Origin of the sequence: Roseburia sp. 1XD42-34 (genome assembly GCF_009917385.1) — a bacterium.
In the GTDB taxonomy this organism is placed as follows: Bacteria; Bacillota; Bacilli; order Bacillales; family Amphibacillaceae; genus Virgibacillus.
On record NZ_QWLJ01000008.1, the window covers coordinates 1 to 115,343 of the forward strand.

General features: G+C 37.6%; 90 protein-coding genes, 1 tRNA gene and 1 other annotated feature (1 of these 92 running past the window's edge). Of the genes, 57 read left to right on the forward strand and 34 right to left on the reverse strand.

Features of this window, described 5'->3' with window-relative positions; genetic code table 11:
- The first annotated feature begins 276 nt into the window (after window positions 1-276).
- The 15 genes from D1839_RS06170 to carB all read left to right on the forward strand — a co-directional run bounded on the left by D1839_RS06170 (window position 277) and on the right by carB (window position 22,530).
- Window positions 277-858: a xanthine phosphoribosyltransferase gene (locus tag D1839_RS06170; protein WP_120378690.1), complete on the forward strand. Its 582-nt coding sequence runs from the start codon at window positions 277-279 to the stop codon at window positions 856-858.
- A 1-nt stretch (window position 859) separates the two neighbouring features.
- A complete protein-coding gene (locus D1839_RS06175) occupies window positions 860-2,152 on the forward strand; it encodes a nucleobase:cation symporter-2 family protein (protein ID WP_120378691.1) in 1,293 nt (430 codons plus the stop codon).
- 368 nt (window positions 2,153-2,520) lie between these two features.
- Window positions 2,521-3,960 (forward strand): MDR family MFS transporter, encoded by a 1,440-nt coding sequence (locus tag D1839_RS06180; protein WP_120378692.1) that lies wholly within the window; start codon window positions 2,521-2,523, stop codon window positions 3,958-3,960.
- A gap of 360 nt (window positions 3,961-4,320) precedes the next feature.
- Window positions 4,321-4,725 (forward strand): hypothetical protein, encoded by a 405-nt coding sequence (locus D1839_RS06185; protein ID WP_120378693.1) that lies wholly within the window; start codon window positions 4,321-4,323, stop codon window positions 4,723-4,725.
- Window positions 4,726-5,025: 300 nt separating this feature from the next.
- Window positions 5,026-5,532, forward strand: a complete 507-nt coding sequence (locus tag D1839_RS06190; protein ID WP_120378694.1) for a DNA-deoxyinosine glycosylase — start codon at window positions 5,026-5,028, stop codon at window positions 5,530-5,532.
- Between the two features lie 1,125 nt (window positions 5,533-6,657).
- Window positions 6,658-6,966, forward strand: a binding site (T-box leader).
- A 132-nt stretch (window positions 6,967-7,098) separates the two neighbouring features.
- Complete coding sequence (locus tag D1839_RS06195) at window positions 7,099-7,941, forward strand: SAM hydrolase/SAM-dependent halogenase family protein (RefSeq protein ID WP_120378696.1); 843 nt, start codon at window positions 7,099-7,101, stop codon at window positions 7,939-7,941.
- A gap of 288 nt (window positions 7,942-8,229) precedes the next feature.
- Window positions 8,230-9,348 (forward strand): sensor histidine kinase, encoded by a 1,119-nt coding sequence (locus D1839_RS06200; RefSeq protein WP_120378697.1) that lies wholly within the window; start codon window positions 8,230-8,232, stop codon window positions 9,346-9,348.
- Window positions 9,326-9,964, forward strand: coding sequence for a response regulator transcription factor (locus D1839_RS06205; protein WP_120378698.1), 639 nt, complete (start codon window positions 9,326-9,328; stop codon window positions 9,962-9,964). The genes D1839_RS06200 and D1839_RS06205 overlap by 23 nt, the downstream gene beginning before the upstream one ends.
- 178 nt (window positions 9,965-10,142) lie before the next feature.
- The gene (locus D1839_RS06210; protein ID WP_120378699.1) at window positions 10,143-11,075 is read left to right on the forward strand and encodes an ABC transporter ATP-binding protein; all 933 of its coding nucleotides are present in this window, start codon (window positions 10,143-10,145) and stop codon (window positions 11,073-11,075) included.
- 12 nt (window positions 11,076-11,087) lie between these two features.
- Window positions 11,088-12,344 (forward strand): ABC transporter permease, encoded by a 1,257-nt coding sequence (locus tag D1839_RS06215; protein WP_120378700.1) that lies wholly within the window; start codon window positions 11,088-11,090, stop codon window positions 12,342-12,344.
- Entirely contained in the window at window positions 12,341-13,453 is a 1,113-nt protein-coding gene (locus D1839_RS06220) for an ABC transporter permease (protein WP_158589598.1), read from the forward strand. Before D1839_RS06215 ends, D1839_RS06220 begins: the two co-directional genes overlap by 4 nt.
- Window positions 13,454-14,018: 565 nt before the next feature.
- Window positions 14,019-16,217 carry a YhgE/Pip domain-containing protein gene (locus tag D1839_RS06225; protein WP_120378702.1) on the forward strand — a complete coding sequence of 733 codons (2,199 nt, stop codon included), beginning with the start codon at window positions 14,019-14,021 and terminating at the stop codon, window positions 16,215-16,217.
- A gap of 171 nt (window positions 16,218-16,388) precedes the next feature.
- Window positions 16,389-17,348 carry an alpha/beta hydrolase gene (locus D1839_RS06230; RefSeq protein WP_286164738.1) on the forward strand — a complete coding sequence of 320 codons (960 nt, stop codon included), beginning with the start codon at window positions 16,389-16,391 and terminating at the stop codon, window positions 17,346-17,348.
- 881 nt (window positions 17,349-18,229) lie between these two features.
- Window positions 18,230-19,321, forward strand: coding sequence for a carbamoyl phosphate synthase small subunit (locus D1839_RS06235; protein WP_120378703.1), 1,092 nt, complete (start codon window positions 18,230-18,232; stop codon window positions 19,319-19,321).
- A complete protein-coding gene (gene carB, locus D1839_RS06240) occupies window positions 19,300-22,530 on the forward strand; it encodes a carbamoyl-phosphate synthase (glutamine-hydrolyzing) large subunit (RefSeq protein WP_120378704.1) in 3,231 nt (1,076 codons plus the stop codon). Before D1839_RS06235 ends, carB begins: the two co-directional genes overlap by 22 nt.
- Before the next feature lie 386 nt (window positions 22,531-22,916).
- Here carB and D1839_RS06245 read toward each other — a convergent pair whose 3' ends face one another.
- From D1839_RS06245 to dat, 10 genes are all read right to left on the reverse strand, one after another.
- The gene (locus D1839_RS06245; protein WP_120378705.1) at window positions 22,917-24,917 is read right to left on the reverse strand and encodes a S9 family peptidase; all 2,001 of its coding nucleotides are present in this window, start codon (window positions 24,915-24,917) and stop codon (window positions 22,917-22,919) included.
- A 617-nt stretch (window positions 24,918-25,534) separates the two neighbouring features.
- Window positions 25,535-25,726, reverse strand: a complete 192-nt coding sequence (locus tag D1839_RS06250; RefSeq protein ID WP_120378707.1) for a hypothetical protein — start codon at window positions 25,724-25,726, stop codon at window positions 25,535-25,537.
- A 388-nt stretch (window positions 25,727-26,114) separates the two neighbouring features.
- On the reverse strand, window positions 26,115-27,839 hold the full coding sequence (gene acsA / locus D1839_RS06255; protein WP_120378708.1) for an acetate--CoA ligase: 1,725 nt from the start codon (window positions 27,837-27,839) through the stop codon (window positions 26,115-26,117).
- 113 nt (window positions 27,840-27,952) lie between these two features.
- Window positions 27,953-29,494 carry a solute symporter family protein gene (locus D1839_RS06260; protein ID WP_199689947.1) on the reverse strand — a complete coding sequence of 514 codons (1,542 nt, stop codon included), beginning with the start codon at window positions 29,492-29,494 and terminating at the stop codon, window positions 27,953-27,955.
- Window positions 29,491-29,844, reverse strand: coding sequence for a DUF485 domain-containing protein (locus tag D1839_RS06265; protein WP_199689948.1), 354 nt, complete (start codon window positions 29,842-29,844; stop codon window positions 29,491-29,493). The genes D1839_RS06260 and D1839_RS06265 overlap by 4 nt, the downstream gene beginning before the upstream one ends.
- 148 nt (window positions 29,845-29,992) lie before the next feature.
- Window positions 29,993-30,760 (reverse strand): LytR/AlgR family response regulator transcription factor, encoded by a 768-nt coding sequence (locus D1839_RS06270; RefSeq protein WP_120378709.1) that lies wholly within the window; start codon window positions 30,758-30,760, stop codon window positions 29,993-29,995.
- Window positions 30,761-31,001: 241 nt separating this feature from the next.
- Window positions 31,002-32,774, reverse strand: a complete 1,773-nt coding sequence (locus D1839_RS06275; RefSeq protein WP_120378710.1) for a LytS/YhcK type 5TM receptor domain-containing protein — start codon at window positions 32,772-32,774, stop codon at window positions 31,002-31,004.
- A complete protein-coding gene (locus D1839_RS06280; protein ID WP_120378711.1) occupies window positions 32,771-34,315 on the reverse strand; it encodes a solute symporter family protein in 1,545 nt (514 codons plus the stop codon). The genes D1839_RS06275 and D1839_RS06280 overlap by 4 nt, the downstream gene beginning before the upstream one ends.
- On the reverse strand, window positions 34,312-34,569 hold the full coding sequence (locus tag D1839_RS21285; protein WP_353616251.1) for a DUF485 domain-containing protein: 258 nt from the start codon (window positions 34,567-34,569) through the stop codon (window positions 34,312-34,314). Before D1839_RS21285 ends, D1839_RS06280 begins: the two co-directional genes overlap by 4 nt.
- A 419-nt stretch (window positions 34,570-34,988) precedes the next feature.
- Window positions 34,989-35,858, reverse strand: a complete 870-nt coding sequence (gene dat / locus D1839_RS06290) for a D-amino-acid transaminase (RefSeq protein WP_120378713.1) — start codon at window positions 35,856-35,858, stop codon at window positions 34,989-34,991.
- A gap of 511 nt (window positions 35,859-36,369) precedes the next feature.
- Between dat and D1839_RS06295 the strand changes: the two genes are divergently transcribed.
- The 8 genes from D1839_RS06295 to D1839_RS06330 all read left to right on the forward strand — a co-directional run bounded on the left by D1839_RS06295 (window position 36,370) and on the right by D1839_RS06330 (window position 49,271).
- Window positions 36,370-36,443: transfer RNA gene (locus D1839_RS06295), tRNA-Gly, on the forward strand.
- Between the two features lie 484 nt (window positions 36,444-36,927).
- Window positions 36,928-38,631: an ABC-ATPase domain-containing protein gene (locus D1839_RS06300; protein ID WP_120378714.1), complete on the forward strand. Its 1,704-nt coding sequence runs from the start codon at window positions 36,928-36,930 to the stop codon at window positions 38,629-38,631.
- Between the two features lie 12 nt (window positions 38,632-38,643).
- On the forward strand, window positions 38,644-39,798 hold the full coding sequence (queG, locus tag D1839_RS06305; RefSeq protein WP_120378715.1) for a tRNA epoxyqueuosine(34) reductase QueG: 1,155 nt from the start codon (window positions 38,644-38,646) through the stop codon (window positions 39,796-39,798).
- Window positions 39,799-39,843: 45 nt separating this feature from the next.
- Window positions 39,844-40,692: an amidase domain-containing protein gene (locus D1839_RS06310; RefSeq protein WP_120378716.1), complete on the forward strand. Its 849-nt coding sequence runs from the start codon at window positions 39,844-39,846 to the stop codon at window positions 40,690-40,692.
- Window positions 40,693-41,032: 340 nt separating this feature from the next.
- Window positions 41,033-41,506, forward strand: coding sequence for a tRNA (uridine(34)/cytosine(34)/5-carboxymethylaminomethyluridine(34)-2'-O)-methyltransferase TrmL (gene trmL / locus D1839_RS06315; RefSeq protein WP_077297128.1), 474 nt, complete (start codon window positions 41,033-41,035; stop codon window positions 41,504-41,506).
- A gap of 1,734 nt (window positions 41,507-43,240) precedes the next feature.
- Window positions 43,241-46,096, forward strand: a complete 2,856-nt coding sequence (locus D1839_RS06320) for a 2-oxoglutarate dehydrogenase E1 component (protein WP_120378717.1) — start codon at window positions 43,241-43,243, stop codon at window positions 46,094-46,096.
- Complete coding sequence (gene odhB / locus D1839_RS06325) at window positions 46,089-47,351, forward strand: 2-oxoglutarate dehydrogenase complex dihydrolipoyllysine-residue succinyltransferase (RefSeq protein ID WP_120378718.1); 1,263 nt, start codon at window positions 46,089-46,091, stop codon at window positions 47,349-47,351. The genes D1839_RS06320 and odhB overlap by 8 nt, the downstream gene beginning before the upstream one ends.
- 732 nt (window positions 47,352-48,083) lie before the next feature.
- Entirely contained in the window at window positions 48,084-49,271 is a 1,188-nt protein-coding gene (locus D1839_RS06330; protein WP_120378719.1) for a NupC/NupG family nucleoside CNT transporter, read from the forward strand.
- Window positions 49,272-49,576: 305 nt separating this feature from the next.
- On the opposite strand, the gene D1839_RS06335 is transcribed toward D1839_RS06330, so the two are convergent.
- Window positions 49,577-50,944, reverse strand: a complete 1,368-nt coding sequence (locus D1839_RS06335; RefSeq protein ID WP_120378720.1) for an MATE family efflux transporter — start codon at window positions 50,942-50,944, stop codon at window positions 49,577-49,579.
- 895 nt (window positions 50,945-51,839) lie between these two features.
- Here D1839_RS06335 and D1839_RS06340 point away from each other — a divergent pair.
- A complete protein-coding gene (locus D1839_RS06340; protein ID WP_120378721.1) occupies window positions 51,840-52,910 on the forward strand; it encodes an undecaprenyldiphospho-muramoylpentapeptide beta-N-acetylglucosaminyltransferase in 1,071 nt (356 codons plus the stop codon).
- 65 nt (window positions 52,911-52,975) lie between these two features.
- Here D1839_RS06340 and D1839_RS06345 read toward each other — a convergent pair whose 3' ends face one another.
- Genes D1839_RS06345 through D1839_RS06360 form a run of 4 tightly spaced genes read right to left on the reverse strand, consistent with a single transcriptional unit; the run spans window position 52,976 to window position 57,485 of the window.
- Entirely contained in the window at window positions 52,976-53,671 is a 696-nt protein-coding gene (locus D1839_RS06345) for an MMPL family transporter (RefSeq protein ID WP_207667407.1), read from the reverse strand.
- Between the two features lie 29 nt (window positions 53,672-53,700).
- Complete coding sequence (locus tag D1839_RS06350; protein ID WP_158589599.1) at window positions 53,701-54,852, reverse strand: Ger(x)C family spore germination protein; 1,152 nt, start codon at window positions 54,850-54,852, stop codon at window positions 53,701-53,703.
- Window positions 54,853-54,858: 6 nt separating this feature from the next.
- A complete protein-coding gene (locus tag D1839_RS06355; protein ID WP_120378724.1) occupies window positions 54,859-55,971 on the reverse strand; it encodes a GerAB/ArcD/ProY family transporter in 1,113 nt (370 codons plus the stop codon).
- 8 nt (window positions 55,972-55,979) lie between these two features.
- A complete protein-coding gene (locus D1839_RS06360; protein WP_120378725.1) occupies window positions 55,980-57,485 on the reverse strand; it encodes a spore germination protein in 1,506 nt (501 codons plus the stop codon).
- Window positions 57,486-58,491: 1,006 nt separating this feature from the next.
- On the opposite strand from D1839_RS06360, the gene D1839_RS06365 reads away from it, so the two are divergent.
- From D1839_RS06365 to D1839_RS06375, 3 genes are read left to right on the forward strand one after another with little or no spacing between them, the layout of a single operon-like run.
- Complete coding sequence (locus tag D1839_RS06365) at window positions 58,492-60,240, forward strand: ABC transporter ATP-binding protein (protein ID WP_120378726.1); 1,749 nt, start codon at window positions 58,492-58,494, stop codon at window positions 60,238-60,240.
- Window positions 60,240-62,261 (forward strand): ABC transporter ATP-binding protein, encoded by a 2,022-nt coding sequence (locus D1839_RS06370; RefSeq protein ID WP_120378727.1) that lies wholly within the window; start codon window positions 60,240-60,242, stop codon window positions 62,259-62,261. Before D1839_RS06365 ends, D1839_RS06370 begins: the two co-directional genes overlap by 1 nt.
- A 31-nt stretch (window positions 62,262-62,292) precedes the next feature.
- Window positions 62,293-63,123 (forward strand): S1C family serine protease, encoded by an 831-nt coding sequence (locus D1839_RS06375; RefSeq protein WP_120378728.1) that lies wholly within the window; start codon window positions 62,293-62,295, stop codon window positions 63,121-63,123.
- 191 nt (window positions 63,124-63,314) lie between these two features.
- Here the strand turns inward: D1839_RS06375 and D1839_RS06380 are convergent, their stop codons facing one another.
- A complete protein-coding gene (locus D1839_RS06380) occupies window positions 63,315-64,892 on the reverse strand; it encodes a BCCT family transporter (protein ID WP_120378729.1) in 1,578 nt (525 codons plus the stop codon).
- Between the two features lie 632 nt (window positions 64,893-65,524).
- On the opposite strand from D1839_RS06380, the gene sigI reads away from it, so the two are divergent.
- Window positions 65,525-66,253, forward strand: a complete 729-nt coding sequence (sigI, locus tag D1839_RS06385) for an RNA polymerase sigma-I factor (RefSeq protein ID WP_120378730.1) — start codon at window positions 65,525-65,527, stop codon at window positions 66,251-66,253.
- Window positions 66,250-67,059 (forward strand): anti-sigma factor domain-containing protein, encoded by an 810-nt coding sequence (locus D1839_RS06390; RefSeq protein WP_120378731.1) that lies wholly within the window; start codon window positions 66,250-66,252, stop codon window positions 67,057-67,059. Before sigI ends, D1839_RS06390 begins: the two co-directional genes overlap by 4 nt.
- 304 nt (window positions 67,060-67,363) lie before the next feature.
- On the opposite strand, the gene D1839_RS06395 is transcribed toward D1839_RS06390, so the two are convergent.
- Complete coding sequence (locus tag D1839_RS06395) at window positions 67,364-67,600, reverse strand: YhdB family protein (RefSeq protein ID WP_120378732.1); 237 nt, start codon at window positions 67,598-67,600, stop codon at window positions 67,364-67,366.
- Between the two features lie 165 nt (window positions 67,601-67,765).
- On the opposite strand from D1839_RS06395, the gene D1839_RS06400 reads away from it, so the two are divergent.
- The 5 genes from D1839_RS06400 (at window position 67,766) to map (ending at window position 72,860) form a co-directional block, all read left to right on the forward strand.
- A complete protein-coding gene (locus tag D1839_RS06400; protein ID WP_120378733.1) occupies window positions 67,766-68,380 on the forward strand; it encodes a YhcN/YlaJ family sporulation lipoprotein in 615 nt (204 codons plus the stop codon).
- A gap of 404 nt (window positions 68,381-68,784) precedes the next feature.
- Complete coding sequence (locus tag D1839_RS06405; RefSeq protein WP_120378734.1) at window positions 68,785-70,158, forward strand: dipeptidase; 1,374 nt, start codon at window positions 68,785-68,787, stop codon at window positions 70,156-70,158.
- 282 nt (window positions 70,159-70,440) lie between these two features.
- Window positions 70,441-71,190, forward strand: a complete 750-nt coding sequence (locus tag D1839_RS06410; protein WP_120378735.1) for an SDR family NAD(P)-dependent oxidoreductase — start codon at window positions 70,441-70,443, stop codon at window positions 71,188-71,190.
- A 194-nt stretch (window positions 71,191-71,384) separates the two neighbouring features.
- Window positions 71,385-71,489 (forward strand): YjcZ family sporulation protein, encoded by a 105-nt coding sequence (locus tag D1839_RS06415; RefSeq protein WP_120378736.1) that lies wholly within the window; start codon window positions 71,385-71,387, stop codon window positions 71,487-71,489.
- Between the two features lie 615 nt (window positions 71,490-72,104).
- Window positions 72,105-72,860, forward strand: coding sequence for a type I methionyl aminopeptidase (gene map, locus D1839_RS06420; RefSeq protein ID WP_120378737.1), 756 nt, complete (start codon window positions 72,105-72,107; stop codon window positions 72,858-72,860).
- 261 nt (window positions 72,861-73,121) lie between these two features.
- Here the strand turns inward: map and nhaC are convergent, their stop codons facing one another.
- Complete coding sequence (gene nhaC, locus D1839_RS06425; RefSeq protein WP_158589600.1) at window positions 73,122-74,507, reverse strand: Na+/H+ antiporter NhaC; 1,386 nt, start codon at window positions 74,505-74,507, stop codon at window positions 73,122-73,124.
- An 895-nt stretch (window positions 74,508-75,402) separates the two neighbouring features.
- On the opposite strand from nhaC, the gene D1839_RS06430 reads away from it, so the two are divergent.
- Both D1839_RS06430 and D1839_RS06435 read left to right on the forward strand, forming a co-directional pair.
- Window positions 75,403-76,131 (forward strand): AzlC family ABC transporter permease, encoded by a 729-nt coding sequence (locus D1839_RS06430; RefSeq protein ID WP_120378739.1) that lies wholly within the window; start codon window positions 75,403-75,405, stop codon window positions 76,129-76,131.
- The gene (locus D1839_RS06435) at window positions 76,128-76,418 is read left to right on the forward strand and encodes an AzlD domain-containing protein (protein ID WP_120378740.1); all 291 of its coding nucleotides are present in this window, start codon (window positions 76,128-76,130) and stop codon (window positions 76,416-76,418) included. The genes D1839_RS06430 and D1839_RS06435 overlap by 4 nt, the downstream gene beginning before the upstream one ends.
- Before the next feature lie 320 nt (window positions 76,419-76,738).
- On the opposite strand, the gene D1839_RS06440 is transcribed toward D1839_RS06435, so the two are convergent.
- Entirely contained in the window at window positions 76,739-77,617 is an 879-nt protein-coding gene (locus tag D1839_RS06440) for a cation diffusion facilitator family transporter (RefSeq protein WP_120378741.1), read from the reverse strand.
- Between the two features lie 358 nt (window positions 77,618-77,975).
- Between D1839_RS06440 and D1839_RS06445 the strand changes: the two genes are divergently transcribed.
- Complete coding sequence (locus D1839_RS06445) at window positions 77,976-78,209, forward strand: IDEAL domain-containing protein (RefSeq protein ID WP_120378742.1); 234 nt, start codon at window positions 77,976-77,978, stop codon at window positions 78,207-78,209.
- Window positions 78,210-78,383: 174 nt separating this feature from the next.
- Complete coding sequence (locus D1839_RS06450; protein ID WP_120378743.1) at window positions 78,384-79,682, forward strand: MFS transporter; 1,299 nt, start codon at window positions 78,384-78,386, stop codon at window positions 79,680-79,682.
- Window positions 79,683-79,713: 31 nt separating this feature from the next.
- Here D1839_RS06450 and D1839_RS06455 read toward each other — a convergent pair whose 3' ends face one another.
- Complete coding sequence (locus D1839_RS06455; protein ID WP_120378744.1) at window positions 79,714-80,625, reverse strand: zinc dependent phospholipase C family protein; 912 nt, start codon at window positions 80,623-80,625, stop codon at window positions 79,714-79,716.
- Window positions 80,626-81,876: 1,251 nt separating this feature from the next.
- Between D1839_RS06455 and fumC the strand changes: the two genes are divergently transcribed.
- Both fumC and D1839_RS06465 read left to right on the forward strand, forming a co-directional pair.
- Entirely contained in the window at window positions 81,877-83,262 is a 1,386-nt protein-coding gene (fumC, locus tag D1839_RS06460) for a class II fumarate hydratase (protein WP_120378745.1), read from the forward strand.
- Between the two features lie 864 nt (window positions 83,263-84,126).
- Window positions 84,127-84,324, forward strand: coding sequence for an alpha/beta-type small acid-soluble spore protein (locus D1839_RS06465; RefSeq protein WP_050350220.1), 198 nt, complete (start codon window positions 84,127-84,129; stop codon window positions 84,322-84,324).
- A gap of 371 nt (window positions 84,325-84,695) precedes the next feature.
- On the opposite strand, the gene D1839_RS06470 is transcribed toward D1839_RS06465, so the two are convergent.
- Window positions 84,696-85,793 carry an ABC transporter ATP-binding protein gene (locus tag D1839_RS06470; protein ID WP_120378746.1) on the reverse strand — a complete coding sequence of 366 codons (1,098 nt, stop codon included), beginning with the start codon at window positions 85,791-85,793 and terminating at the stop codon, window positions 84,696-84,698.
- Window positions 85,794-85,888: 95 nt separating this feature from the next.
- On the reverse strand, window positions 85,889-86,785 hold the full coding sequence (locus tag D1839_RS06475) for a PucR family transcriptional regulator (RefSeq protein WP_120378747.1): 897 nt from the start codon (window positions 86,783-86,785) through the stop codon (window positions 85,889-85,891).
- A gap of 159 nt (window positions 86,786-86,944) precedes the next feature.
- Here D1839_RS06475 and D1839_RS06480 point away from each other — a divergent pair, with 159 nt between their 5' ends.
- Together D1839_RS06480 and D1839_RS06485 are read left to right on the forward strand one after the other, a co-directional pair.
- Window positions 86,945-87,298 (forward strand): YlbF family regulator, encoded by a 354-nt coding sequence (locus D1839_RS06480; protein ID WP_120378748.1) that lies wholly within the window; start codon window positions 86,945-86,947, stop codon window positions 87,296-87,298.
- 133 nt (window positions 87,299-87,431) lie between these two features.
- Entirely contained in the window at window positions 87,432-88,205 is a 774-nt protein-coding gene (locus D1839_RS06485) for an enoyl-CoA hydratase (RefSeq protein ID WP_120378749.1), read from the forward strand.
- Between the two features lie 100 nt (window positions 88,206-88,305).
- Here the strand turns inward: D1839_RS06485 and D1839_RS06490 are convergent, their stop codons facing one another.
- On the reverse strand, window positions 88,306-88,491 hold the full coding sequence (locus D1839_RS06490) for a YhzD family protein (RefSeq protein WP_120378750.1): 186 nt from the start codon (window positions 88,489-88,491) through the stop codon (window positions 88,306-88,308).
- Between the two features lie 277 nt (window positions 88,492-88,768).
- On the opposite strand from D1839_RS06490, the gene D1839_RS06495 reads away from it, so the two are divergent.
- From D1839_RS06495 to D1839_RS06535, 9 genes are all read left to right on the forward strand, one after another.
- Window positions 88,769-88,978: a helix-turn-helix transcriptional regulator gene (locus D1839_RS06495; protein WP_120378751.1), complete on the forward strand. Its 210-nt coding sequence runs from the start codon at window positions 88,769-88,771 to the stop codon at window positions 88,976-88,978.
- Window positions 88,968-89,288 carry a DUF3796 domain-containing protein gene (locus tag D1839_RS06500; RefSeq protein WP_158589601.1) on the forward strand — a complete coding sequence of 107 codons (321 nt, stop codon included), beginning with the start codon at window positions 88,968-88,970 and terminating at the stop codon, window positions 89,286-89,288. Before D1839_RS06495 ends, D1839_RS06500 begins: the two co-directional genes overlap by 11 nt.
- Window positions 89,289-89,344: 56 nt before the next feature.
- Complete coding sequence (locus tag D1839_RS06505) at window positions 89,345-90,241, forward strand: ABC transporter ATP-binding protein (protein ID WP_120378753.1); 897 nt, start codon at window positions 89,345-89,347, stop codon at window positions 90,239-90,241.
- On the forward strand, window positions 90,234-91,484 hold the full coding sequence (locus D1839_RS06510) for an ABC transporter permease (protein WP_120378754.1): 1,251 nt from the start codon (window positions 90,234-90,236) through the stop codon (window positions 91,482-91,484). The genes D1839_RS06505 and D1839_RS06510 overlap by 8 nt, the downstream gene beginning before the upstream one ends.
- 392 nt (window positions 91,485-91,876) lie before the next feature.
- A complete protein-coding gene (locus D1839_RS06515; protein ID WP_120378755.1) occupies window positions 91,877-93,100 on the forward strand; it encodes a metallophosphoesterase family protein in 1,224 nt (407 codons plus the stop codon).
- A 10-nt stretch (window positions 93,101-93,110) separates the two neighbouring features.
- On the forward strand, window positions 93,111-96,065 hold the full coding sequence (locus D1839_RS06520; RefSeq protein ID WP_120378756.1) for an ATP-binding protein: 2,955 nt from the start codon (window positions 93,111-93,113) through the stop codon (window positions 96,063-96,065).
- Between the two features lie 57 nt (window positions 96,066-96,122).
- Window positions 96,123-96,668 carry a GbsR/MarR family transcriptional regulator gene (locus tag D1839_RS06525; RefSeq protein WP_199689949.1) on the forward strand — a complete coding sequence of 182 codons (546 nt, stop codon included), beginning with the start codon at window positions 96,123-96,125 and terminating at the stop codon, window positions 96,666-96,668.
- Between the two features lie 258 nt (window positions 96,669-96,926).
- On the forward strand, window positions 96,927-97,883 hold the full coding sequence (gene yhaM / locus D1839_RS06530) for a 3'-5' exoribonuclease YhaM (protein ID WP_286164740.1): 957 nt from the start codon (window positions 96,927-96,929) through the stop codon (window positions 97,881-97,883).
- A gap of 168 nt (window positions 97,884-98,051) precedes the next feature.
- The gene (locus tag D1839_RS06535; protein WP_183030207.1) at window positions 98,052-98,252 is read left to right on the forward strand and encodes a sporulation YhaL family protein; all 201 of its coding nucleotides are present in this window, start codon (window positions 98,052-98,054) and stop codon (window positions 98,250-98,252) included.
- Window positions 98,253-98,569: 317 nt separating this feature from the next.
- Here the strand turns inward: D1839_RS06535 and D1839_RS06540 are convergent, their stop codons facing one another.
- The 3 genes from D1839_RS06540 to D1839_RS06550 all read right to left on the reverse strand — a co-directional run bounded on the left by D1839_RS06540 (window position 98,570) and on the right by D1839_RS06550 (window position 100,767).
- Window positions 98,570-99,463 carry a peptidylprolyl isomerase gene (locus tag D1839_RS06540; protein WP_120378758.1) on the reverse strand — a complete coding sequence of 298 codons (894 nt, stop codon included), beginning with the start codon at window positions 99,461-99,463 and terminating at the stop codon, window positions 98,570-98,572.
- Between the two features lie 136 nt (window positions 99,464-99,599).
- Window positions 99,600-99,785, reverse strand: a complete 186-nt coding sequence (locus tag D1839_RS06545; RefSeq protein ID WP_120378759.1) for a hypothetical protein — start codon at window positions 99,783-99,785, stop codon at window positions 99,600-99,602.
- A 403-nt stretch (window positions 99,786-100,188) separates the two neighbouring features.
- Window positions 100,189-100,767, reverse strand: coding sequence for a DUF3267 domain-containing protein (locus D1839_RS06550; protein ID WP_120378760.1), 579 nt, complete (start codon window positions 100,765-100,767; stop codon window positions 100,189-100,191).
- Between the two features lie 523 nt (window positions 100,768-101,290).
- Between D1839_RS06550 and D1839_RS06555 the strand changes: the two genes are divergently transcribed.
- Window positions 101,291-101,626, forward strand: coding sequence for a DUF1878 family protein (locus D1839_RS06555; protein WP_120378761.1), 336 nt, complete (start codon window positions 101,291-101,293; stop codon window positions 101,624-101,626).
- A 102-nt stretch (window positions 101,627-101,728) separates the two neighbouring features.
- On the opposite strand, the gene D1839_RS06560 is transcribed toward D1839_RS06555, so the two are convergent.
- Window positions 101,729-102,217, reverse strand: a complete 489-nt coding sequence (locus D1839_RS06560) for a GbsR/MarR family transcriptional regulator (RefSeq protein ID WP_120378762.1) — start codon at window positions 102,215-102,217, stop codon at window positions 101,729-101,731.
- Between the two features lie 314 nt (window positions 102,218-102,531).
- On the opposite strand from D1839_RS06560, the gene D1839_RS06565 reads away from it, so the two are divergent.
- From D1839_RS06565 to D1839_RS06580, 4 genes are all read left to right on the forward strand, one after another.
- On the forward strand, window positions 102,532-103,773 hold the full coding sequence (locus D1839_RS06565) for a quaternary amine ABC transporter ATP-binding protein (protein WP_183030208.1): 1,242 nt from the start codon (window positions 102,532-102,534) through the stop codon (window positions 103,771-103,773).
- Window positions 103,763-104,620 (forward strand): ABC transporter permease, encoded by an 858-nt coding sequence (locus D1839_RS06570; RefSeq protein ID WP_120378764.1) that lies wholly within the window; start codon window positions 103,763-103,765, stop codon window positions 104,618-104,620. The genes D1839_RS06565 and D1839_RS06570 overlap by 11 nt, the downstream gene beginning before the upstream one ends.
- Before the next feature lie 66 nt (window positions 104,621-104,686).
- The gene (locus tag D1839_RS06575; RefSeq protein WP_120378765.1) at window positions 104,687-105,583 is read left to right on the forward strand and encodes a glycine betaine ABC transporter substrate-binding protein; all 897 of its coding nucleotides are present in this window, start codon (window positions 104,687-104,689) and stop codon (window positions 105,581-105,583) included.
- A gap of 114 nt (window positions 105,584-105,697) precedes the next feature.
- Window positions 105,698-106,630 (forward strand): glycine betaine ABC transporter substrate-binding protein, encoded by a 933-nt coding sequence (locus D1839_RS06580; RefSeq protein ID WP_286164741.1) that lies wholly within the window; start codon window positions 105,698-105,700, stop codon window positions 106,628-106,630.
- Window positions 106,631-106,871: 241 nt separating this feature from the next.
- Here D1839_RS06580 and D1839_RS06585 read toward each other — a convergent pair whose 3' ends face one another.
- The 7 genes from D1839_RS06585 to rbsK all read right to left on the reverse strand — a co-directional run bounded on the left by D1839_RS06585 (window position 106,872) and on the right by rbsK (window position 114,380).
- Entirely contained in the window at window positions 106,872-107,231 is a 360-nt protein-coding gene (locus D1839_RS06585) for a YtxH domain-containing protein (protein WP_120378766.1), read from the reverse strand.
- Between the two features lie 223 nt (window positions 107,232-107,454).
- A complete protein-coding gene (locus tag D1839_RS06590; RefSeq protein ID WP_120378767.1) occupies window positions 107,455-107,976 on the reverse strand; it encodes a tryptophan transporter in 522 nt (173 codons plus the stop codon).
- Window positions 107,977-108,373: 397 nt separating this feature from the next.
- A complete protein-coding gene (locus D1839_RS06595) occupies window positions 108,374-108,802 on the reverse strand; it encodes an HIT family protein (RefSeq protein WP_120378768.1) in 429 nt (142 codons plus the stop codon).
- Between the two features lie 1,126 nt (window positions 108,803-109,928).
- The gene (locus D1839_RS06600) at window positions 109,929-110,942 is read right to left on the reverse strand and encodes a LacI family DNA-binding transcriptional regulator (RefSeq protein WP_120378769.1); all 1,014 of its coding nucleotides are present in this window, start codon (window positions 110,940-110,942) and stop codon (window positions 109,929-109,931) included.
- A 137-nt stretch (window positions 110,943-111,079) separates the two neighbouring features.
- Window positions 111,080-112,501, reverse strand: coding sequence for a C4-dicarboxylate transporter DcuC (dcuC, locus tag D1839_RS06605; protein WP_120378770.1), 1,422 nt, complete (start codon window positions 112,499-112,501; stop codon window positions 111,080-111,082).
- Between the two features lie 24 nt (window positions 112,502-112,525).
- Complete coding sequence (gene rihC / locus D1839_RS06610) at window positions 112,526-113,452, reverse strand: ribonucleoside hydrolase RihC (RefSeq protein ID WP_120378771.1); 927 nt, start codon at window positions 113,450-113,452, stop codon at window positions 112,526-112,528.
- Window positions 113,445-114,380 carry a ribokinase gene (gene rbsK, locus D1839_RS06615; protein ID WP_158589602.1) on the reverse strand — a complete coding sequence of 312 codons (936 nt, stop codon included), beginning with the start codon at window positions 114,378-114,380 and terminating at the stop codon, window positions 113,445-113,447. The genes rihC and rbsK overlap by 8 nt, the downstream gene beginning before the upstream one ends.
- Before the next feature lie 927 nt (window positions 114,381-115,307).
- On the opposite strand from rbsK, the gene D1839_RS06620 reads away from it, so the two are divergent.
- Window positions 115,308-115,343, forward strand: partial view of an ABC transporter ATP-binding protein gene (locus D1839_RS06620; protein WP_120378773.1) — the 5' portion only. 711 nt of this gene lie beyond the right edge of the window; the window shows 36 of its 747 coding nt (coding positions 1-36); the start codon lies at window positions 115,308-115,310; its stop codon lies off the right edge, out of view.

Sequence of the window (115,343 nt, forward strand, 5' to 3'; positions counted from 1 at the left end):
AGCGACTGGAACGAAGCAACTAAAGTTTTAGGAATCACGGTGAGGTACGAACCAATGATGACTTATCGTAGGGCGATCGCCTAGTTGCTGGGCACTTAAGCCGGACGTGGTTATTCTGTTATATCGGTACTCATAAGCCAAAATTTTTATACTTTCCTATCTTCTTAAGATAGGCTAAGTTAGAGGTGCAACGAAATCATTATTTTTCAGTAGCGTTGTCTTGTGAAACATGGAAACTGTTGTATCAATAATGACTCAGAAAGGAAGCATAACATCATGGAGCGTTTAAAACAGAAAATTTTAGTAGAAGGAAAGGTGTTATCTGATTCGGTTTTGAAGGTTGATGCTTTTTTAAATCATCAAATTGATCCCCAATTAATGGCGGATATCGGTGAAGAATTTGCCAATCGGTTTGCTGATGCCGGAATAACGAAAATTTTGACCTTGGAATCTTCAGGAATCGCACCAGCAGTAATGGCAGGCTTAATACTAAAAATACCAGTTATATTTGCGAGGAAACGGAAATCGTTAACGTTAACAGACCACCTTTATTCAGCGAAAGTCCATTCATTTACGAAACAAGAAACAAATGAAATTTCTATTTCACAATCATTTATTCATCAAGATGATACGGTTTTAATTATTGACGATTTTTTAGCTAATGGACAAGCAGTTTTCGGTTTAATTGATATGTTAAAGCAAGCTGATGCAAATATTGCTGGAATTGGGATTGTTATTGAAAAAAGCTTCCAAGATGGAGGTAAAATGATCCGCAATGCTGGCTATCGTGTGGAGTCACTTGCTAGGATCGCGCATTTAACTGATGGAAATGTCACCTTTATAGAGGAGGAAAACTAGCATGAAAAACACGGCTTTAGGATTACAACACCTTTTGGCGATGTATGCAGGAGCAATTTTGGTGCCGCTCATTGTCGGTGACGAACTTGGATTGACATCAGAACAGCTGACTTATCTCGTAGCTATTGATATTTTAATGTGTGGCGTAGCTACCATTTTACAAGTGTTGCAGAACCGTTTTTTCGGAATTGGACTGCCAGTTGTTTTAGGCTGTACATTTACGGCAGTTGGTCCGATGATAGCAATTGGCAGTGGTTATGGTGTGACTGCCATTTATGGCGCGATTCTTGTGTCGGGACTTTTTGTTATAGCTGTAAGTGGCATTTTTGGCAAATTGGTGAAGTTCTTTCCTCCAGTCGTTACAGGATCGGTTGTAACGATTATCGGGATTACGCTTATTCCTGTAGCGATTAATAATATGGGAGGCGGTCAAGGAGCAAGTGATTTCGGTTCTTTAGCTAATATTAGTTTCTCATTTGGAACGTTATTATTTATTATTATTTTATATCGATTTGCAAAAGGATTTATGAAATCTATTGCAATTTTAGTAGGCTTAATCGTTGGAACAGCAGCTGCTGGGATGATGGGATTGTTGGACTTCCAAGCCGTTCAAGAAGCCTCTTACTTGCATTTACCGCATCCATTTTATTTTGGAGCACCAACATTTGAATGGTCTGCCATCCTAACTATGATTTTAGTGGCGATTGTATCATTGGTTGAATCAACAGGCGTATATTTTGCCTTAGGAGATATTACAGAACGAAACATAAAAAGCGACGATTTAGCAAATGGCTATCGTGCGGAAGGGTTAGCTATTTTATTAGGCGGTGTTTTTAACGCATTTCCTTACACAGCTTTTTCACAAAACGTTGGCTTAATTCAAATGACCGGCGTTAAAAAGAAAAGCATTATTTTGATTACTGGGGGCATGCTTGTGACACTCGGCTTTATCCCTAAAATTGCTGCTTTAACGACGATTATTCCAACGCCTGTATTAGGTGGTGCGATGATTGCTATGTTTGGTATGGTTATTTCGCAAGGAATTAAGATGCTCGGCCCAGTGATTATGAAATCGTCTGAAAATGCCATGATTGTGGCATGCTCCGTAGGGATGGGATTAGGTGTAACTGTCGTTCCTGAACTGTTTGCTAATTTTCCCGAAAGTATCCAAATTTTAACGAGTAACGGTATCGTAGCAGGAAGCGTAACTGCGATTGTTTTAAACGTTTTGTTTCATATGCTTCCACTTAGAAAAGAAAATAAGCATATTGTTCTTCACGAACAAAAGGCATAAATCTAAAGTATGATGCAAAATTGCTAGAAGAGTTTGGCTAAACTGCTTTCGTAAGCCATTGTTTATTAGGGGCTGTAAAAATTGTAAATACGTCTTAAGCAAGGGGATAAATGAAACGGTCTTATCCGCTTGCTTTTTAGCATTTGGAAAATGAATAGCATATATGAATTGTCCATTTCTTGACTATCCTGATTTGTATGCACTCCTTATAGTTTAAGTTGTCCAACGTTTTCTGTATTTGATCGCTTTCCTCTAGCTAGCTTAGCGCTGTGCACTTATTTATATTCCAATTGACTTATGATAGAATAAAAGATACTTTTCTAGATGATTCGTATCCATTCTTTTTGGAAGTGAAAGGGGGAAATAGGATGGTACGTCAATCCGTAGATGATTTTGAAAACATAAATAAGCTACCAATTGTGGTGGTGCTGATCACGGGTGCTTTTTTAGCCATATTAAATCAGACACTCCTCACAACAGCTATACCTCCTATTATGCAAGATTTGAATTTAACGGAGAATACAGCACAATGGGTAACAACGATTTTTATGCTCGTAAATGGGATTATGATTCCCATTACTGCTTTTTTAATAGAGACATTCACAACGAGACAATTATTTATTACAGCAATGGGAACATTTTCAGTTGGTACATTGATTTGTGCCATATCCCCAAGCTTTTTTCTACTAATGGCGGGAAGAGTCATTCAAGCTGCCGGCGCTGGAGTCATGATGCCGCTTATGATGACGATTTTTTTGCTTATTTTTCCAATAGAAAAAAGAGGCACTGCTATGGGGATGGTTGGACTCGTGATCGGATTTGCTCCAGCTTTAGGACCATCGATCTCGGGCTGGTTAGTAGAGCACTTTGAATGGAGGTCTATTTTTTATGTCGTGCTCCCATTAGCTATTATAAATGTCATCATTGCTTATTTTGTAATGAAAAATATAACGAAACGAACCTACCCAAAAGTCGATAGCTTATCGATTTTATTTTCTACCCTCGGTTTTGGAGGCATTCTCTATGGATTTAGTAGTGCTGGAAATTATGGATGGACCGATCGAAGGGTTCTCCTTTCATTAGTTGTTGGTGTTATTACATTGTTCATGTTTATTACGCGACAGTTTGCACTCAAACAACCTATTCTGGAATTTCGAGTCTTTAAGAACAAACTATTTACGATCACGATGGTGATTGGGATGATCGGTTTTATTGGCTTAATTTCTGCAGAAACGATTTTGCCTATTTACATGCAAAATATGGCAGGCTTCACTCCATTTGAGTCAGGAATGATGATTTTACCAGGAGCTTTGTTGATGGGTATCATGTCGCCGATTAACGGACGGATTTTCGACAGGTTTGGAGCAAGGTACTTAGTGATTACAGGTTTGTTCTTATTAACTGTTACGTCATTAATGTATACAAATTTATCTTCAGATACGTCATTTATGTATTTAACTACCGTATTTGCAATCCGAATGTTTGGTATTTCTATGGTTATGATGCCGTCTACAACAGCAGGGTTGAATCAATTATCTTATCGTTTGATTCCTCATGGTTCAGCAATGACAAATACGATGCGGCAAGTAGCTGCTTCGATAGGAACGGCTTTATTGATTACCATTATGACCGTTACAGATCTCGATTCTGGTCAGCAAACAATTGCTCAAGCACAAATCCATGGAGTGAACTTAGCATTTTATGTTGCAGCGGGAATATCTTTTGTCGGGCTTATATTAGCTTTTTTTGTAAAAGACCAGTCATCCAAAGATATCAAAGAAAAGCTCGTTGAGCAACAAAGAGCATAAGCGAGATCGTTTACTGTATGCTCTAACATACGTAATTTTCATCCCTTTTAAAGGTGCTGTAAGGCTTCCACTTAGGAGTTTGGATGATTTGTACTCCTCACAAGTCTAAGTGAGAGATAACAGCACCTAAATCTCCTATTTCGTAAGCGCCTTTAGGCCATACCCTTAGGCTACTAACAAGCCGTGGGATGGAATGAAAACCCCTGCTGATGGAAGTTGCTTTATTTTAAAAACAGGGTGTGCAGCTATGATGGTGAAGCATATTAAATGATATTCGTGTATGATGTGAATAGAAGGTTAAAATAACAGTATTTAGGGAACTTGCTAAATATGAAACCTGTATTAAAGGGGTGATGTACCATGAAGTTGCTTTCAGCAACGCCAGTCTTCATTTATTCTATCTTTATAGCTAGCACATTGTTGCTTTCGTTGATTCATAACTTTCGCGATCGGTGGATACCATTTGTTTATATGTCGATTATCTTGACCATTGCCTCGCCGCTTGCTGCTTTTCTTTTTATTATAAGAAAACCGAGTGATATGAATGGGTTCATGTATATTTTGACTCAATTGTGGGATGGGAATGTAGTTGCTTTTATTGTTGTAGTCATCCATCTGTATTTAATCTTTTCATTAGGTTTATTTCTAAAAGATAGTTTGGGGGAAAGATTTACATCGTGTGTTTATTTATTATCTGACAAATTAAAGCTCATTATGGAAACCAGAAAAATATCCAATAAAGGTAAAAAAGAAAAGCAAGAGTGATACAAACAGGATTAAATAGAGAAAGAGAAGTTTAAATCCAATAAGAGTTGTGGAACATAATAATTAGAACTATTCTTTTCTCCCGTATATAAGGTTGCTGTAAGACTCTCACTTAAGAAGTTGTTGGATAAACTTGCAACATGCAACAAGTTTAAGCGGGAGATAACAGCATGCACCTAAATGCCCTATTTCGTAAGCGACCATTAGGTTATACTATTACGTTACGATCCATCAGTGGGGGATGAATGAAAACTACCCACTGATGAAAGATTCAATTTATAGTTAGTAGGAGGAATTTAGATGGATAAGTTAACTTCTTTTCAACCTGTATTACCAAAAACGCCCCGAGTGCTTATCCTCGGTTCAATGCCTGGAAAGAAGTCGCTGGAAAAACAAGAATATTACGGAAACCCTAGGAATCATTTTTGGAATATTCTGTTTACCATATTTCAAGAACCGGTGGTAACGAATTATATGCAAAAGCTTCATTTTTGTAAAAAACATGGCTTAGCACTTTGGGATACAGTGGGAAGCTGTTATCGGAAAGGAAGCTTAGATGCGAATATAAAAGATGAAATGCCTAATGATATCCCTGCTTTAATTGAGGCGTATCCTTCGATTAAGCTAATAGCTTGTAATGGGGGGAAATCGTATCACCTGTTAAATAAATATTTTAGGTCCGCGTTTTTAGCGTCTGTAGATATTGTAAAGCTTCCTTCTACGAGCCCGATCCCTGGAAAGTATACGAAGAGTTTTACAGAAAAAACAGAGGAATGGAAAGTGATCTTAGACTATATCGACAAATAATACAGTTCGAATGGAGTAAAGCTCCTTTAATGGGCGTTATGGGCGCGCTTTTACCCTCCCACTACTGAAAAATAGAACAAAATCCCAAGTGCTTAAATTTTCTAGAAAAATAAAAAACGATTTTGCGTGCGACGTATCGGTGACTTAGCTTTTCTTGTCCTTAAAAAATCACTTTTTCTGCTGCCACGCCTTCTTAAGAGACCGACTTCATACAACCAAACGAATAAGGAATTTGGGTGCCGTTGTGGCGCTTAGACTTCCTTTTTATCTAATATAGCGTTTTTATGTCACTCTATAATTCAGGGAATAACGTCACCATTTTTGTCGATTATAATAATGAAAATAGGGTATACTATATGTAGTAGGTCTAACTAATTACTTTAAAAATGACACGAATAACTACAGCAAACCATTAATATGATAAGATTGGTTGTTTTTAATAAGAAAGAGGGGGGACCGTTTCTCTTTATTTCATGGAGGACGGGGGCGGCAAAGGAGTCGCAAGCGGCAACTTGCGACTCCGACGACGGTTATCCGCAAGGAGCGGCGACTTCGTTACAGGATATCATAACAATATGTCATTGGCTGGCGTTATTCATCCTTATGAACTCCATCGGCAGAGTGGCTTTACTTGCTTTCTCGGCTATTTACAATTAACAATACAAGCGTAGCGAACGAAAACATCAGTTCAAGCGTCTTGTCAATTGGTATCAATTGTTTCAGCCCCTTTCTCTAAGGGATTACCAGTCGCCAAGCATGAAGAAGCGGTACTAGCTTCCTTAGCCTCTCTGCATAACCTGTCCTCTCTATTATACTATAAAATGCACGATAATTGTGGAAATAATTAGGAAATGGTATAATATTCTCATTTTTCAATTAATTAAGCACTATTCCCTAGTCTTCGGTTATTTCCTGTAGGCTATAAACCTGAGTTATATGCTTCTTAAGCAATGGTATTCATTTAACCTCAAATTAAGGTTGATTTCACTAGGAAAATGGGCTATAAATAGTAGTAATACATTATTGCCAAAAAAATTTCGGCAGTGGATTTTTATATTTTGTCTAATTGGCAGAATGGGTTGAATCACACCTTGTTTTTGTTTGGAACTTACATGTAAGATAAATAAAAAAGCGATGACAGAGGAAAAGTAAGATTTGTTTATTTTATACAGAGAGCTTCGAATGCTGAGAAGAAGTTAAAAGACAAATCAGAACAATGGCCTCTATGAGCTTCGTGCTGAATGTATCTCTAATGATTAGTAGGCTTCGACGGGGTGGTGTCCGTTACAATAACCAGAGTATGAATTGTTTATTGCAAACGGTGATGTTATTCTAAGTGGCTACCTTTGTAAAACAAGAGTACTTATCGAGGCTGTATATGCGAATATATAGTAAAATAAGGTGGTACCACGTAAATAAAACCACGTCCTTATCCATATAAGATAGGGGCGTGGTTTTTATGTAGATCAATGTAATGTAGCTGTTAATCAGACATAAAAAATGAAGGAATAGTACCTATAAATTTGCAAAGAAATACTACCATATCAAACTATTGGAGGAATGAAAATGTTAAAACATGTCGTATTGCAAACAGATTTTGGTTTAAGTGATGGTGCGGTTAGCGCCATGTATGGAGTTGTTAAATCAGTAGACCCGTCTGTGCAAATTTTTGACTTAACACATGATATTTCTCCGTATAATATTTGGGAAGCTTCTTACCGTTTATACCAAACAATTTCGTATTGGCCGGAGGAAACAGTATTTGTATCTGTCGTCGATCCTGGTGTAGGAACAGAACGACTAAGCATTGTTGTTAAGACGAATGCAAACCAGTATATTGTGACACCAGATAATGGAACGCTTACGCATGTAGAAGCTCATATGGGCATAAAAGAAGCTCGTATCATCGATGAAAAAATAAATCGTCTGCCACGTTCTGGTGAGTCTCACACCTTTCACGGACGAGATGTGTATGCATATACAGCTGCAAGAATTGCTGCCGGAGTGATTATCTATGAAGAAGTAGGTCCCAAACGGGAAGTGGCTCAGCTCGTCTGTTTAGCTAAGGAGCAGGCGAGCAATAATAATGGAAAAGCACGTGGATGTATCGATATATTAGATGTGCGGTTTGGTAATCTGTGGACAAATATAGACCGCAGCTTATTGATAGAGGCAGGATGTCAGTATGGGGATGAGTTACATGTTACGATTTCTCACCATGAGAAAGATGTGTACAAAAATAAGATGTTGTTTGCGCGGTCATTTGCTGAGACTCATTTAGGAGAATCATTATTGTATGTTAATTCCTTAGATAAAGTAGCTGTTGCTCTAAATCAAGGTTCATTTGCCAAAGCCTATCATATAGGAACAGGAACAAGCTGGAAAATAACCATTCAGAAAGCGAAATGAACGATATTGCTATTCTCCAAACGAGCATTATTTGCTAAGATAATAATAATGATCATCACATAGGACGAATTGGTAAAAGGACTTTCGTTTTGTTTCAAATGCCGAAGGGGAAAAAGAGCAGAGGTTTTTACCTTTCTAATGGTCAAGAGTTGCTGCTTTCATAAACTTCATTGCTGTTAAATGCTGAACATAATATAGGTAGATAATGAAACAGAGGGAAAATGCTAGCTGCTGCTCCCCCCTCTTGGCATTTGCAAACTGCATGATAAAGAAAGGTCGGGGAAGACAATGGCATTATTTTTCGGAAGAATTAGCTTATTTAGTTGTCTATGGACCATTGTTATTTTATCTGGCAGCAGCTTTATTTCATTTAGTATAAGTTTATTCGCTATTTCTTTTGCTTTATTCTGTCTATTATCGCTTGAAAAGCATAGTATTTATATATATGTTGCGTTATCTCTTTTATCTATAGTACATATAACGGCTGTCGGTACAAAAGAATTTTTTATTTTGTTATACCTGTACTTTCTTATCATTGATGCAGCTTTCAGGCTAAATGAACGTCAGCTAAATGGCTATCTGTATTTTAATCTGATTATAACGATATTTTACTCCGTTCTTGTCGAAAACTATGTGATAGAAGTTATGATTTTAGACATTTTTTTTGTTATTCTTATCCTATCGACCAATCGCTTAACTACAGAGCGAACAGAACTTCGACATATGTATGAGCAGCTCCTTGGTGAGTTCAGAAAAAATAAGCGCATACATGCTTCGGCTGAGCGATCAGCACGATTAGAAGAAAGAACAAAAATAGCTCGAGATATTCATGATTCTGTTGGTCATCGTTTGACAGCTTTAATGATGAAAATGGAGATACTATCTATTCAAAACAACAAACAGGATTATGAGGAATTAAAGCCGATGGCAAAAGAAGCATTAGAAGAGACAAGAGAGGCGGTGAAAGCGTTACAAAATGAAGAAATAGAGGGAATAGCATCTGTCGTTCAGCTAATTCGAAGATTAGAAGCAGAAAGTCAATTAATGGTGCAATTTACCCTTAAGCAAGGCGTACTATCGATTCCGCTCAAGAATAAGCAAAGTATTACCTTATATCGAGTTATCCAGGAAGCTTTAACAAATGCTATGCGGCATTCGTCCTATCGAGAAGTTCAAGTAGTTTTAGGGCGATCGGCAATTGGTGATGTAACCTTTGAGATAAGAAATCGAATTCATGAAGCCCGGCATTTGCATGACGGTTTTGGTTTGACAAATATGAAGCAACGAATAAAAGAAATAGACGGTAGTTTACATATATATCAAACGGAACAGGATTTTGTTGTTACAGGAGCAATTCCTTGCGGCGTAAAGGAGAAGGAATATCATGTGGCGGATACTAATCGTTGAGGATCAAGTCATAGTTCGACAAGGCTTAAAAATCATTTTGGAGCAAGATGAGCGAATTAGCGTTCCATATGAAGCGGAAAATGGAAAAGAAGCAATTGAAATGCTTGAACAGCATCTTGTGGATTTAATAATGATGGATGTACGGATGCCAATCATGAATGGGATTGAAGCAACTAGAATCATTAAACAAAGGTGGTCATCCGTTAAAATCTTAGTGCTAACAACATTCAATGATGATGAATATGCTTTATCTGCTTTAAAAGAAGGTGCAGATGGTTTCTTACTTAAAACTACAGAATCAAAGAAATTAATTGAAGCAGTCCACAGTTGTATGCGCGGTGGAATGACGATTCATGATGAAGTAGCTGCTAAAGTTATGCCGCGACTATTAAAGGGGACGGAACAAAAGAAAATAGATATATCCATTCCTTTATCAGATCGAGAGTTAGCCATTACGAGATTAGTAGGGGAAGGTAAAACAAACAAGGAAGTTGCCCACACTTTGCATTTATCAATTGGAACAGTTAAAAATCATTTAACGCAAATCCTACTAAAAACAAGTTTACGAGATCGAACACAGCTTGCCATTTTCGCAGTAAAGCATGATTTAACGTAATGAAATTACGCTGGCAAAAAAACCTAGAAGATTTCCTTACAAAGTTTAGTTGAAAAAAGCATTTTTATTATTTCTATTCAAAAAGTGACCTAGGTCACTTTATTTTTTTTACTTTCATGACTGTAGGTACTGCAAAGTTTGCAACATAATCGGTAAACTGAATACAGGAGGAGAGGCTATGCTTGAATTAGTAAATATTTCAAAAAGATTTAAACAAAAATATGCTGTTAAGAGTATGAATATGTTAATTGAACGTGGAGAAATTGTTGGACTGCTTGGACCAAATGGTGCCGGTAAGTCAACAGCCATTTCTATTATGTCATCATTAGTGGAACCAACAGAAGGGGATGTATATTTTAAAGGTCAGAGTATTTTGAAGAAACCAGAGTCCCTTCGAAAGGTAGCTGGTATCGTTCCACAGGAAATAGCTCTATACACAGATTTAACGGCAGAAGAAAATTTACAATTTTTTGGAAGAATTTATCATCTGAAAGGCGCAAAATTAAAAGAACGGATGGATGATGTATTGGAAACGATCGGTTTAACGGATAGGAGAAAAGAAGTTGTGAAGAAATTTTCTGGCGGAATGAAAAGGCGTTTAAATATAGGTGTAGCTTTATTGCATGAGCCGGAGTTGCTCATCATGGATGAACCTACTGTTGGTATCGATGCACAATCAAGGAACTATATTTTGGAAACAGTGAGACGCTTAAATGAGGAAAAGAATGTTACCATTCTTTATACGAGCCACTATATGGAAGAGGTTGAGTATTTATGTGATCGTATTTATATTATGGATCAGGGAAATTTGATTGCTGCTGGAACAAAGGAAGAAATTAAACGAATTTTATCAGGAGAAAAAACGATTGTCATTAAAGCTGATCGAATAACGGAGTCATTTATAAACGAATTTAAAACCCACCCACTCATAAATGGGATGAATGTAGAAGAAAAGCAAGTCTCTATTATGGTAGCAAAAGAGGTTAATATGTTTGCTGATATCATTAAATTAGCAGATAAAGCTTCCCTTGAGTTAAATTCCGTAAACGTAAAAACCCCAACACTGGAAGATGTGTTTCTACACCTTACCGGCCGGGCTTTACGCGATTAGGAGGTGTCTTTTATGATGATTCAGATTATCAAAAAGCAATGTCTCATGATATGGAGAAATCCGGCTCAATTATTTTTGCTTATCGGTTTGCCGATTGTTTTTATATTAATTTTAGGAACAGCTTTAAACCAATTTTTTGAGGGCGAAACGATGAGAATCCAAACTAAAATAGCTATTATAGAACATAATTCGGAACTAGAGCAAGCGGATAAATTTATTCAAGAGATGGGTAAAGAAGCAGGACTTAAAAAAGAGCAAGTTGCCAGCTTAAAGGAAAACTTGCCAATTCAAAGATTGAAATCTCTTTTTTATTCTAAGGAATTATCCGATACGATAGATATAAAAGAAGTTTCTGAAGATGAAAAAGATGAGATATTACATGATAATACGTATTCAGCAATTATCGAAGTTCCAGAGGATTTTACGTATACGTATCTTGCTCATATGATAAAACATAAGAAGAAGATCCCGCAATTACGTGTAATAGGAAATGAACAACAGCAAATAAGCGTTGAATTTATTCAAGGAATTATCGAAAATTTCCAACGTCAACTTACGTTAAGTGTTTTTATGAGCGAAAATAAGCTTGATGAACAAGCAATGAACATTCCAGCGTCGTTGTTTGCTAATAATCGTACAACGATGGACCAACATGAACCGATTAGTGCAAAAAGTTATTATACAGTAGGAATGGCGGTTATGAATGCTTTATTTGTCGCTTCAACGATCGGTATCATTGGGTTTAGAGAAAAAGAAACCTTTGTATTTAATCGAATTATTTTAGCAAATGTGTCAAGGTGGATCTATTTTAGCGGTGTATTATTATCTACTGTTATCTTTGCTTTTTTACAATTGTTAATTATTTTTAGCTTTTCATGGCTTGTTTTTAAGGTTACGTGGCCAAATCTCTTTGCATTTTTCCTTATTACTATTGCATTTTCCATGGCGGTAGGCGGGATTGCAGTATTATTAACAGCTATCAGTTATCGGATGCACACAGAAAGGATTACGAATTTTTTTAGTAGCGCTATCGTAGCTATCATGGCCTTAATTGGTGGCAGTTTTTTTCCAATCGGCGATAGTTCAGAAGTGGTTCGTAAGATTAGTGAGTTAACACCAAATGGAGCAGGAATGGTGGCGTATTTAAGTACTTTAAGAGGAAATGATATCACGGATGTAAGTATGTCTGTTATATATCTTTGCCTTTTTGGAGTCATAATGATTATCCTTGCTGCTTTCACATTTCCAAAAAGGGGGGAGACGATGTGAGGGGGATTTTAATAGCTAGGTGGAAGCAGTTATTACGTAATCCTTGGACTTTTCTCTGCTTTACCGGACTATCCATCGGATTTGCATTAATTTTAGGTTTGACTGGTGCTGGAAATACCATACGTGTTCCTATAGCGATAGTAGATGAGGAAGTTCATGAAGCGCCGATCATATCACAGCTGAAACAAGAGACAACTCTTCAGTTTTATGAAATGAAAGAACAGGATCTGCTTCAGTTTATAGAAGACGGCAAAGCAGAAGTCGGGGTATTACTAAGTAAAGATTCCTATAAGTTAGTAGTTGGGGTGGAATCTACTACTGTGACGATAGCGGAGAATATCGTACGGCAAACGTATGTAAATTACTTTCAGCAACAAAGTATAATTGACCGTGCCCACATGTCAGCAGAAGAGGAGAAATCACTGCTACAAGAATTAGAAGAAAACTTAAATGAACCGATATTTACGATTCAGGCAAGTAACTTTAGAACGGATGAGGCGGTTATTTATAACCCAACGTATCAGTTTTTATTTGGCTTTAGTTTATTCTTTGTCATCTATACCATTGGGCATAGTACGACTGCAATGCTGACGGAAAAAAAGCAAGGAATTTGGGACAGGATCATTTTATCCCCTGTTAGTAAGTGGAAGATGTATGTTGGTAATTTGATTTATAGCTTTTTTGAGGGTTACTTACAGGTAGTGATTATTTTTTCGTTTTTCTTTGTTGTTTTTGATATTGATTATAATGGGATGCTATGGAAAGCATTACTATTACTTATTCCCTATGTTTTTGCAATGGTTGCTTTAACGATTTTACTAATTTCAGTAATAAAAAATATACAGCAATTTAATGTACTAATAACAATTGTGGCTGTGAGTATGGCAATGATTGGAGGCGCTTATTGGCCGATAGAAATCGTCGAATCTAAGATATTGCTCACCTTGGCAAAATTTAACCCGGTAGCATATGCAATGGAAGCATTAAAGGGTGTGGTAAATTACGGATATTCATGGGATCAGCTTTACTATCCCATTAGTATACTGCTACTAATGGGAGTTGTTATGATTAGTATTGGCATCCATTTAATGGAAAGACGGCATATTTAAGAGAAATTAATATTTGAATAACTTATTTTCATCATGCAGCCTCATTGCTGGAATCAACATACCTACAATGGGGACTTTTGATGTGACGGAGTCAATTGGTTCAGTAGAAGAGATGCCCCTTCTTTTTTAGAAGATAAGAAAGTGAAAAAATGGTTGCTTTAAGCATACGGACTTAACGGAATAGCCACGTCTGGCGCAAGTGCCAAGTAACTAGGCGACTTCACTCCATTGCCCTGCGATAAGTCATCGTCGGTACGTTGCTTAGAGGAAGACCGACTGAATACGGGCTTGCCACCTGATATCAGCATACTCTTTTTGAATGACGTGATTCCTTTATTTTAGTTGGTCCGTTCCAGTTACTACATTGCTAAACGGTTGCTTACGCATTTCCATTAGGTATTTGTAAAGTGCACATGAAATAATTTTAGGACAATTCAAAATTGGATTACTTTTGCTTATAACTGGTATTGTACGTTTAACGTTGTTATAATCATCCATTATACTAGTTTTTTATCACTATAAAATGAATGATCATTCATTTTAAGCTAGAAGGTTGCGTGAATATATGAAAAACAGCTGGAGAATATTTTTTACAGATACAAAAAAGATAAGTAAGAACTGGGTAGCTGCCATCATTATTGGCGGGTTGATACTATTACCCTCTTTCTATGCTTGGTTTAACATTAAAGCCTCTTGGGATCCATATGGGCAAACCGACCAAATACCTGTTGGTGTGGTAAATGAGGATCAGGGCGCAACAGTGCGAGGACAGGATGTTAACGTTGGAAAAGATCTGGTGAAAACGTTAAAAGCAAATAAGGCGATGGATTGGCGATTCACTGATCGTAAAACAGCGATGGAAGAAGTAGAGTATGGCAATTATTTTGCTGTGATTGTGATTCCAAAAAACTTTTCACAGCGACTTGGAACTGTCATTGAAGATAATCCAGAAAAAGCAAATGTAGAATACTATGTGAATGAGAAAATTAATGCAATTGCCCCAAAGATTACGGAAAAAGGTGCTTCAGTCATTGTGGAGCAAATTAGCAGTCAGTTTATTTCTACTGTTAATGGAGTAATCTTTGATATATTTAATAAATTAGGGATTGAACTGGAGAAGGATCTCCCTGATATAAAACGGTTTGAAAATTATGTGTTTGAAATGGAAAAAAAACTACCAGAAATTAATGACCTACTAAACCAATCATTATCGGATGCAAATCAGGCACAAGACATCGTTAATAAGGCACAAAATTTAATACCTGATGCAAAAGAAATGACAGATAATGGATTAACTACGATTGATAATACGTCAGCCCTTTTAAAGAAAGCAGAAGATCGTTTGAACGAAATGGCTCCAAAAATTGAACAGGATTTACGTAAAGTGCAGGATATTGCGAATAAAGCAAACAATTTTATTCAAGATATTCAACAAGTCGATATTGATTTTAGTGATGGAAAAGAACTGGCTAATCAGATTAATCAACAGCTTGACGAAGGAGCTAACCGGGTTGGAGTTATAATTAATTTGTTAGAACAGTTAAAACAGCAAAACGAGCAATCCGCCAACGACCAAAGTAAAGAGCAAGGCGATTACCCAAGTATTGATAATCACCAGCTGGATCAAGTTATTGAAAGATTAACTACGTTACAAGAAGAATTAACCAACGTTAAAGAGACAAACAGAGAAGTTGTCCAGTTTATTGATACAAAACATGGAGATGTAGAGCAAACGATTGGTGAATTACAGCAATTAGCTGAAAATACGTCAACGAATATCGATGCCTTTGTAAAAGATTATAAAGAGTCGATTGAACCAACTGTTATGGCGGAAATTAGCCGAGCTAAAAACACACTTTCAAAGGCTCGGGGCATATTGGTAGAAATTCAAGAGATGATTCCAGAGGTAGAGCGAATTCTGGGAAGTACAGAAGGTAACTTAGGAGAAGGTGAAGATATACTTAAGCGTGCTCTGGGAGAGTTTCCTTATGTGAATAGTAAAGTTAAGGAGCTTGCAGATCGGATTCGCAGTATCCAAGGGGAGACAGATATTAACGAGATCATTAAACTGCTCCAAAATGATCCGGAAGCGGAGAAAGGTTTTTTTGCTGAACCCGTGAAGTTGAATCAGAATAAGTTATTTCCAATGGAGAATTATGGTACGGGAATGACCCCATTCTATACAGCGTTAGCTATATGGGTTGGCGGCTTGTTACTAATTTCTTTATTAGCAACTGACGTACAGGGATCAGTTAATTATACAGAAAGACAAATGTATTTCGGGCGTTTATTTACGTTTATGGGAATTGGCTTTTTACAAACAATCATTGTAACGGCAGGAGATCTATTCTTATTAGGTGTCGATGCTGCTGAACCTTATTGGTTTGTGCTGTTTGGTGTTTTTATCAGTATGATTTTTATGCTCATTATCTATACGGTTGTTTCTGTGTTTGGCGATGTGGGAAAGGCAATGGTGATTGTATTTCTTGTTTTGCAAATTGCTGGTTCAGGTGGGACGTATCCTGTTGTACTATTGCCAGAGTTTTTCCAAATGATCAATCCATTTCTTCCGTTTACGTATGCCATTGATCTGTTACGGGAATCGATAGGAGGTATTGTTTGGCAGCGTGCTAGCAAAGATATTTTTTATCTTTGTTCGTTCGGGCTTGCAGCCATCGTACTTGGAGCATTTTTAAAACCAGTTATCAACCGGCATACCAATAAACTAAAAGAAAAATCAAAAGAATCCGGGTTATTTCATTAAAAATGTTACCCAGAGGAGCTCCATTTAAAATATTTCTTATTTCAAATGGGGTTCCTTTTATGTGTATATCTTGGAGCAATATTTTGTAAATATATACCAGTAGCATGTTAGTTTCACATAAGACTTTTTCCCTATATAATGATTAGATAGAATGAAAAGGCGGGAAAAACGTTGAAGAAAAAGATAATTTTACGTATAGGTATTGGTATTATGGTGACACTTGTAATCATTGACATAATAGGAAGTTTTTATTTTTATCATTTAGCTATTTCCCGAAATGAGAAGGATTTTTTGCAAGATAATGAGGATCTTGAAGTTTCAGCAGAGGCACTGAATGAAATGCTAGATGGAAATTGGCGAGGTTGGGTACGGAAACAGAACTTTGAAACCTGGAAAATGACTTCGTTTGACGGTCTTAATTTACAAGGTTATTATTTACCTGCGAAACAAGAGACGAATAAAACAGTTATTTTTGCTCATGGCTATTTAGGGCGTGGCTTGGATATGGGGATGTTTGGGCAATATTATTATGAACAGCTAGGTTATAATATGTTTACGGCAGATTTAAGAGGCCATGGGGAAAGCGAAGGAGACTATATTGGATTTGGCTGGCATGATCGGATAGATTATGTCGATTGGATTAATCAAGTCATTGCAAAGCAAGGAAAGGACGCGGATATTGTTTTACACGGTGTATCAATGGGAGCTGCAACTGTATTAATGGCAAGTGGCGAGAAGCTCCCTGACAATGTCAAAGCAATTGTAGCAGATAGTCCTTATACGAGTGTTTATGACATGTTTGATTATCAAATGGGGCGAATGTTCCATTTGCCTGCGTTTCCACTTTTACCAAGCACAAGCCTCTTAGCTAAAATGCGCGCCGGATATGGCTTGCAGGAAGCTTCTGCAGTGAAGCAAGTCAAAAAAGCAGAAGTACCCATTTTATATATTCATGGAAATGCCGATACATTTGTTCCAACTCGAATGAGCGAGGAATTATATGAACAGACAAATAGTTCTAAAGAGTTAATTACGTTTGACGGAGCGGGGCATGGCGAGGCATTTGTGACCCATAAAGAAGAATATATAGAAAATTTAAATCGATTTTTAGAGACATATCTTCCACAATAGACCGTATTCCAACTCCTTATCCCCCATTGCTCGGTAAGATATCCGCCATTGGGGGTGTTGTTATTACGTCTCACATATAAATGCTGGAAGACTTCCACTTCAAAGAGTTGGAACATCGCAATAAGTTTAAGTGGAGTAAATGCCCTGTTTTGTAAGAAGTTATTTATCCGTACTCTTGGGTTATTAACATGCCGTGGGGATGAATAAAAACCCACGGATTGTTATGATCCCATTACAGTAGACAGAAAAAAAAAGCACATTATTCCTTCTACTACAGGGAGGAATTTTTACATGGGAAAAGGCCAGCTATAATGATTTGCTGGCCTTCTTTTATAAGATGAAAATGTATAAAATAAGGTGCTTAAGGATAAAGAAATAACCGAATAGCCACGCCCGGCGCACGAGCCCAGCAACGTTGCGATTTTAGAAATGTGCCTTCCTCTTAGAGGCCTCATCGGTTCGTCCTCTAAGAGGGAAGGCAGCCTAAAAACTGGATTTTAGCCCAGACGTGGGCGTACCCTTGTTTTAATGGCGTGATTCTTTTATCCCGTAAAAAGGCGTTGTATACTCCCACGGTCTAAGAATGGAAGATGTGAGTGGAACAAGTCGAAACGGGAGATAACAGCGCCTAACCGTAAACGACTTTAGGTCATACCCTTGGGCTACTAACCATCAGCGGGGATGAAGAAAACCCCACTGATTGACATTCATTTTATACATTTTTCATACATTAAAAAACGTGTGGTAGTAGTTTTTTTACTATGAATTGGATCATAAATGCATAAATATTAATTAAAATTTATAAATATACTTGAAATTAGGAAGAAGTATCTCTATAATATGGAATAATTAGAACTCCATCGTAGAGGTGAAAGAAAAAAATGGCAAAGGGACAGCTCGTTTTAGAGACAGGGGAAATATTTACCGGAGATTGGATTGGGTATATGGAGGAAGGTGTTGGAGAGCTTGTTTTTAATACAAGTATGACTGGTTATCAAGAAATGTTAACGGACCCTTCGTACGCTGGGCAAATTGTAACCTTAACATACCCTGTCGTTGGGAATTATGGAATGAATGTGAATGATTCCGAAAGTTACCGCTTACAAGTTGCAGGTGTTATTTTGAATGACGTCTGTGACGAACCGAGTCATTATCTACTGCAAACTACTTTTACGGAAGCATTAAAAAAGCATGCTATTCCTGGCTTGAAAAATGTGGATACGAGGGCACTCGTTGCTTTGATCAGGAAATATGGAACGGTAAAGGGGAGATTGGTGTTAGAGAAAGTTTTTCCAGATTACAAACATGAATTTACGGTGCCAAGTGTAAAGGAGTTAATCCAGGAAGTAGCAGTAAAGTCTCCAACCCAAATGGGCGAGGGGAACTATCATATTGTCCTTCTGGATTTTGGTTATAAAAAATCGATTGTAACAGCTCTGCTTGATCTAGGGTGTCAGGTAACGGTAGTTCCTTATCACTATACCGTAAAAGCAATTAAAGCATTACAGCCAGATGGTATCATGATAAGTAATGGTCCGGGCAACCCTAGCGAGCTTCAGATCTATTTTCCGCATATAAAAGCAATGACGGAGGCTTATCCAACATTAGGGATTTGCTTAGGACATCAGCTCATTGCTTTGGCACACGGTGCAGAAACCGAAAAATTGCCATTTGGACACCGTGGATCAAACCATCCGATAAAAGACGTGCAAACAGGTAAAATAAGTATGACTGCACAAAACCATGGCTATGTGGTAAAAAAAGAAAGTGTAAGTAGCGATGTTTTTCAGGTAATTTATGAACATGTCCATGACCAATCGGTTGAAGGGATGAAACACAAACACTTACCGATTACTACTGTTCAATTTCATCCAGAAGCTCACCCCGGACCAAGCGATACGGCACATATTTTGTCCGATTTTGTACAGCAAGTCAAACTGCTAAAGGAAGAATGCTTATGGGGAAAAGTTTAAGTAAAGTGCTGGTGATAGGTTCTGGACCAATCGTCATTGGGCAAGCTGCTGAATTTGATTATGCAGGAACACAAGCATGTTTAGCGCTGAAGGAAGAGGGAATCGAAGTTATTTTAGTAAATAATAACCCAGCAACCATCATGACGGATAAAGCGAGTGCTCATCGCGTTTATTTGGAAGCTGTAACGGTAGATAACTTGGAAAAGATTATTGCTAAGGAAAGGCCGGATGGGTTAATTGGTACACTTGGAGGACAGACCGGATTAAATATAACGATGGCACTACACGATAAAGGTATTCTTGCCAGGTATCATGTAAAAGTACTTGGAACGGAAGTAGAATCCATTCAAAAAGGAGAAAGCAGAGAAGCATTCCGCCAATTAATGCTCGATATGAATGAACCAGTTTCTCCGTCACAAGTAGTCGAAGATATTCAAGCAGGAACCGCATTTGCAAAGAAAATAGGTTTTCCTGTTATTCTACGTCCGGCATATACACTGGGAGGAGAGGGGGGAGGCTTTGCTTCCAATGAAACAGAACTTATAAAGCGATTAGAGAATGCTTTAGAGCTTAGTCCTATACGCCAAGTACTTGTAGAAAAAAGTATCAAAGGTTGGAAGGAAATTGAATACGAAGTCATGCGGGATGCAAGCGATACATGTGTGATTGTTTGTAATATGGAGAATTTGGATCCGGTTGGGGTACATACAGGCGATTCCATCGTAACGGCTCCTTCACAAACTTTAACAGATACACAGTATCAGATGTTGCGCACCGCTTCGCTAAAAGTGATTCGTGCATTGAAGATAATCGGAGGATGCAATATTCAGTTTGCTTTAGATCCAACATCAAATAACTATTACATTATTGAGGTGAACCCAAGAGTAAGTAGATCCTCAGCACTCGCATCCAAAGCGACAGGTTATCCGATAGCACGTGTGGCAACGAAATGTGCCCTTGGCTATCGTTTGGATGAAATTGTAAACCCGATTACAGAGACGACCTCGGCTGCGTTTGAACCTGCACTGGACTACGTTGTCGTAAAGCTGCCACGTTTTCCGTTTGATAAGTTTACGGAAGCTGACCGTACACTAGGGACGCAAATGAAAGCAACCGGGGAAGTGATGGCAATTGACCGCACATTCGAGGGCGCACTCAACAAAGCGGTCCGTTCATTAGAGATGAATGTAGAGGGCTTACATTTACCTGGATTCACCAACATATCGGATGTAGCTTTACGGAGATGGATAGAAGAGCCTAATGATGTGCGGCTATTTGCACTCACTGAAGCGATAAACCGTGACTGGTCTCTAGAAGAACTACATCTCATCACGAAAATCGATTCTTGGTTTTTAGCTAAAATGGAGCGAATTTTAGCTTTAGAAAAACGATTGGCAACCTATACCATCTCTAATATCCCGAAACCTTTATTACTACAAGCAAAACGGTTTAATATTAGTGATAAGCAGATTGCTAGGATAATAGGCACGAAGCCAAATGAATTAAGGAACAAATATAAGCGATTACAAATAAAACCTGTATATAAATTAGTGGACACCTGCGCTGGAGAATTTGCTGCTGCAACACCATATTATTATTCAACGTGGCATGGACAAGATGAAATGAGAGTAAACCACGGAAAGCGAAAGGTATTAATTCTTGGCTCTGGGCCGATACGGATTGGTCAAGGAGTCGAATTTGACTATTGCTCTGTACATGCTGCCTTAGCGGTGAAACAACTTGGATATGAAGCAATTATCGTCAATAATAACCCAGAAACGGTTAGCACTGATTATTCAGTTGCAGATAAGTTATATTTTGAACCATTAGCGCTAGAAGATATTCTACAAATTATTGCGAAAGAAAAGGTAGTAGGAGTACTTATTCAGTTTGGTGGCCAAACAGCAGTCAATCTGGTAACAGAACTCGAACAAGAGGGTATTCACGTTTATGGAACAACACCAAAACATATTGCTCAAATGGAGGAGAGGGACCAGTTTTATCAGTTATTGGATGAAGGTTCCATTCCACATATGAAGGGATATATGGTTCAGCATAGTGGGCAATTAGATGAAGCCTCGGAGCAACTTGGTTTTCCAGTATTAATTCGACCCTCTTATGTGATCGGAGGACAGTCCATGTTTATTACCTATAATAAGGAAGAACTTGAAAATTATGTCATGCGTATTCAAGCGGATACGAATGACGATTGCTGGCCGTTGTTAATTGATTCGTATCTTCCAGGTAAAGAATGTGAAGTGGATGTAATTAGTGACGGGAAAAACATCCTTATCCCAGGTATTTTGGAACATATTGAAAAGGCTGGTGTGCATTCAGGAGATAGCTTGGCGATCTTTCCACCTATTACTCTATCGGATACAGAAAAACAGCAGATCGTATCAATTGCTACCAAAATTGCTCGTTCCGTCCCAATTGTCGGCATGATGAATATTCAATTCATCTTATATGAAGAAGAAGTATATGTATTGGAAGTGAATCCGCGCGCTTCACGTACGGTTCCTATTATGAGTAAAATGACAGATCTACCCATGGTGAAGTGGGCTGTTCAAGTGCAGCTTGGATATGCTTTAGAGGAAATTACAACAGAAACGAATCTATGTCAAGAAACTCCATTTTTCACCGTAAAAGTACCAGTTTTTTCTGCTGGAAAGTTAAGAGGCGTTGATCATGTATTAGGTCCAGAAATGAAGTCTACGGGAGAATTCATTGCTATTTCTTATCAACAGGAAGAAGTGTTAACTAAAATTGCCGCTTTCTTTTTTGACCAAACAAAGACGTATAAAAATCTCACTATGCTCGTATCTATTGCAGATCGTATGAAGACAAGCAGTCTTAAAACGATTCAATCAGCCAGTGAAGCTGGTATTTCCTTACTGGCAACGAAAGGAACAGCTCGTTTTTTAAACGCAAAAGGTATTTCCGTTAAACGTGTGATCCATAACCGAGATGACCTTACAGATACTTTGGATTCATATCTGCCTGACATGATTCTGAACCTTCCAGAACAAGGTAGAAACGTGAACAGTTTTGGCTTTCATCTTCGAGAGTGGGCAGTTCGTTATCAAATTCCTTGCTTTACAAACTTGGAAACTTTTGAAGCAATCGTGTTAAAAACAATATCGGCGTGTGACAGTTTGCCAATATTGGCGTTGCAAGACTATCATGCAACACCATTCAAGAAAACTTAAACGAGCTGATCATTTTAATCCTATATAAGGTGCTGGTTCTGTAAGACTCCCGCTTCAAGAGCTGGATGATCTATACTGCAACAAGTCTAAGTGGAGATAACAGCACTTAAATCTCCTATTTCGTAAGAGGTCTTTAGCTCATACTCTTGAACTACTAACTACCAGTGGGGGATAAATGAACCCCCACTGATGATTGAAATGGTCGAGAGTTGATCGCAGCATCAGCTCTCGATTTAGTTAACGCATGTAACTGGCAGTATGATCTTTTCCTTCCGTACGCGGTGAATTCTAGGAAAAATAGCTGGAGATCCAACTGTAAAAGGGCCTGAACCATTAGTGGAAGGGGAAAGGACTCCCACTAATAAGAGATGTGGACTGTATGCCGATTATAGATAAGTATTAAACCACCTCATCATATGGTTTAAACGTTCGATTCGCATGTCAGGATTTCCGCTCCTGCTTAATTCGTGGTTTGCGTGCTGGAAGCGCACGAATTCCACCTCTTTTTTCAGGTGTTTTAAGGTAATAAACAACTGCTCGCCTTGCTCAATCGGACAACGATAGTCCAATTCACCATGTAGAATAAGCAAGGGTGTTTCGATTTCAGCAGCATATTTTAATGGCGAGAACTCCCAAAGTTTTGCTGGATCATCTAATAGGTTCACTCCATGCTCCCACTCGGTAAAGAAGAAGCCAATATCACTTACACCATAAAAGCTAAGCCAATTAGAGATAGAACGCTGGGTTACAGCCGCTTTAAAACGATTCGTATGACCAACAATCCAATTGGTCATAAATCCGCCATAACTCCCACCTGTAACGCCCAGACGTTGTTCATCAATAAAGCTATATTGATGGATAGCATAGTCTACAGCTGCCATGAGATCACGATAATCGCCACCCCCATAATCACCTCTGCATGCATTGACAAATGCCTGGCCGTATCCGTGACTCCCCCGTGGGTTAGTATACAAAACGACATAGCCTTTTGCTGCAAGGAGCTGCATTTCAAAGAAAAATGTCTGCCCATACATAGCATGGGGACCGCCGTGAATTTCTAAGATGGTTGGATATTTTTTCCCTTCTGTAAAGCCATATGGGCGTAACAGCCAACCTTGAACTTCCCAATTATCTTCCGTCTGGATCCGCAATTCTTCTGGTTCTTGAAGGTCTACTTCCCTAAGAAATGTACGATTATTATCGGTCAAGGGTTCAAGCGTGCCATCTTCCAGTAAGAGATAAAATTCACCTGGATTTGTCGGGCAACTTATCCCCAGGATGAAGGAATGACTGTATTGGTCATAGGAAAATCCAAAAATATGATTGTTTTGTTTATAAATGACTTCGTTACCACCATCAATAGAAGCTGCGTGAAGTTCTGTAGCCCCTTGATCTGTTGCAATAAAGAAAATCTTTGAACTATCTTCATTCCAAACAGGTCCTGATTCTGATTCGCCAAGCCGTGTATCACCGATCATGGCATCACCAAGCTCCACATCCCAGTCTTCGCTCAAGCAGGTTCTCTCTTTCGTTTTTATGTCAAATACGTAAAGCTCAGTAAGGGATGCCCCTTTATAGGCAAACTCATGTCCAAAGCTAGCGATTTTATTGCCATCTGGAGAAAAAACGGCTTTATCGTAAGTGCCTTTTCCATTTGTAAGCTTGCTCGTTGCTTTTGTCATTAAATGGAGACAGTAAAGATCATTATTTAATTCATAATCCGCATTATCGGTTAAATTAGCTGCGTATAGTAGCGTTGTCCCATCAGGGGAAATATCCTGAAGGACATGGTCAGCATCTGCGTCTGTTAGTTGGTTTAATGCTTCATCGTCGATTGTTAACATGATAATCTGGGCTCGCTTTTGATCATGAAAGCCTCTTGCATCAGATTTATATGTCATACGATTGACGATCAATGGTTGCTTTTGCTTCTGGTCTTTTTCTTTTTGCTCTTCCTCTTTGGTAGGCTCTTTTTGGTTATGTATATCATCGTCATGTTCGAGGAAAGCAGTAAAGAATACATGTTTCCCATCTTTAGACCAGATTGGATTTGTGGCGCCATGGCGAAACGTCGTCAATTGTTTTGCCTCACCACCGTCTGTATGGATTAACCATAGTTGTGGGCGTCCGCTTCTAGTAGATTGAAAGACAGCTCGCTTCCCATCAGGAGAAAACCGTAGATTGCTATTTTTAGATGCATGAAAAGTCCAAGGGGTAGCATGCTTATCTGTTAGACTTTGGTACATTAGCTGTGATTCATACTCATGTTGATCATTAATGGTTGTCACTGTGTACGTAAACGCCTGACCATCTGGTGTGAATTGTGGATCACTAGCGACGTGAAGTTGCAACATATCATCTACTTGCAGTGCTCGTTTAAGACTCATAGGAAAACCCTCCTTGATAAATATGTAATCATAGTTTAAACTATTTCGACACGCGAATCAATTAGGAAGTGAGAGATAATTTAGATTTTTCAATCGCTTGCAATTGCAATGGTTCATGTATCACAAATATTAGCTAAGTTTTTGGAGGAATTTTCGTAACTGGGTTCTGTTTTTGAAAACAAGCTGTCGTTTGTCTGGGTAATTCGCTAGGCGCTCGTAGATGTGTGGAGTTTTCTGTTTATTAAATTTGCGAATCCATTGAAAGAATTCCAAATCCAGTTTTTCCGGGCAGCCTTCCGTTAAGTCAGGACGTGTTCTTTTATGGTATTGCATTCTCCGCTTGGTAATTCCATACAAGCAACGAATGGTGGAAAAGTGTAAAAGGATGATAGTGTCAGCTTCTTTCAAACGTATATCCATCGATGCTCCGTAATTGCCGTCCATAATCCAAGCGTCTTTTTCCAACAGGAAATTATAAAATTTTGCAGCTGTGGATAAACTTACTAAGTTATTTAGCCACGTCCGGCTCCAGCACCCAGCAACTAGGCGACTTCACGTCGGCATACTCCTGTTGCAGGAGCATGATTCCTAAAACTTTAGTTGCTTCGTTCCAGTCGCTACGTTGCTAAACAAGCGCCTTGCGCCTTTGTTCTTTCTTTAATAAGTTTTTCCCGTTTTATCGGAACCCAGCCAGGTTGCCAAAAAATGGTGTCCATATGATAAACGGGTATACCTAAAAGGTCACTTAATTTCCTGGCTAATGTTGATTTTCTTGATCCAGGGCTGCCAATAATCACTATCTTTTTCACTATGCAGACCTCCTAGAGATAAAGTGGGGGAGATGTATATAAAAATAAAATTGGTTCTGATTTTGTTCTACTATCGGTAAGCATAAAAATTTGGGATTTATAGTAGAAGAAAAACTACGAATATCGAAAAAACTGATTTTAACAAAAAATGATGAAGGTAGACAGCTTATGTAAGATGCAAGAAGCGCTTTACCAAGCCATACGTTGCAAGTAATCAGCTATTTGATTAGTAAGACCTGAGAAAATAAACGACAGTTCACATTATTTCAAGTGAGCTGTCGTTTTCAGTTTTAAAGTTTTTAAGCAAGGAGCAGTGAGATAAAGTACTAGCTCCTTAAGGTAGTAGTCCATAACCAGCGTACGGGCTTCTAATTTTGCTTAAATATCTTTATTTTTCCATTGTTGAAAGGTCGCCTGCTGGCAAATCAAGTTCCCATGCTTTTAAGACCCGACGCATAATCTTTCCGCTTCTTGTTTTCGGTAAAAAGTCGCGAATTTCTATTTCCCTAGGAGCAGCATGAGCAGCAAGCCCCTCTTTAACAAATTGGCGGAGTTCTTGTTCTAGATTTTCTGTTTGTTCAAAGCCATCTCGTAGAGCAACGAACGCTTTAACTATTTCACCACGTACTGGATCTGGTTTTCCAATCACAGCAGCCTCAGCAACTGCAGGATGTTCAATAAGCTTACTCTCTACCTCAAACGGTCCGACTCGTTCTCCTGATGTCATAATGACATCGTCATCTCGTCCTTGGAACCAAATATAACCGTCTTCATCCATGGAGGCTAAATCCCCGGAAATATACCAGCCTTCTAGTGCAAAATATTCTTTCCATTTTTCTTCGTTTTTCCATATTCGCCGCATCATGGATGGCCAAGCTGTTTTAATACATAAACGACCCATTTGACCCCTTGGAACTTCATTGCCATCCCCATCTAAAATAGCTGCTTCTATACCTGGAAATGGCTTTCCCATAGAACCAGGTTTTATGTTCATAGTCGGGTAATTGGAAATCAAAATACCTCCTGTTTCTGTCATCCACCAATGATCATGTATATCGAGACCATAAACTTTTCTTCCCCAGTAAATCACTTCTGCATTGAGCGGTTCTCCAACACTTAAAATATGTCTCAATGAGCTAAGGTCATAGTTTTGGATGAGTTCATCGCCAACAGCCATCAACCTACGAAAAGCTGTAGGTGCACTATACCAAATGGTCACTCGGTATTTTTCAATAGTAGAATACCAGTCTTCAGGGGTAAATCTCCCGCCACGGATAACACTGGATGCGCCATTGAGCCATGGCCCAAATATTCCGTAAGATGTCCCCGTTACCCACCCTGGATCAGCTGTACACCAATAAACATCATCTTCTTTTAAATCTAATACCCATTTGGCAGTTTGGTATTGTTGGATCATCGCATTATGAACATGCAACACCCCTTTTGGTTTACCAGTAGACCCAGATGTATAATGAAGAATCATCCCATCTTCACGATCCATCCATTCAATATCCAGTTTACGAGATGATTTTTTCATCTCCGTTTCATAATGGTGGAAGCTGGTATGTTGCGTGTTTTCAGGAACATCACCATCACCAATTAAGATGATATCTTTTAAATGGGGTAGTTTTTCATATGGAACACGTGACAGTAGCTCGGATGTCGTTATTAGTGCAGTAGCCTCACTATTTTCTAAACGATCGTGCACTGCTTGTTCCATGAATGCTTCAAACAAGGGTCCTGCAATTGCGCCAATCTTTAGAATTCCAAAGACGCTAATATAGGTTTCAGGTTGGCGTGGTAAGAACAGAAATACTCGAGCTCCTTTTTGGACACCTATTTTTTTTAGTACATTTCCAAATTTGTTGGATAAATATTTTAAATCTTGAAACGTATATTTTTCATCGCGTGTCAAATCACTATAATATAAGGCAACTTTGTTTTTCCGCCATGATTCAGCGTGACGATCGATTGCCTCATATGCCATATTAACTTTTCCTGTTTGGTACCAAGAGAACGTTTTTTCTACTTCTTTCCAAGAAAAACTTGCACATGCTTCCTCATAACTAGGCATATTTGGTTTTTCATGTAAAGAAGCAACTGCTTTATTCATACGAATCCCTCCCGTAAGATATCATTTTTCGTAATTATATCTTTATATAAAATAATGTATGCGGATCATACCACATATGATGTGCTAGTTAATAGAATAATATTATTCTTCCATTAAGAATAATCCCTATATCCAGTATTTGCTTTCACTTTAACTTCCGCATATCGCGTAGTATCCTGTTCTTTTGATAATACTGTGCCAATATAACCTCCTAGAAAACCAAGTGGTACAGATATAAGCGCTGGATTATCCAGAGGGAAGAGAGGATTGCCAACAAATAACGCTTCTCCCTCATTTGGAGAAAATACACTTGGACTAATAGAAACGAGAATTAATGCAGAAACTAACCCAGAGAGCATCGCTGTAATCGCACCTGCTGTATTAAACCTCTTCCAATATACAGTATATAAAATAACGGGGAGGTTAGCGCTTGCGGCGATGCAAAAAGCTAGGGAAACAAGGAAAGCCACATTTAACGTTTGGGCAAACAGTGCTAACAGAATCGAAAAAGCGGATACAGATAAGGCTGCATAACGCGCGGCGAGCATTTGCTGTTTATCGGTTGCTTCTCCTTTTTTAAAAATTTGACCGTATAAGTCATGAGCAAATGCGGATGCTCCTGAAAGAACAAGTCCAGCTACTACTGCGAGAATGGTTGCAAAAGCAACTGCAGAGATAAAGGCAAATAAAATGTCTCCACCGATTACTTCAGCTAATAATGGAGCAGCCATGTTGCCACCTGGATTTGCAGCCATTATGTTTCGCTCGCCAACAAACGCTGCCGCACCAAAGCCTAAAAAGAGCGTTAATATATAAAAGATTCCAATTGTCCATGTTGCAGTAACGACTGAGCTTCTTGCTGTTTTGGCATCTTTTACGGTGAAAAAGCGCATCAAAATATGAGGCAGTCCAGAAGTTCCGAGTACAAGTGCAATCATTAAAGAAATAGTTCCCAGTGGATCGGTATACTTTAAGCCAGGTTTTAAGAAGTCTGCACCATGACCGGTTGCGGATTTCATTTCAGTAAACATCGTGGAAATGTTAAAGTTAAATTTTAGTAGAACAAGAAATGAAATAATCACCATTCCAGCCATTAGTAGAACTGCTTTCGTAATTTGCACCCAGCTTGTTGCAATCATTCCGCCAAATAACACATAAATGGTCATCATGATGCCTACAATTAACACAGCGATCCAATAATCGATTCCGAATAAAAGCTGGATGAGTGCTCCTGCGCCGACAAGCTGTGCAATCATGTAAAAAAGGACAATGGTTATAGTACTTAAAGCAGCTACACCACGGATTTTTTTCGCATCAAAGCGAGCATTAATCATATCCGCTAATGTATATTTTCCGAGATTACGTAGTGGTTCTGCAACAAGTAATAATACTACTAAATAGGCAATTAGAAACCCAATACTATAGAAAAACCCGTCAAAACCATGTAACGCAATTGCCCCTGCAATTCCTAAAAAAGAAGCAGCTGATAAATAATCTCCAGCAATTGCTAATCCATTTTGCCAACCAGTTAAACCGCCCCCGGCAGTATAAAAGTCTCCTGTGGTTTGCGTTCGTTTAGCTGCTAAATAAGTAATCACTAGTGTCAATAATACAATGCTCAAAAATAAGATGACTACGGTGGCATCCATCTTCATATAGCATCTCTTCCTTTGTCGTCTATTTGTTCACGAATGATTTGCTCAGCTTGCTTATCAAATGAAGAAGCTTTTTTCGCATAAATGGTACATAGCACCCATGTCATAATGAACTGAGAAAAAGCAAAAATCCATACCCAGGAAATATCGCCAAATGCTGGAGTATTTAAGAAAGTTGTATAAGAGGTTAAGATTGGCAATATAAAGTAAAATACTAAAAAGAAAATCGTTAATGGCAAAATAAATTTTTTTCGTTCGTACATAAGTCTTTGAAACGAAGAACTGCTTTCTATCTTGACATAATCCACTCTCTGCCTATCGGTACGCTCTTTATCATCGTGACTCTCCAATGTTATCCTCCTCCTTTTTATAAGACCACTGTCAGGCAAGTGATGTAAGCGCTTAATAATAGTATAAAGGTGAGACAACAACCAGATAATATTTTTGGTTCAACGGTAGAAATCAATGTCCGAATGGTTTTTATTGTTTCCTGAATGGTTACTTCGAAAAAATAGTAAGTAAAGTTTTCCTTGCAGACCTGCTTACAGGAATAATTGTTTGTTGTTTATCTTTAAGCGTTATGTTACTTGTACCATTAAACCATGGAGTAATCTCGTCAATATAGTTAAGATTAACTAAATAGCTACGATGAGTCCGAAAAAACGCAAATCCCATCAGCATATCTTCTAGTTCTTGAAGGGTCATGCGACAATGAATGGTTTTATCGGTTGTATGAATTTCCAACATTCGCTTAAATGGCACGGCATAATAAATAGATTCAGGGTCAACCACTACCATACGTTCTCCGTTATCAAGCAAAAGCTTTTGGGAAGAAGAGTTAGGTTGAACTTCCTCCTTCGCCTTATCCCAGTCGACTTTTTGGTCTTCGATTTGAGCTAATCGTTTTCGTACACGTTTCATGGCTATTTTAAACCGTTTCACATCATAAGGTTTTAATAAATAATCCACTGCTTCAATTTCAAATGCATCTAAAGCATAATCATCATATGCTGTTGTGAAAACAATTAATGGTACGTAGTCTTCTGAGATACGAAAAATTTTTTTAGCAGCTTCCACTCCTGACATCTCCGGCATATGGACATCAAGAAAAATAACATCTGGTTCATATGTGAAAAAATATTCAATAAGTTGTTCTCCAGTTTCTGCTGCTGGGCAGATGTGTACATTTTCCTCATGTTTAAGAAGATAAAGTAACTCCTTCCGTGCCATATGTTCGTCCTCGGCAATTAATATTTGAATACTCATCATATAACCACCTTATAATATTTTCATTTAAAAGCTGAAAGGAATATAGTCGATTTGTAACTCTTGCAAATAAGGTTTACAAAACAGGAAACTATGAACAACATAGCTTGATGTGTGAAAGAGCTTCTAAAGTTGAAATTAAAACTGCTGCTAAGCTGATTTTCCCATTCTATTTAAAATAAGGAAAAATGATCGGTTTAAAATAATTAGGAGTAGCGAACGGAGCTTTTATCTGACGATGTTATGTTGTTGGATTGTTAATTAGCTCTCCTGTGGTTATTTTAGGAATACGAAATAATACTTCACTTCCACCAGTAGTTATATTACGAAATTGCAATTGCGCTGACTCTCCAAGCAAGTGGACTAGCCGCTCGTTTACATTACGCAATCCCGTTTTTTCATATGTTTCATTTTGTTTTACTGACGTTTGTTGCGGAAGAGTCTTTAACATTTCTTCCGAAAAGCCTACCCCATTATCTTGTACGCAGATAAGAATTGTGGTACTTTCTACTTGAAGGCAAACATTGATTTTGCCGTTGTGGGTCACATCTTTTAATCCGTGTCGCACCGCATTTTCAACCAGTGGCTGGATGGTAGATGGCGGAATAAATACTTCAGGTAAAATAGGTGGCCGGAAGAATAAAATTTCCATTTGACAGGCAAAACGGGCTTGAACAATATCGATATAGGCTTTCACATGCTCACATTCTTTTTCTAATTTCACTAATGATTTAGAAACAAGCCGTAAATTAAATCGCATATAGTTTGCCAGTTGAACTGTAATATATTTCGCCCTGTTAGGATCTTCTCGAATTAAAGAACTAATTAAGTGTAGTGTATTAAACAAAAAGTGTGGATTAATCTGGGCCTGTAAGTTGCGTAATTCTGCATCGCGTATATATGATTTTAGATTCTCAGCGGCAATAGTATCCATCTGCTTGGATATCAATTGTCCTAAGCCTTTTGCGAGCATGATCTCTACTGGACGAATATGTTGCGATTTACGGAAATAAAATTGGATTAACCATGTTGCTTCATCATCCGCTACTATTGGAATAATAATGGCAGCCTCCAAAGGGCAGTCTTGTTTTCTACATTGAACCTCAGAATGAGTGTAAGCAATTTTCATTTCTTTTGTTTTTATTGCTTGACGAGAAATAGCAGTACTTATTGGATCTCCTGGACGATGGTGATCATCGGCGATACCTACATGAGCAAGCACTTCTGTTCCGCTTGTAACGGAAACGGCAGCCAGTTTTAAACGACTATGTAGTAGCTGGGCGATGCCTATTGCCATTTGCTGTGGATAATCATTTCTTAAAAACGGGAGTGCTTCCTCCGCGATTGCAAGAGCTTGTTTAGCCGCAAGCGCTGCCTCATTTTCTTGTTCCCGAAGAACTATGCCAATCATTGCCGTAAAAACGGCGATGGCGATGCTATTTGACAATACTAATGGAAGACCGATTCGGTCCACAATAGCCACTGTTTCACCTAATTGCGCATGAATAATTAGCAATAATTGCATATGTAATACAGGTGGAAAAACACCAATAAACAATGCCTTCATTGGTGAGATGACGCGTTCATTGGAAAAAAATTGCGCTGTTAATCCAGCTAATAGCCCAGTAAGTGGATTTACAATTCCATTGGCAAGCCAACCGACACCCCCTAATAGCATGACATGTGCTCCAGCAATAATGCCTGCTCCAAATCCAACCGAAGGACCTCCTAAAAGGCCAGCTATTACAATAGCGATTAGGCTCGAACTTACAATAAGCTGATCATCCTCCGCTTGCCAAACAAAGCTGCGAATAATGGAATCCCCATCAATGGTGATTCCTGTTATGGTACTGGCAATACCAAACAGACCAAAAATAAAACTATGAACAATAGACATTCGTACACTATACTCCCGATAAAGTAATGTACGAAAACCAGGTGTACGAGTCATAACAAAAGCGATTACTAGTAGTAAACCTTGTCGTTCGAATAAAATAATAATCAATTCCTTCAAGATCTTTCTCTCCTTGTAGTAACACCTGTTTGCGCTCTTAGGAAAAATGTTTGCTTTTCCTTCGTCCACTTCTCTCTCTCACGAGTTACATAGCTACCGATAATCGCCCCTAAAAAACCAATAGGAACAACGATAATTCCGGGGTTATATAGCGTGAATATAGGTTTATATGGTATCCAACCTCCATCCGTATTCATTATATGTGGACCAAGAGCAACGAAGATTAAAGATGCGGTGAGTCCACTTATCATACCAATGAGAGCTCCTGTTTTATTGAAGCGCTTCCAATAAATTGTTAATAGTAGAATAGGAAAATTACTAGAAGCAGCGACAATAAAGGTTAAAGAGACTAAAAAAGTCACATTTATATTTTCAAGTTGCAATGCAAATAGTGTCGATATAAGACCAATTCCTAATGCAGTCCATCGCGCAGCTTGAAGTTGTTCTTTTTCAGTTGATTTTCCCTTTCTTATTAAATGATGGTAAACGTCGTGTGAAAATGCAGAAGTTGCAGAAATGACCAGACCTGAAACTACTGCAACGATCGTTGTAAAAGCAATTGCGGAAATGAATGCTAATAGAAAGTCGCCGCCAACCGCTTGTGCCAAAAGAGGTGCTGCTAAATTACCGGTAGAATCTGTAGTAATTAATAGTTCGAAGCCTAAAATAGCTATAGTTCCAAGACCAAGCGCGAGGGTCATGAAGTAAAATATACCAATGATCCAAGTAGCACTAGTAATGGACCGACGTACCTCAAGGATGTTTTTAACAGTGAAAAGGCGAATTAAAATATGTGGTAATCCAGCTGTACCTAGTATTAATGCCAACTGCATAGATAACATCTCCAATGGTCGTTGAAACAAATGTCCAGCCCCAAAAAATGCTTCTCCTAACGGAGTTCCTTTTTTTACAGCTGCTAATAAATCTTCTATTTTCCAATTAAAATGAGAAAACACAATTAATGATAGTAGGAAGGTTCCGGACATTAATACGACTGTTTTTACGATTTGTACCCAGGAAGTTGCTAGCATTCCTCCGAAGACAACATATATTGTCATCAAACTACCTATCACAACTACGGAGATCGAATAATCGGTATTTAATAAGAGACGAATGAGGAGACCGGACGCGACAAGTTGAGGAATCATGTATAGAATGGATATGATAAAAGCGCTGATTGCCATCATTAGGCGCATTTGTCTCCCAGGAAACCGAGCGCAAATTACATCTCCGAGTGAGTATTTACCAAGGTGGTGTACGGGTTCAGCAATTAAATAAAGTACAACAAGATAGGAAACGAGAAAGCCAATGGAATATAAAAAGCCGTCATATCCGTGTAAAGCAATTGCCCCTACAATTCCCAAAAAAGACGCTGCACTTATAAAATCTCCTGCAATTGCCATTCCGTTTTGCAGTCCAGTTAAACTGCCAGCTGCTGTATAAAAGCGATTTGCTGTCTTACTTCGTTTTGCTGCCCAATAAGTAATAATCAACGTACATACAATAATACAGATAAAAAACAGGAAATAAGTTAAATTCAAGATACTGCCTCCTGTTTTAGCTTGTTCTTATAACGGTCAAATTGCTTTGCTTTTCTACAATACAGCCATCCCAATACCCATGTCATAGGTATCTGTAAAAAGGCGTATAGCCATCCCCAGGTAAATTCAAATAAAATACTTGTACTGTTCATGAAATCTGGAAATAATGCGAGTGATAAAGGGAGCATAAAGTAAAATGCCAAAAGAAAAACTAGCATTTGGAGAAGAAATCGTTTCTTTCTTTTAATCAGCATCTCATATTGCGTATAAAGCAAAAGAACACCAACTTTCTCTCGAAATTTCCCAAGAGCATTTTTATCAGTATTTTCTCTCTATTATGAATATAGTAACGGAGAGGGGGAATGTTGTAAAGTCTAAACTTCCAAGTTTTTTCTTAAAATAAAGAGTCTGAGACATAAGCAATTATTATAATGCAAAGAAGCCGTACCAAATCATAAATTGATTGTTCGGCTTCCTTAGCGATAAAAAAATTTCTAACATCGCTATGGCAAAATGCTTCTCTTTCTCACCGGATTTTAAAGCTCGGTTGTTTCGTGGTAGGCTACGTGTCTATTTCATAAAATGCCTTTAGGTTATATTATTACGATACTCATAACCATGGGGGTGAATGTACCTCGAATAAATGAAAATTCACTTTATTATTCTCAAAGGACTATATAGTAATTTTATTCTCTGTTATCGATGCGTCTTGTTCATAGGCTTCCTGTAGTTTCTGCGTGATTGCTCCAGGTTTTCCTGCTTGGATTTGCTTATTATCTACTTGAACAACTGGCATAATTTCTGACGTGCTACTAGATAAGAATACTTCATCCGCTTGGAAGAGCTCATCTTTATAAAAAGCCTGCTCATGAAATGGGATGGAAAGATCGTTTGCAAATTTTTCTACACGTATACGTACACAGCCGTGCAAGATGCGATTGGTAGCAGGGTGAGTGTAAATTGCCCCGTCTTTAACGATGTAGATATTAGACGAGCTGCATTCGGTGACAAGTTCATCCCGATGCAAAATAGCTTCATAACAGTTTTGTTCCTTTGCCTCTTGTTTTGCTAGCACGTTAGGAAGCAAATTTAAACTTTTGATATAACAGTTTTCCCAACGGACATCCGGTCTCGTAATCGTACAGACACCATGTTTTAATTTCTCACTATGACGAGGTAAATCTTGGACGTAAGCATATAAATTTGCTGGGGTATCGATTGGGAATACATGATCACGAGGTGCAGATCCTCTGGTTGCTTGTAAATATACTTTTCCGTCTGAGGTCATTTTATTTTTTTCTAACAACTTCAGTAATAGGCGAGTCAGTTCTTCTTTCGTTACATTTAAATCAATTTTAATGGCTTCTGCCGAACGAAATAAACGGTCCATGTGTTCTTTTAAAAGGTAATAGTTACCTTGGTAAATTCGAATGACTTCATAAATACCATCACCAAATTGCAATCCCCGTTCTTCAAACGGATAATGTAAGCTATCTTGGTGGGTAAAATTTTGCTGTGCTAATACAATCGGGTATACAGCCATGCTTCCTCTCCTCCCTAAATCTTATGACTATTCTATAACTTCTTTCATGGAATGTAAATATGTATTTTGTCTACTGAACTCATTTTTCTAATGAGATTCGTCGGAGTTCACAATTTAAGTTAGCGTAAAACGATAAAATAGTATTAACTTGAGGTTTTTGGTAATATGTAGCGAATGATATGAAATATTATGAATAAATTTTATGTAACGTTATAAACCCATTGAAATTTTACTTACTGACTACCTATGGATGGCAAGAGTTTCAACTATATGATGAAAGAATATGGAGACACATAAAATAGTAGCTTTAGATAAGGTGAATGTAGCTAAAAAGGAAGGCTATTCGGATAGTAAACAATGATAACTTAGGGAATCTATTTCTTTCCATAGATGAAAACGGAAACATTAATTTTTTGTAAACTTTTTGTCGAGAAATATTAAATTTCCTCTTGATTTGTTTTGAAGATATTGCTATAATAATTTCTGCAGTCAAAAAAATACATTTTTTGATGCGGGTGTAGTTTAATGGTAAAACCTCAGCCTTCCAAGCTGATGACGAGGGTTCGATTCCCTTCACCCGCTCCATACATATGTCTTAACGCAGTATTTCGTAATAGTAAAGGTACGAAGTATTGCGTTTTTTACATTATATAAAAAATAGGGACTTGCCATAGTCCTTATCTATCCCATATATAAGTTGCTGTAAGACTCCCTCCTCAGGGAGTTGGATGTATTGACACGTCCAAGTGGGAGAGAACAGCAACTAAATGCCTTGTTTTTAAGAGGTCTTAGATCATACCCTTTGGGCTACTAATAATCAGTGGTGGTGAATGAAAACCTTCACTATTTGAGATACCCTTTCCCCCGAATGTAACTGGGCAGTAAGGTCTGTTCTTCCATCCTAGAGTAACCTCCTGGAGGTCTGTAAATGTTTGATTTTTCATCTAATCATGGAATTCAAGTTTAAACTTGATGGACATTTGTTTTACTTCGTTTACGGGAACATGTAAAATCGGAATCGAAAAGAAAATAAAGTTACCTGTATAAACAAAGTAATTGAGGTGTAAGTATGCATAGCTTATTACAAATTTTAAAACAAATTAATGGAACTGGATATAAGGGATACAAGCGTATTCAAGGTCGTTACCAAACAGATAATTATGATTTAGCAGTTGATTATGTACAAGGAGATCCATTTGCGTCCCCTTCTAAAATACGTGTGATTATCCCTGTGAATAAACGAGCTATTCAACCAGCTTGGCTTGAAACCTATTCGCGGAAAATAGCTACTGAGGATGCATTTGCGCGTATAATCGGGAAAGAAGTCGCCAGACAACCAACGTCTGTAAAAGGATCGGGTAAAAGTGGGTTAATTTTATTTGATCGTCCTGGACAGGAAAAGCTAGAACGAACTGCTGTGCAGATTAATTCCACAACAATAACGGTTTGTCTTTCGATTGGTTTACCTGCAAACGGAAGAAAAATTAATGGCAGAGAAGCGGAAAAACTATTTACCCAAGCACTTCCAACCATCATCGATCGATCTGTATTTACGATTACAGATGAAACAATTGAACAAGCAATACAACTCGCCGATCAGCAAGATGCTATACGAGAAGAAATGAAGCAGCAGGGCTGGGTTGCATTTTTAGCCAATGGATCTATCTTACCAAGGGAAAGCGGAATTAGTAATCGTCCATTAAAACAGGCGGTTCCTTTTCAAAGCCCTGCTGAAAATGAAGTTGCTATTGACATTCCGCATGCTGAAGAGCCGCTCAAAGGGATGGCGATTAAACAAGGAATTACACTGATTGTAGGTGGTGGATACCACGGGAAAAGCACCTTGTTAAAAGCGATTGAGCGTGGTGTTTATGCGCATGTACATGGGGATGGTAGAGAGTTTGTTTTAACAGATCCTGCTGCTGTGAAAATACGCGCAGAGGATGGTCGCAAAGTGACAGGCGTAGATATTTCTCCGTTTATTAATAATTTGCCGCATGGACAGGACACCACATTTTTTTCAACAGATAATGCCAGTGGCAGTACTTCCCAAGCCGCAAACGTAATCGAAGCGTTAGAAGCTGGAGCGTCTACGTTATTAATGGATGAGGACACAAGTGCAACCAACTTTATGATTCGAGACCATCGCATGCAACTACTTGTTCACCCCGACAAGGAACCTATCACACCATTTATTGATAAAATAAAACAATTACGAGACGAATTAGCAGTATCGACGATTATTGTTATGGGTGGGTCCGGAGATTATTTTGCGCATGCAGATACAGTGATTCGTTTAGAAAATTATCTTCCTGATAATGCTACAAATGAAGCAAAAGCAATTATGAAAAAATACCCTTTAGATAGAAAAAAAAAGGCGGGAGAACCGTTTCGTATAAATGATGCTCGTTATTTTCAACAACAGACGCTACAGACTAAAAAAGGAAACCGCTCCAAAGTTCAAGCGAAAGGACTCTCTCATATTATCATGGGAAAAACAGATATTGCCTTTTCCGAAGTGGAGCAGCTAGTTGACCCTTCACAAACACGTATGATTGCAGAAATTTTACAGCACTTCGATCATCCAAACAAAATGAATCATTTAGCGTTGCCAAAACTGCTTGACAAAGTAGAAGAGCAAATGAATAAACGAGGCTTAGCCTCTTTTACCGCATTTCCACATCAACACCCAGGTGATTTGGCAAGACCGAGAAGGTTCGAGCTTGCAGCAGTGATTAATCGGATGCGAACTGCGGTTGTTAAACGGCGTTAGGGAGGGAACGATATGCATACAGATTCATTAAAGCAGGAAATTATCGCATATAGTAAACAAATTGGAATTGATAAAATTGGTTTCGCCTCTGCAGATGTATTTACGGAATTAAAAGAGCGGCTCCGTAAGCAACAAGAATTAGATTACCAATCGGGGTTTGAAAAAGGCTCTATTGAAGAAAGAACGGAGCCTACTCGATTATTGCCCGAGGCGAAATCAATTATTTCTATTGCTTTAGCGTACCCCACTCGAATGAAAGGTGCACCAAGAAGTACGAAAGAAGAACGACGTGGCTTATTTGCCAGAGCTTCTTGGGGTGTGGACTATCATGTTGTCATGCGTGAAAGACTGGAGAAACTTGCTGCTTTTATTCAGGAAAGAGTGCCAGATGGTAAGAATAAGGTTATGGTTGATACAGGGGAATTATCAGATCGCGCAGTTGCAGAACGAGCAGGAATCGGTTTTAGTGGGAAGAATACCTCCATTATTACACCGGAGTTTGGTTCTTTCGTTTATTTAGGTGAGCTAATTACGAATGTCCCTTTTACGCCGGATGAGCCTGTTGACGATGGCTGCGGGAGTTGTACAAAATGCATTGACGCTTGCCCTACAGGAGCGATTGTGCAAGGGGGGCAGCTTAATGCCAAGCGCTGCATCGCCTTTTTAACGCAAACAAAAGACTTTTTACCAGAGGAATTCAGGTCGAAAATTGGTAATCGTGTATACGGCTGTGATACATGCCAGATGGTTTGTCCGAAAAATTTAAAAGTAGATTTTCATATTCATCCTGAATTTGAGCCAGAGCATGAGGTGGCTAAGCCAAAGTTAATTCCCATGTTAAAACTATCAAATCGTGAATTTAAGCAGACATTCGGCCATATCTCAGGATCATGGCGTGGAAAAAAGCCAATTCAACGGAATTCACTAATTGCTTTAGGGCATTATAAAGATACAACTGCTGTAGCAGATATGATTGAAGTGATGAGAAGGGATCCTCGGCCTGTTATTCGGGGAACCGCAGCTTGGTCCTTAGGCAAAATAGGTACAGAAGAGGCCTTCCAAGCTATCAAGGAAGCGATGTTAGAAGAGGAAGATGAGCAGGTATTGGTTGAAATGGAAAAAGGACTTGCTTTTGCGCAGTTGAAAGACACCGCTAAAAAAAGATGATGTTTGCCAAGCTTTCTCTCCATATACTATGTGGGGGGGTTTTTTATGGAACAATTAAAAACGTATTGGCAAGATTTTTTTTCGCGGGACAGAAAAGGTGACGATTGGTGGACGAGAAAGCAAGCTTTATGTGCAAAGCGCGGTGCCGAAATTATGAAAATCAAAGGAAATGGACATGTATATAGTACGATGCGATATGATGAGCAGGAATACTATCAATACCACTTGCATGTACAGTTCTTAGTAAAACAAGAAGAGCAGTTATATTTGGAAGAATCCGTGACACCTTATATTTTTCGTATGGACCATCTAGGCGAAATAAAAGATCATCAACATCAAGTTCAAAAGCAGGAAGCAGAAGGTGAAGAGCAGTTTTTTAATGAAACAGATAAATTTGTAACTACAAGAAGCCCATATGATCGGCAAGCTGCTGTGCAATATGCAGAACGTTGGTGGAATGATTATAATCCAGCTTATCGCCGGTTCCCGGTGGATTGTACGAATTATGTTTCGCAATGTTTATATGCAGGTGGAGCACCGATGTATGGTGCTCCTGTAAGAGAACGAGGTTGGTGGTATCAGGATAACAACTGGAGCTTTAGTTGGGCTGTTGCCCACTCTTTGCGCTGGTATTTAGCGGGGTCTACAAAAGGTTTAAGAGGAGAGGAAAAGGAGACGGCAGAACAGCTCATTCCCGGAGATGTTATCTGTTATGATTTTTCCGGAGATGGCAGATGGGATCATAATACGATCGTCGTTGCTAAAGATGCCAATGGGATGCCACTCGTAAATGCACATACGGATAATAGTCGAAATCGTTACTGGTCTTACGAAGATTCCACAGCTTGGACAGCAGACATACAATATAAATTTTTCCGTATTTATACAGAGTAACGTTTTAAAAATATTTGAAGAGTTTTTATCTCCCGCTCTACGTTTAAGGGGCACTATTCTCCTTAAAGAGAGAAGCTTTTCACTTCGTATAGCCTAACTTCACCAATGGAAAAAGTAGTGCTATACTAACACTATATAAAGTGAAGCTTAATTCAGTAGGGGGTTTCTTCCGTTTCCTACATGAATGTCAGCACACCGTAGTGTGACCCCTAAAGTCCCTCGGGTTATTTGGGTGCTGTTATCTCCTGTTTAGACCCTTTGGATCAACTTGAGGCTTCCAACAAGTGGGAGATTATGGCAACATACGCGTGGGATAAAGAAGTAAGGAGATTAGAACACAGTGAGTTTACATGTCGTATTATATCAACCAGAAATACCAGCAAATACTGGAAATATCGCCAGAACATGTTTAGCAACCAATACCACACTTCATTTAATTCACCCGCTTGGGTTTTCAACAGAAGATAAAATGCTGCGCAGAGCAGGATTGGATTATTGGCATAATGTAGATATCCGCGAGTATCCATCCATTCAAGACTTGTATGAGACGTATCCAGAAGGAAGTTACTATTATATTGAAAATTTCGGAACGAAGCACTATACCGATTTTGATTTCAGTGATGTGAATGAGCCATTATTTTTTGTCTTCGGCAGGGAAACAAATGGGATACCAAAGCATTTATTAGCAGGGAAAGAAGACCGCTGTTTACGTATTCATATGGGAGAACAAGTAAGATCATTAAATTTATCTAATACAGCAGCTATTATTATTTATGAGGTGTTGAGGCAACAAGGCTTTCCAGGATTATCATGATTACTTAGAGATGATGAAAGAGACTGGGTATAAGCAAATATTATATAGCAAAAGCCGAACAATCCATTTATCATTGTTCGGCTCATTTGCATTAAAAAAACTTTATTACCGCTATGTCAATATACTTCGCTTTCCGTGAGCACTGCCTCAGCTTTCACGGAAAGCAAAAACTTCTTTCCTGTGGGAACTTCAGCTCGGTACAGAAGTCTCCCTATTTTGACTACGCTAAAACTAGCCTCTACACAATTGGCAATCTATTGTTCGTTTTTTAAGAGATAAGAAAGTATAAAAATTTTGGCTTATGATTACCGATATAACGGAATAGCTACGTCCGGCTTTAAGCGCCCAGCAACTAGACGACTTCACGAATCGCCCTACGATAAGTCCTCATTGGTTCGTGGTTAAGAGGAAGGCCGACTAAAAACGGGCTTGCCGCTCAGGCGTCGACATACTCCTGTTGCAGGAGCATGATTCCTAAAACTTTAGTTGCTTCGTTCCAGTCGCTTCGTTGCTAAACGGGCGCTTCCGCCTTTGTTCTCAGCTGCCTTCGTTATGTCCCAGCCCCTTTGTTTTATGATCAAGCAATCCTAAAGAAGCATTTGCGTATATACATGTTTGGAGGTAGACAAATCAATGCCATGCATAACTTACAATAATCACATTGTCAGAAAAAGAACAATATCTTATTAGTTTATCCGAATATAAGGTGCTGTAAGATTCCCACTTCAGAGTTGGATATTTCGGTGTACTGCAATAAGTCTAAGTGCACCTAAATGCCCTATTTCGTTAGAGACCGATAAGGTCACCCTTGGGCTGCTAACAAGCCGTGGTGGAGGAATGAAAATCTCACTAATTGAAGATTCACTTTGTAAGTCCATGAAAAGACGTTGTAACGGAATGCTACAACGTCTTTGTGTCCATCCTTTTAAAGCTAGTGTGGCAAAAAGTTTCAAGTACTTTGCTGTTTTTTCGGCATACCTGGCTTTGATTCATATCCCGAAGTGAAACAAGAAGTTATAAATACAATAGCTACCCCTAAGATTAAAGCTAATTTCATCTCGTCATCCTCCTTTAGCTACATGTCAATATACTGTCTAGTGACTCTATTATAACGAATGATAACTGAAAAGGAAACAGCATGTATGGGAAATGAGTCAATTCTCATCTCGCTACAGTACATGTTAGTTTTTTTTATCTATATGCAGCTGTCCATATTTCTATTCCCTCCGTTTAAGTAGTTGTTAATCATAACAGGAGCAACAATTGGACAGAAATCATTACAAAAGAAAACCAAATTATCCCGAATATAAGGGCTGTATGAATCCTACTTCAGAAGTTGGAACATCTGTACAGTAGCAAGTCTAAGCGGGGGATAACAGCACCTAACTGTTTGCTTTGTTCACCTAACCATCTGTGGGGGATGAATGAAAACTCCCTGATTGAAGGTTCACTTTATCTTTAGTTGATTCGTTCCATTCGCTACGTTGCTAAACGGGTGCCCCCGCCTTTTTTAACTATATAAAATAAAGGAAAATTACCATAGATTTGAATTCTGCCTTTTTTGGTGAATCATTTGAAAATTTAAATTATATACAAGGTTGGAACAGCCTGTTGTATCCACTAATAAAATAGGGTATATTAGTTGAAGTAATTTGTAGTCAGTTCTATAATGAACATTGAATAATGTATACCGTTTCATACGGATAACGTAACTTCTAGATGGGGGTATAAAAGGTGGCACAAAATGAAGAATCCAATGAGCGATTCTGGTCAGAATTTCATGGTCCAAACATGGGGTATGTAGAAGAACAATATGAATTATACAAAGCGGATCCAGAGGCAGTAGATCCATCCATTAAAAAGATGTTCGATGAGCATGGAGCCCCTCAGTGGTTATCCCAAGCAAATGTTTTAGCTGGAGCAGAGGCTCAAGCAACATCTGTAGATGATGTAAAGAAACTTACCTCAGCAATGAAACTTGTTGAGGCTATTCGACGTTTTGGTCATTTGGAAGCTGATATATATCCAATCAGACGTAATGAACGAACGTCAAATTTAGTGCAAGCTGAAAGCTATGGATTGACAGAGGAAGACTTGGCAAGCATTCCAGCTTCTTGGTTATGGGATAAAGCTCCTAATCATGTAGAAAATGGATTAGAAGTAGTGAAAGAGTTAAAAAAGTACTATTCTGGTACGATTACGTTTGAATTTGATCATCTGAATAATGAAGAAGAACGCAACTGGTTACTGGATTTAATTGAATCTGGTAAGGCAAGGTTGGATCTTTCGAATGACGAAAAAATGGAGCTGCTAGATCGTCTTGCTCAAGTAGAAGGTTTTGAAGGGTTTTTACAAAAGACCTTCGTTGGTCAAAAGCGATTTTCAATTGAAGGTTTAGAAGCAATGGTTCCAATGCTGGATCAGATTGTGAAAAATGCAAGCGCGGACAAAGTAGAAAATATTATGATGGGGATGGCTCATCGTGGACGGCTTGCTGTCTTAGCACATATTCTTGGAAAGCCATATGATAAGATATTCTCAGAATTTCACCATTCGCCAAATAAAGAATTGATTCCTTCTGAAGGATCAACAGGTATTAATTATGGCTGGACAGGTGATGTGAAATATCACTTTGGAGCTACGAAAGAGCCTGATGGAGAAGAGGTAACGACACGTATTCGTTTAGCTCACAATCCGTCACATTTAGAATTTGTAAACCCGGTTGTAGAAGGATTTGCTCGCGCAGCGCAAGATGATCGTTACGAAAGAGGCTATCCAAAGCAGGATATGAATAAAGCTATTCCCGTTTTGATCCATGGGGATGCTGCATTTATTGGTGAAGGGGTAGTCGCAGAAACATTGAATCTAAGCGGTCTTCCAGGCTATACAACTGGTGGTTCCTTGCACATTATTGCAAATAATTTGCTAGGATATACGACAGAGCAAGAAGAGGGACGTTCCACACGATACGCAAGTGATCTGGCCAAAGGTTTTGAAATTCCAATTATTCATGTCAATGCTGATGATCCTATTGCGTGTATTTCAGCAATTCAAATTGCATACGAGTATCGCCAGAAATTCAATAAAGATTTTCTTATTGATTTAGTTGGGTATCGCCGCTATGGTCATAACGAAATGGATGAACCACGTATGACCCAGCCAGGGCTATACAAATTAATTGACAATCACCCTTCTGTGTCTCAAGTATTTGCCAAAGACTTGGAGGAAAAAGGAATTATTAATGAGGCTCAACTGAAAGAAATGAAGCAAAAAACAGAGTCCAAACTACGTGATATTTATAATAATATGAAAGAAAATGAAACCGGCGATTGTGAACCGAAACCAATGCCAAAAGCTCTGAAAAATGGGTTAGATCAGTTCGAAACAGCAATAGACTTGAAAACTTTAAAATCATTAAATAAAGGTCTATTAAAACGTCCGGAAGGATTTAATAGTAATAGAAAGCTAGAACGTATTTTAAAGCGACGTGAAAATGCATTTCAAGATGGGGAAAAAGCGGATTGGGGAACTGGTGAGGCATTAGCGTATGCTTCCATTCTACGAGATGGCATTCCTATTCGATTAACGGGACAAGATTCAGAAAGAGGAACGTTTGCTCATCGTCATCTCGTATTACACGATGTAGAAACGGATGAAAAGTTTTGCCCAATGCATATCTTAGGTGAGGCAAAAGCTTCTTTTGATATTCGGAACAGCCCGTTGTCTGAAGCAGGTGTGTTAGGCTACGAGTATGGGTATAGCGTAGAAGCAACGAATACACTTGTTATTTGGGAAGCGCAATTTGGTGATTTTGCTAACGCGGCTCAGGTCGTATTTGACCAATTTATTTCGTCTTCTCGAGCTAAGTGGGGAGAAAAGTCCAATATGGTCATGTTACTTCCTCATGGTTATGAGGGGCAAGGTCCTGAGCATTCCAGTGCCCGCTTGGAACGTTTTTTACAAATGGCAGCAGAGAACAACTGGATTGTGGCATATGTTACTTCTTCTGCACAATTTTTCCATTTGCTACGTCGTCAGGCTGCGCTTCGAAATCGTGAAGAGGCTAGACCATTAATCATTATGACTCCAAAAAGCAGTTTAATTCGTAATCAACGTATTGCATCAGCTGCAGAAGAATTTACAACTGGTAAATTTCTTGCTTTACGAGATCAGCCAAATCTAAAAGTAAGCAAGAAAAACGCTAAACGCTTACTTATCGGTAGCGGTAAAATCATGGTAGATATTGAAGAAGAAATGGGACAATCGAAAGAAAAGTATGATTGGCTTCGTGCACTGAGATTAGAGCAAATTTATCCGTTTCCAAAAGAACAATTGGCTAAAGAAATAAAACAGCTGCCAAATTTGGAGGAAATTGTTTGGGTACAAGAAGAACCGAAAAATATGGGTTCCTGGGATTTTGTTGACGATTATTTAAGAGATCTACTACAGGAAGGACAAATCTTACGTTATATTGGACGTCCTGATCGTTCGTCACCAGCCGTAGGTGAACCAAATGTGCATAAAACAGAGCAGAAGCAAATTATTCAGGAAGCAATAGCCCCATCACAAGGAGGAGATTCTAATGAATGAAATTAAAGTACCGGAACTAGCTGAATCTATTACTGAAGGAACGATTGCTGAATGGTTGGTGAAAAAAGGGGATAAGGTTGAAAAAGGCGATCCAGTTGTTGAATTAGAAACAGATAAAGTGAATGTAGAAGTGAACTCAGAATACTCTGGTGTGATTACACAAATTATTCAAGAGGAAGGCGATGACGTAGAAGTTGGCGATGTCATTGCAAAAATTGACGAATACGCAGAAGCTGGAAGCGATGATGCTGAATCAGCTCCAGCTGAGAAAAAAGAAGAAAAGCAAGCAGAACATACGGAAGAGTCTTCTAAACAGGAGACTAAGGAAAAAACAAAAGAAAAGTCAGGTGAAGAGACAACAAGTGGCGACGTCATTGCCTCTCCAGCTGCCAGAAAGCGTGCTAGAGAGCTAAATATTGATTTAAGTAAGGTAAACTCACGTGATCCACTTGGCCGTATTCGCCCTGAAGATGTAGAAGCAGCCTCAAAAAATGAAGCGAAACCAACCAAACCAAAAGAGGAGAAGAAGCCTGCTGAAAAAACAGAATTTGATAAGCCAGTTGAACGGATTAAAATGTCTCGCCGTCGGCAAACGATCGCTAAGCGTCTAGTTGAAGTACAACAAGAAGCAGCAATGCTTACGACATTTAACGAAGTAGACTTAACAAATGTAATGAAGCTACGCAGCGAACGTAAAGAAAAATTCATTGAAAAACACGGTGTGAAGTTAGGCTTTATGTCTTTCTTTACAAAAGCTGTTGTTGGTGCATTAAAAGATTTTCCACTGCTTAATGCAGAAATTCAAGGCAATGAAATAGTAATGAAGAAATTCTATGATATTGGGATTGCAGTTTCTACAGAAGAGGGCTTAGTAGTACCTGTAGTGCGAGATGCAGATCGTCTTGACTTTGCAGGAGTGGAAAAAGAGATTGGTAACCTAAGCAAGAAAGCTCGAGATAAGAAGCTTACAATGAGTGATTTACAAGGTGGCTCCTTTACAATTACGAATGGTGGAACATTCGGTTCCATGCTTTCCACTCCTATCTTAAATGCGCCTCAAGTTGGTATTTTAGGCATGCATAATATTCAAAAACGTGCCGTCGTAATGCCAGATGACAGCATTGAAGTACGCCCTATGATGTATTTGGCGTTATCTTATGACCACCGCATAGTAGATGGAAAGGAAGCAGTACAATTTCTTGTGCGTGTAAAACAATTACTGGAAGATCCTTATGATCTCCTATTAGAAGGGTAACATATAAACGATTTATAACCCCCTGTTTCTTGTTAGAAACAGGGGGTTTTTTGGTGGCCAAACACTTAATATAGGTATTAAGTGAAAAGTCGCCGAAGTTCACAGTAAATTCGTTTGAATGCGCAAAAAAATCGCTGAAGTTCATAAGAAGGTTGCTCGAAGTTCACAATTGCTAGCTCCTTTAAAATATAATTACTTTAAAGAGTTATGAGTAATAAATGAACATACACAGCTACAACTGCCGTTAAATAATGGATTAGTCAAAGAAAAATGAGGGAATCATATTTCCAAAGTGCTTATCAAAAATTTGTCTGCCATGGGGGGTCCTTCCAATTCAAGAGTTGAAGACGATTTAAATAGGAAATAACCGCTACTACCTTAGAGGAAGGCTGGTAACATAAAGCATATCACGTAGAAAGCATTTTTTTATTTTTAAGGTAAAAAAAACTATATCAACAATGCAAGAAAACAGAAAAATATTTTTTTGTTTCAAGGGTGCTTGCACTTTAAATTCATGATCTTTGAAACAGGAAAATCCTCAGAAAATGAGGATTATTAATAAGGTTAATACCGAATATCTAATCTGAAATGTATGTATAGGAATTTTCATTAATCGTTACAAAAATTTTAAACTTGACAGAAAAAACAAATAGTTGCATGACGTCAGACATCTTGTTAAAATGAACGTAGAAGAAATTATGAAAACAGTTACAAAATAGGGAGGAAACCATCTTGGGTATACTGTTAGGTTTAGTTGCCATTGTCATTGTACTTGCACTAGCATTCTTAATGTCGAATGATAAAAAAAACATTAATTACAAAGCAATCGGCATTATGTTAGTTTTTCAGATTTTAATTACTCTATTTATGTTTAAAACAGATATAGGACAAGCAGTAATTAAAGGTATTTCAGCTGGTTTTAATAAATTAATCGAATTCGGTACGAAAGGGATTAATTTTGTTGTTGGTGGATTTGTATTAGAAGATAGTGGTGTCTTTTTCTTTAACGTTCTATTATTAATTGTATTTTTTGCTACCCTACTTTCTGTTCTGACATATTTGAAAATTTTACCACCTATTATTAAATATTTGGGCGCGTTAATTTCAAAAGTAACGGGTCTTCCACGCGTAGAATCTTTTAACGCGGTAAACAGTATTTTTTTCGGCCAATCGGAAGCTTTGATTGCCATTCGCTCTCAGTTTCATCATTTGAATGCAAATCGGCTTTACATTGTAAGTGCTTCCGCAATGGGTTCTGTTTCAGCTTCGATTGTTGGTGCTTATTTGCAAATGCTTCCACCAGAATATGTACTTGTTGCACTTCCTTTAAATATGTTCAGTGCTTTAATGGTAGCGTCGGTGATTGCGCCTGTTAACGTACCGAAGGAAGAAGATATTGTCGATATTAAAGATGTAAGTAAAGATAAAAGTCTTTTTGAGGCAATGGGTAACGGTGCACTAGAAGGTGGTAAAATTGCACTTATTGTTGCTGCTATGCTGATTGCATTTATTGCTTCACTAGAGTTGGTTAATTGGTTGATTCAATTTGTGTTTGCAGGAATAACCTTACAAGATATATTAGGCTATGTTTTGGCACCAATTGGTTTATTGATGGGAATTTCACCAGGTGAAGTTATCCAAGCTGGCTCTATCATGGGTACGAAAATTGTTACAAATGAATTTGTTGCGATGCTAAAATTCCAACAAATCATGGGTGGAATGTCTGAAAAAACAGTCGGTATTGTTACTGTATTTCTAACAAGCTTTGCTAACTTCTCTTCTATTGGTATTATTGCTGGTACTGTAAAGGGAATTGATGAGGAAAAAGCTGTTAGCGTATCTGGTTTTGGAATGAAACTTCTAATTGGAGCAACGTTAGCTTCTATCCTATCTGCTTCTGTAGTAGGAATGTTCCTATAAAATGGGGATTTTCCGCGGAACACAGGGAAACCGTCATAGTCCACATGTACTAACCTTGAAATAATAAAAAACTGTCCTAAGCTTAGTCATAGGACAGTTTTTTATGGTCTAGTAAATCACAAAATTTTGCAGCTATGTATAAACTTACTAAGTTATTTAGCCACATCCAGCTCCAGCTCTCAGCAACTAGGCGACAAGATGCACACATACGATTTTCTATGGAACTGGATGAAGTTCTCCAACAGGGGAGCCACCAACATGCTTGTAAGGTTCGCCATGATCTCGCTGTGAATCTACTAATGTAATTATCTAGTCGTTGTTATTTGCGAATATTTATATTTACGTTGTAAGTGAAGCAGACGAACTAATAATGCAATTGCACCGCAGGATAAACCGGTAATAATTCCGACCCAATATCCAAACGGCTCCAATGCGGTGAAATTAGCTAACAACCAACCAACTGGCAGTCCGATCACCCAATAGGAGATTAAGGCCATCATTAACGTAACATGTACGTCTTTATATCCTCGGAGAGCTCCTTGGATGGGTGCGCCGAACGCATCAGCTAGCTGAAAGAAACAGGCGTAGATTAGAAACTGTTTCGTCAAATCAATAACGTCCGGATTAGAATTATAAAGCAACGCGACCCAATCTCTCGTAAAATAAATAACCAAACCCGCAAACAATGCAATAAAAATGCCCCCGCTAATTCCAATATACCCGTACGCACGCGCGTGATCATAGCGTTTTGCGCCAACTTCAAAGCCGATGGCGATCGTTAATGCCATACCGACGCTAAGCGGGATCATATATAAAAGAGAAGCAAAGTTCATTGCTGCTTGGTGTGCAGCAATCGTATACGTACTATATACACTCATGAAAAGTGTAACAGCTGAAAAAATACTCGTCTCAAAAAACATAGCTGCACCAATCGGAACGCCAATTTTCAATTGCTCCCACCATTCTTGGAAGGAAGGTCTGATCCAATGAGAAAGAATCGAAAATTTACGAAATGGGCGTAGTTGATAAATGACAATAAGAGCAATCAGACAGACGAGCCAGTAAGTTATCGAAGTCGCAATTCCTGCGCCGATGCCACCATAAGCGGGCAAGCCAAACTTACCAAAAATAAACATATAGTTAAAAGTAACATTTAATGGTAAAGACAGCAAAATAATAAACATGGATATGCGTGTTTGACCCAGTGCATCGATGAAACTCCGTAACGTATTAAAAATAAATAACGGAACGATACCTGTACTAAGTGCTACTAAATAAAATTTTGCTGTATGTTCGACGTCACTTTCCAGATTCATTATATGCAAGACAGGGTCAAGAAGTAAGGCTCCGAACACAAAGACTAGAACAGCTAGTGCTATGGAAAGGTACAAAGCCTGCTTCACTTTTTTAGTAATTTGCGCTTCAGACTTTGCTCCCATTAATTGAGCGATGATCGGAGTAATAGCTAATAAAATGCCATTTATCCCTGTGAAAATAGGAACCCATAAGCTTGAGCCGATTGCCACTCCAGCTAGATCTGCAGCACTGGCACGTCCTGACATCATCGTATCGAAAATATTCATTAAATACATACTCACTTGTGTAATTAGAATAGGAATTAAAATAAACGCAAACAGCTTTAATTTTTCGCTTAAACTTGTTGTCATATACATACGAATTCTCTTCCTTTTTCACGTGATTTTTATTAGGATAGAGGAGGACGTTTAAAAAATTTAAAAGACACATGGGAGGATATGTTAGTTTTTATTTAGAGATAAGAAAGTATAAAAATTTTGGCATTGGGATAACGATATAACGGAATAGCCACGTCCGGCTCCATCGCTCAGCAACTAGGCAACTTCACGAATCGCCCTACGATAAGTCATCATCGGTTCGTGGTTAAGAGGAAGGCCGACTAAAAACGGGCTTGCCGCCCGATGTCGGCATAATCCTGTTGCAGGAGCATGATTCCTAAAACTTTAGTTGCTTCGTTCCAGTCGCTACGTTGCTAATCGGGCGCTCTGCGCCTTTGTTCTTTCACCAGTTGTCATTCTGCACTTTCATCTCGCATATAAGGTGCTGTAAGACTTCCGCTTCAAGATTTGTAGTCGGTATAAGAAAAACTTGGCTTGTCGCCAAGTCTTATGGCGAAAGCCTTTGTTTTTCTTATACTATAAACCAAAAAAATCTTATACTTTCCTGTAGTGTAAAAAAGCCTAAGTGGGAGAAAATGGCACCTCATTTCTTGATTCTCTCGGGAAGTGAAGATATTGATTAAAAGTGTTTTCTTTGTTCAAGAGAAAGCACTTCGGAAGCGATACCTCACATGCAGAAAAAGTGCTTTCTTATTTAAACGGCAAGGAAATCTACGTTAGCGGTGCATCGCACGTAGAAAAAATGTTTTCTCTTTTATCAAGGACACAGGTCTTTAGCTTTTGTACTACATTAATCAGTAGAAGATGGAGGAAACTCCCATTGCAAGTAGTTTTCACTTTACTCTTTTTTGTACACATATAAGAGTCATTATAACGCTTTATGAGACAGTTGGAAAGGAAGGACATTAGCTTTATGACACAAAAACGTATTTTATTTACAGGCGGCGGTACCGCTGGGCATGTGATTGTTAATTTAGCATTAATTCCATATTATCAGGAACAGGGATGGGAAATTGATTATATCGGTTCGAAAACGGGCATCGAACGTAAACTGATTGAAAAATTGCAAGGTGTAACTTACTATCCCATTTCTACTGGGAAATTACGTCGCTATGCTTCTATCGAAAATATAAAGGATCCTTTTAAAGTGTTAAAAGGCACACTGCAAGCAGTGAATATCATTAGAAAGCGCAAACCAAAGCTTATTTTCTCAAAAGGAGGCTTTGTGTCTGTACCTGTTCTGTTAGCATCGAAGTTGACCGCTGTGCCAGCAGTGATTCACGAATCCGATTATACACCAGGTTTAGCCAATAAAATTGCGATGCCTTTTGCTAAAAAAGTGCTAGCAACTTTTCCAGAGACGATGAATTATCTTCCAGAAAAAAAATCCGAATATGTTGGCGCTGTGATTCGAGATGAGCTTTTTCAGGGGAATAAGGAGCGTGGTCTTGCCATATCCGGTTTAGATAAGCAAAAGCCTGTTCTGCTTATTATGGGAGGGAGTGGAGGATCACAAAAAATTAACGAAACAGTTCGCCAAAGTTTGCCAGAATTACTTTCTAATTTTCAAGTTATTCATATTTGTGGAGAAGGGAAAGTAGATAGCACTGTGAATCAACAGGGATATGTCCAATTTGAATATGTCCATGATGACTTGAAGGATATATTTGCTGCTAGTGACTTTATTCTTTCACGGGCAGGGGCGAATGCGATATTTGAATTTTTAGCTTTACGAAAACCGATGTTACTTATCCCATTATCACGACAAGCGAGTCGTGGAGATCAAATTGTCAATGCTAGATCTTTTGCAAAAAAGCGCTATGCTCGTGTGCTGGAGGAAGAAGCTTTAACAGTAGACACCTTGGTAAAAGAGCTTGAACAATTACGAGAACAAGCTCCGATTATGGTCGATACCATGAGAGAATATCGTACGGAGGAAGCTCGAGAACGTGTCATAGCTATTTTGGAAGAGCTTTCTAAATGAATAATAACATGAAGAAAGCGGCTGCTATTCAATGAGGCAGTCGCTTTCTTCACGTAAATATTCGATTATTTTTGTTGGTTCATGCGCTTTTTAAATGGCCACCAATTGTGCTTACCAAACAAACGAACCATGACTGGAATAAGCAGCGGAAGTACAATAAATGCATATAAGAATAAACCTGTTAAAACAACTGTAGCAACTTGTATTAATGAAAGGACTCCAGAAGGAAGCATTGCTCCAAATGTTCCACCAAGGATAATGGCTGCTGATATAACGACCGTCCCCATATTTTTCATTGAATGAATCAAAGCTTCTTTAATTTGGATTTCTTTATATTCATTAAAACGATCCATTAAGAAAATACTATAGTCAATTCCAAGAGCCATTAGCATAACAAAGGAAAAGAAAGGAATTGCCCATGTTAAACCATTATATTCAAATATTTGAGTGAAAATGAGCTCTGCAAATCCCATAGAAGTAAAATAGGTTAGTATGAGTGAGCCCAGTAAATAGATTGGCATAATGGCAGAGCGGAGCAAAAAGATTAGCATGATAAATAATCCACTTAACATAATGGTAACCGTACGGGAATAATCCTCATTGGAAACATTTTGCAAATCATTATTCAAACTACTAACTCCGCCAATATGGACCTTACTATCAGCAAAAATGGTATTGTTGCCAGCCCGATCGGCAGCTTCTTCGATCTGATCTACCATATGGATGGCTTCTGTAGAATACGGATTTTGATCAATTAACACATCAAATTTAACAAGTGTGGAGCACAATTTTAACGGATTGCACCATAATCAACGATATTCACATGAATGTTATAGTCAACTTCAATATCTGGATAAAGCTTATGCCATTCCTCTTTCTTTAGTTTTCCATCTGGTGTGTGGATTCGATACATCTGACCATAGCCAAAAGGGTCTGCTTCCATTTCTTGTGTCTTTTGGAGCAATTGTTCATACTCCTTTTTTATCTGGTCAGCAATTTCCCTTTCTAAAGCTTTAATCACCTCATCATTGTCCAACGCTAATTCATTGGACAATTCTAAGATATTCATTTGTATTTTAATATCAGTTTCAAATTGAAGTGTTTCCTGTTTAGTCAAACGGGTTTCAGATTTCCCTTTGATTATTTTTCCGCTCACATATAGGTGGTTTTTGTCACTTCCAGACAAGTCTTCTTGCAAATAATTTTGTAAAGATGGCTCTATAGGAATACCAATATTAAGCGGAGTGGATTTAATATTTTTTAAAATAAGGTTAATATATAAACCTTCTTTCAATGATAAGGTTCCCGCATAAACATCATTTTGTAATAACGCAATTTTGGTTAGACTGGGAAGATCGTCCCCATCCAAACTTATTAATGGTAGTACGGGATCTCTTCCGGCTTCAAAATACGCATGGGTAAAATCATTAAATTCAATTTTGGGGACACTGTCATTTTCAATTTTTTGTTTAATAAGCCCATTTATAAACAAGCCCACATTTATGCTAGTCTCATTTTGCCCCTTGGTCAGTACTTCTTTTGCAGTTTTGTCCGTAATTGCGAGCATAACGCGATCGGAAGTCCTAGCATCGCGAGCTAACGTATTTAAATATTGCATTATTCCTGTTTGAGCGGTTTCTATTCCGTAAAGTTCTAGTCGAATTTGTCCAGGAGTTAAAGTGAAGCTGGTTTTCTCGTTAGCATTTTGCCTCGCTTCTTTGATTGTTTTCCCTGTCCCGGAGGAAATTTTAGAAATATCTTTCGTTTGTGTGTCAAATTGGAAGATAACAAGGGTCGTGTCAATTAATTGTTCCCCTTTTTGTTGAATAAGATCAACACCTCTTGCATTAATAATGGCTATTTGTTCAATCGGCTTTGTTTCTACACAAGCAGCTAAAACAAGAGCAGATAATAAAAGTAAGAGAAGTATGCGTTTATACATGGGCATTCACCTCTTGTTCTTGTTTCTGTTAAAAAGAAGTTTTTTAATAACAATCATAAGTAGCAATAGAAACGGATAAACGTATACAATCCAAAATCCATATCTAGCTATAAGGTTTATAATTGCCTGAATGATATAGTGCTCTTTCGTAAAGATACTGGCGATAATAACAACTATAGCTAGGGCGTATAATGATTTTTTTTGCGGGATATGATAAAGTCGCTTTAATCCATAGGTAATTGCCCAGCTAAATAAAATCATATTTGGTAAGGAAACCATCATCCATTCTGCAATAACGATATAATCGAAACGCTCCACGAATGAAAAGGATTGAATTTTATATAGTCCTAATACCGACCATTCACGGGAATCTATCCCTTCTGGAGTAAAATACCCCAAGACTACAACCGTAGCAATTAGTACGGTAATACAAGAAAAGAAGATACCAAGGTATAATGGGAACGTTGCTTTTTGCTTGTTTTGTATGAAGGGGTAAAGGATAAATAACAGTTCGATCCCAGTAAATGTATAGGACGTTTCTTTTGCCCCTTGAAGTAATTCCGTGATGGATGACTGAAACATTGGTTGAAAGTGTATCCAATCTATCTCTAAAATAGGTTGAATTAATAGGAATATAAGCCAGTGGGACATAATGAAAAATAGGAAACATATGCCAATAATGACTCGTATTCCTCCTAACACGCCATAAACGACAAGGCTAATTAATAGGATAGCCATAATAACATTATTTAAATCAGGAAAAATAAAGATGGTTACAACTTCAATATAGGTAGTTAAAATCGTAAATAGATTTAAGGCAAAATAAGCAATATAGATGGTTCCTAGTAATTTGCCGATGTGATTTCCGAATAAATCAACTTGAATACCAAAAATATCGGCATTTTGATATTGCTTTAAAATCAAAAGCATTACTAGTAAAAGCAGACAAAGATAGGCAAATGCTATGATTACTGATAGCCATGCATCTCTCTTTGCTGCTTCATAAATAAGGCGTGGCACTCCCATAATTCCGACGCCAATTTGAATAGTTACCACGAAAAAAAATAAATAAAAAGAACGTATTTGTAGATTCGCCTTTACAGGCACATTTACCTTCATACTTATCCCTACTCATCAATGTCTTTTTTCCGCTTTGCTTTATTTTTGTTAAAACGGTATATATCTTTTAAACGGAAAGATGTAAATCGCTTGCTTTGCATATGGTAAGGAAGACGGTATAAGGATTTATTTAAATCCTCCCAATTAAACGGATAAATGGGTGACAAATAGGGTCGTCCTAAAGAAGTTAATTTCAGCAGGTGAATAACTAAAAAGCAAGCGCCAAACATAATCCCAATAATTCCTAATGACCCTGCTAAAAGGATCATAGGGAAGCGAAGAACGCGTATCGTAGTGCCCATTAGATAGCTTGGAGCAGTAAAGGAGGCGAGAGCGCTTAAGGTAATGAAAATAATTAATATGTTACTTGTTAGCCCTGCTTGGACTGCTGCAGTACCAACCACAACACCTCCAACGATACCCATCGTTTGCCCCACTTTAGTTGGTAATCGAGCACCAGCTTCCCGTAAAAGCTCAATCAGTAATTCCAAAAATATTGCTTCAAATATAGGTGGAAATGGGACGTTAGCTCTGGATTGACCAAGTGATATAAGTAATGGAGTCGGAATTACCTCATAATGATAAGTGACGATAGCTACATAAAAAGGTGTTAATAAAACCGATATAATCATCGCTAAAAAACGAAGAATTCGGAAGAAAGAGCCGATATTCCACCGCATATATAAATCTTCTGTCGATTCAAAAAAGCTAAATAAGGTAACCGGCGCGATAATACCAGTTGGACTATTATCGACTAGAACGCCGATTCTTCCCTTGGAGATAGAATAAGTAAAACGATCGGGAAGCTCTGTTTCATAAAACTGGGGGAAAATACTTGGCGAGTGATCTTCAATTAATTGTATTAATACAGAGCTATCTTCTATTTCATCCACATCTAATTCTTTTAAGCGTTGCCGCATGGTATGGATGTCATCCTGATTAGCAATAGTTTTTAAATAGGTTAATCGCACTTCTTTAGGCGCTCTCTTGCCGATAGTGATTTTTTCTAGGACAAGATCACTAGATAAAATACTATTTCTAATTAAATTCATATTCGTTGTGAGCGACTCAGTGAAAGCTATTTGTGGACCTAGCACGACAGATTCAGTCTCTGCTTTGGATAAATTTCTTTTCTCTTCCTTTAGCATGGGAAAAGCAATTGCTTTTGCGTTGTTCTCTATATAAATCATTACGTTTCCCTTCAACATTCCCTTTAATATGCCATCTAAGCGGTTTTCTGCTTTGCCAGAACTTAAGGGGATATGGTACAGGAGAAAGTCAGATGTTAATATTTGTTTGTTATTGAGAACTGGCTTCAAAAGAGAGGATTCCAGTTTATTCGTATCAATTAAATAAGGAATATAGAATACAGCAAATCGTTGATCTTGCTGATGATATATGGAATAACTGAAATCTGTTTCGTTATGGATATGTTTCTTTAAGCGCTCCTGTAACGCTTCAAGCTTTGCAGGGAAAATAGGCGCTTGTTGTTTTCTCTTATTCATTCTTCTCATAGCAACCTCCAAAACACGATTGTCATTCATCATACATAACAAGTTCACAAAAATAAGAAGGAATCTTGCTTTGTTTTAAGGTCCGCAGGATTCCTAGGCGAAGAAATATAAGTGGGAGAGTCCCGTATTTAAAGGCCTTTGGGTCATCCCTTTGCGGTACTAAAACCAGTGAGAGATGACAGAAAATCTCCTGATTAACGTTTCATTTTATTCATTAGTATTTGTCATTCGTACATTTTTATCCATTGTGAAAGAGGAGGTTCTTCCATTTAGGTATAATTAAATGAAGCTAACTATTTAGAAAAGGAGCAGTGGAAAAGCACTACTAAAAGAGAATATCGTTTAGGAAAAAAACAAATATGAAAAAGTATATTGACTTTACATTTTTATGCCTTTATAATTAGTTAAAACTGGAAGGGGGGTCACAACGATGCAAAAACTATCAATCCAACAACAAAACAACATATTTATTTATTTGTGGCCTCAAGCGGAAGCTTTTTAAAATGAACTTGGAAATTTATTTATTATGAAAGGTCACATATATCTGTGACCTTTTTATGTGTAAAAGTGTATTTGTACGCTTCCTGAAAGAAAAATGCGCATTCGTCAGAGATGAATGCGCATTTTTTTTGTGTGTGAATTGATATAAAGTGAAACTGCAATAAGTGGTGTTTTCATTCATCACCCACTGATTGCTAGAGGTACGAATCGGGCATTTAGGTGTTGTTATCTCCCGATTAAACTTGTTGCAGTTTATCCAACTCCTGAAGTGGGAGTCTCACAGCACTTTTGCAGGATAAATTTCTTGCTTTAAGAAAAATTCACTTGTTCTAAATGGCAAATGAAGCTAGAAGTCACTTAGTGGTTGCAACTGATAATTCCTATAATAAAAAATTAGAATTATCCAATCATTTAAAAAGTTTATGGAAAAATTTCGTTTGAGGTAAGGAACTGCTATAAAACGCAATGCCACGATACAACATTTAAGAAGGAAAAGAGGTATTCTATGTTTCGAGTTTTTAATAAATTGAATTGGTTTTTTACGTATTATTGGAAACGCTATGTTTTAGCTATTGTATCGCTAATTGTCGCAAGCGCTATTGGACTAATCCCACCTAAAATAGCAGGCTATACGATTGATCATATCCAATTCGAAACATTAACAGCGCAATTGTTGACAGCAATTATTGTTGGTTATGCGCTATTAATTATTATCCATTATTCGATTTCGTTTCTATGGGATTACACGTTGTTTAGTGGGGCTGTCATATTAGAAAAGTGGATGCGCAGTAAGCTGATGCAGCACTTTCTGGAGATGACCCCAACATTTTTTAGTAAATATCGTACGGGAGATTTGATGGCTCGCAGTACAAATGATTTAAAGGCAATTAGTTTAACAGCTGGCTTTGGTGTGCTAACGCTTGTAGATTCGAGTATTTTTATGTTGATGATTATTGCCATGATGGGTTTTACTATTAGCTGGAAATTAACATTTGCTGCACTTATTCCATTGCCGGTAATGGCAATGGTTATGAATAAATACGGGGCAGCTATTCATGAGCGATTTTCAAAAGCACAAGCAGCATTTGGAGAGATGAATAATGAAGTGCTAGAATCGATTAAAGGTGTTCGCGTTATTCGAGCATTTGTTCAAGAAAAGCAAGATGCAAAGCGATTTCTACAGCGAACAACAGATGTATATGATAAAAATATTGCTGTCGCAAAAATTGATGCCTTATTTGAGCCAACAATGAAAATTTTAGTTGGATTATCTTATACGATTGGACTCGGATATGGTGCATTTCTCGTTTTTGAAAATGTCCTGACGCTAGGTGATTTAGTTACGTTTAACGTCTATTTAGGAATGCTGATCTGGCCTATGTTTGCAGTAGGAGAGTTAATTAATGTATTACAACGTGGAAATGCGTCGTTGGATCGTGTAAACCATATATTAAACTATGAGGCCGATGTAACAGATCAAAATCCCTCTGGAGATGTGAAAACGATAGAGTTTGTCACATTTAACAATGTATCATTCTCCTACCCAAACACAGATAAAAACCAATTACATCAAGTATCTTTTCAATTAAAACAAGGGGAAACGCTTGGAGTGGTAGGAAAAACAGGAGCAGGGAAAACTACATTATTTAAATTACTATTACGACAATATTCTAAATTCAAAGGAGAAATAAACATATCTGGAGTGGATATAAATAATCTTTCTTTAGACAGAATCCGTTCCTGGATTGGCTATGTTCCACAGGACCAAATGATGTTCTCCAAAACCATTCGAGAAAATATTCAGTTTGGCAAGGAGGATGCAAGCGATGAAGAAATTTTTCGCGTTATGGAGCTAGCCCATTTCTTAGACGATATGAAACAACTCCCAAATGGGTTGGATACACAAGTAGGAGAAAGCGGGGTAACTTTATCAGGCGGACAGAAACAAAGGGTAGCCTTAGCACGAGCGTTTATTAAAAACGCTGAGCTGCTCATTTTAGATGATTCTTTATCGGCAGTAGACGGGAAAACAGAAGCGAAAATTCTAGAGCATTTGCGTAAAGAAAGGCAAGCTAAAACGACCATAATTGCAGCCCATCGCTTATCTGCAGTAACACATGCAGATCATATTATTGTACTTTCCGACGGTGAAATTGCCGAACGAGGAACACATGACCAATTAATGCAGCAACAAGGCTGGTATTACAACCAATATGTACAACAACAACTTCAGGATATGGAGGTGACGCCATAATGTCTACAGAAAAACGTCTGGTTGCATATGCTTTTCCATTTAAAAAACAAATTTTGATTGGTTTATTATGCTTAATCATCGCCGTAGCACTTGAGCTTGCAGGTCCACTCATTGCCAAAAAGGTGATTGATGAACATGTTTTAGGTATAGAGGGGACTTGGAATCAAGTTACGGAACGGGATGACCGTTATACCGTGACGTATCAAAATAAAAATTATAAACGCTCGGATCGGATCAAGAGCAATGATGAGGTTATCGGTGAAACAATTACGATTTTAGCGGTAGGTTCAAGCTATTATATGATAAATGACAAAGTGCCACTTAAAGGGGAAAGAGAGATTCAAGACGGGATGCTTACTGTAAAATCTGCTCAAGAACAATGGCAATTTACCGCTGATAAACTGTCATTATCAGAAATTTATCCGTTCTTTAAACCGGAGCAAATGCCTATTCTTTATTTACTTGGGTTATATGTAGGTTTACTAATAATTGCTGGTTTCTTTCAGTTTTATCAGACTTTTTTGCTACAAAAAGCGTCTAATCAAATTGTCAAAAAAATGCGTAATGATCTATTTGCTCATACACAGCGTATTCCGATTAATTATTTCGTAGATCAGCCTGCTGGTAAAATTGTTGCTAGAATTACTAATGATACAGAAGCCATTCGTGATTTATACGAACGAGTGCTATCCATTATTGTTACGAGTGTTATTTATATGGCTGGTATATTTATTGCTCTATTTATATTGGATGCACAGCTTGCATTGTGGTGTTTGCTATTAATTCCACTCATTTGGGGTTGGATGAAATTGTATAAGCACTTTGGTACAAAGTACAATCAAGTCATTCGCTCAACCATAAGTGAGATTAACGGTAATATTAACGAAGCAATACAAGGAATGCCTATTATCCAAGCATTTCAAAGAGAAAAAAAGACAAAACAAGACTTTGAAACGTTGAACCATCGTCATTTTATCTATCAGCGAAAGCTAGTAAAATTAAGCGCCTTAACGTCTTATAACTTGGTAACTGTATTTCGAAATATCGCGTTTGTTGGCTTCATCTGGTATTTCGGTTCAGCCTCCTTGGAGCCGACAAGTGCTATATCGATTGGATTGCTATATGCATTTACCGACTATTTAACCCGGTTATTTGAACCTGTAACAGATATTGTTAACCAACTGCCTTTAATTGAGCAAGCACGTGTGGCAGGGAGCCGTGTATTTACCTTGTTGGACCATAAAGGGGAAGATGTGGTCGACGAAAAAATAGCACGCTATCGAGGGCATATTCAATTTGATCGTGTATCATTTGCTTATAATAAGGGAGACGATGTGCTGCGAAATGTATCCTTTGAAGTAAGACCGGGAGAAACGGCAGCATTTGTAGGTCATACAGGTTCCGGAAAAAGTTCCATTATGAATGTGTTATTCCGTTTTTACGATCCGCAACAAGGAACGATAACGATTGATGGCTACTCCACTAGGGAGTGGTCACGCCAGCAAACCCGGAGTCATATGGGGATTGTGCTGCAAGATCCATTTTTATTTTCAGGAACCATTTTATCCAATGTAACGATGAACGATCCTAACATTTCTATTGACAAAGCAAAACAAGCGTTAAAAGCTGTTGGAGCTGATTCGTTCATTGAGAAATTACCAAATCAATATAATGAAGAGGTTGGCGAAGGCGGAACAAGTTTTTCTTTAGGAGAGCGTCAGTTGATTTCTTTTGCGCGAGCGCTTGCTTTTGATCCAGCAATTCTGATTTTAGATGAAGCAACTGCAAATATTGACACAGAGACAGAAACGATTATTCAAAAAGCATTAGAGGTTCTAAAAAAAGGGCGGACAACGTTAGTTATTGCACATAGATTATCGACTATTCAGCATGCGGATACCATTTTTGTATTGGATCATGGTACGATAAAAGAGAGAGGAAATCATAACGATTTAATGCAAGCAAAAGGAATTTATTACCAAATGTATCAAATGCAACAAAGAAGCAAGTCTGCTGTGTAGCATTCAAACATTCAGTTATACGGGGTGGCTTATGGATAATGAAAAGCAACAAAAGCAGGACGTTATAGATGAAGATTTATATGAAGAAATAGAGGAAGAAGAACTTTATGCACTCGTACAGTTGGAAAAGGAAAAAGCATTAGCAAGAGAAAAGCAAAAAAAGGAGAATAAACGGGCAAAACATCCATTTCCTAACTGGATGTTTTGGCTGATCGCCTTTATTCTTTTATTTCAAGTGATCGCTCTGATTCCTCGAACGTTTTCTATTCCAGCCATTGATTTCTTATTTACGTCGGCTAAACTATCGTTGCAAGATGATATACAAGCTTATAAACGGTCGGTGGTAACGGTTGAAACAACGGACTCAAAAGGAACAGGTTTTTCCATTTCTTCCGATGGCCTGATTTTAACCAATCACCATGTTGTGGAAGGAGAAGAAAACGTTACTGTCGCTTTTGCGGACAATGGTTTATTTGAAGCGGAAGTAAAAGAAGTATATCCCTCCGTCGATTTAGCTGTTTTGCAAACAAATGCCAAAAATGTACCGTTTCTGGAATTAGCAGATGAGGCTGTTATTGAACAAGATCAACCAATCCGCTTTATTGGGAACCCATTAAATTTTAATGGCATTGCTAATGAAGGAGCAATCATTGGCTATACATTACTTACTTCTTGGGAGGAAGAAGTCGTCATGATAAAAGCTCCTGTATATCGAGGGAATAGCGGTAGTCCAGTATTGAATGAAGCCGGTCAAGTAATTGGAATTATCTTTGCAACTCTGGATCATAAAGAGCATGGGAGAGTAGGTTTATTTTATCCAATCGATTATTACTATAAGTATACAACAAGCAGTGGACGATGAAATATTTCTAGTCACTGCTTGTCGTTTCTTTTGGCTACCTTTTTAGAAAGTAAAAAATGAGGTGCTTGTGGATAACGAAATAACCGACTAGTCACGTCCAGTTCCATCGCCCAGCAAATAGGCAACAAGCCAAGTTTTCTAATCTCATAAAAGAAGTCAAAAATAGTTGCGCTTCCATCCCGTTTAGGTAATTATCCTTTTCCGCTCTCCCCCTTTTTTGTAATAAAGATGGTTGAAGACTTGTATTCTCGTGATTTACGAAGGTCATCATTTGAAGCTTTAACAAATGAATATGCTAATAAAAACATAATAAAAATAAGTGGGAAACCACCAATGATACTTGCAGTTTGCAATGTCTCTAAATCACCAATAAACATTAATACAAGTGGTAGTAAGCATAGCATAAATGCCCAAAATAAACGATTCCAGCGTAATGGTTCACCAGTTACCTGTTTTTGAACGACAGACGCTAATATATAGGATGAGGAGTCGAATGTGGTTGCTAAGAATAGAATGGCTAAAATAGAGAAAGCACCAATTACAATATTGGACATCGGTAGTTGATGGAGAATTTCAATAATAGCTGCTGAAGCACCATATTCATTCATAAAGCTAATCACATCAAGGGAACCGGTTAACTGAAGATACAGCCCAAAATTACCGAGAATTCCAAAGAATAATACACAACCAAATGTACCATAAATCATTGTCCCTAAAACCATTTCTTTAATTGTACGACCTCTAGAAATACGCGCAACAAATAGCCCAACAAACGGTGCATATACGACCCACCATGCCCAATAGAACACAGTCCATGACTCAGGGAAACCCGTTTCAGTAAAGCCGCCAAAATCTCTGAACGGTTCGAGCCAGGTAGCCATCCGGAAAAAGTTGTCTGCCAGTATTCCAATACTGTTAAACGTTGCTTCACTAATAAATAATGTGGGACCGAATATAAAAACAAACGCCATAAAGGTGATGGTCAACCAAATACTGATATCACTAAGGACTTTAATTCCGCGTCGAAGTCCAGAATATGCGCTAATGGCAAAAATAACCGTACATAAAAGCATGATTCCTGTTTTCAATCCTAATGTCACCGGAATACCTGTTAAGTCATGAACTCCTTCAGCAATCATAGGCGTGCCTAATGCTAAAGTTGTACCTGCTCCGCCCATAAGACCAAACATAAATAAAATATCAATAATATTGCCCAATGGGCCATCAACCAGTTTTCCTAAAACAGGACGAACTGCTTCACTTATTTTCAATACTGGCTTCTTTCGGACATAGTAAAAATAAGCAATTGGTAGAGCTGGTAGTGTGTATATGGCCCAAGCAATTGGACCCCAGTGGAAAATACCGTAAGATGTTGCCCATTCAACCGCTTCATTTGATTCAGGAGTGGCTCCAAAAGGGGGACCTTCATAGTAGTAAGCCCATTCAATCATTCCCCAGTAAAGAATACTTGAACCAATACCAGCTGCAAATAACATCGCAGCCCACGAAAACGTATTAAATTCTTTCTTGTCCTCTCTATTTCCTAATTTAATACGTCCGTTTTTACTAAATGCTACGAAAATTAAAAATAGGAAACAACTAAGACCAAGTAATAAATAAAGAATTCCAAAATTGCTTGTTATAAAGGTATTGGCTACACCGATAACTTCAGCTCCAGCCTCTGGAAAAAATATAAGCGGAAGAGAAACGCTTAATAAAATGAGCAATGCCCCTAAAAATGTGGGCCAATCAATAAGCTTAAATCGCATTCAAAATCAAACACCCTTCCAGTAAAATAAAATGTTGCCGATTTTTAAGGACTCTATTAGCGTAGCAAAACTGATATAAACAAACAAATGGCGAAATCATTCATAAAATAAATATTTTAAATGATTTACAAGATTTACGGAATGGATGGTTACATTTTCTTAGTTATGCTCGCTTTTGCTACTAAATATAGACCGAACAGAAGAGCTAAAAAAAAAGTAGTGAATATTTTCGTTAGTACCATAAAGGAAATTCGTAAGTCGAAAGTCGCGGGTATATTTTACCCGAAGACATTACGTTGGTTTTATTACATAATAGAAATAAGATAGTCATGTTTATTTAAATAAATTGTAACGATTTTGTGATAGCCAGTAGACAATCTATACGTTACTATATAGTGGCTTTGATTTTTAGTAAATTTTTGTGGAAACAGCAAAAATTGTCGTAAATTGTTTCTAACTTATTTTGAGTTAAAGACAGGCGTTTGATAATTTATATACAAAGATGGTGAACACATCGTGAAAGTTATAAATGTTTTATATGATAATAAAGTACGAGTAAAAGTAGATCCTAATACACCCAAAAATAGATATCAAATAACGAAAATTATAATGACCAGGGGAGGTTCTTATTCATGTTGAGGCATTTGGAAAACGACCTTCCCCTAGAAGAATTGATTGCATTAGCTCAAAAGGGCGATCAATCGGTTCAGAATTATTTACTTAAAACATACCAGCCTTTTATTGCTAAATGTGTGTCGGAAGTCTGTAAGCGATACATAGACACAACAAAAGACGATGAATTTAGCATTGGACTTTCGGCTTTCAATGAGGCTATTATTTCGTATAATCGAGAAAGGGGGAGTTCTTTTTTAGCTTTCGCTAAACTAGTTATAAAAAGAAAAGTGATTGATTATATTAGGTATACACGAAAAAGCCCTGCAGCAATATCATTGGATGAAACGTACGACATTGAATTGATGGAAAACCCAACCGAAATTATTGCTGCAAAGCAACAGTATCAGTTAGCACAGGACTCATGGTACCGAAAGCAAGAGATTCTTGATTTTAAAGAGAAATTAAAAGAATATAAACTGAGTTTAGCTGAATTGACGGAAGTTGCGCCGAAACATCGAGATGCACGCGAAACAGCAATTCGCACGGCCATAACGTTGTATGAAGATGAGCAACTAAGGGGTTATGTTTTAGCTAAACGTAAGCTGCCAATTAAACAACTAGTTAAAAAAGTGGAGATCAGTAAAAAGACGATAGAGAGAAACAGAAAATATATTTTAGCTATTTTTATTGTGCTTAAAGAGGATTATTTGTACCTCAAGGATTATTTAAAGGTGGTGAGGCAGTGAATAAAGGGATCATCATGGAACAGCGCCGCAAGTATATGGTTGTATTGACAAAAGACGGCGCTTTTTATAAGGCTATGCCAATAAAAGGCGTAGATATAGGCATGGAGGTTATTTTTGAACCGTTTTCAAAACGAAAAAAATCTATGTTATTGCATCGAAAAAAGGATTACAGTAGTTTTTTAAGTTTTTTTGCTTTTATGAGTATGATTTTATTTTTTGTCCTTCCATTTTGCTTTATTACTAAGAATGATAAAGTCTATGCATATGTTGGCATTCATTTGAACCATAGTATTGAGTTTGAATTAAACCAAGATTTAAATGTGCAAACTATTCGAACAACAACCCATGAAGCAGAACAGTTGACGAAACAATTGGTGAATTATAAAGATCAACATTTGGCAGATGTAATTCGACGAATTATGGAAAAAACAGAAGAAACTGGATTTACAAATAAACAAAAACATATGATTGTTGGAATTAGCTCATTACAAGAGGGAGATGCAAATCTTATTACGTCTATTAGGCAAGAGCTTTATCCTCAACCATCCGATTGGGAAATAACTACTGTTTATGTCCCGAATGAAATTAGAAATTTAGCACAGGCAAAAGAGATATCGATGGATGAGTTGATGGCAAAGACAATGGAAGAAAAACCTAGACTCTATAATTCCTCAAACATGGAAATGGACATGGATGACAAGGATAAGGCACTTATACAATCTTTTTATAATTCTAAAATCAATCATCCACCAAGCGTTTCAGATGATAGAGGAAATAAGCAAAGTCAATCCACCTTTTTGGAATGAAAAAGTATATCAACAAAAAAAGCGAAGACAATAAGCAAATACTATGTAAGCAAAAGCCGAACAATCCATTTATAATTGTTCGGCTTATTTGCATAAAAAATCTCTCATCGCTATGTCAAAATGCTTCGCTTTCCGCGAGGTGCGTCTCAGCTTCTACGGAAAACAAAAAACGCTTTTCTGCGGGATCTTCAGCTCGCGCTATTCCCACAAGGGTCTACATATTTTGACTACGCTAAAACTTGCGTTTATATAATTGGTGATTGATCGTTTTTTTAATCTGCTGTTTTAGTTAAGTGCCAGCCGTTTATATCTTCATAATTGTCGAAGGTTCGTACTTCATGGCATGGTCCAAATAGTAAAGCAGATTATCATGCGATTCCATGATTTTTTGCTCATCAGGTGAATAATGAAAAGCATGCAAGAACAATTGTATTTTCTTGGACAGGATATCATCGTTTGTTCGAACCATGAGCACGAGCAAGTCATCCCAGTATCCCCAAAGCGTATAGTAAAGTGCTTTATCATAGTCAGGTATATCCATATTTGCCCTCCTTAAACATGTAAGGGTTACTTATAGCATTCCCGTATTATATATATATTGTCTGAAACAAAAATGGTGTATTTGCCATAAAAAGGTGCTGTCGCTACGTATAATCCTATTTGTTTGCTTCATACTAAAGGCAAAACCAAAGGAGGTATAACATACATGAAAATCAAATTATTTTCTTTCATTGCTATTCTTGGGTTGGTATTAGCTGGATGCATGAATAACGATGACAATAATAACGGAAACAAAAATGCTGACGATAATGTAGAACAAACGAGATATAATAATAACACTGGAGAGGGAATGACAGGCGATCGTAATTACGATATGACAAGATCGGCTGAACGAGACCAAGATAATAACAATAATGCCAATCGTTATGAGGTCTCTAAAGAAGCTTCTGAAAGAATCACCAGAGAAATTGATGAGATTGATACCGCATATGTATTAACAATGGATAACAATGCATATGTTGCTGCTGGTTTAGATACGAATGATACCAATGTAGAAAACAAAAACACTGGGAATAACACAGCGAATAATACAAATAATGTGGATAAAGGAAATGAACTGACAGATGATGTAAAGTCAAGAATAAAGCAAATTGTACAATCTGTTGATGCTGATATTGACAACGTTTATGTATCTACAAATCCAGACTTTCTAAACTTAACCCAAAATTACGCCAATGATGTGGAAAATGGTAAACCTGTTAAAGGATTTTTTGACCAGTTTGGAAATATGATAGAACGATTATTTCCACAAAATCGTTAATACCAATACGAGTAAATCTCTAGAACATCTACTGAGATTTACTCGTTTTTTAATTAAATCATTTTTTAGAAGTGAAGCTGTGGCTTTACCACGTATATAAGGAGTTGAAGAGCCGCGCTTCAGGAGTTGGATAATTAAATAACCACTATCCTTTGTTGAATACTTTACTATCTCAATATAACAGCACCTAAATACCTGATTCATTCAGAGGACTTAAGGTCTTACCATTATGGTACTAACAAGGGATGGGGGATGAATGAAAATCCCCACTGATCAGTAAGGAAAATTGCCCGGGAAATTTTTTAGGCTGAATTCCGAGTTTACGAAATGTATATTAGCTTTAGCAAAAGTCAAGGCATATGCTAAAATATATGCATACAAACATATTTACAGGAGGTTTTATGATGAGTGAACAAGTATTGCGTTATTTACAAACAAATCGAAATAGGTTACTCGATAACCTTTTTAGCTTTTTAAAAATTCCAAGCATAAGCGCAGATAGTAACCATCGACAAGATATTGAAAAAGCAGCAGATTATATTGTTACATATTTACATGATATAGGCTTTGATTTAGCTGAGAAACAGCCAACGAATAATCACCCTCTTGTATATGCAGAATACAATGGTGCCGGTTCACAAGCACCAACAGTTTTATTGTATGGACATTATGATGTACAACCAGCAGACCCGCTTGAACTTTGGCAAAGTGAGCCATTTCAGCCGGAAATAAGAGAAGGGAGATTATTTGCGCGAGGTGCAAGTGATGATAAAGGCCAAGTATTTATGCATTTTGCGGTATTTGAAGCATTTTTTAAAACAGTAGGAAAATTGCCATTAAACGTGAAAGTGTGTATGGAAGGGGAAGAAGAGATTGGTAGTGAAAATTTGTATGAAATACTGTATGCAAAGAAGGAACAGTTTGCGGCCGATTTTGCTGTAATCTCTGATTCGGGAATGGTTGCTAAAAATCAGCCGACCATTTTGTATGGCTTAAAAGGCTTTACCGGTTTAGAAATAACAGTAACTGGTCCTGATCATGATTTACACTCTGGTATGTATGGCGGAGCAATTCGTAATCCAATTATGGCATTAAGCCATATTTTAGCTTCCATGAAGAATAAGGAAGAAATCGTTACAGTAGAGGGATTTTACAATGATGTAGAGCCTTTAACAGAAGAGGAACGAGCATTGATGGCAAAAGCGCCTAGCGAAGATTTTGCTAAAGCAGCTGGTGTCGATCAAACTGTTTCTGAGAAAGGCTATACAGCAGTTGAACATACGATGGGTCGACCAACATTTGAAATAAATGGAATGTTTGGAGGGTACCAGGGGGAAGGTACAAAAACCATTATTCCTTCAACAGCTACAGCTAAGATTACTTGTCGCCTAGTGCCTGGACAAGATCCTGAAAACGTGCAGCAATTATTAGAGGATCATATCATGAAAACTGCACCAGCTGGTGTTAGGGTTCATGTAAAAAAGGAGAAATTATCTGCTAAAGCATATAAAGTAGAACCAAATCACCCATTAATAAAAAAGGCAGCTGAAGCTTATTCGAAAGCTTTCCAATCTGAAACTGTATATGTACGGATGGGAGGGTCAATTCCAGTGGTAGAATGGATTCAAGCGTTATATGATATACCAATTGTCTTATTAGGGTTTGGAACTCCTGATGATCGTTTGCATTCCCCTAATGAAAGTTTTCCTTTAGATAGTTTTGATAAAGGTATGGAGACGCTAGTCTATTATTGGCAAGCAGTCGGTCATCAGGGTTAAAAACCATATTTTTCTTTGGGGAAAATCAAAAAAAAATCAAAGGGGCAATCTCACTTTTCGATATTTTAATAAGCAAAATTAAATCACATTACTTACCTGCATTAACAGGTAGTAAGAGCCCTTTTCATCCCCCATAATGCGAAAAGGTAAAGCGAGATAATTTATACGCCAAATTTCTGATTTTGTGCCTTTAGGATGAATCCTTGCGTTAGCAAGCACACTGGTAGGGGTAATTCCATCCCTGCCAATTGAAATCTCATTTAAACATGGAGGGGAAGAAATATGCGTTATGCAATTGTCACAGGTGTTTCAAAGGGGTTAGGAAAAGAAGTAGCTAAACTGTTATTAAGCAAAGGTGTACATGTAATTGGTATTTCAAGAAGTACTACCGTTGATTTGAACGCAAATGCTACTGCACATGGAGTTACTTATCAAAGTATTGCTTATGATTTAGCAAACATAGACAAATTAGAAGAGCTTATAGAAAAGATTATTACAGATTTTATAAATGACGATATAACTGGACTCTATCTCGTAAATAATGCAGGAGTTATTGAGCCAATTGACCAAGGAGTCAACATTTCCCCCGCTTCATTAGCTTACCATTTTCAAGTAAATGCAATAGCTCCGATGGCATTAACTAATTTATGCTTACAATATGCTAATAAAAAAGTAATTCCAATGGTTGGTTTAATGGTTACATCTGGTGCCGCAGAAAAACCGATGTTTGGTTGGACAGCTTATTGTAGTTCCAAGGCAAGCATAAATATGTATACAAAAACGATTGCGGAAGAACAAGCTGGCGCAAATCATAAAATTATTGCCTTTAGTCCCGGGATTATGGATACTGATATGCAAGAGAAAATCCGCTTAAGTAAAAAAACTGCGTTTCAAGCAGTCGATACGTTTAAAGCATATCAAGAGAATAACCAATTGCAACAAACAGAAAAAATTGCCCGCATTGCAGTAAAAATTATGATGCAAAATGATGTGGAAAATGGAAAAGTATACTATGCAAGAGATTATCTGTAAAAGAAAACATGGTTTGAATAATAGTTCGGTCACTATATTAAAAATAAGACTGGTTATAAAAATGCGCTGTATTTTGGAAAAGATGTTCCATATGTAAGAGGCTAAACTATAAATTGCTCATATCTTTCTTTTCTCTCCCATTTTTGCTCCCTCAGCATATGATACATTAGTCAGCAAAAGAGGAGGGGAGATGAATGAGTAAAGTAGGCTACAACTATGGTGGAGGTTTTGCCTTATTGGTTGTACTATTCATTTTATTGATCATTATCGGTACTGCTTATACAGGATATGGATATTAAAGTAAAAAATGCAGAGGATACCCTCTGCATTTTTTACTCGAAAAGAAACAAACCCTTTATGTTACTGATTGAGAAGAATTATCCACAGATCATTGCAATCTTCTAATATTACAAGGAAATATGCTTGTATTCGTTGGAGAGAATTAGCAGAAGCTATTGGCATAATAGACAGAAACCACAAGGGGAGATTAGCTCCCATATACTTGACGGACTGTATAATTTTCTAATTCGTTTTAGAATTGCGCTGTTTATGATACACTCTTATATGGGTGAAAAACAGGCAACATAATGAGTGGCGTATTTTCCACATATCTTTTCCCAACTTTTAATAACTAGTTAAAACATATAATTCTAAAGTACGATTTTATTCCAAATGTAAGGTGCCGTAAGCTTCTGTTTTAGGATTGTAGAAGATACAAAGGTGTTTAAGGGGCAATTGCCCTAGATTCCTCAAAAAGGGTCTTTAGGTTCACCGCTTATGGTACTAGTATTCATTAGGTAAGCAGGAACGCTCTATGGAATGCAGTTCACTATATTGGTAATCGTACTTTCGATAGTTGCTTTAACGCAAAATTGTTTTACCAGCCAAAGATAAACAGAAAGAGAGGCGTTTTTATGATATCCAGAAAAAGTAAACGGGAAATTGAAAAAATGCAGGCAGCTGCTGATGTTTTAGTAAAGTGTCACAAAGAAATTGCAAAAATGATGAAGCCTGGTATTACGACGATGGAGATCGATGCATTTACAGAAAAATTTTTAGAAGAGCATGGCGCAATTCCAGAGCAAAAAGGATATAATGGCTACCCTTATGCAATTTGTGCCTCTATTAATGATGAAATCTGCCATGGATTTCCGCGCCATGAAAAGCTAAAAGATGGTGATATTGTAACAATTGATATGGTTGTAAATCTAGATGGAGGGCTTGCTGACTCTGCGTGGACGTATGCAGTTGGGAATGTAGATGAAAAAGGGCTACGTTTAATGGAGGTAACAAAAACGTGCTTGTACAAAGGGATAGAACAAGCACGTGCTGGAAATCGGATTGGTGATATTGGTCATGCCATTCAGCAATATGCGGAAGGAGAAGGGTTTTCAGTTGTGCGAGATTTTACTGGTCATGGTATTGGCCCAACACTTCATGAAGATCCGCACATCCCTCATTTTGGTTTACCTAATAAAGGGTTGCGCTTGAAAGAAGGTATGGTAATTACGATTGAACCAATGATTAATGAAGATAGCTGGCATAGTCAAATGGACAGCAATAATTGGACTGCAAGAACCATTGATCAAGGACGTTCAGCCCAATATGAGCATACGATAGTAATTACGAAGGATAAGCCAATTATACTTACGGATCAAGATAAGGAATAGCAGGACCTTTGTGAGCTTTTGATAGTTCTGTTTATTGCTTCAATAAAAAGGAGAGTAGTTCATATAAATGAAGCTCTCCTTTTTATATGAACAAGCTTCTGGCTTAATCTGTACAGTAAGGGATAAAGACGCCTAAAATTCCCTGTTTTGTAAGCGGTCGTGAAGCACATTACGATACTCATCAGTCGTGGGGGATGAATTACCCCACTGGTTGAAGGTTTATTTTAAATCGTTTATTAGATTATCTGGGTAAGAATACAGTTAATCTGTCTTTTTACCCGCAGGTTTATACGACTTCCCACTGAAGACCATCGTAATAATGGGACTTAATAAGCAGAAAAAGGCGAATGGTAAGTAAGTTAGAACAGGAACTCCAAGTACATCGGCAATGAATACTCCACAAACACTCCATGGCACCAGGGGATTAATAACCGTCCCGGCATCCTCTAATGTGCGCGATAACACTTTTTTCGGAAGTTTGGCTTTTGTATAAATGCTTTTAAATGTTTCTCCTGTTAACATGATCGAAAGATACTGTTCTCCAATTAAAATATTTACTCCAATAGCAGTTGCTGCTGTGGACACAACGATAGAACGAATTCGAGTTAATTTTTTCTGCAATGCAAGGAGCAATGCTGGAATAATCCCGGTTATAAATAGTAACCCGCCAAAACCTAAAGCTAATATAACAAGGGAGATAGTAAATAACATACTGTTAATTCCACCCTTTGTAAGTAGGTCATTAACTGGTTCAAAATTTGTCGTAGCTGTATATCCGTTAAACCAAATGCTCCAAATGTCACCCCACGCGAGACCACTTGTAAAAGCGGCAAAACCTGTTGCTACAAGGCTGCTCAATGAAATGGAAATAAAAGCTGGAACCCGAAAATACGTACAAACAATTAATAACAAAAGCGGAACCCAAGAAGTCCAATGGATTAAATTAGTTGCGTCTAATGCCATTTGATACGCTTTTCCGCTCCCAATAGCTGATGAATCAGTTTTTGGTGATAGCCAGGCAAATAAAACAAATGAAATAAGAAACGCAGGAATGGTTGTTAAGCTTATATGTTTAATATGATCAAATAGATCTACACCAACTACGGTAGAAGCGAGATTAGTGGTATCAGAAAGAGGCGACATCTTATCCCCAAAAAATGCTCCAGAAACGATTGCTCCTGCTGTAATCGCCATCGAGGCACCAAGTGCGTCCCCCATCCCAATAAAAGCAACACCAATTGTTGCTGTTGTTGTTAACGAGCTTCCCATGGAAACACCAATGATTGCTGTAATAGAGAACACAACTGCATAAAACCAAGTAGTGCCAATAAAAGAAAATCCAAGATCAATCAGTGCGGGGATAGTGCCACTAATCATCCAACTGCTGATTAAAATGCCAATAAGAAAAAATAGAAATACAGCTCCCATGCCTGTTCTAGCACCTTCAATTAATCCAGATTGTAAATCGGAAAAAGGAATTTTTTGAAATAGCCCATATGCCATTAATAGAAAAATAGCTAAAATAATGGGGATATGTGGGTTTGTTCCCAATTTTATAATAAAGTAACTAATTAAACTGATAGTGATAATAAAAAAGGTAATTGCTCCTAGCAAAGTAGGTTGATGTTTCGGTTGGATTGGAAACATGATCATCGTCCTTTCTGTCATTCGTTGAAGAGTTTTTTCACTGAGTGCAGGATTAAGCCATTCATAACCTGCTACTGATTAATTTAAATTCGCATCATTCGTTGCCAAAAGCATATAAACTTAGAAAGCACCACGGAGAACTAGGAGTTCCTTGAAAGGATAACTTCTTCCATACAAAAAAAGCCTCATCCCTATGAAGGGACGAAGCTTTACTCCGCGTTACCACCCAACTTGCTGGCAAAACCAGCCGCTCATTTATGTCAACCTATTACGAGCGAATGTGTAATTCAACCATTTCCCTGCCAGAGTTTACACCTACCACTCTGTCTCTTACGCTGCTTGAGAAATGTCTACTGTACATTCAAGGTTGTTTAAACGATATATTAGTCAAAAATAATACGATAATTTCTTGTTAGATAAGAAAGTATAAAAATTGTTGCTTTGGGATCCAGACTTAATGGAATAGCCACGTCCGGCGCATGAGCCCAGCAACTAGGCCGACTTCACGAAATCGCCTTCCGATAAGTTATCTTCGGTTCGTTACAAATAGGAAGGCCGACTAAAAACGGGCTTGCCGCTCAGGCGTCGGCATATCCCTTGTTTGCAGGGTAAAACTTTAGTTGATTGGCTCCAGTCACTACGTTGCTAAACGGGCGCCCTGCTTCTTTGTTCTCTGTGTCATTCTTGTGAAGGGATTATTACATAACTTTTTCATGAAACGTGCACGTTTTTCTCTTAAAGCAATTTTTAACAAGATGACTGTTTTTTAAAGATTATTATTGAATATAACTGTGAATGGCTATTTTGTCAATACAAAATACGCTGGGAATTAATCTTTTTTATTTTTGAAATATACGGTATAATAACTAGAATTACTATTTGGGGAGGAAATGTAATGGAACCAAACTACACCGTTGTACAAGCAACTTCTCCAGTAGCTTTGATGAAAAAGGGCTTCTCAAAAGGCTTTCCAATCATGGTCGGTTATATTCCGATAGCGATTACTTACGGTGTATTAGCTAAACAAGCAGGAATGTCCCTAACAGAATTAACATTCATGAGTATACTGGTATTTGCTGGGGCAAGCCAATTTATGGGAGCAAATATGATTGCTGTAGGCGCTGGCGTTATTGAAATTATTGTCGCTACTTTTGTACTTAATTCCCGACATTTTGTAATGAGCCTATCTTTTATGAATCGCTTACGAGGCTCAGCATTAAAATGGAAACTACCATTATCCATGGGATTAACGGATGAAACGTTTGCTGTGACTGCAATTCATCCGAAAGAAGCAAACATGAAGAATGGTTTGTTTTTTTATATTGGCATTATCGTAACTGCTTATTTCTCATGGGTAGCAGGGTCTTTCCTTGGAGGAGTAGTAGGAGAAATTATTCCAGAAAGATTGAGCCAAAGCATGGGGATCGCCCTCTATGCCATGTTTATTGGTCTTTTAGTTCCCTCTGTTAAGAAAAATAAAAAGATTGTCCTCATTGCTGTGTTAGCAATGCTTATCAATGCTTTATGCGTGCAGCTTGGAATAAGTACAGGTTGGGCAATTGTATTAGGCACTATAATAGGTGGCGCAGCTGGAATATTTATTCTGAAGGAGGAAGAGGCATGATTTGGATCATTATTATTGGTATGGCTGTGGTGACAATGATACCAAGAATAATCCCCGCTTTTATAGTAGATAAACTGTTGTTTCCTGATTGGATTAATCGATGGTTGAGTGCCATTCCATATGCTGCATTAGGGGCGCTTATTTTTCCGGGGATTATGTCTGTAAAGCCAGATCAGCCGCATCTTGGTTTGTTTGGTGGCATTTTTGCTATTGTGTTAGCATACTTAGGTGTTCATATTATTATTGTTGTTATCGCAGCCATTGCAACAGTATATTTGCTGACGTAGTCAAAACCAGGCTGGGAATGTTAAAGTCAAAAAGCTGTGTTCATTTAAGAAAGATATCGATGAGCCTTCACAAGTGCGTGAGGAGGCTCAACAGACGGTCAAATTAAAGTATATTTAGCGAAGTTAGTTAGATGCACATCCAAAATTCTAGGTCGTTCGGATTTTACCTGCTGAAAATGTTGTTGTCTAGCTTCATTTTGTTCTCATAAATAACAGTGAGGTCTGCTCGTCGATCGCTTTAAAAGGGATCCCGTTGTATATTATGCCTAAAGCATTCGCCTTCTTTGCATACTTATTTTGGGCTAGTGATACGGATAAAGTCAACTATCTAAGGTTTGGTAAGGTTCAATATGGATCTGTGCATGCGTAATATGGTGCTTCTTATATAACTGTTTTTCAATTCTTTCTGTAATAGCATGACTTTCTTCAACGTTAAGGCGAGGGTCAACCAAGATTGTAATGTCAATAAATGCCTGATTTCCATGAACTCTTCCCTTTATGTCATACAATTTTTTCACACCTGGATCTTTTTCTACACTGGATCGTATTTTTTTTATTTGTTTTTCATCAAAGCCATCTGTTAACGTATGTGTAGCATCTTTAAAAATCTCCCAAGCAGTTTTACAAATAATAAAACCGACGACTAATCCTGCAATTGGGTCAAGCCAAAACAAGCCAAACTGAGCGCCGATGATACCAATGAATGCTCCAATACTTACTAATGCGTCTGAACGGTTATCCTGAGCGGCAGCATATAAAGCTGAACTGGCAACGGCTTTAGATAGACGTAAATTATAAACATAGACGAGCAACATAACGAAAGCGGCAGCTAGTGCTGTCCACGCTGTTAGCATATCTGGCTGAACAAAATTTTGATCCCACACGGATTTGAACGTATCTATAATTACTTGAATCCCAACTAGCATCATGATAAAAGCAGCGAATAAAGAAGCGATTGTTTCTGCTCGAAAGTGGCCATAGTGATGATCTTCATCTGGTGGTTTGCGCGATATTTTTAATCCGATTAAAACAGCAACTGAAGCTATAACATCCGTTGCATTGTTTAATCCATCCGCACGTAAAGCGTCGGAATTTCCGATTGACGCAACTACTATTTTACTGACTGCTAATATGATATATGCGAAGATGCTAATCCAGGCACCTTTCTCTCCTTTTTTTAAGTTATCCGAATGGTTCATATGTCGGACCTCCTGTTTAATCACTCAGCTAAGCAACTTTATATGGGTTCTAATTTCAGCAGGAAGTATGCGATCGATACATGCGTTAATAGAAATAAACGGCACTTTCCTTGAAATTCGCTGGCTTTCATTCAATATACCATATATTATCAAGCTCTCTTAAGCTGTACCTTAAGATTCTACCAAAGTCATCTATGGTGGGTCTAGAGAAACATTGAAGGATGAAACTATATGTATTGAGTGAATTGAAGGAAGTTTCATAAGGGAAAAAGGAAATTTAAATTTTTTATCATTTACCTATTGAAATTTTTCTAAAAATTTAGGATAATAATGAAAAGGAACAAGGAGGAAGTGTTCCATGAAAAAGCAGAAGATTGTATTTCAATTTTATCGTTACAATGGAAAAAGGATAAAAGCGAAGCGGGAAATTACGTTTGAATTACGATTGTCAAGTCGTCTGCTTTTGGATGAAATATGCTTTAACTATAATAAAGCGCTTATTGAGGAACAGATTAATCGTTCCATTGATGAAGGAAATAAGGATGATTTTTTTAAATGGAGTAAAGCGTATAAAACCTTTATTTGGGAATAGCAATTAATGTATGCTGCCTTGCCAGTTTGGTAGGGCGGCTTTTTTGGTCAGCAATCATGGTTTCGTTTACATATTGTGTAAATTTACTAAACGTTATTTTTGTTAAATTTTTGTAAAAAATATACGGTGGATAAATTCTTTTGTTATTCTAAATGAAAAGGAGGCTAAAACAAAATGAAGAAAAAAACCACTCTTAGCTGGGTGCTTTACGATTTTGGTAATTCTGCGTTTGCTACAACTGTTATGGCAGCGATTTTGCCTGTCTTTTATTATGATGTAGCCGCTGTAGGTGCAAACCAGGAGCTTGCAGCAAGTTTTTGGGGATACTCACAATCAATTGCAGTACTAATTGTTGCAATTCTTGCACCAATTTTAGGAGCGATCAGCGATTACTCAGCTGCTAAAAAGAAATTTTTGCGATTTTTTGCTTATATGGGAATGATCGCTAGTATCTTACTTGCTTTCATAGGAGAAGGAGATTACATATTTGCTTCTTTGCTATTAATCGTTGGGACGGTTGGTTTTTCAGGTGGTAACGTATTCTATGATGCATTTTTACCAGAAATTGCTAAAGGAAAGGAAATAGATAAAGTTTCTGCTGCGGGATTTGCCTGGGGGTATATTGGCGGAGGGATATTATTAGCAATAAATATTTTAATGATTTTAAAGCATGATTGGTTTGGTATTCCTAACGCAACAGCAGCCAGTCAGATTGCTTTTGTAACCGTGGGCGTTTGGTGGTTTATCTTTTCACTTCCGCTTTTCCGTAACATACAAGAGGAGAAAAAATACAGAGAGAAACGAGATCGCTCCTATGTCGCTATTGGTTTTTCCCGGGTTTCTTCCACATTTAAAGATTTAAAGCATTATAAGCAATTATTAATTTTTTTATTAGCCTTTTGGTTGTACAATGATGGTATTTCAACGATTATCAAAATGGCAACGATCTACGGTCGAGATATTGGTATTGATGGAAATAGCTTAATAATCGCCTTATTGATTACCCAGTTTGTTGGTATACCTTGTACTTTTTTCTTTGGTTGGCTAGCAAAGAAAATAACTGCCAAAAAAGCTTTAGTACTTTCTTTATATGTATATACTGGGATTGTTCTTCTCGGTTATTTCATGTCGTCTGCCTTGCATTTTTATCTGTTAGCTATTTGTGTAGGTATTGTTCAAGGAGGAGCACAGTCTTTGAGTCGCTCTATTTATGGACGAATGGTTCCAGAACATAAACACGCTGAATTTTTTGGGTTTTACGGCATTTCTTCTAAATTTGCTGCCATCTTCGGTCCATTTTTATTTGGATTAGTTGGGCAACTTACTGGTTCTAGCCGAAACGGGATCATTTCTTTATTAGTATTTTTTATCGGTGGGATTATTTTATTGAAATTTGTTAATGTTGAAAAAGGTATGACAGATGCCAAAAAACAAACTCCTGCTTCCGTAGAAGTTGGAGTCACCTTAAAATAGCGTATGGTCAGAGGAGAACCTCTGATCATGGCTATATAATTGGATCAGCATACTGATTACGTAAATTCAACGCAAGGCATTTCCCCGTATCGTAGGAAATATTACCAATTTGATCTGCTAACTTATGATATAATGCTTCATCTTGTTGCTTCCAATAGGCATTAACAGTGGATAAAATTTGGAATCCCTCTATTTTTGCCTGTTGATAAAGCTCAAGAAAGCTATTGTTGTTTGGTTCTTTCGTGGCAGGATGATACCATGTAGTTTTTTGTTCGTTCAAATAATCCTTATTGTCTTGCACTGGTCGATGAGAATAGGAGGAAATGAGTGAATGAAAAATGCGATTTTTCCAACCAAGTGGATCTGACAATAACATTAAAGCTAACTTCATATCCCGATAAGATTTTTGAATATGCGTTTGGGTTGCGTCAAGCTCTGGATAGTGTTTAACAATGGTTTGATAAAGCAATTGGACTATTTTTTTGTCCAGTTTTCTTCCAACATCTATTTCTTTATAAACAGGAGTCTTCCACGTTTTTAAGTTGTTAAATTTATGCAACATTAATGTATCGATGATAATCTCTAGTTTTTGATGTTTACTTCCTTCATAACCTGCTTGGTAGTGAATATACGGATGTGTGTTGCGATCTAGAATATGATGAGTAATGAAGCCAAATACATAAGCTTTTACTTGATTATCCATCGTTTTAGCAGTATGAATTAAATCCAGTAAAAACGGACCACATTTTTGTTCATGTAATATAGTACCAATTTCTTGCGCATGCCCTTCCTTCATCCATGGCCAAAAACGGTGATAAAAGAATGGATCTGGACCTTGGGCACCTAGCTTCATCATCGATTCATAACTTGAAAATTGGTGCGTTTGTGTTATAGCATCCGACATTTCTTCACAAAATATAATATGGGTCCATATATTAGGCATATTGAAATCCCCCCTTTTTTGTTAGGTAAGAAAGCATAAAAATTAGTGGCTTTGGGATAATGAAATAATGGAATAGCCACGTCTGGCTCATGAGCCCAGCAACTAGGCGACTTCATGAATCGCTCTACGATAAGTCATCATTGGTTCGTGCCTCACCATGTTTCCTTTATCTCAGTTGATTCGTTCCATTCGCTACGTTGCTAAACGGGCGCCCTGCGCCTTTGTTCTTTAATACTTTACTTACTATACTTTGCTCTTATCTCCCATTATTTCCCCCGCATATAAGATCTGTATGTCTCCCACATCAAGGATTGGAGAATCTATACTACAACAATTCTAAGTGAGAGTTGACAGCACTTAAATGCCCCGATTCGTTTATCTAACAATCAATGGGGAGGAAAAAAAGATCCCCACTGATGGAAGATTCACTTTATCTCGCATGCAACAAGCAGTAAGCATTATCAATATAAGCCTTGCTTTCAATTTCATCTGTTTCAATAGGAATGTTGATTGCATCTTTACATATTATAAAAGAATTTCTTAAAAGAAGGGAATAAAAAACCCGTACAATTTTGTGTCTTTCCAGAAAAAAAGCAAAAAGCATCCCAGTTGGTGTCTGTTACATGCGATTATAGTGAGAAGGCTGAGACCACAGCAAGACGCTAGACGTCATAACCAATCTAAGCTCAAAGAAGGCAAACTCTATTTATTTTTTACAATTTATAGAAGTTTCTTTTTATAAGAAAAGAAACTATAAAATAAGGCGCTTGTAGATAACGAAATAACCGTATAGTCACCGCCCGGCGTATGAGCCCAGCAACGATGCGACTTCACGAATCGTCCTACGATAAGACCTCATCGGTTCGTCGCTAAGAGGAAGACCGACTAAAAACGGGCTTGCCGCTTAGGCGTCGGTACACCCCTGTTTTTAGTGGCATAATTCCTAAAACTTTAGTTGATTCGATCCAGACGCTACGTTGGTAAACGGGCGCTCTGCGCCTTTGTTCTCTCGTGTATAAGCTATAGGATTTATACTTTAGGAGTTGGAGAATCTGTACGGCAAACAAGTCTAAGCCCGGAGATAACTGCACCTAAATACCTATTTTGCAAGAGATCTTTATAATTAATAGAGATGTATGAAAACCCCTCTTGAATAAAGATTCACTTTATGTGGATGAGCTTTCTGATTATTTTTGCTGTAATTTCTGATACAATAGATATCGAGTAATCGACATAGGGAGGATAAGTACAATGGATTATCGTGTAGAAAAAGATACGCTTGGAGAAATTCATGTACCAAAGGAGAAATATTGGGGAGCACAAACACAAAGAAGTAAACAAAATTTTCCGATTGGTAAAGAGAAAATGCCGTTAGAAATTATTAAAGCGTTTGCGATTTTAAAAAAAAGTGCTGCTCATGCTAATAAGGAACTAGGTTTATTGGAGGCGCAAAAAGCAGCAGCGATGGAGGCTGCAGCGAATCAAATTGTTAATGGTGATTTGACAGAACACTTTCCGTTAGTCGTTTGGCAGACAGGAAGTGGTACACAATCGAATATGAACGTAAATGAAGTGATTGCACATGTAGGAAATAAATGGTTAAAAGAACAGGGAAGTGATTTGACATTACATCCGAATGATGATGTGAATAAGTCCCAAAGTTCGAACGATACGTATCCAACAGCAATGCACATTGCGTTTGTTCTGAAGCTGGAAGATAAAGTATTACCAGCTTTACGTACATTAAAAGATACATTAAAGGTAAAAATGGACAAGTTCCAGGATATTGTAAAAATTGGCCGTACCCATTTACAAGATGCGACCCCACTCACTTTAGGGCAAGAGATTAGTGGTTGGCATCGCATGCTTGAAAAATCAGAAATGATGATTGAACAAAGTACAGGCTACTTAAAAGAATTGGCAATCGGTGGAACGGCAGTAGGAACAGGTTTAAATGCCCATCCCGAATTCTCAGAACGTGTATGTAAAGAGATTAATCAAGCAACAGGTAAAAACTTTATTTCTGCACCAAATAAATTTCATGCTTTAACGAGCCATGATGAATCTGTTTATGCTCACGGTGCCTTGAAAGCGTTAGCTGGAGATTTAATGAAAATAGCAAATGATGTGCGCTGGCTTGCGAGTGGACCAAGATGTGGTATCGGTGAAATAACGATACCAGCGAATGAGCCAGGAAGTTCGATTATGCCTGGAAAGGTAAATCCGACACAAAGTGAAGCAGTCACGATGGTTGCGACCCAAGTAATGGGAAATGATGCAGCTATTGGTTTTGCGGCAAGTCAGGGAAATTTTGAATTGAACGTATTCAAACCTGTAATCGCTTATAACTTCTTGCAATCTTGTGAGCTTCTTGCTGACAGCATGCTATCTTTTGATGAGCGCTGTGCCCAAGGAATTGAACCTAATTTGGAAAACATTGACAAGAACCTAAAAGATTCTTTAATGCTTGTAACTGCATTAAATCCACATATCGGTTATGAGAATGCAGCTAAAATAGCTAAGACTGCTTTTGAAGATAATGCTACGTTGAAAGATACAGCAGTGAAATTAGGTTTGCTTACAGAAGAACAGTTTGATCAATATGTTAATCCGAAAGAAATGACATATCCGAAATAAAAATGATATACAAAGAAACAAGCCGCATTGCAGGAACAAAGCGCAATTGCGGTTTGTTTTTTATAGGATAAGAAATCATAAAATGAGGTGCTTAGGGATAACGAAATAACCGAGTAGCCACGTCCAGCGCATCAGCCCAGCAACGGTGCGACTTTAGAAATGCGCATCGGTTCGTCTCTAAGAGGAAGGCCGACTAAAAACGGGCTTGCCACTCAGGAGTTGGCATACCCCTGTTTTTAGTGGCATGATTCCTTTATCTTTCGTTGATTCGTTCCATTCGCTACATTGCTAAACGGCGCTTACGCTTCCACTATAGGAAAGTATATAAAGGGAAGATTTTTTGGTTTATAGTATAAGAAAAAAAGGATTCGCCATAAGGCTTGACGACATTACGAATTTTTACAATCTTGTATATAAGTTGCTGTAAGACTCCCACTTTTGGAGTAGGATAATCTGTATTGTAATATTTAAGTAGGAAATAACACACCTAGATGCCCTAATTTGAAAGAGACCTTTAGGTCAAACCATTACGATACTAACCACTTATGAAGGATGAATGAATCCGCCCACTGATGGAAGATTCACTTTAACATGTGTTATGAGCGCAACTTTGTTTATTTTCATGTAACTGAAAGCAAGAACAGCTCTTCCATTCTACGAGGTGAATGAAAAAAGGACTAGATGAAAAATTCTGCCTGAAATACGTTTAGGTTATAATTTACTTGTACTTTTAGCCGAACAACGTGATGAAGAAAAAAATCCTAATCGAACTTTTATTTCATAAAAAACACTATTATTTACCATTTTAAACTGCTTATAAGTTTTGAAATTCTGCTTACACTAAGGTTACAGGAGGTGATAAAGATGGCTAGAAACAATTCAAATCAGCTAGTCGTTCCTGGCGTGCAGCAAGCTCTTGATCAAATGAAATATGAAATTGCTCAAGAATTTGGTGTTAACTTAGGTCCAGAGACTACTTCTCGTGCAAATGGATCAGTTGGTGGAGAAATTACGAAGCGACTTGTACAAACAGCACAACAGCAATTAGGACCAAAAGCTTAATAATAACTATGGTAAGAAGGGAAAAGCCTCTCGTAAGAAGCTTTTCCCTATTTTAATAAGATAAGAAAGTATAAAAGGAGGTGCTCGGGGATATCAAAATACCTAATAAGCCACTTCCGGCGCATGAGCCCAGCAACTACGCAACTTCACGACTCGCCCTACGATAAGTCCTCATCGATTCGTCTTTAAGAGGAAGGCCGACTAAAAACGGGCTTGCCGCTCAGGCGTCGGCATACTCCTGTTGCAGGAGTATGATTCCTAAAACTTTAGTTGATTCGCTCCAGTCGCTATGTTGCTAAACGGGCGCTCAGCGCCTTTGTTCATGAAACACAGGATGACATGGCCTATTTTTAAACCATTAAGCTACTTTATTAACGAATACGCAATTCTGTTTCTACATCAAAAAAGTGTGCTTTATTCATATCAAAAGCTAAATCAATCGTAGAGCCAATATGAATATCAGTTCGTGAGTCGATACGAGCAATGAAATCCTGCTCTCCTATTTTGGAATAAAGGAAGGTTTCTGCGCCCATTAAATCAGCTACGTCTATCGTAGCGGTGATTTTTGTATTTGGAGAAGCTTCAATAAATACGGGTTCATCATGAATGTCTTCTGGGCGAATACCTAATGTAACCTCTTTATTAATATAGCCTTGTTCACGCAGCGTTTTCAATTTTCCTTCAGGTACAGCTATCTTTGTATCATCAATTTGTAGGTGACTTTCTGTTAATTTTCCTCTGAAAAAGTTCATAGACGGAGAGCCGATAAAGCCACCGACAAATACATTATCTGGATTGTCATAGACTTCTTTTGGAGCACCGATTTGCTGAATAATTCCATCTTTCATAACAACAAGACGAGTTGCCATAGTCATTGCTTCTGTTTGGTCGTGTGTTACATAAATGGTTGTTGTTTGCAAACGACGATGCAATTTTTGAATTTCAGCACGCATTTGTACACGTAGTTTTGCATCAAGGTTAGACAAAGGCTCGTCCATTAAAAATACTTTTGCGTCTCGAACGATAGCTCTTCCTAGCGCTACCCTTTGACGTTGTCCACCTGATAAGGCTTTAGGTTTACGATCTAAATAAGCTTCAAGTCCTAATATTTTGGCGGCGTTCTTCACACGTTTATCGATTTCATCTTTTTTAAATTTTCTTAGCTTTAGACCAAATGCCATATTGTCGTATACGTTCATATGGGGGTATAGCGCGTAATTTTGGAACACCATAGCAATATCGCGGTCTTTAGGAGCTACATCATTCATTTTTTTATCATCAATGTACAATTCACCGTTAGAGATTTCTTCTAATCCGGCAATCATACGAAGTGTCGTTGATTTACCACATCCAGATGGACCTACAAAGACAATGAATTCTTTATCTTTAATATGAAGATTAAAATCATCTACTGCAATATTTTTTTTATCATACGTTTTTTGGATATGTTCTAAACGTAACTCAGCCATTTATTATTCCTCCAATTTGTAAGCGTTTGATTCCTTGTTTCAAGTATAATGAAAAGCGCCAAAATAGAAAATAGCAAACATGCACAAAGATGTGGTTAGTCTTTGTGCATGTTTGCTAGAAGTGCAAAATAAACGGTAACTGCCTGGTGAAATTGACGAATATCGATGCCTGTATTTTCAATAAATTTATCTAAACGGTATTGCAAGCTATTTCGGTGCATATATAATTTTTTTGCTGTCACAGAAATATTTAAGTTGTATTGTAAAAAAGTATGTATCGTTTGTAAAAACTCATTATCATTCGAAAATTCTTGTAACACTACTTGGGATAGGTGGTTTTGAAATGATTCATCCACTTGCTCCAACAAAATATAAGGCAAGGCTTCATGGTAGTTTAAAACAGCTTTATTAGAATAGGTAAACGTTGTTTTGGCATATGTTAGGATACGTTTATATTGATCAGTAGCATCTTGATAGCTGTTTAAATAAGGCCCTACTAAAAAATGAATGTTAACAGACAAGTCATTCATTATTACGTCAATAATTTGGTCATATGGAATACTTTCCTCGAGGATAGGTGGTTTTTCTTCAATAATAATCCCCTCATGCCTATTTTCCCATAGAATCGGGACTTGATAAGCAAATAAAGCTTGAATCGATTCTTTAAATAATAAAGGATCAATTTGTTCCTTATTCATAGCAAAATAGACAAACCGGTATGGCGTTTGTGGTATGGCATAGATGTTGTTATCCGTTTGCTGTAGCAATTGTTTCCATTTTAGTTCTTTTTCAGTTGGAATAGGAAAATCAGCTTGATACGGTGTGAGAAATGTTTCAAGCAGTAGCAAATCCTTATCCGTTAAATTTTGTAATGGTATCCCTATTTTTTCCCTGTTTTCTAATAAAAACCATTTATATTCCAATGAAGACGGGGAGGAGTTCTCTGGTTCGATAATAAGTTCAGGAAAAATTTTTTTCAGTTGCTGGATCATTTTGAAAACCCCTTTTTATGAAGCAGTTTTCTTTATTATAGCAGGAAAAGCAAGTTTGAAAAATAGAATATCGTATCGTCTGTCTAATATAGAAACGGTATACATGATAGGTTTCGTTTGTTATAGTAAATGAGAAAGTGATTCGAAGGAGGAACGATTGTGCCGAATATTTATGATAGTGCGTATGATTTAGAAAAAGCGATTCGTGAAAGCGATGAATTTAAGAATTTAAAACAAGTTTATGATGCGGTGATGAACGACCCATCTGCGAAACAGATGTTTGATAGCTTTCGAGAAACACAAATGACGTTACAAGAAAAACAAATGCAAGGTCAGGAAATAACCGAAGAAGAAGTGGAAAAGGCGAGACAAGTCGTTGAAGTAGTTCAGCAGCATGAAGCAATTTCTAATTTAATGGAAGAAGAACAACGCCTTAACTTAGTGATTAATGATATTAGTCGTATTATTACGAAACCTTTAGAGGAACTTTATGGAACAGAAGGAAATGAATAGCATTGGATAAAAAAGCTGCAGTGAATTCTGCAGCTTTTTTCATGAAAGAAGGATTTTAACAGGAACGTACCGAATAAAAGTATAGTAAAGAGCTACTTATGGAACATAGGAGGAAAATAAAGGGGGAGAGGGAATGGGAACAATGGTTATTAGTGAAAGCAAAGAGGGAATTTCGTATATTCATTTGAATCGTCCAGAACGCTACAACGCATTGAACTTGGAAATGCTGGAAGAATTAAATCGTACACTTGAAGAAGTAGAAAAGAATGAAGATAAGGTCGTCATTCTTTCAGGCGAAGGAAATGCATTCTGTTCCGGTGGGGATATTTCCATGATGAATCGACTAACAGATTACGAGGAATTCGCAGCAGTGATGGATACAATCGGAAAGATTACCTTGAAATTATATTTGATGCCCAAGATGGTTATTAGCGCTATTCAAGGATCAGCGGTAGGTCTTGGGTTAAGTTATGCGTTAACAGCTGATTTTGTTGTAGCACAGCAGGAAGCAAAGTTTGGTATGTTGTTTATTGGTATTGGCTTGGTGCCAGATGGAGGTGGGCACTTTCTGATAAAAGAACGAATCGGCACACAACAAGCGAAACAGTTTATTTGGAGTTTACAACAAATCGATGCTATCCGTGCTAAGAAAATGGGGCTAATTGATGAACTTACTTCTGACCGTGTCATCCCATATACGATTCAATTAGCAAACAAGCTAAAGCAAGCACCAATCTTATCCATGTTGGAAACCAAAATGTTGTATCACACACGACAAAAAGAAAGTCTCATGGATTATTTGGAAGCGGAAAAAGAGGCGCAATGGAAGTTACGAAATACGCTAGATCACAAAGAGGGGATACATGCCTTTTTAGAAAAACGAAAGCCAGCATTTCAAGGGAAATAACGGAATAAAGGGCCGACTTTTCATCTAGAAAAGTCGGTTTTTAGCCTGTTAGAAGTCTCATACTGATTTATCTTATGGAAAATGCAGGATAAATGGCCTCTTATCGATGGAACAGAATAAGTTTAGCATCGGGTGTTACACAGCGATGGGTATAATCCAAATAGCCTGCTTGGTCTAATTTGGAAGTCCCCATTTCTTTTGCTTCGTCATCGCTTGCAGCCGTAAACGTTTCATCCAGCAATTTTTCTCCGGACGAATCAAATACCGTTAAAGTATAATCTCTCACTGAAATTCCTCCCTCTGTGGTTGGTTATGAAATATGGTGTGTTAAAAGAAGACCAACGTAGCTAAGTTCACAGGCACTCCCTAAGTTTGTATATTGAATATTTGGAACTGCCTCTTACTTATATGTTTATTCGACAAGCAATTACAAACTCCTTCTATTTGAGTATAAAACGTGGATATGCAATGGAAGAGATGCCAATTCATTCTTGACGTTATCTAAAATGTAAAGTAAGCTATACGTAAAGTGAGCTTTACAATAGAAAGAGTTGAGAAAAAAGGTGAAAACACTTATTCGTGAGAAACGTATCGAATTTGGCATGACACAAGAGGAGTTATCACAGAAATTATCCGTGTCACGACAAACGATCATTTCTTTAGAAAAGGGAAAGTATAAACCTTCGCTTGTGCTTGCACATAAACTAGCACAAACGTTTGACTGTGCCATTGAAGATATTTTTATTTTCGAGGGGGATGAGAATGTTAAGTGAAGATTATTTGGAAAATCCTGCAGGTATATGGGGATTGATTGTAGCAATGATTGTTTCGCTTATTGTCTTTTTTATCAATCGGTACATTGGCAGGAAAAAACGCTTATTCGATGAACGTTATCAAAAAGTTACTAACCAAGCAAAAGCAAGATCGTGGGATACAATGATCGTAATATATTATTTAGCTTGGTTTATTGTTATCATGTTTGATGGTATTTCCTTTAGTTTTTTTCTTCTGACAGTATTATTTGTATGTCACAATATCTCTTTTATAATTACGAATTTCTATTTCAGTACGAAAGAAGAATAACCTGAAACTTTTGCCATTGTTTTTACGTATAGCATATATCAAAGAGGGGGAAAAGTATGTTACAACTGACAGATGTTACGAAGCAATTTGGCGCACATACTGCTGTCAACCAGCTATCTTTAGAAATCCCGGAAAGGGAAATGTTTGGTTTCCTGGGTGGAAATGGCGCTGGAAAGACGACAACGTTTAGGATGATTTTAGGATTATTAGATAAAACATCCGGTGATATTTCGTGGCATGGGGAGCCGGTTGATTATGGTAAGAGTCATTTAATTGGTTATCTCCCTGAAGAACGAGGGCTTTACCCGAAATTAACAGTAAAGGATCAGCTTACCTATTTAGCAAGACTTAGAGGAATGGCAAAGAGTGAAGCTGTCAAAGAATTGCAAGCATGGCTTGACCGATTTCAAGTTCCAGAATATTTGAACAAGAAAGTAGAAGAATTATCCAAAGGTAATCAGCAAAAAATCCAATTTATTTCCGCGGTAATACATAAACCAAAACTGTTAATCTTAGACGAACCATTTTCTGGGCTTGATCCTGTTAACGTGGAAATGTTAAAAGAAGCAGTTGTAAATTTAAAAGAATCAGGAACATCGATCGTATTTTCTTCTCACCGAATGGAGCACGTCGAAGAGCTTTGTGAGCATTTATGCATCTTACATAAAGGCAAGGCAGTCGTTCAAGGGTCTTTACGTGAGATAAAACGTTCATTTGGCAAGAAAAATTTAAGTGTTTATGCTGACTTTCCAGTTGATTTTCTTCGTGATTTTCCTGGTGTTACGAAATATAAAGCGGTGATGGAAGGCTGTCAGCTGCAAATTGAAAATGAACTCGTTTCTCAGGAAATTTTTACAGTGCTACAAGGAAAAGGATTTGTACGGAAGTTTGACTTGGAAGAGCCGTCTCTCAACGATATTTTTATTGCGAAAGTAGGTGCTTCCTATGAATAAATTTTGGATTATATTAGGTCATACGTATACGACAAGAATTAAATCAAAAACATTTATTATTACCACATTAATTACATTAATTCTGATCTTTGCTTTAACCAATATTAAAACGATTATCGATGTTTTTTCTGATGAAGAAGCAGATCAAATTGCTGTTATTGACGAGACGAATGAATTGTATAAGCCTCTAGCGGAAAACATGAAGCAAACAAGTGAAGAGATAGAGCTTACGCTTTATGATGGGACTGAAGAAGAAGCGAAACAAGCTGTAGAGGAAGAAGATTATACTGCACTTATTGTATTAACGATGACTGAAAATAAGCTCCCTGAAGCCACCTACTATGCCAATCGTATTTCTCAATCGAGTTTGCAAATGGCATTGGAACAACAGTTGCAACAATTAAAGGTCATGTACGCAACAGAGCAGGCGGGTGTTGATCCGGCTGCATTAGCGATGATTAATGAACCAGTGACGTTTGATATTGTCGCTTTGGATAAATCAGCTAAAACTGAAGAAGAGCTCAACCAAGCTCGAGGAATTGTATATATCATGTTGTTCTTATTATACATTACAGTCATTATGTACGGTAATATGATCGCCACAGATGTTGCAACGGAAAAATCATCGCGAGTGATGGAAATTCTTATTTCTAGTGCGCCGCCAGTGACGCATATGTTTGCTAAGATTTTCGGTGTAGCGCTAGTAGGATTAACACAAATAGCACTGTTTTTAGGGGCTGGGTATGCACTTATTTCTGCAAAAGATGCAGCCACACGAGAACTATTTGCTCAATTTGGGATTGGTTCTGCTTCCATGTCGATTTATATGTATGCCATTGTTTTCTTTATTTTAGGCTATCTGCTCTATGCGACACTTGCGGCGATGTTAGGTTCATTAGTAAGTCGAATTGAAGATGCTCAGCAATTAACCATGCCCATCATATTTTTAATTATGATTGCATTTATAATTGCTATGAGTGGTCTTGCTACACCAGAGGCTGGGTTTATTAAAATAACGTCATTCATTCCATTTTTTACACCAATGATTATGTTCTTACGTGTAGGTATGCTAGATGTTCCTATTTGGGAGGTAGCATTATCCATCGGTTTGTTAATGGGTACTATCATTATTTTAGCTCTTCTTGGAGCAAAAGTGTATCGTGGTGGTGTCCTAATGTATGGACGTTCTAGCTCACTAAAAGATTTCAAAAAAGCACTTGCGCTATCGAAAAAGAAAAAATAAATATACAATGAATGGGAAAAGCTCTGTAGCTAGGCAGAGCTTTTTCCATTGTCTAGCAAATGGTCAAAATGAAGTGCTTGTGGATAACAAAATAACCGAAAATATACTTTCAGCTCCATCGTCCAGCAACTAATGGTTACGAAAGCACTCTCCGATAAGTCAACATCGTAACTCGTGCATGTAAAGTGCTGCAAGGTATCCATATATATAGGATGAGGTTTCTGTAGAATAAGAGTATGTTGCATGAAACATTATTAGGAACGGGAGATACCCCTAAGGAAAAGTTTGTCTTTAATATAAAATGCCTTGTGAAGCTGTTTTTATAAAAGTAATGCGAACGTGCATTCTCTAAGTGAATTTGCTAAAATGGGAAGAGAATCGGAGGTGGGAATGTGACAAAGGAAATCACGTTTCTTCATGCTGCAGACCTGCATTTAGACAGTCCGTTTAAAGGATTAGCTTCTGCACCTGAAGATATATTTAAAGATATACGTAAAAGTACATTTACAGCTTTAGATAAGTTAGTGAAGGCTGCGATTCAGAATCAGGTAGACTTTGTTTTACTTGTAGGAGACCTGTTTGATAACGAACAACAGAGCTTACAAGCGCAAATTCGTTTAAAGCGCGCTTTTGAAATGCTTCAACAACATGGCATTACTGTGTTTTTATCTTATGGAAACCATGATCATTTAAATGGAAATGCACATTCTGTACCATATCCGAATAATGTGATTGAATTTAAAGAGGAAGCTGTCACTTCTTATACATATATCAAACAAAGTGAACCGTTAGCTGTTATCTACGGTTTCAGCTATCAAGAACGAGTGGTGCAGAATAATAAAACGAGCGAGTACAAAATTGCTGATTTGTCCATTCCATTTCATATTGGAATGTTACATGGAAGTGTACAAAGCAATACGGACCATGATACATATGCACCATTTAAAATAAGCGACCTTACAGGTGTGGATATGGATTATTGGGCGCTTGGACACATTCACCGGCGACAAGTGCTAAAACAGGATCCACCTATCATTTACCCAGGGAATACACAAGGACGTCATCGTAAGGAAGCAGGGGAAAAAGGCTGTTATCTTGTTCGCCTTACAAAGGAAAAAGTGGAACTAGAATTTCTCCCGTTACAGGCTATCAAAATTAGCCATTTTTCATTGGATCTTACTTCATGCCCATCCGTATTTGAAATGGAGAGGGAGATTTTAAACACATTGGAAGAGCATAAAGATGCAACATCTCAATTAGCCGAATTAACTTTAGCAAGTAAGGATGATCGTATCAAGGAATGGGAGCGTTCTGGAGAGGTAGAAGAAGTAATTACACTAGTGAACGAAACACTCACGCAGCCTAAAAACTGGGTGTACATTTTTCAATATCAGGTCCAAACTGAAATTGATATTGATGAATCATTATATCAAGGTCATCATTTCATTGGAGAAATGCTCCGTGAAGCTAATAAGCTGTCCGTCCAGCCGTTACTTACCAATCTATATCAGCAAAGACAAGCGCGGAAGTTTTTACAACCGTTAACAATGGAGGAAGAGCGCGAAATAACAGCAGCAGCTAAAGAATTACTCGTTCACGAGCTGTTAAAGGAATGAGGGGAAAAATGTGATTATTCAACGAGCCACGATTTTTGGTTTTGGGAAGTGGGTGAATGAAACCTTTGATTTCTCCGAACATCAAGTAACTTATGTTTATGGAGAAAATGAATCAGGAAAATCCACGTTACACGCATTTCTCCTGTTTATATTATTTGGTTTTCCTCCTAAACAAAGTGAATTTTATCGACCTAAGACAACTGGGCAAATAGGGGGCAGATTGACCATTTCTCAAGGTGAAAAGACGTACATGATTGAACGTTTGTACAAACGGAGAAATGGGGAAGCATTAATTTATACAGCAGATGGGGAACAAAAAGGAGAAGCATGGCTTAAAGAACAATTAAAAGGAATGACATTAGCGACATATCAATCGGTATTCTCTTTTTCTGCTAAAGATCTGCTGAAAATCACAGAGATGCAAGCTGATGATTTAGGAGAAGTTATTCTTGGTGTTGGTTTAACGGGAGCAAAAAATCTCTATGCAGTAGAAAAACAATTAGAACAACAGCTCGGGGCGTTATTTAAACCATCAGGAAAAAAGCCACTCATGAACCAACGGTTAAACAAGCTGCAGGATATCCAAGCTCAAGTAAATGATTGGAAGCGCTTGGAAGTTACCTACCAAGAAAAGCAAGTGCAAGTAAAGCGATTGGAGCAAGCAATAGAGCATATTAAAAAGAACCTCCAAGAACTCCATGAGCAACGGCTTTATGTAGATAAACAAAAACATGTTCTACCGAGTATTCAAGCATATCATACCGTCGAAAAGCAGTTAGAACAAATTCCTAAAGAGATTAATTTCCCAGAAGCAGGAATCGAACGTTGGGAACGTCTCAAGGAAAAGCTGTTACCTTTAAAAAGTGAAATAGCAGTATTACAAGCAAACCAAACCCGCTACCAAAGTGAAATCCAAAGATTAACAGAAGCATTATTGCCAGCAGATCTCTATCATGAAGGAAAGCTAGTAATGGAAGAGAAGCCTCGCTATGACCAACTCACAGAACAAGCAGAGGCTATCTTACAATCACTACATAAACAGGAGCAACAGTTTGTTCACACTTGTAACGAATTACAACTGCCAATAGATCGTAGCGAGATAGATCAATTGCAACTATCGGTATTTACAGAAAAGAACTGGAAGAAAATAAAAGAGGATTTGGATCAATTAGATGTTAAACAATTACAACTACAACTAGATAAAAAACAGCAATCAAAGCAGCGAAATAAATTAATAGAAGAAAAGCAGGAGATTCAAGAAAGAATAACTTCTGAGCAACAGTTGCATGTTTGGAAACAACAGCTGCAGCAGTCGGCACCAATTTTTGTTCCATCCTCTGATGAACAACAAAGTACCCATCAATCTAACTGGAAAAAGCAACAACAGCGGAAGCGAAAACAGGCACGTTTGATTTTTTCAGTTTTGATAATAGCTGCTATGCTGTTGGCGGGTATGGGGATCGGGATGGACTATACAGCGCTATTACTTGTAGCACCATTAGTCGCTATCGGTGCTGTATTTCAATGGAAATGGCAGGAGCAGTCGATAAAAGAAATGGACAGCTTGTTTATGCAACCAACGAATGGAAGCTATTTGTCGGACACAGAACGAGAGCGTGTAGAGCAGTTAGTGGAGCAGCAATTACAATTACGAACACGGCTTGGAGCGATCAATGAGCAATTAAAACAGATAGATGTTCAAGCGTTAAAATGGGAAGAACAACAGCTGCAACTAATGGATCAAATGCGCCGTATGGATGAAAGGATGTTTGCTGAGCAAGCTGCCTACCCTTTTCTAACCCATGTTGCGCCCACATATTGGCCTGATGTATTCCATAGCTTGAAACAATTGCAATATATATATAGGCGAATGAAGGAAGATGAGGAAACGTATGCAACATGGATGCAGCAACTAGCTAATATCCGTTCTAAGATAAACACGTTTGCCCAACATGCAAAATGGGAATGGTCGGAACAGACAGTTCAGTTACCGTTTCATTCCATTGAGAAGCTATTGAAGAAACATGAAGCGACAGCTAATCAATGTTCATACTATCAAACTCAATTAGCGGAGAGTGAGCTCGCGCTGCATCAAGTAAATCAACAAATGAAGCCTTTAACAATGGAAATGAATCAGTTACTTAAAACAGCTCATGTGGGAGACGAAGAAGCTTTTTATGAAAAAGGAAACCAAAAGCAACTCCAGCAATCATTATTAGAAAAGAGAGCAGCATTAGCTAGTCAGCTTGCTTTATTTTTTCCGAAAGATATGTTGGATGCTATGTTAGGTAAAAGTCCAAGGTTACTAGACTTGGAACAGCAACAAGAAAAGCTGAATCAAACAATTACTCAGCTGGAAAAGGATTTGGATACGCATCAGCAAATGTTAGCGACGGTCCATGCAGAGATAGATGGAATGGAAAAAAGAGAAGCTTACTCCGTTTTAGTTCATCAAAAGGAAATGGAACAGGCAGCGCTCCGTCAACAGGCTAATCAATGGGCAACACTTAAAACTGCAAAAGAGATACTATTGCAAGCAAAACGATCGTACCAGAACAAATATTTGCATAAGGTGATGGAGCGAACAACATTATACTTTCGTGAGCTAACAGACGAAACTTACCAATACGTTTACCCGCCAACTGCTGACCAACCATTTACGGTGGAGGCGGATGATGGTACGCGATTTAATGTTAAAGAACTGTCAAAAGGGACGATGGACCAATTGTACGTTGCTTTGCGCTTAGCGGTTAGTGTATGTATAAGTGAAGAACATGCCTTACCATTTATGATGGATGATGCATTTGTTCATTTTGATTCCATTCGAACAAAACGCTTGACGTCACTGCTCGAAAGAATTGCGCAAAGGCAACAAGTGATCGTATTTACTTGTAAACAAGATCTTGTTACATTGGCTGAAAAAAGAAGTTTTGTCCAAATGTTAAATTCTATTCGCATTCATTGACAATAAATGATAAACTATTTGCAGATTATGATTATAATGCATGTGGAGGGACATCCAGTGCCAGAGAAAAAAGAGTACCAAGATTGGGAAAAATATGATGAAACAATTGAAAAATTTATTCAAGTCATTGCCAAAAATATGAACTTATATGGGCTAACATCTTCCGTTGGTAGGCTGTATGGTGTATTGTATTTTGCTGATAAACCAATGACTTTAGATGATATGCGTGATGCGCTTGAAATGAGTAAAACGAGTATGTCGACAGGTGTACGGACGCTGTCAGAAATGAAGATGGTTGAATCTACCTTTAAACGGGGTATTCGAAAAGATTTATATCGATCTGAGGAGGATTGGTATAAATCGTTCACCTCACTCTTTGGTAACCGTTGGCGTCATCATACAGAAACAAATATTGAAGAAGCAGATGAAGCCATTGCTGAGCTCCGGAAACTAGAGGAAGAGACAGATGACGAGCAATTAAAGGAAAAGATTAACACAAATATTGATCGATTGGAGTATGCTAAAAATTACTATGAATGGTTGATGAAGTTTATTCAAGTAATTGAAAGTGGTAAGATTTTCGACTATATTCCAAAAAATTAACAACTATGAAAATGGACTGATGCTTTTTATAAGGAGCCAGTCCCTTTTCTTACATTAAAGTAGACAGAAAAAGCTTCGTCAAAATTGGAGATGTCGAATTTATGGGACTAGGTTCTAGTTTTGATTATAGGTGGACTACTGTTTTAAAGTTTAAGCGCTTTTGTAATTTTGCTGATAGGGATGTAGAGGCTCCGAAGCTGTTTTTATTTCATTTGTTAGTAGTGCATAGGCGCTGTTCAAGCGAAGGGAGATAGGAAGATGAAACAGGATATGAAAAAAGGGATTAGGCATGCTTCGGTCGGGGAGGCTTATGAAGGCTTTTTATTAATACGTGAAGCAACCAAAGGATTAACCAGTAATGGGAAACCATTTTTAACGTTAATGCTTCGCGACGCGACAGGAGAAATAGAGGCGAAGCTATGGGATGCTACTTCAGAGGATGAAACGCTCTTTGTTGCCGAACAAATTGTACGCGTTGCTGGTGAAATTAATCAATTTCGCGGAAAGCCGCAGCTTAAAATTTTTTCCATTCGACCTTCACAACCAACAGATGAGGTAAAAATAGATGATTTTGTGGAAAAAGCCCCTGTGAATAAAGAAAGTTTAATAGAAAAGTTGACAGAAGCTATTTTTGAAATGCAAAATCCAAACTTACAAAGAATTGTACGGGCATTTATTAAAAAGTACCAAGAGGAACTACTTTCTTACCCTGCTGCAACAAAGAATCATCATGAATATGCATCAGGGTTAGCCCATCATATTGTAAGTATGCTAGCAATAGCTAAGGAAATTCATAAACTTTACCCGGAGATTAATAAAGATTTATTGTATGCTGGAATTATTCTCCATGATATGGCAAAGATAAAAGAGCTATCCGGTGTTGTTTCTACCACCTACACGATAAAAGGAAAACTGCTTGGACATATTCCTATGATGGTGGAGGAAATTGGAACCATGGCGAAAGAAATGGAGATTGAAGGAGAGGAAATTACTGTTCTGCAACATGTGGTGTTAAGCCACCATGGAAAAGCAGAATGGGGAAGTCCAAAGCCTCCGCTTGTTCGTGAAGCGGAAGTGTTACACTTAATCGACATGCTGGATGCTAAATTGAATATGTTAAATCGTTCGTTAGAAAAAGTAAAGCCTGGAGAGTTTACAGAGAGACTATTTGCTATGGATAATCGTTCCTTCTACAAGCCATTATTTGAGGAATGATAGTACAATGTTATACCAATTGCTCATTAATACGTCCAGAATGAAAAAGCTAGACAAAGTAGAATATTCACTCCCTTCTTGTACGTAGCGAAAACTTTTAAGTACGAAGGTTATTTTTCCCTCCTGTACGCATATACTTGTACAAGAGACAAATAAGGAGGCGAAAAAATGATACTCGGTGTGCCTTGGTGGGTATTTGTCATGATTTTACTTATTTTTGTTAGTGGATATATGGCTTTTCGAGGAATGGTTGCTGAAAGAAAAATGGAACATCATTTTATTGAGCAAGAAGGGGAAGTTTATATGGAACGGCTTCGAAAGGAAAGAGAATTGAAGGGAAGAGGAAATCAAACAAACGAAATAACGTAAAGAGGCTAGTGCCAATGGATGGCCTAGCCTCTGTTTTTATAAGATAAGAAAGGATAAAATTTGTTGCTTTGGGAATACAGGCTTTCCGGAATCGCCACGTCTTGGCGTAAGCGCCCAGCAACTAGGCGACTTCACGAAATCGTCTTCCGATAAGTCATCATCGGTTCGAGGTTAAGAGGAAGGCCGACTAAAAACGGGCTTGCCGCTCAGGCGTCGGCATACTCCTGTTGCAGGAGCATGATTCCTAAAACTTCAGTGGATTCGCTCCAGTCACTACGTTGCTAAACGGGCGCTCTGCGCCTTTGTTCATGAGAAAATTATCCTTTTGCTTCTGTATCTTCAGCGTCCTTTTTCTCTTCATTTTGTTTAAACATATCTTTATACTTGTCGATCTTCACGTCAACATTTGCATCTTGGATAAGCTTATTGATTTTTTCTTGCATTTTAGCAGGATCCATTTTCTTTGTTAGTAGTTCACGACGTAAATCTTCTTTCACGTCTTCAAATTTCCCTAATTTTTCTTTTTTCTCACGCTTATCATTTACTTTAATGATATGGAAACCATGTTGTGTTTTTACTGGATCGCTAATCTCATTTTTTTTCATACTGTAGGCAGCATCTTCAAACTCTGGAACCATTTGCCCAGCTGAGAAGTAACCGAGGTCGCCGCCTTTCTCAGCACTTCCGTCAGTAGAATATTCTTTTGCTAAGTCACTAAAGTCTTTACCATCGTCCAACTTCTTCTTGACTTCCTTAGCTGTTTTTTCATCCTCGACTAAAATATGTTGTGCTTTTACTTCCGTATTTTTACGGTCGTACAATTGTTTAAGCTCTTCTTCTTTAATTTTTACATCTTCGGCAATAGCTTCTTCCTGCAATAAACTAATCTTTATGATGTTACGCAATTCATCTTCACTTCCGAATTGCTGTTCAATAGCCATGTCATATTGGTCACCAAGCTGATCTTTCATCTTTTTAATTTCCTCATCAACTTGATCATCTGAAACATCGTACTTATCGCCTAGTACTTCCATGGTTACCAATTCTTGTAGAACTTTTTCGCCATGTCGATCTTTTAGCACTTCATAAAACTCTTCTTTCGTCACATTTCCTGCTTTCGTTTCAACGACAGATTCGTCATCTCCTGAACTACATGCTCCCAGTGCAAGGACACTGGCAGCTAATGTGACAGCAATTGCTGTTTTCTTCATACTCAAACACTCCTAATCTGCTTGTACAATAATTCTCCCCTAGCAATTAATATAACATAGAATGATGATAAAAATACAGTTCAATTGATAAATATCAGTAAAAAAATCTTTTTAAGAAAGCTGTATCGGGTAACTGTTACACCATTGTATTCATTACTCGTAAATAGGAGCTGACGAGAAGTATTGTAATCATTATATTAATCACCCGAAACATTTTCCCTTGTTTAAGAACTCCCATTTCCATTTTAATACAGAACTTATGTGTTAAAGAATTAAAAATAAGAAATATAATAAATCCATAGATTAGAAAAATGATATTCATCGTACCCCCCCTTTAATATTGAAAGAATACATCAATACTTATCTTTGAAAAGGAATGACGAAAGATTCTTTCCATTTCCCTGTCATTTTAAAATATTATATTCTTTACTGTATCAAAAGTTTAATCATCTGCATAGGGGAGATTTGTTTTCCTCGTATGATAAATCAATGCCTGTACGAACGGCAAAAAAAAAGGATCTGATACCAATCAGATCCTTGCTTCAAAGATAAGAAAGGATAAAATTTGTTACTTTTGGGTACCGATATAACGGAATAGCCATGTCCGGCTTAACCGCCCAGCAACTAGGCGACTTCACAAATCGCCCTCCGATAAGTCATCATCGGTTCATTACCTCCCCGTGATTCCTATAAACTTTAGTTGCTTCGTTCCAGTCGCTACGTTGCTAAACGGACGCTCTGCGCCTTTGTTCCTCATGACCTTGAATTAATATATCTAGGCCATTACCGTCTTCACTACTTTCAATTAGTGATTGCTTTGGTGCTTTCCATAAATAACTAATATACAGCAAGTCAATAAAAGCAATTCCAATATTTACAGATGTAAGTAACAATATATAAACGGAATAATGGTTAAAGTAATAACTGGCAACAACTCCTGGAATGGTTAGTAAAATAGTTGGTGCCAGCGCAACAATGAAATAAGCTTTTTTGGTTAAGTGGTACTTTGTATAATAATAGAATACAGGGAAACACCCATTTTTTAATTTGAAAATGATTTTCATGCGTCTATTCATTAATATTAAAGGAAGAATATGCATAGACGAATGAATGGTTGGTAGTAATAGCAGTAAGAGTAGGAAAGGGATCATACCTGCTTCACTAACTTTTGCTGTTGATCCTTGAGCAATGGTTATCGATACATATAATAAGATAAAGGAAAACAATGTAATCAAACTGGACATAAGCACTAATCGATTACGACCAAAATCTTTTAGAAGATTGATGGATTTCCAGCAATTCATTTGGATCCCCTCCGGTTCCTGTTATAAGTTTATTTATCCTCCAAGAATCATAGTAAAAATAACTGGAAAAAGCAATAGGTTTTAAGCAGTTTTTTTACTTGTAAAAAAAAGTTTAAATTTTACTTTTTGAAAAGCAGAAGGAGAATTGTAAGTGCGCACGTTTCGGTAGATTATGATATATTAAAGTTATAATTTTAGATAAACCCCTCTAAATAAAAAGCTTATATAACGGTTCGCGATCTCATATGTTATCCCGTAATGTTTATTGAACAATAAATTGGTTACCCCATACGTGCTGTAATACTCCTACTTGAGGAGTTAGTGCACCAAGTCGAAGTGAAATAACAGTAGCTAAACCATCTGTTTCGCAAGCGAATTCAAGGGGCGCTTCTTACAAATGGCTTCCAAGCCGTGAAGGTAGATGAAAACCTCGACTATTGAAGAGTAGCTATATTATACGTGGCTTTACCTAATTATGCTATAATGAAGTAATAGGCTGGAAAGGGGAGAAGAGGGAATACCTATGAAAAATGAGGCAGAAACAACTGCTTTTCACTTACATTTACTTTCCAAGATTATAAATATGGAAGCATATCCGTTCACAAAGTTAGTAATTGAGTGTGATATAACGGAACAAGAATATAACGAGTTGATTTGTTTGCTTGATGATTTGAATGAACAATTTAAAAGGCAAACAGAGGAAGGATTGTTAGATTTCTCTTCCTTATTAATTCATTTTGCCGGTATGCTTCATGAAAAATTAGAGCTTCACCAAACTATTTTTGCATTAAAAAAAGAAGGATATTATCCTTCTTTAATGAATGCTTTTTTAGCAATTATCGAACATATTAAGGATTAGCATATAAGAATAACCTGTTTTCAGATGTACATAATTTTTATAGGATGGAATAAGTAAACCCACTGCTCGTTTTATCGCTATATTGTGATTTGTTTTCCTATGCTAATCCCCCTTCATGTCACGAAATAGGTCTTCCATTTCCTGGTGGAATTCAATAATCTCCAGCAGTCGTTCTTCTACTTGCCTCCCCTGTATCCATTCTGCTTCACTAGCTTTCATTTCTTTTATTTGCTGTTCTATTTCTAAAAATGAGCTTCTTTGTTGGTGAGCAGCTTCGACCCATTTGTTCATATAAGATACCATAAGCGCTTTGAATAATTGTGTATGCGCTTTATAAAGGCTTTTTCGCACTCCTTTCTTCCATACTCTTGTAACTAAATTTTGATCTGCTAGTGTCCGTATGCTCGTGCTCATCGCTGTTTTACTTTTTCCTAATGCCTCCGCCATATCATCTAACGTCATCGGTTTGTCAGCTAAATATAAATACGCAAACAGTCTTGATTCTAATGGTGTAAATCCAAACATTTCAATCGTTTTTGTAAATTCTACTAAAATTTTATTGGTTATATGCTCCGATTGAGGTTTGTTCATAAAACCCTCCTAAAACCTTGATATATAAAGGTTACACTAAATCGACGTTTAATAAAACTTAGTCATTGAACAGTATTATGGAGGATATTGGAGATATATAAAGAATAACGTACATATTTTTTGTTCAGTTTTAACTGTATAAAAAATATGTACAAAACTAAAAGAATTTAAAGTTTGTGTTGTAAAAATAAAATGGTTATAGTTATAAAGTAAGTAAAAGACATGTTCGGGGCTAGTGGAAAACTATAAAACTTCCATTCCAGTTTTTCGAGGACTTCGTATGTGTTAGCAATGATCATAAAGTAGTAGTTCGAATGCATGGTCATTGGCTCAATTTAAATAACGAGGTGAAAAGTGTGCCGGTAATAGAGGCGAAAAATGTATCCAAAATATTTGGAAAGAATCCGAAGCAATCAATCAAGCTGTTGGATAAAGGGTTATCCAAAGAAGCTATATTAAAGGAGACAGGTAATACAGTTGGTGTCAATCGAGTTTCTTTTGCAGTGGAGCAAGGAGAAGTGTTTGTAATTATGGGGTTATCTGGAAGTGGTAAATCGACACTTGTTCGAATGCTGAATCGACTTATTGAACCAACAGAAGGTACGATTTTGATTGACGGTGAAGATTTAGTATCAATGGATAAACAAGCTCTGCGTAATGTGCGTAGACAAAAACTTAGTATGGTGTTTCAGAATTTTGGGTTATTTCCTCACCGAACCATTTTACAAAATGCGGAATATGGTTTGGAAATTCAAAAAGTAAATAAAGAGGAACGCCAAAAGAAGGCGAAAGAGGCATTGGAACTAGTTGGTTTAGGAGATTATTTGCACCAAAAACCGAACCAGTTATCAGGCGGTATGCAGCAACGTGTAGGACTCGCTCGTGCATTAGCTAATGATCCCGAAGTATTGTTAATGGATGAAGCTTTCTCTGCGTTAGATCCATTAATTCGAAAAGAGATGCAAGATGAGTTGATGGATTTGCAAAGTAAAATGCAAAAAACGATTATATTTATTACACATGATCTAGATGAAGCATTGCGAATTGGCGATCGAATTGCGCTTATGAAAGATGGATCGATTGTCCAAATTGGCACGCCGGAAGAAATTCTAGTGAATCCTGAAAATGATTACGTAGAGAAATTCGTTGAGGATGTTGATCGCTCGAAAGTGTTAACTGCGCAGCATATTATGAAACGACCAGAAACGGTTAATTTGGATCGTCACGGTCCGAGAGTTGCGCTGGAAAGAATGCGTGAAGAAGGGCTGTCAAGCATCTTTGTTGTGGATAGCAAACGAAATCTTAAAGGTTATATAACAGCAGATATTGCATCAGATGCATTTAAGTCAGGAGTTACAGATTTAAAGGAGATATTGAAAAACGATATTCCCATTGTTGAAAAAGAAACGCCAATGCACGATATTTTTGATTTAATTTATAATTCACCTATTCCAGTTGCAGTAGTTGATAACGAAAAATTAGCAGGGGTAATTGTTAGAGGGGCGGTCATTGCCGCTTTATCCAGCGAGAATGAGGTGAATTTACATGTTGAATAAAGTATTAGATGTCGTACCTGATATACCATTAGCTGATTGGACTGATAGAGCTACTGATTGGATTACAGATACATTTTCCTTTCTATTTGACCCTGTGAAAGAGCAATTTGAGGAGTTTATGAATTTTACGTCTGAGACGTTGATGGAAATTCCTCCACTTATTATTATCCTCGCTGTAGCAATTATAGCGTTCTTTATCTCAGGAAAGAAATTTGCGTTGGCTACATTTTCCATTGTTGGTCTTTGGTTGATCTATAATCAAGGATTATGGGAAAAGCTAATAAATACATTTACACTCGTATTGTTAGCTAGTCTTTTATCAGTTATTATCGGTGTTCCGATTGGAATTTTAATGTCAAAAAGTAAAATTGCAACAACCATTATTACACCAATCCTTGATTTTATGCAAACAATGCCTGCATTTGTCTACTTAATACCAGCAGTGGCATTCTTTGGTATCGGTATGGTACCTGGTGTGTTTGCATCATTAATCTTTGCTACTCCGCCAACTGTCAGATTTACGAATTTAGGTATTCGCCAAGTATCTGCAGAGCTCGTAGAAGCATCCGAAGCGTTTGGAAGCACAGGTGCTCAGAAGCTGTTCAAAGTAGAACTTCCAATGGCAAAATCGACCATTATGGCAGGAATTAACCAAACAGTAATGCTCGCTTTATCTATGGTTGTTATTGCGTCGATGATCGGTGCTCCTGGACTGGGAAGAGATGTGCTTTCCGCCTTACAGCGTGCAGAAGCTGGAGCAGGGTTTGTTGCCGGTATTGGTATTGTGATTTTAGCAATTATTATGGATCGTTTTACTCAAAGTATGAACAAACAAAAAGATAATTAACTTATTGGTACCTTTTCTGAGGAAAAGTTTCCATATAATCATGAGTAAAAAGGGGAGTTTTATATTATGTTAAAGCGTTATTGGAAACGTCTTGGCTTAGTAGCTGGACTTTCGTTAGCCTTATTTGCAGCTGGGTGTGGATCAGATGATGAAGCTGATTCTGGCGAAGGCTCTTCGGATGAAGGGAAAAGCAAAGAAATAGAACTAGTTTATGTAGAGTGGGATTCTGAAATAGCTTCTACACATGTAATTGGTAAGGTGTTGGAAGATCAAGGATTTAATGTTAAGTTAACACCTTTGGATAATGCAGTTATGTGGGAAGCGGTAGCTAATGGAGAAGCAGATGGTATGGTAGCAGCATGGCTTCCAGGAACACACAAAAGCCAGTATGAACAATACGGAGATAAAGTAGTTGAATTAGGTCCTAATCTAGAAGGTGCAAAAATTGGTTTAGTTGTGCCAGAATACATGGACGTTAATAGTATTGAGGACTTAGATAAACAAGCAGGTCAGACCATAACTGGTATTGAGCCAGGTGCGGGAGTTGTAGCTGCTTCAGAAAAAGCGGTTGAGGACTATGAGAACTTGAGTGACTGGACTGTACAGACTTCTTCAAGTGGTGCTATGGCAACTGAGTTAGGCTCTGCGATCGAAAACGAAGAAGAAATAATAGTCACAGGATGGACGCCACATTGGAAATTTGCGAAGTATGATTTGAAATATTTAGAAGATCCAAAAGGCTCATTTGGAGAGGCTGAAACCATTGAAACAATGGTACGTGAAGGGTTAGAAGAAGATATGCCAAATGCATATAAGATTTTAGACCAGTTCCATTGGACAACAGAAGATATGGAAGCTGTTATGTTAGAAATTTCAGATGGAGCTGAGCCTACAGAGGCTGCTGCAAATTGGGTGAAAGAAAATGAGGATAAAGTTAAAGAATGGACGAAAGGCATAGAGTAAAACTTTTCATTAACTAGTTTTGCAGTAGAATATACAAAATTATGTGTTACTAAAGCTGATACTTATTTGTATCAGCTTTATATATAATTAGAAAAAATATAGGGAGATGTTTTAGTGCATAAACCAAACTGGTGGAGCAGATTGTTGTTATTAAGTTCCATTCTTGCCATCATGCTACTTGCAGCTTGTGGTACAGACGAGGCAAAAGAGGAAAGTAATGCAGAAGGAGGATCAGGTGAGACGAATTATGGGGAAGTAGTAGATTATACCATTACGGGTATTGAACCCGGTGCAGGAATAACAGTAACGACAGAAAAAGCAATCGAAGAGTATGATAACCTTTCAGGCTGGGAGCTGGAACAGTCTTCCACGGCTGCGATGCTAACGGAATTAGAAGAAGCTATTTCAAGTGAAAGTCCGATTGTAGTAACGGGTTGGAATCCGCATTGGATGTTTGCGAAATTTGATAACCTGAAATATTTGAAAGATCCAAAAGGCATTTATGGAGATGTAGAAGTTATTAAGTCATTGGCAAGAAAAGGACTGAAAGAAGATAAACCGAATGCTTACAAGCTCATTGATCAATTTGAATGGTCAGTGGAAGATATGGAAGGAATCATGTATGAAGCTTCTGAAAGTGGGAAAGAAGTAGCCGAAGTAGCGAAACAGTGGGTGAAAGATAATCCAGATAAAACCAAACCATGGACAGAAGGCGTAGAGCATGTAGATGGTGTAGAAATTGAACTTGTGTCAACTCCTTGGGATTCAGAACGAGCTTCTGCCAATGTGGTCGCAGAAGTACTACGTCAAAAAGGCTTTCATGTGACGATTACCCCAGTAGATGTTGCGGTTATGTTTGAAGCAGTAGCCAATGGAGACGGTGATGCTACATTAGCTGCTTGGATGCCGGCAACTCACCAAGATTTTTACGAAAAATTTAAGGATGACTTTGACGATCTGGGAGCGAATTTAGAAGGTGCAAAGATTGGTTTAGTCGTACCAGATTATATGGATATTGATTCTATGGAAGACTTACCAGCAAAATAAAAATCTTAATATGTACGCGTTGAAGCGTGCAGAGAAACTTTCTAGATTTTTTCTGCACGCTTTTTTCCTGTGCATGTTCTAATTAAAAACTACTTGCTTTAGCTGTCAAATGGTAACACCATAATTTCCATGAAATCCTTTCATACTACTACACTCGCTCATGAAGATGAAAATGATCCAAAAAGAGCATATAAAAAGCTTTCCCTGTTTGAGAAAGCTTCCCAGCAATGCGCAGTTTTCATTAATGTTTTTTTACTTTATCTTCAAGGTCTTTGAGACTAGATTCAATTTGCTCTAAATATTGATGAATATTTTCCTGATGGGGCTCAACCGTTGCCTTCCATTCGGTTACGGATTTCTTCATATCCTGCGTCAGTGCTTTCATTAGTGCTGCGCCTTCTTGGGACGTCTCTTTAATTTGATTTTTTAACCGTAAACCATCCTGCTTTAAATGTAATAGCATATCCTTCCATTCTATACCTTTATCCTTCATCTGTTCGCGGAGGTTTCTTCCAGAAGATGGGGTACTTAGTAAAGTGACGACTGCACTTACGGTACCTCCAATTGCAATTCCTAACCATAATGATTTTGTATTCGTCATCTATTTATCGCTCCTTTCCTTTTTCCTGATTTACTGATATGGTATTTACAGGTAATTATATAGTTCACCTTAAGTTTATAGTGTTGCCATGAAGAATTGTTCTTAAAGCCCTCTTGTAAAAAAAATCACTGTCTTATTAAATATTCCTTATTTGTAGCTGTAAGTAAACATATTTCTGTTTGAAAAACCCTCTGGACCATTTTGTATGCCAGAGGATTTTAATTTAGGTATTCATTAATTGCGGTGTTCTTTTTAAAATCCTTTGTACAACTGGATAAACAACAGCTATTATAATTGAATTTAATAACGCTGCTGGCAATACGGCTATGCTAAACATCGCTATAAATGAGCCGTCCATCATTCCGATTAAAAAGAGTGCAACGCTCAAAAATATAGCACCCGAAATCATCGTTCCGACTGCAGTTAATATAACTGCTTGAGTCAGAGGGTTTATCACTTTAGAAATAATTAAAAATAAGCTTAGAAATATAATTGCAGTAATTGGTTTATCAACCAAGTTGGCTATTTGCCCGCCTGGAGCTGTGGTTGTTAAAGCAGATATCGCACCGGTAGCAATCGAAAGAATCATGACATATTTTAGCTTAGGAAATAGTAGAATTCCTAAAAACATCATGGAAAGCAACATGTCAGGCTTAACTCCAAAAATAACCGGTGGAACAACAGCGTGCAGTACAGCACCAATCCCTACTAGTAACGATAAGGTCATCAATACACGAATATTCATTTGTAAACTCTCCTCTACTCAACTTTTCTCAGATTATTCATTCCTCAGCTGTACGCTAATTTGTCAGCTGCAGGAACTTATGTTCATTATAACAAAGATTTTACAAAATAAAAAGCTATGGGGTAGCACTTTACACTCGAATTTTAACGGCCCACTTAAAGAAGTCTCTCTCTTGAAAGCGTGAGCAGAGCGTAGCCTAACGGTAAGCGTAATAAGTGGTGAGTAAGTTGAATTAAAATTCGGAGTCTTTTAGTTTGACGTTAAAGTGAAACTGCAATTGACGGAGGTCTTACATCACACCTTATATTCGAAAAATACGGTATGCGAGAAAGTATGGTTTCGCTAAAAACCAGTGGGTAGTAACCCCACTGGTAAAATAAACCATTTTGTATCTGTTTTAGTCTATTTGTTTTGTTATTGTCCCAGCTATTTTTTGTAAATCATCGGTCGTATAATTATCTGAATGAACTTCCCAATTGGATGAGAAGCCGTCGTTTTTTCCGTATCGTGGAAGAAGGTGGATATGTAAGTGAAAGACGGATTGGTCCGCAGGCTTTTCATTGTTATTTAGTAAGTTCATTCCAATTGGCTGATAAGCTGCTTTAATTGCGTTGGCAATTTTTGGTACTCTGGAAAAAAGGGTAGCAGCGATCTCGGATGGGGTTTCATAAATGTTTTTTACATGTACTTTAGGGATAATTAATGTATGGCCTTTAGTAACTTGACTAATATCTAAAAAGGCGTATACATGCTCATCTTCATACACTTTGGCAGAAGGAATTTCCTGATTTACAATTTTGCAAAAAATACAATCTTCTTGACTCATTCTATCTCACCTTTCTTTTGCATATTATATCTATTGTATATACGAAGCGATGGGGTTGTAAAGCAAACCTTCAGTAATTTTTTATTTCTCATGAGCAAAGATCAATGAGCATGTAATAGATAATGATGTCCTTGCATTAGTTCATCTATGAACAATAGCGCAGAGCGCTTGTTTAGCAACGTAGCGACTGGGGTGAATCAACTAAAGTTTTAGGAATCATGCTCCTGCAACAGGAGTATGCCGACGCCTGAGCGGCAAGCCCGTTTTTAGTCGGCCTTCCTCTTAACCTCGAACCGATGATGACTTATCGTAGGGCAATTTCGTTAAGTCGCTTATTTGCCGGGCGCTTAAGCCGGACGTGGCTATTCCGTTATATCGGTACTCATAAGCCAAAATTTTTATACTTTCTTATCTATTGAAAAAACCAGCCCCGCTGAGGGACTGGCTCGTGTGAAGACGTCAAGGATAAAGGCTGCTGCTAAAGGGATATTGTAAAGTGAGTCAATGTCAGCAATTCTGCCTGATTGATATTTGTTTACAATTTCCGTTTTAGTAACTGCTTTTAGAAAGAAGCAAGCCTAATTAGTTAGTTGTGGCAGTTTTATTGCCGTTTGCCAACACCTCATTTTTGTGTTCTTTTTGAAACACAGTTAAATATCGATCGCCAACACCTCATTTGTATGAAGGTTTTTTGTTCGAAACTTAGCTCATTTCTAGTTCGAAACACGAAAAAATTTGGTTGCTTTATAACTTTTTACTATCCTTTCGTCTTCATCCAATATTCTGTACAAGCAATAGAAAATTATTCACGAGACATATTATTTTTTGGAGCTTTCCATAGCTATGGTTCCTAACTAGTGTAACGATAAATTTGTAGCGACCTCTACGGAATAGCACTAATTCTTTCCATGACCCCTTAAGTTTATCCACCACGGGAAACAGCAGTTCGCTTTTTTCTTTGTTGTCATCCCACTAAACTTCTTCACAGGACAGGGGGGCTATGTCGCAACACATTGCACGAACAGTCGTCGTGTTTTTCTTCTGCTAGTTAGCTCATTTGATATTGATTCACGAATACCAACTATATTATTTTAGTGTGGAATTTGTTGATTTACCTTTTTGATCTTCAAGCATGCATGTTTCTTACACTTTTTCTAATGATGAGCTCTGGTTGTAAGCAAATATCTTTTTGAACGTTGACTTTTTTTTGTATTTTCTCGTAGAGCTGTTTGAAGGCTGTTTCACTTAATTTTTTCACATCTTGTTTAATAGACGATAACTCGACTCCAAATAGGTAAGGATAAATCGTATTATCATAACTGATTACAGAATAATCATTTGGTATTGTTTTGTTTTGTTCATAAATACTATGAATGAAACCGAGTGCCATCATATCATTTGTAATAAATACAGCTGTCACATCTTTTTTTAATAATTCTTTTCCAGCAGCATAGCCACTTTCCTTTTTATAGTCTCCTGTTACAATATTGTATTGATGGATTGGAATGTTAAATTCTTTTAATGCACGTAAATATCCGTTTAAACGGAATTGTCCATTAACGAAACTTGAACTAGCGATACAGCCAATTTTTCGATGTCCATTTTCCAATAAATGTTTTACTGCGATATAGGCACCGTATTCATTATCAAACCAAACTTTGTCACAAGAGAGTTCAGAAAACACACGGTCGAGCAAAATATATGGGACGGGGAGCTGCTGCAATTTTTTAATTAACTCCGTCTTATTTTGCCATGATTCACTCCCAGGAATAAGAAAGATACCTTCTACAGAACGCGATAGTAATAAATCCAGTAATGCAATATCATTTTCAAATTGATCATTGGAATTAACAATGATTAATGTATAACCATGTGAGCGGCATTCCAATTCAATATTTTTTGCCAATGAAGAGAAAAAGATATTTTCAATGTCAGGTATGATTAAGCCGAATGTTTTCGTTTGCTTTGTAACAAGACTTCTTGCTATTTGGTTTGCAGTGTAGTTAAGGTCTTTGGCAATTTGCGTAATTTCATCTCTTTTCTGTTGCGAAACACGGCATGGTCTATTGTTTAATACTAATGACACTGTGCTTGGAGAGACACCCGCTTTTTTGGCAATATCTTTAATGGTTACTTTCACTATTTACATCCCCTATAAATTAATCATTTATACTTCATTTTACTAAATAAAGTTAGGAATGTCTTATTAAAGAAGTGAATCCAGATGTGCCAGTTGCGGTTCCTTGTGTTTAAGACAATATATTTATTAACCCACTTTTATAAGAAGAGGATCATTGAAAGAACGAACATGAAAATGACGCCTGCAACCATTGGAACAGAAGTGCGTTTTATAATATCTAATGGATCTACTTTTAACGTTCCTGCAATTATTAGCACAACGGGCGCTACAGGAGATACTGCTCGGAATAAATTACCTGCAAGTCCCATTGGGATGGAAATAGCTATTGGGCTAATGCCTGCTGCTTCAGCTAATGGAACCATTAAAGGTATCATTGCAAAGAATAATGCAATACCGCTGCCGCTTAGTAAGACAATTAGTGCAGTAAAAATAACTAAAATTAGTGGTAAGACAAAATTAAATCCTTCTCCATGGAAGCTTTGCATGGTTGACTGTAAGGCATCTATCAGGCCAATGGATTTTAAGCCAGTAACAAATACAGAAGCAGCAACTATTAGCGCCACAATTGGTATTGCCTTGCCCATGCCATTAAAAAACTTCTCCGTATTTTTTAACACAGCTTTATTATCTTTTTGACGAATTAATTCACAAATAACTGCAAGAATTAATGAAAATAGAACGGCAATTTCCACACTAATAGAAATTGTTATATCCGTTGTCATGTCTAAAACAAATGAAATAAGTAGGAGGACGATTGGGAAAATAGGTAACATAGCGTATACTGTTTGGAACAGTTTTCCACCCCTTATTTCTTCTACATTTTCTACTTCAATCGTTTCCTGATTGTTTGCAGTTAAAGATTTTTTATCCATCCGTCTTTGCCAAAAGTATTGGATCATGGCAATAAATAGTAACGTTGGAATAGAAACAATGGCATGATATTGAAACACGTAATCTGTCACAGATAAATCGGTAAAAGCAGCATATTTTGCAAATTCTTCCGATACCGCTACGTTATCACTACCTAATGGTGTTGGGATAATTGTAGCTGAGGTAGCAATTATTGCAGCAATACTTAACGGTGACATTCCAGCTCGTTTTAAAACTGGATATAAAGTAGCTAGTAACAAAATGGCTAATGTTGAAGCGCTTGGAATAACAAGTGAAAGCAGATTTCCTAGTAAAAATACCGTCGGTACTAGAAAATAAACAGATTTTATTTTTCCAATCGGTTTTGTTAAGACTTGTACAGTGACATCGTTAGCGCCGATGGAAGACATATATGCCGTGTAACCGCCAAGCATCAGGATAATAAGTCCTGCTTGAGTAAATGTAGCTTTGAACTGTTGAACAATAACTTGTAGCGGGTCAAGCAGTATAGAACCTGTTGGCTCAAAGTCAGTGAAAGCCACCTTATTGCCCATGCCAGCACTTATGAATATTAAAAGGATACCAATTGAAAATAACGCAACTTTAATATCCATTTTTTTTACTAACATATATACAACAGTGATAACTGCAGCAATTGCTGAACTATACATGATGATATTGTGTGTCATCGTCATTTCTCCTGTCTTATAAGTCTAGTTGCATTTTTGTAAACTTTCGAAAAACCATTGTTTGAATAATTTTTCGTCAATGTCCAGACATACGGTAACATTATTCGGTTTATTTAAATATCCTTTCAGATCGGTAACCGTACAGCCTGCAGTTAAAGAACCAGTCAGTTCAATATCTACATAAGTTTCTTCTACTGTAAACATGTTAGGATTTAGCAAATAGGCAATGGCGCAACTGTCATACATTTTTAAGCCTTTTTTCATACTACCACCGCGATATTTTTGGAATAGGTGGTAAATCATATGACCGGTTTTATTCATCGTTTTTAATTTTTCGCTGTCTTCCGGATAAACTAGCGCTTTCCACCCAACGTCTAATCCAACCATTACAATAGGTATGCCACTATGATATACAATTTTTGCCGCTTCAGGATCGGCATGGATATTGAATTCAGCCATTACTCCAGAATTCCCTCTTGTTGTAGATCCTCCCATCATTACAATTTCTTTAATATTTACTTTTACTTCAGGATACAATCTTATAAGTAAAGCGATATTAGTTAATGGTCCAATTGGAACCAAAGTAATAGGCAGATTACTTTGAATAATAGTTCTATACATTGCATTAACGGCATGCTCTTCTAGTAAAAGATTTTCGTTAGGTTCTGGAAACGCATACCCATCCATGCCTGTTTCTCCATGTACATTACTCGCATCAATGGGTTCTTTAATTAATGGTCGATCTGCACCGGCTGCAACAGGTACTTCTTTCTTGAAAAATTGTAATAGCCGTAGCGTATTATACGTCACTTTGTCAAGGCTTACATTACCTGCTACAGTGGTGATTAATTTGATATCCAACTCCTCACTGTATAAGGCTGCTGCTAGTGCTACTGCATCATCAATTCCTGGATCTGTGTCTATAATAATAGGTCGTTTATTATTATTCATGTTTCTTTTCCTCCTTAGTAAAGGTTGATTTTAATATTTGCTGTTTTGTAGGTATAGACTCTTGTGCGCCTTTTTTTGATACGGTTAAAGCTGCGGCTTTTGTTGCATATTCCATACTTTGTTTCATTGACTTACCGTGAGATAGTGAGCAAGCGAGTGCACCAATATACGTATCTCCAGCAGCAGTTGTATCAACAGTTTTAATAGATAGCCCAGGTGTGAAATGGATGGTTGGTCCTTCGCCAACCACACTTCCTTTTGCTCCTAAAGTTATCAGCACTGTATGGGCACCTTTTTGCTGGAAATATTCAATTGCTTTCTTGTATTCGCTTTCTTGGATCGGGTAAATACCGCATAAAAATTTACATTCCCACTGATTAATAATCAGTAAATCAATGTTTTGGTAGTTCGAATCAGGAATATATTTCGCTGGAGCTGGATTTAATATGGTAATGAGACCATTGTTTTTCGCAGCGCTTAATGAATATAATACTGTTTGATAATCTGTCTCAAATTGTGTTAAAAAAATATCCCCAGCATGTGCAAGCTGTTGAAATACCTCGTCTATATCATCGGGTTTAATGAGTTTATTGGCACCTCCGTCTAGAATAATTCGATTATCCCCATTATTTCTGATGATCATAGCAACACCAGTGGTTATATGAGGGGTTTTTTTTACATATTCGCAATTTACGCCATACTCTTTAAGCGTTTTTAATAGCTGTGTTCCATATAAATCGTCACCTACCCCTCCAACGATCCAAGTATTTGCGCCACTTTTAGATGCCGCTACTGTCTGGTTTGCTCCTTTCCCACCAGGGGATAGAAAAAAGTTGCTTCCTTGGATAGTTTCACCATTATTCGGTATACGATCTGTTTGGATGGAAAGGTCCATATTCATACTGCCGAATGTAATTATTCTCTTCAACACATTACCTCCTGAAAAATATAGAAAGTTGATAAAACGTTTTACCAAATTAAATATACAACGCATACATAATTAACGTCAACATTTATTTTTAATATTTATTGATTTTTTTACAAGATAAGAAACTATAAAATGAGGAGCTCGGGGATAACAAAATAACCGAATAAGCTACATCCGGCGCAAGCGCCAACAACGATGTAACTTCACGAATCGCCTTACGATAATTCATCATTGGTTGTAGCTAAGAGGAAGGTCGACTAAAAACGGGCTTGCCGCTCAGGCGTCGGCATACCCCTGGTTTTAGTGGCATGATTCCTAAAACTTTAGTTGATTCGTTCCACTCGCTACGTTGCTAAACGGGCGCCTTGCGCTTTTTTCCAAAGAAGAAGCTGGCCCCTAAGGACCAGCTCTGTGAAGGAGAGAGAGTTCATATCAGCAGCGTAAACAGGATGCTTCATACAGCATGATTTCTTTATGAAGCCGTTTACACCAATCGTTCGTTATTTCCATTTGGGAAAATATACGATTGAGATTGGATAACATCACGTCCAGAGAACAATTTTATTACAAAGAAGGGACAGTTTCCAAACAAAGATTATGTCAGAAATAGTACCTAGCTGATTGTAATTTTGCTTACTTGGACGAATAAAGAACTGCTTTCTCCTTCAAGAGTTATTGTTACCTACTTGGATAGAATTATACACGGGATTAAAATTTTTTATTCGCTGTTTTATTTACGATGAAAAGACAATTTTGTATCGTGGATTGTTAAGATTAACCGCGGGGACAAAAAAAGAATTATAATATAGCAGGTCCAAGGAAACTAATGCATTATAGCTACATTGTCGAAAAAAAGCGTACTGTTTGCTTTGTTTTTTGCATTGGACAAATGCTAAAATAAAGAGAATAGAAGAGGAGGAGCACACTGTGGAACCATTACTGCATATTGAGAGTCTTTATGGC

What these genes read in the sequence shown, in the direction of transcription:
- D1839_RS06170 (WP_120378690.1), top strand. Translation starts at nt 277, where the DNA reads ATGGAGCGTTTAAAACAGAAAATTTTAGTAGAAGGAAAGGTGTTATCT.
- D1839_RS06175 (WP_120378691.1), top strand. Translation starts at nt 860, where the DNA reads ATGAAAAACACGGCTTTAGGATTACAACACCTTTTGGCGATGTATGCA.
- D1839_RS06180 (WP_120378692.1), top strand. Translation starts at nt 2,521, where the DNA reads ATGGTACGTCAATCCGTAGATGATTTTGAAAACATAAATAAGCTACCA.
- D1839_RS06185 (WP_120378693.1), top strand. Translation starts at nt 4,321, where the DNA reads ATGAAGTTGCTTTCAGCAACGCCAGTCTTCATTTATTCTATCTTTATA.
- D1839_RS06190 (WP_120378694.1), top strand. Translation starts at nt 5,026, where the DNA reads ATGGATAAGTTAACTTCTTTTCAACCTGTATTACCAAAAACGCCCCGA.
- D1839_RS06195 (WP_120378696.1), top strand. Translation starts at nt 7,099, where the DNA reads ATGTTAAAACATGTCGTATTGCAAACAGATTTTGGTTTAAGTGATGGT.
- D1839_RS06200 (WP_120378697.1), top strand. Translation starts at nt 8,230, where the DNA reads ATGGCATTATTTTTCGGAAGAATTAGCTTATTTAGTTGTCTATGGACC.
- D1839_RS06205 (WP_120378698.1), top strand. Translation starts at nt 9,326, where the DNA reads ATGTGGCGGATACTAATCGTTGAGGATCAAGTCATAGTTCGACAAGGC.
- D1839_RS06210 (WP_120378699.1), top strand. Translation starts at nt 10,143, where the DNA reads ATGCTTGAATTAGTAAATATTTCAAAAAGATTTAAACAAAAATATGCT.
- D1839_RS06215 (WP_120378700.1), top strand. Translation starts at nt 11,088, where the DNA reads ATGATGATTCAGATTATCAAAAAGCAATGTCTCATGATATGGAGAAAT.
- D1839_RS06225 (WP_120378702.1), top strand. Translation starts at nt 14,019, where the DNA reads ATGAAAAACAGCTGGAGAATATTTTTTACAGATACAAAAAAGATAAGT.
- D1839_RS06235 (WP_120378703.1), top strand. Translation starts at nt 18,230, where the DNA reads ATGGCAAAGGGACAGCTCGTTTTAGAGACAGGGGAAATATTTACCGGA.
- carB (WP_120378704.1), top strand. Translation starts at nt 19,300, where the DNA reads ATGCTTATGGGGAAAAGTTTAAGTAAAGTGCTGGTGATAGGTTCTGGA.
- D1839_RS06245 (WP_120378705.1), bottom strand. Translation starts at nt 24,917, where the DNA reads ATGAGTCTTAAACGAGCACTGCAAGTAGATGATATGTTGCAACTTCAC.
- acsA (WP_120378708.1), bottom strand. Translation starts at nt 27,839, where the DNA reads ATGAATAAAGCAGTTGCTTCTTTACATGAAAAACCAAATATGCCTAGT.
- D1839_RS06260 (WP_199689947.1), bottom strand. Translation starts at nt 29,494, where the DNA reads ATGAAGATGGATGCCACCGTAGTCATCTTATTTTTGAGCATTGTATTA.
- D1839_RS06270 (WP_120378709.1), bottom strand. Translation starts at nt 30,760, where the DNA reads ATGAGTATTCAAATATTAATTGCCGAGGACGAACATATGGCACGGAAG.
- D1839_RS21285 (WP_353616251.1), bottom strand. Translation starts at nt 34,569, where the DNA reads ATGCTGATTAAAAGAAAGAAACGATTTCTTCTCCAAATGCTAGTTTTT.
- dat (WP_120378713.1), bottom strand. Translation starts at nt 35,858, where the DNA reads ATGGCTGTATACCCGATTGTATTAGCACAGCAAAATTTTACCCACCAA.
- D1839_RS06300 (WP_120378714.1), top strand. Translation starts at nt 36,928, where the DNA reads ATGCATAGCTTATTACAAATTTTAAAACAAATTAATGGAACTGGATAT.
- queG (WP_120378715.1), top strand. Translation starts at nt 38,644, where the DNA reads ATGCATACAGATTCATTAAAGCAGGAAATTATCGCATATAGTAAACAA.
- D1839_RS06310 (WP_120378716.1), top strand. Translation starts at nt 39,844, where the DNA reads ATGGAACAATTAAAAACGTATTGGCAAGATTTTTTTTCGCGGGACAGA.
- odhB (WP_120378718.1), top strand. Translation starts at nt 46,089, where the DNA reads ATGAATGAAATTAAAGTACCGGAACTAGCTGAATCTATTACTGAAGGA.
- D1839_RS06335 (WP_120378720.1), bottom strand. Translation starts at nt 50,944, where the DNA reads ATGTATATGACAACAAGTTTAAGCGAAAAATTAAAGCTGTTTGCGTTT.
- D1839_RS06340 (WP_120378721.1), top strand. Translation starts at nt 51,840, where the DNA reads ATGACACAAAAACGTATTTTATTTACAGGCGGCGGTACCGCTGGGCAT.
- D1839_RS06350 (WP_158589599.1), bottom strand. Translation starts at nt 54,852, where the DNA reads ATGTATAAACGCATACTTCTCTTACTTTTATTATCTGCTCTTGTTTTA.
- D1839_RS06355 (WP_120378724.1), bottom strand. Translation starts at nt 55,971, where the DNA reads ATGAAGGTAAATGTGCCTGTAAAGGCGAATCTACAAATACGTTCTTTT.
- D1839_RS06360 (WP_120378725.1), bottom strand. Translation starts at nt 57,485, where the DNA reads ATGAGAAGAATGAATAAGAGAAAACAACAAGCGCCTATTTTCCCTGCA.
- D1839_RS06365 (WP_120378726.1), top strand. Translation starts at nt 58,492, where the DNA reads ATGTTTCGAGTTTTTAATAAATTGAATTGGTTTTTTACGTATTATTGG.
- D1839_RS06370 (WP_120378727.1), top strand. Translation starts at nt 60,240, where the DNA reads ATGTCTACAGAAAAACGTCTGGTTGCATATGCTTTTCCATTTAAAAAA.
- D1839_RS06375 (WP_120378728.1), top strand. Translation starts at nt 62,293, where the DNA reads ATGGATAATGAAAAGCAACAAAAGCAGGACGTTATAGATGAAGATTTA.
- D1839_RS06380 (WP_120378729.1), bottom strand. Translation starts at nt 64,892, where the DNA reads ATGCGATTTAAGCTTATTGATTGGCCCACATTTTTAGGGGCATTGCTC.
- sigI (WP_120378730.1), top strand. Translation starts at nt 65,525, where the DNA reads ATGTTGAGGCATTTGGAAAACGACCTTCCCCTAGAAGAATTGATTGCA.
- D1839_RS06395 (WP_120378732.1), bottom strand. Translation starts at nt 67,600, where the DNA reads ATGGATATACCTGACTATGATAAAGCACTTTACTATACGCTTTGGGGA.
- D1839_RS06400 (WP_120378733.1), top strand. Translation starts at nt 67,766, where the DNA reads ATGAAAATCAAATTATTTTCTTTCATTGCTATTCTTGGGTTGGTATTA.
- D1839_RS06405 (WP_120378734.1), top strand. Translation starts at nt 68,785, where the DNA reads ATGAGTGAACAAGTATTGCGTTATTTACAAACAAATCGAAATAGGTTA.
- D1839_RS06410 (WP_120378735.1), top strand. Translation starts at nt 70,441, where the DNA reads ATGCGTTATGCAATTGTCACAGGTGTTTCAAAGGGGTTAGGAAAAGAA.
- D1839_RS06415 (WP_120378736.1), top strand. Translation starts at nt 71,385, where the DNA reads ATGAGTAAAGTAGGCTACAACTATGGTGGAGGTTTTGCCTTATTGGTT.
- map (WP_120378737.1), top strand. Translation starts at nt 72,105, where the DNA reads ATGATATCCAGAAAAAGTAAACGGGAAATTGAAAAAATGCAGGCAGCT.
- nhaC (WP_158589600.1), bottom strand. Translation starts at nt 74,507, where the DNA reads ATGTTTCCAATCCAACCGAAACATCAACCTACTTTGCTAGGAGCAATT.
- D1839_RS06430 (WP_120378739.1), top strand. Translation starts at nt 75,403, where the DNA reads ATGGAACCAAACTACACCGTTGTACAAGCAACTTCTCCAGTAGCTTTG.
- D1839_RS06435 (WP_120378740.1), top strand. Translation starts at nt 76,128, where the DNA reads ATGATTTGGATCATTATTATTGGTATGGCTGTGGTGACAATGATACCA.
- D1839_RS06440 (WP_120378741.1), bottom strand. Translation starts at nt 77,617, where the DNA reads ATGAACCATTCGGATAACTTAAAAAAAGGAGAGAAAGGTGCCTGGATT.
- D1839_RS06445 (WP_120378742.1), top strand. Translation starts at nt 77,976, where the DNA reads ATGAAAAAGCAGAAGATTGTATTTCAATTTTATCGTTACAATGGAAAA.
- D1839_RS06450 (WP_120378743.1), top strand. Translation starts at nt 78,384, where the DNA reads ATGAAGAAAAAAACCACTCTTAGCTGGGTGCTTTACGATTTTGGTAAT.
- D1839_RS06455 (WP_120378744.1), bottom strand. Translation starts at nt 80,625, where the DNA reads ATGCCTAATATATGGACCCATATTATATTTTGTGAAGAAATGTCGGAT.
- fumC (WP_120378745.1), top strand. Translation starts at nt 81,877, where the DNA reads ATGGATTATCGTGTAGAAAAAGATACGCTTGGAGAAATTCATGTACCA.
- D1839_RS06465 (WP_050350220.1), top strand. Translation starts at nt 84,127, where the DNA reads ATGGCTAGAAACAATTCAAATCAGCTAGTCGTTCCTGGCGTGCAGCAA.
- D1839_RS06470 (WP_120378746.1), bottom strand. Translation starts at nt 85,793, where the DNA reads ATGGCTGAGTTACGTTTAGAACATATCCAAAAAACGTATGATAAAAAA.
- D1839_RS06475 (WP_120378747.1), bottom strand. Translation starts at nt 86,785, where the DNA reads ATGATCCAGCAACTGAAAAAAATTTTTCCTGAACTTATTATCGAACCA.
- D1839_RS06485 (WP_120378749.1), top strand. Translation starts at nt 87,432, where the DNA reads ATGGGAACAATGGTTATTAGTGAAAGCAAAGAGGGAATTTCGTATATT.
- D1839_RS06500 (WP_158589601.1), top strand. Translation starts at nt 88,968, where the DNA reads ATGTTAAGTGAAGATTATTTGGAAAATCCTGCAGGTATATGGGGATTG.
- D1839_RS06505 (WP_120378753.1), top strand. Translation starts at nt 89,345, where the DNA reads ATGTTACAACTGACAGATGTTACGAAGCAATTTGGCGCACATACTGCT.
- D1839_RS06510 (WP_120378754.1), top strand. Translation starts at nt 90,234, where the DNA reads ATGAATAAATTTTGGATTATATTAGGTCATACGTATACGACAAGAATT.
- yhaM (WP_286164740.1), top strand. Translation starts at nt 96,927, where the DNA reads ATGAAACAGGATATGAAAAAAGGGATTAGGCATGCTTCGGTCGGGGAG.
- D1839_RS06535 (WP_183030207.1), top strand. Translation starts at nt 98,052, where the DNA reads ATGATACTCGGTGTGCCTTGGTGGGTATTTGTCATGATTTTACTTATT.
- D1839_RS06540 (WP_120378758.1), bottom strand. Translation starts at nt 99,463, where the DNA reads ATGAAGAAAACAGCAATTGCTGTCACATTAGCTGCCAGTGTCCTTGCA.
- D1839_RS06545 (WP_120378759.1), bottom strand. Translation starts at nt 99,785, where the DNA reads ATGAATATCATTTTTCTAATCTATGGATTTATTATATTTCTTATTTTT.
- D1839_RS06550 (WP_120378760.1), bottom strand. Translation starts at nt 100,767, where the DNA reads ATGAATTGCTGGAAATCCATCAATCTTCTAAAAGATTTTGGTCGTAAT.
- D1839_RS06555 (WP_120378761.1), top strand. Translation starts at nt 101,291, where the DNA reads ATGAAAAATGAGGCAGAAACAACTGCTTTTCACTTACATTTACTTTCC.
- D1839_RS06560 (WP_120378762.1), bottom strand. Translation starts at nt 102,217, where the DNA reads ATGAACAAACCTCAATCGGAGCATATAACCAATAAAATTTTAGTAGAA.
- D1839_RS06565 (WP_183030208.1), top strand. Translation starts at nt 102,532, where the DNA reads ATGCATGGTCATTGGCTCAATTTAAATAACGAGGTGAAAAGTGTGCCG.
- D1839_RS06570 (WP_120378764.1), top strand. Translation starts at nt 103,763, where the DNA reads ATGTTGAATAAAGTATTAGATGTCGTACCTGATATACCATTAGCTGAT.
- D1839_RS06575 (WP_120378765.1), top strand. Translation starts at nt 104,687, where the DNA reads ATGTTAAAGCGTTATTGGAAACGTCTTGGCTTAGTAGCTGGACTTTCG.
- D1839_RS06585 (WP_120378766.1), bottom strand. Translation starts at nt 107,231, where the DNA reads ATGACGAATACAAAATCATTATGGTTAGGAATTGCAATTGGAGGTACC.
- D1839_RS06590 (WP_120378767.1), bottom strand. Translation starts at nt 107,976, where the DNA reads ATGAATATTCGTGTATTGATGACCTTATCGTTACTAGTAGGGATTGGT.
- D1839_RS06595 (WP_120378768.1), bottom strand. Translation starts at nt 108,802, where the DNA reads ATGAGTCAAGAAGATTGTATTTTTTGCAAAATTGTAAATCAGGAAATT.
- dcuC (WP_120378770.1), bottom strand. Translation starts at nt 112,501, where the DNA reads ATGACACACAATATCATCATGTATAGTTCAGCAATTGCTGCAGTTATC.
- rihC (WP_120378771.1), bottom strand. Translation starts at nt 113,452, where the DNA reads ATGAATAATAATAAACGACCTATTATTATAGACACAGATCCAGGAATT.